Raw genomic sequence first — 104,312 nt, forward strand, 5'->3', positions numbered from 1 at the left:
CCGTCTTTGAGGCATCAGTCCCTCTCTCAGGACTGTCCCTTATATCCTTGTCTCAGTTTTGGGGTGCACTCCACATCTACTGCCTACTGCCTACTGCCTACCATCTCCGCCAGCCGCCGCACCGTGTTCCAGTTGCGCGACGTGCCGACACCGAAGCGCTTGTGATTGGCGGCGGCAACCAGCCGCGAGCTCGGCCGCTCGCGTGAGAAGACGAGCCAGATGTCGCCGTCGACCAAAAGCACCTTCTCATCGTTGGCGGCATGGGCCCGGAGTGCTTCAACGGCATCCGCAGGCACCTTCTCGCGCATCACACGTACAGCCACTTGGTCGCCCGTGTCAGCGGATTCAGCCGGGAACGGATTGCCGGCAGAAAGCCGCAGCCAATCCTCGGCGCCGCGCACGATGATGTCGACATGGCGGCCGAAGGTCTTTTCGAAGGCTTTTTCCAGCCGCTGTTCGAGCTTTGAGATCTCGCCCGCTCGAGCCTCGAACACCAGATTGCCGGTGGCCACCAGCGTGCGGACGTTCTTCAGGCCCAGTCCCTCGGCCATCGCCTTGAGGTCGGCCATGACCACGCGCCGCCCCTCGCCCAGAATGATGCTGTAGAGCAGCGCTACATAGGTCCGCATCAAACCAGGCGCGACTGATCCACCGCCGCCGAAATAAAGCTTGCGAACAGCGGATGCGGGTCGAGCGGCCGGCTCTTCAGCTCGGGGTGATATTGCACGCCGATGAACCAGGGATGGTCGGGATACTCGATCGTCTCGGGCAGCACGCCGTCGGGCGACATGCCGGCAAACACCAGGCCGCAATCCTCGAGCCGCTGCTTGTAGTCGATGTTGACTTCGTAGCGGTGCCGGTGGCGCTCGGAAATCTGCATGTCACCGTAGATATCCGCTATTTTCGAGCCCTTGGCGAGTTCGGCCTGGTAGGCGCCGAGCCGCATCGTGCCGCCGAGATCGCCTGTGGCCCTGCGCTTTTCCAGCATATTGCCCTTCAGCCACTCGGTCATCAGGCCGACGACGGGCTCGTCGGTCGGACCGAACTCCGTCGACGAGGCATGGTCGACGCCAGCCAACGAGCGGGCCGCCTCGATGCAGGCCATCTGCATGCCGAAGCAGATGCCGAAGTAAGGCACCTTGCGCTCGCGGGCGAACTTTGCCGCCAGGATCTTGCCTTCCGAACCACGCTCGCCGAAGCCGCCGGGAACGAGGATGCCGTGCACCTTCTCCAGCCAGGGTGCGGGATCTTCCTTCTCGAATATCTCGCTTTCGATCCAGTCGAGCTTGACCTTGACGCGGTTGGCGAGGCCGCCATGCGACAGCGCCTCGATCAGCGATTTGTAGGCGTCCTTGAGGCCGGTGTACTTGCCGACGATGGCGATGGTCACCTCGCCTTCCGGATTGTGGATATTGCTGGAAAGCTTTTGCCACGGCTCCATGCGCGGCTTCGGCGCCGGATCGATGCCGAAGGCCGCCAGCACTTCCGAATCGAGGCCTTCCTGGTGATAGGCCAAAGGCACGTCATAGATATGCGGCACGTCCAGCGCCTGGATCACGGCGCTTTCGCGCACGTTGCAGAACAGCGACAGCTTGCGGCGCTCTTCCTTCGGGATCGGCCGGTCCGCGCGCACCAGGAGGATGTCGGGCGCGATGCCGATGCCGCGCAATTCCTTGACCGAATGCTGCGTCGGCTTGGTCTGCAGTTCGCCGGCGGTCGGGATGTAGGGCATCAGCGTCAGATGCACATAAACCGCGTTGTTGCGCGGCAGGTCGTTGCCGAGCTGACGAATCGCTTCCAAGAACGGCATCGCCTCGATGTCGCCGACCGTGCCGCCGATCTCGCACAGCACGAAGTCGTAATCGTCATTGCCGTCCACCACGAAATGCTTGATCTCGTCGGTGACGTGCGGGATCACCTGCACGGTCGCGCCGAGATAGTCGCCGCGCCGCTCGCGCTCGATGATATTCTTGTAGATGCGGCCGGTGGTGATGTTGTCCTGCTGGTTGGCCGAGCGGCCGGTGAAGCGCTCGTAATGGCCGAGATCGAGATCGGTCTCAGCACCGTCATCGGTCACGAACACTTCGCCATGCTGGTACGGCGACATCGTTCCAGGGTCGACATTCAAGTAGGGATCGAGCTTTTTGATCCGCGCGCGATAGCCCCGCGCCTGCAGAAGAGCCCCAAGAGCTGCTGCGGCGATGCCTTTTCCGAGTGAGGAAACCACGCCGCCAGTGATGAATACATATCGCGCCATGGGAGTCATCGCTTAACGCGGCCTGATTGATTCCGCCAGAGAAAAAACCGCCGCGAAGGCTTTTTCCCAAAATGGCGCCGGTGCCGGTGATCGGCGTTTTCACTATTCAAAACAAAAGGGCCGGCAGTGCCGGCCCTTTCGGCAGTTTGATGGAAAGCCTTAGATAATAACAACCTTGGTGCCGATCCTGACGCGGCTGTAGAGGTCCATGACGTGCTCGTTGATCATGCGGAAGCAGCCGTTGGAGGCGCTGGTGCCGATCGACTGCGGCGCGATAGTGCCATGGATGCGCAGATGCGTGTCCTTCTTGCCGTCGTAGAGGTAGATGGCACGCGCGCCGAGCGGGTTCTGGCCGCCGCCGTTCATGCCGTCCTTGTACTGGCCGTAGTGCTTCGGCTCGCGCTTCTGCATGTCGAGCGTTGGGATCCAGCGCGGCCATTCCTGCTTGTCGCCGACAGCCACCGTGCCCTTGAACTGCAGGCCTTCGCGACCAACCGCGATGGCATAGCGCCGCGCCGTCGAAAAGCTCTCGACGAGATAAAGGCGACGGGCACTGGTATCGATGACGATCGTGCCAGGCTCATAACCCGAGAACGCAACGTCCTGCGGCACGAATTCCGGCTTCACCTTGAAGGGCCGCTTGGCGTCCTTCTTGGCCAAAGCCGAATCGAGCGCGCGGGTTTCCGGCAGGTAGGCGATCGACGTCGATTGCGCGGCGCCGCCGAACAGACCCGCGAACAGACCGCCGCTGCTGGTCTGCTTCTGCCCGGGCTGCTCGCTGCGCAGTTCGCCGTCGTTGCCGGTGGCCGCGACGTTCATCGCCTCTGCCGGGATAGGCTCCTCGGTCTGGACGGGAGCGAGCGGCGCGACCGGCTCCAGCGGCGCGATGATCTTGGTGGTCTTCTTGGCAGGCTTGGCGTCGGCGACTTCAGCCGGAGCGGCCGCGCCGCCGGCCTTCTTGGCGAGCCATTCCTGGCGCGCGGCGTCCGCCTTGGCCTTGGCCGCCTCGCGCATCGCCATCTTGCGAGCATCGAGCGCCTTCTGTTTGGCGGCTTCCTTGTCGGCCGCGATCCTGGCCTCGATCTTGCTGATCTGCGCGAGATCGTCCGAGGTCGGGTTTTTCTTCTTCTTGAGAAGCCTCAGCTGCGATGCGTCGCTCTTGGCGGCGGCAACGGGAATGGCGTCGGTTTTCTCTACCGACGGGGAGGAGACCATGTTTGCCGGTCCGGCAAGGGCCGCGGAACCCATGCCGAGGACGGCACAGACTCCCAAAATGATGAAGCTGCGAAGCTGCATGGCGAAGATCCGATCGTTCAAATGCAAGTTGCCCACGGCGTCGCCCGGCGCCCCCCAAGGACGCCGAAAGTGCCGCGCGCAATCTATAATCGATTAGCCGTCATCGCCTCAAGCTGAGGCAGGCGCCACGCCCGGTTGAATCTTCGTGATCGGGCGCGCATTTGCCGCGACTGTGTTCAAAGAACAACAGATCGCGGCCCGGTGCTTGTCCGGCTATTGGTTCGGAACCTGCGGGGTGACCGGCAAGGTGACGCCGTTGGTCGCCGGCGCGGTGGTCGGATTCGCGAGCGCCGGCGCTGTGGCCGGAGCCGGCGCAGTAGTGCCGTTGGCAAGCGGCGTGGTGGTCGCCGCACCGCCAGCCGGAGCCGCGGGAGCAGAGCCGCCGGCCGGGGCCGCGGGCTTGGAGGTACCCACCGGTCCGTTGGACCCCGGCAGCTGGTTGAGCACGCCGTTACCCTGGCTCGACGTCGCCGGACGATCAAGAATGTCGATCGGCTTCTCGCCGTAGCGGGCAATGATCGACAGCGCCAGCGACGTCACGAAGAAGGCCGCCGCCAGGATCGCGGTGGCGCGGGTCAGCGCGTTGGCGGCACCCCGCGCCGTCATGAAACCGGAACCGCCGCCGATGCCCAGGCCGCCGCCTTCGGAGCGCTGCAGCAGCACCACGCCGACAAGGGCGAGCACGACCATGAGGTGGACGACGATCAGTACGGTTTCCATAATTTATCCTGGCGAGGCCCTGCGCGACCGCGCATACGACCGATGATTTGGAGGCGGCTCCTTACAATGCTTTGGCGGCATTTCCAAGCCCGTGGCCGGGAATATGGGAAGCAATGCGGCCATTACAACGATTTAGGCCGCGCGAGCCTGGGAGACGCTCTCTAGGAGATGTTCATGTAAGCTTCCGCAATGGCCAGGAAGTCGGCTGCCTTGAGGCTGGCGCCGCCGACCAGCGCGCCGTCGACATTCGCGACGCCGAGCAGTTCCACCGCATTGGAAGGCTTGACCGAGCCGCCGTAAAGAACGCGCATCCTCGCCGCGGCATCGCCGAGCAGCCCGGTCAGCTTGCCGCGGATATGCGCATGCGCCTCGGCGACGTCGGCCGCGGTCGGCGTCAGGCCGGTGCCGATGGCCCAGACCGGCTCGTAGGCGATGATGGTGTTCGCCGCGGTGGCGCTGGTCGGAACCGACCCTTCGAGCTGGCGCGACAGGACATCGAGCGTGGCGCCCGCCTCACGCTCGGTGCGCGTCTCGCCGATGCAGATGATGGCCACCAACCCTGCCCGCCAGGCCGCCGAGGCCTTGGCATGGACCGTCGCATCATTGTCGCCGAACAGTTCGCGGCGCTCGGAATGGCCGACGATGACGTGGCTTGCGCCGGCATCCTTGAGCATCTCGGCCGAAATCTCGCCGGTAAAGGCGCCGCTCTCCTTGGGATGGCAGTCTTCTCCACCGGCCCGAACCGGTGTGCGCGACAGGATCTCGGCGGCGCGCTGGAGCAAGGTCGCCGGCACGCACACCACCGCCTCGGTCTCCGCGTCCAGGCCGCTCATGAAGCCGTTGCCGATCGACCGCAGCTCGTTGAGGGAGGCGCTGGTGCCGTTCATTTTCCAGTTGCCGGCGACAAGCGGGCGGATTCCAGGGGTCATGGGGCGCGTTCTCCGAGCGACATTAAGCAGCGCCCTCACTACCAAAATCAGGTCACAAAGCAATCGACAGTGGGCCGGAAGGGCGCTATTGCGCTTGTTTCAGACTCGGCGCATGCGAAAATGCGCAAAAATCGGAAGTATGCATGCTTGGTATATTGAGAAGCGCGGCGGGCACCTGGGTCGCGAAGGCGTTGCTGTCCTTGCTGGTGCTAAGTTTCGCCGCCTGGGGCATCACCACCCGTATGGTGGGTGGTGTGCTGGGTGGCCACCATGCGGTGATCACCGCCGGCGGCACGGAGGTTTCGATCAACGAATACCGCCTCGCCTATGATCGCCAGCTCAGCCTTCTGTCGCAGCAATATGGCCAGCGCGTCACCCAGGAGCAGGCCAAGCTTCTCGGTGTCGACAACCAGGTGCTGGCGCAGCTCGTTTCGGGCGCTGTGCTGGACGAGCAGGCGCGCAAGCTCGGTCTCGGCCTTTCCAAGGATCGGCTGGCCGAACTGACGCGCGAGGATCCGGCCTTCAAGGGCCCCAGCGGCCAATTCGATCGCCGGACCTTCGAATACCTGCTTCGCCAGCTCAACATGCGGCCCGAGGATTACCTCAAGAACCGCTCGCAGGTGGCCGTGCGCCAGCAAATCATCGAAGCGATCTCCGACGGCATGAAAGTGCCGCAGACCTTCCTCAAGGCGGTCTCGCTCTATCGCGGCGAGGATCGCACGATCGACTACCTCGTGCTGCCGAAGACGCTGGTGCAGCCGATCGAGGCGCCGTCCGACAGCGCCCTCAACGCCTATTTCGACGCCAACAAGAAGAACTATGCCGCTCCGGAATACCGCAAGTTCTCTTATGCCCGGTTGGAGCCGCAGGACATCTCGGATCCATCCGCGGTGACGGACCAGCAGGTCAGCGATGACTATAAAAAGAATGTCGCGCGCTACACGACGCCCGAGATGCGCACCATCGAGCAGCTGGTGTTCAAGACGCCGGATGCGGCCAAGGCCGCTTTGGATTCGCTGAAGGCTGGCGCCACTTTCGACAAGCTCATCACCGCCGAGGGCAAGACGCAGGCCGACACGCTGCTCGGCACGCTGGCCAAGGACAAGATCGCCGACAAGGCTGTCGCCGACGCGGCCTTCTCGCTCAATGCCAACGAGGTGAGCCAGGTCGTCCAGGGCGCCTTCGGTCCCGTGCTGTTGCGCGTCACCGAGATCAAGCCGCAGGTGGTGAAGCCGCTTTCGGAAGTGTCCGCCCAGATCCGTAAGGACCTGGCGCTCGGCGAAGCAAGCCGCATCCTGCTCGACGTTCACGACAGCTATGAGGACACCCGCGCCTCGGGCGCCTCGCTTGCCCAGGCCGCCGACAAGCTGAAGCTCAAGGTCGTCACCATCGATGCCATCGACCGTACCGGCCAGCGGCCGGACGGCACGATCGTCAACGACCTGCCGGAATCGGCCGAGCTGATCAAATCGGTGTTCGCGGCCGAGCCCAATACGGAGAACGAAGGCCTGACCACCGCCGACAACGGTTTCGTTTTCTACGAGGTGCAGTCGATCACGCCGGCGCGCGACCGTACATTGGACGAAGTCCGCAAGAAGGTCGCGGCCGACTGGACGGAGGCCGAGACCGACAAGCGGCTCGACGCGAAGGCTCAGGAACTGGAGAAGCGCCTCAAGGCCGGCACCACGCTCGACGTCATCGCCGGCGAGCTCAAGCTCGACAAACAGACCAAGCGCGGCTTGAAGCGCGAAGCCGACGATGCCGATTTCGGCAAGGAGGGTGCCGCAGCCATGTTCGGCGTCGGCGAAGGCGGCACTGGCTTGATCCCCTCGCCCACCGGCGACGGTCAGATCCTGTTCAAGGTCGCCGAGGTCTTCGAGCCGGCAGGCGCCGATGGCAGCGCGGTGCCGGACGAAGCCCAGAAGTCCTTCGGCGCCGGCATGTCCGACGACCTGCTCGACCAGCTGGTGGCGCAGTTGCAGTCGCAATATGACGTTCGCATCGATCCGAACGCCGTTTCGCAAGCACAGACACGATGAGCGCTCTGAAGACACACATAGCCAAGGTCGCCACCGGCACCGCGCTTTCCTTCGAGGAAGCGCGCGAGGCGTTCGACATCATCATGTCGGGCGACGCGACGCCCGGCCAGATCGGCGGCTTCCTGATGGCGCTGCGCGTGCGCGGCGAGACGGTGGGCGAGATATCCGGCGCGGTCGCCACGATGCGCGCCAAGATGCTGCGCGTCGAGGCGCCGCACGACGCCATCGACATCGTCGGCACCGGCGGCGACAATTCGCATTCGGTCAACATCTCGACCGCTTCGGCCTTCGTCATCGCAGCCGCCGGGGTGCCGGTCGCCAAGCATGGCAATCGCGGCCTGTCCTCGCTGACCGGCTCGGCCGACGTGCTGACGGCGCTTGGCGTCAAGATCGATATCTCGCCCGAAATGATCGGCCGCTGCATCCACGAGGCCGGCGTCGGCTTCATGTTCGCGCCGGCGCATCATCCGGCGATGAAGCATGTCGGGCCAACCCGCGTCGAGCTCGGCACGCGCACCATCTTCAACCTGCTCGGGCCGCTGTCGAACCCCGCTGGCGTCAGCCGCCAGATGGTCGGCGTTTTCCTGCCGGAGTGGATCATGCCGGTGGCCGAGACGCTGAAGGCGCTGGGCGCCGATCACGCCTGGGTCGTCCACGGCGACGGCTATGACGAGATCACCACGACGGGCGAGACCCAGGTGGCGGAGCTTGCCGGCGGCGAGATCCGCAGCTTCAGCTTGACGCCGGAAGCCGTCGGACTGAAGCGGCACACCAAGGAAGAACTGCGCGGCGGCGACGCCGCCTACAACGCCAAGGAACTGCGCGATATGCTGAGCGGAACCGCCGGCGCCTATCGCGACACGGTGCTGATGAATGCCGGCGCCGGACTGGTCGTGGCCGGCAAGGCGACGACATTGGCCGATGGTATCGCCGCGGCGGCGCAAGCGATCGACAGCGGCCGCGCGCTTGGCGTGCTGGACAAGCTCGTCGAGATTTCGAACGGATAAGGCCTTGTCGGACATCCTGCGCAAGATCGAAGCCTACAAGCGCGAAGAGATCGCCGCGGCGAAGCTCCGCGTGCCGCTGGCCGAGATCAAGGCGCAGGCTGTGGACGCCGAGCCACCGCGCGGTTTCCTCGCGGCGCTCGAAGCCAAGCGCCGGGCTGGCGGCTTCGCGCTGATCGCCGAGATCAAGAAGGCCAGTCCCTCCAAGGGCCTGATCCGCGCCGATTTCGATCCGCCGGCGCTGGCCAAGGCCTATCAGAAAGGTGGCGCGGCCTGTCTTTCGGTGCTGACCGACGCGCCGTCCTTCCAGGGCGCTCCGGAATTCCTGACGGCGGCGCGTGCGGCCGTGCGCCTGCCGGCCCTGCGCAAGGATTTTCTGTTCGATCCCTACCAGGTCTACGAAGCACGCGCCTGGGGCGCCGACGCAATCCTGATCATCATGGCGAGCGTCGACGACGCGCTGGCCAAGGAGCTTGAGGCGATCGCTTTCGAGCTCGGCATGGACGCCCTTGTCGAGGTGCATGACGAAAAGGAAATGCAACGCGCGCTTGGCCTGTCATCGCGCCTGATCGGCATCAACAACCGCGATCTGCGGACCTTCGTGACCAGCCTCGATGTTTCGGAGCGACTGGCGGACATGGTGCCGGCGGACCGGCTGCTGGTCAGCGAAAGCGGCATCTTCACGCATCAGGACTGCCGCCGGCTGGAAAAGAGCAGGATTGGCACTTTCCTCGTCGGCGAGAGCCTGATGCGGCAGGCGAACGTGGCCGCGGCGACCGAGCTTCTGCTGACGGGCAAGGCGCCGGCCGAGGCCGTTTGAGGATGCCTGCCCTCACCCATCTTGGCGCCAAGGGCGAAGCCAATATGGTCGATGTCGGCGACAAGGCCGAGACGACGCGCACGGCGATCGCCGAAGGTTTCGTCTCGATGCGGTCTGAAACGCTGGAGATGATTCTCGCCGGCGATGCCAAGAAAGGCGATGTGCTAGGCACGGCCCGTATCGCCGGCATCATGGCCGCGAAGAAGACGCACGAGCTGATCCCGCTCTGCCATCCGCTGCTTCTGACAAAAGTTGCCGTCGAGATCGAGCCGGACCGTTCGCTGCCCGGCCTCAGGGTCACCGCGCTCGCTCGCGTCACCGGCAAGACCGGCGTGGAGATGGAGGCGCTGACCGCTGCCTCGGTCGCCTGCCTCACCATCTACGACATGGCCAAGGCGGCGGACCGCGGCATGGTGATCTCCGGTATCCGTCTGGTCGAGAAGACCGGCGGCAAGTCCGGCGACTACAAGGTGGATGCCTGATGGCATTGGTTCCGGTCGCCGAAGCGCTCCAACGCCTGCTCGACGGCGCCACGCCATTGCCGGGCGAAAGCATTCCGCTGGCGGAAGCGGCCGGGCGGGTCCTGGCGCAACCGGTTGTGGCGCTGCGCACGCAGCCGCCCTTCAACGCCTCCGCGATGGACGGCTATGCCGCGCGTTCCGCCGATGTTGCCTCAGTGCCGGCGCAGCTCGAGGTCATCGGCATGGCGCCTGCCGGGCGGGGCTTTTCCGGATCCGTCGGGAAAGGCCAGGCCGTGCGCATCTTCACCGGCGCGCCGGTGCCCGAAGGTGCCGATACCATCGTCATCCAGGAAAACGTCCGCGACCTTGGCAACCGCAAGATCGAGGTGACCGAGCCGACCGCGGAAGCACGCAATATCCGCCGCGCCGGGCTCGACTTCGGCCAGGGCGATGTGCTGCTCAACAAAGGTCGCGAACTCGATGCGGCAGCGCTTTCGCTCGCGGCGTCGGCCAACCACCCTGCCTTGAGCGTCGTACGCCGGCCGCTGGTTGCCATCATCGCCACCGGCGACGAATTGCTGCCGCCGGGGAGCGCGCTCGGCCCCGACCAGATCATTTCCTCCAACGCCTATGGCGTTGCCGCCGCCGCCCAGTCCGTCGGCGCGCGCGCGCTCGATCTGGGCATCGCCGCCGACCGCAAGGAGGCGATCGCGGCGCTGGTCAGGAAAGCGGTCGAGGCGAACGCAGACGTCATCGTCACGCTCGGCGGCGCGTCGGTCGGCGACCACGACCTGATCCATGACGTGCTCATCGGCGAAGGCATGACGCTCGACTTCTGGAAGATCGCCATGCGCCCCGGCAAACCGCTGATGTTTGGCCGGCTTGGCAATGTCCGATGCATCGGCCTGCCCGGCAACCCGGTGGCCAGTATCGTCTGCTCGCAACTCTTCCTGAAACCGCTGCTTGCCCGGCTCGGCGGCCGCGATCACAGGCAGGACGTACGAGCCGCCCGGCTGGGCGCCGCCATGCAGGCTAACGATGTCAGGCAGGACTATGTGCGCGCCGTCGTGCGCGAAGAAGCCGGCGCCCTGATCGCAACACCTTTCGGCATCCAGGACTCCTCGATGCTGCGGATGCTCGCCGACGCCAACGGCCTGATCGTGCGCGAGCCCTTCGCGCCGGCCGCCGAGACAGGCGCCGAATGCAGCGTTCTGATGTTACGCTGAACAAAACGTCAACAAATTCACTAAACTTTAAACGGTTGCGGAACACAACTGGAACAGATAGTGTTTGTTCTGGGTTTGTTTTTCTGATTCTGGTTTCAGAACCCGTGGGGGCCGCCGATGCTGACGCGCAAACAACATGAACTCCTGATGTTCATCCATGAACGCCTGAAGGAGAGCGGGATTCCCCCATCCTTCGACGAGATGAAGGAAGCGCTCGACCTTGCATCCAAGTCCGGCATCCACCGGCTGATCACGGCGCTGGAAGAGCGCGGCTTCATTCGCCGGCTGCCTAACCGGGCGCGTGCGCTGGAAGTGTTGCGCCTGCCCGACTCGATCGCCCCCGGCCTCAATGCGGCGAAGAAGTTTTCGCCAAGCGTCATCCAGGGCAGCCTGGGTCAGAACAATGTCAGTCGTCAGATCAGGCCGGTGGCGCCGTCGCGAGCCCCGACGCCAAGCAATGACGACGATGCTGTTTCGGCCGTATCCATCCCGGTAATGGGACGCATCGCCGCCGGTGTGCCAATCGACGCCATCCAGCACCAGACGCATTCGATCACCGTGCCGCCGGACATGATCATGGGCGGCGAGCACTATGCGCTGGAGGTCAAGGGCGACTCGATGATCGAGGCTGGCATCTTCGACGGCGATACCGTCATCATCCGCAACGCCAATACGGCGAGCCCGGGCGAGATCGTGGTTGCGCTGGTCGACGACCAGGAAGCGACCTTGAAGCGCTTCCGCCGCAAGGGTGCCTCGATCGCGCTCGAGGCCGCCAACCCGGCCTATGAAACCCGGATCTTCGGGCCGGACCGGGTCAAGGTTCAGGGTAAGCTCGTCGGACTTATCCGCCGCTACTGAGCAAGGCTGGGCGGCGGTCTTCGTCCGGAATTGCCCGGCATCTATTCTGCCGGCTGCGGCGCTGCAGCCGGCTTGTCCGGCCGTTGATAGGGCGGCAAGCCCCTCGCCTCGCGCGTGTATTTCCGCTGCTCGTGCCAGGGCCGATATGGTTCTTCGACCGCATAGCGAGCAGTTGGCCGCGCGGTTGCCGATTGCGGATCGAAGAAGACGGCGGCGCTGCCGTCGCGCGCCAGCTGCCGCTTGGTGACGACAAGCACGCGCGGATCGCGGCAGGGGTTGTAGGCGGTGGCGTCGTTGATCACGATGAGGTCGGCGAAGCCGCAGGCCGGCCGCGCGCTGCCGCGGTTCTCGGCGAGCGCGACGATCGCGCCGGACGGGTGCCGGCCGATGCAGAGGTCACCTGTACAGTAGAAGGGCGAGCCGGGCGGCAGGTCGACCGGATCGGCGATGTCCAGTGCATCTTTGGCGAATGTCTCCGGCGGCACGATTTCCTCGGCTTTCAGCGCCCGTTTCCAGTTGTCGGTGGTGAACTCGTTGGAGCGTACGCGATTGACGGCGAGCTCGCCGCCGCCGATCGGCATCGCCACAAGATGCGCGTCCTCCGAGATAAGCACATCCGGCGTGCGCACATGGGGAACAGCCAGCAGCGCGGCAAGAGCGAAGGGCACGGCTGCCAACCTAAGCCAGGTGGTGGCCATGGTCGCGATGACCAGCGCGATCGTCGCCAGCAGCACCGACTGGATCGAGATCAGCCCGACGGCATCGACCGGTGAGCGCTCGGAGATCCACGCCGAAATGGCGATCATCGCCGTCAGGCCCTTGCCCATCACATAAAGGAACGGACCGTCGAAGCCGAAGGGCATCGCCAGCGCGCTCAACACGGCGAACGGCATGACGATCAGCGAGACGATCGGCATCACCGCCAGATTGGCAAGTAGGCTGAGCGGCGACACGCGCTGGAAATGCCAGATAGCAAACAGCAATGTAGCGCTGCCCGCGATGAGCGAGGTTACGGCGGCGCCACCCACCCCGAGCGCCAGTTTTCGCGACAGGTACCCGAGGAACGATCGCTTTGCCGGCGGCGCTGTCGTTTTGCCGGCGCGATAATCGGCAAAGCCGGCATAGGCGCCGACCAGGGCGGCGGTGGCAGCAAACGACATCTGGAAGCTCGGGCCGACCACCTCGTGCGGCGAGACAAGGATGACGGCGATGGCCGAGATCGCCAGGTTGCGCATGGTCAGCGCCGCGCGGTCGAAGAGGACGGCGGCGAGCATGACAGCCAGCATGATGAAGCTTCGCTCGGCCGCCACGACGATGCCGGAGATCACGAGATAGGCGGCGATCGAGAGCAACGCTATTCCAGCGGCATATTTCTTCACCGGCCGGCGCGACGAGAAATCCGGAAACAGCGCGAAGGCGCCGCGCAAAAGCACCATTATCGTGCCGGCGACCAGCGCCATGTGCAGGCCCGAGATAGAAATGATGTGGTAGATGCCGGTCCGCCGCATCGACTCGTTGATCGCTTCCGGAATGCCGGCGCGCACGCCGACGATCAGCGCCGCGGCGATCTCGCCTTCGGACCCGCCGATGGCGCTCCTGATATGGTCGGCAATGCCTTCGCGCGCGTTTTCGATGGCCGATGCGACGCGCGCGCCAAAAGGTGCCTCCACTGGCCCAATCAGCTTCGGGTCGCCCAGGAAAAAGCCGCTGCCGCCAATGCCGGCAAAGTAGCTGTCGAAGGAATAGTCGTAGCTGTCCGGCCGAACCGGGCCGGTCGGCGGCAACAGCTTGGCATAGCCCGTCAGCATCGAGCCGGCGGTCATGCCGGGTGGGATCCTGCGCGCCGACAACCTGACGCGGTCCGGCGCGTAGCGCAGTTTCGGACGCTGCGTGGAAATCAGATCGATGGTCAGGCGGACACGGCCATTGGCCATCGCCTCGGCGGTGACGAGGCGGCCCGTCAACCTGGTTTGGATTTCGGACCCCAGCATCGGGGTCGCCATCCGCCAGGTCTCCACCTTGGCCGCGAGAAAGCCCAAGGCGCAGAAAAACGCCGCCATGAAGACAAGGTGCGTTCTGTGCCGGGAACGCGAGATAGCCGCGCAGACGGCCATCAGAGCCACCGCCGCGAGCGGCCTGTGGAGATCGGGCTCGGTATTCAGCGAGAAGTAGTAGATGACGCCGGCCGCAAGGAAGACCGGCACCAGCAGGAAGCCGATGCCGCGATCGAGCTCGGTCGCGGCGGCGACGGCAGCGCTTCGACGCAGCGCAGGAAGCGAAACGCGGCCAAGCTGTTTGCGGATCCGGCTGACGGTGCCTGCCGGCGAGGCTGGCTGTAGCGCATCGTCGCTGGACGGCAGAAGCTCGGTTGGTGGACGGAATTGCGGAAGCGAAACCGGCGCGGCCTCTGCGGGCGAGGCATGGACAAACATCAGGCGCTCGCTGACGCCCGCCGTCGTTCCCTCGCCCTTCTCCGCGCCCCGGCCACGTCCAGCCATCGGGTCTGCCCCTTGCGCCCCAGACCGCCTATGCTACATGAACGCCGACCGCGTGGAAGTCCGCGCGAAACATGCATTTTTTCAGTGCTTCTTCGAGAGTTCCATGTCCGACAAGGTCGTCACCCGTTTTGCCCCCTCGCCCACCGGCTACCTGCATATTGGCGGGGCGCGCACGGCGCTGTTCAACTGGCTCTATGCCAAGCACACTGGCGGCACGATGCTGCTGCGCATCGAGGACACCGACCGCGAGCGCTCCACCGAGGCTGCCACGGCTGCCATTCTCGACGGATTGACCTGGCTCGGCCTCTCCTGGGACGGCGACGCCGTCTCGCAGTTCGAGCGCGCGCCGCGCCATCGCGAGGTGGCCGAGGAGCTCGTGCGCATGGGCAAGGCCTATTACGCCTATGAGACGCCGGCCGAGCTCGAGGCGATGCGCGAGGCCGCGCGCGCCAAGGGCCTGCCGCCGCGCTACAACGGCCACTGGCGCGACCGCGCTCCGTCCGAGGCGCCGGCAGGTGTCAAGGGCGCAATCCGCATCAAGGCGCCCACCGAGGGCGTGACGATCGTCAACGATCGCGTGCAGGGCGAGGTGCGCTTCCCGAACAAGGATCTCGACGACTTCATCATCCTGCGTTCTGACGGCGTCCCGACCTACATGCATGCTGTCGTCGTCGACGACCACGACATGGGCGTCACCCACATCATCCGCGGCGACGACCACCTGACCAACGCCGCGCGCCAGACGGTGATCTATAACGCCATGGGCTGGGACGTGCCGTCGATGTCGCACATCCCGCTGATCCACGGCGCCGATGGCGCCAAGCTGTCGAAGCGGCATGGCGCGCTCGGCGTCGAGGCCTATCGCGCCATGGGCTACCTGCCGGAAGCCCTGCTCAACTATCTGGCGCGGCTCGGCTGGAGCCATGGCGACGACGAGGTGATGTCGATCAAGGACATGGTCGCCTGGTTCGACATCGGCGACGTCAACAAGGGCGCGGCCCGCTTCGATTTCGCCAAGCTCGAGGCGCTGAACGGCGTCCATATGCGCAAGATGGACGACCAGGCGCTGTTCGACATCTTCGTCGCCACTTTGCCCTATCTCGAAGGCGGCCCCGCACTTGCGGCAAAGCTCGACGACAAGCGCAAGGCGCTGCTGCTCGCCGCCATGCCCGGCCTCAAGGAGCGGGCCAAGACCCTGGTGGAACTGGTCGACGGCGCGGCCTTCCTGTTTGCCGAGCGGCCATTGCCGCTGGACGAGAAGGCGGCGGGCTTGCTCAACGCGGATGCGCGCGCGATTTTGCGCGGCGCGCATGGCGCATTGTCTTCTGTCCAGGGCGAGTGGAACGCCGCTTCGGCGGAGGCTTCGATCCGCGAATTCGCGCAGGCCGGCGGGCACAAGCTCGGCGCCGTAGCGCAACCGCTCAGGGCCGCGCTGACCGGCCGCAGCACTTCGCCCGGCGTGTTCGACGTGCTTGCCGTGCTGGGCCGTCAGGAAAGCCTGGCGCGCATAGCAGATCAAATCGATTAGGAGCGAACTGGCCCAAGAAGATTGGCATTGAAAGGTGTGTTTCGCAGTGCAACATTAGGCCTTGGCCCAATCTGGCACGCACCTCCTAAAATGCGGTGGCGAGTTCGCGCATTCCGGTGACTTCGACGTGTCGTTTGCAGGAATTGCCTTGCCGGCATGAGGATACAAAAGGAGTTGAGAATGAGCGAAGCTGCGACAAAACTGGAACCGGGCAGCAAGGCGCGCGAGTCGACCGCCAGGCTCGAACTCGCCGGCAAGACGCACGAATTGAAGGTGCGAAGCGGCACGGTCGGGCCCGACGTCATCGACATCGGTTCGCTCTACAGCACGACCGGCGCCTTCACCTACGATCCGGGCTTCACCTCCACCGCAAGCTGCGAGTCTGGGATCACCTTCATCGACGGCGATGCGGGCATCCTGCTGCATCGTGGTTTCCCGATCGACCAACTTGCCGAGCATGGCGACTTCCTCGAAGTCTGCTATTTGCTGCTCTACGGCGAGTTGCCGACCAAGGCCCAGAAGGACGACTTCGACTATCGCGTGACGCGCCACACCATGGTGCATGAGCAGATGTCGCGCTTCTTCACCGGCTTCCGTCGCGACGCGCATCCGATGGCCGTCATGTGCGGCGTGGTCGGCGCGCTGTCGGCCTTCTACCATGACTCGACCGACATCTCGGACCCCTACCAGCGCATGGTCGCCTCGATGCGCCTGATCGCCAAGATGCCGACGATCGCGGCGATGGCGTATAAGTACCATATCGGCCAGCCGTTTATTTACCCGAAGAACGATCTCGGCTTCGCGGCCAACTTCCTGCACATGTGCTTTGCCGTGCCGTGCGAGGAGTACAAGATCAACCCGGTGCTGGCGCGCGCCATGGACCGCATCTTCATCCTGCACGCCGACCACGAGCAGAACGCCTCGACCTCGACGGTTCGCCTGGCCGGCTCTTCCGGCGCCAATCCGTTCGCCTGCATCGCCGCCGGCATCGCCTGCCTGTGGGGTCCGGCGCATGGCGGCGCCAACGAAGCGGCGCTGAACATGCTGGGCGAGATAGGCCATGTCGACCACATCCCCGAGTTCATTGCCCGGGCCAAGGACAAGAACGACCCGTTCCGCCTGATGGGCTTCGGCCACCGCGTCTACAAGAACTACGATCCGCGCGCCAAGATCATGCAGAAGACCGCGCATGAGGTGCTAGGCGAGCTCGGCATCAAGGACGATCCGCTGCTCGACATCGCCATGGAGCTGGAAAAGATCGCGCTGACCGACGAGTATTTCATCGAAAAGAAGCTCTATCCGAATGTCGATTTCTATTCCGGCATCACGCTGAAGGCGCTGGGCTTCCCCACCACCATGTTCACCGTTCTGTTCGCGGTCGCGCGCACCGTCGGCTGGATCGCGCAGTGGAAGGAAATGATCGAGGATCCGCACCAGAAGATCGGCCGCCCGCGTCAGCTTTACACCGGCGCCACGGAACGCGACTACGTGCCGATTGCGAAGCGGTAATTGAGCGAATGGCGAAATAGCGAGTAGCAAATAGGGGAAGAAGGGCAAACCGACACAGCCCTACTCGCTATTCGCTACTCCCTATTCGCTTTCTTGATACACCCCATCACCACTTCCGCGGCGATCTCGCCCGAGGGCCGTTCGGTCGCCATGCGTCGGGCGATCTCGGCAAAGCCCGCCTTTTGCCAGGCGCGCATGCCGGTGTCGGCAAACAGGGCTTCCAACTGCCGGGCGAGGTTCTCCGGCCGGACATACTGGTCGTAGAATTCCGGGACCAGCGCGCGGTCGGAAATGAGGTTGGGCAGCAGCGCCGACCACGTCATCACCATATGCTGCAGAAGCTGGCGCGCGATCGGGTCGAGCTTGTAGCAGGAAACCATTGGAACGCCTGCGAGCGCCAGCTCCAGCGATACCGTTCCCGAGGCAATCAGCGCAGCGTCGGCCTTGCCGAAGGCCTGCCATTTGCGCTCCGACTCGGTGACGATTTCCGGCTTGTCGTCCCAGCTTGCGATCGACGCCTTCACCAGCTCGGCGACATGCGGCACCGTCGGCAACAGCAGGCGAAGGCGATGGCCGCGTTGGCGCAACGCCGACATTGCCTTGCCGAACGGTTCCATCAGCCGCCGGACTTCGCCGCGGCGCGAGCCTGGCAGCACCAGCACCGTCTTGACGCGGTCGCCAGTGAGGTCGCGCGGCTGGCTCTGCGCCTTGGCGGCGCCGAGCACGCCCGGATCCTGCGTCAGCCGATGGCCGACATAAGTGCCCGGCGGTCCGCCGAGACGAGCGAGCGCCTTCACCTCGAACGGCAGGATGCAGAGGATATGGTCGACATAGGGCTTCATCGCCACCGCCCTGCCCGGCCGCCAGGCCCATACGCTCGGGCAGACATAGTGGACGATCGGGATGGCCCGCGCCGTTGCGCGGACCTTCTTCGCGACGCGCAGCGAGAAGTCCGGGCTGTCGATGGTGACCAGGCAATCGGGCCGCTCGGCCGCGATCGTCGCCGCCGTCTGGCTGATCCGGCGCATCAGCCGTGGCAGGTCGCGCAGCACCGCGCTGAAGCCCATCAGCGCGATCTCGCTGCCATCGAAGAGCGGGGTCAGCCCCAACTGCTGCAAATGCCGGCCGCCAATGCCGACGAGTTGCACCTTGCGGCCGGTCGCGCGCTCGAGCGCCCGCACGATATCGGCGCCGAGCAGATCGCCGGATTCCTCGCCGGCGACGATCGCGATCTTGAGCGGCTTGTCAGCGACCATTGGCGGGCTCTCCATTGGTCAGCTCAATTGCCGGCAGACCGACGATGAACAGGCCAAGCGCGTTCGCGCGAGCAAGCGTGGTCGGGCCTTCGAGAATAAGCGAACGGCCAGCCTCGACGGCTACGCCGGCAAGGCCTGCCGCATGCGCGGCTTCGATCGTCTGCGGGCCGATGGTGGGCAGGTCGGCCCGCAATTCCTGACCCGGCTTGGCGCATTTGACCAGCACGCCGCGCGCCTTGCCGGCCAGCCTGCCGTGGCCGCGCAATTCGCGCATTCTGTCGAGCAGGCCGGCGGTGCCTTCAATACCTTCGAGGGCGACGGCTCGACCTCCGATCGCAATCGCTGCCTGGCCGATATCGAGCGCGCCGATGGTCTTGGCCGCCATACGGGCGGCCTCGATGTCGCGCCAGTCGGATTGGTTTGGCCCGGCCGCCGTCAATGTGCCTTCGCCAGCTGTCAGTTCCGGAACGACTTCGTGGGCGCCGACGACCTTGACGCCTCGCGTTTCGAGGGCTCGGGTCAGCATCTTCAGCAGGCCATCGTCTCCGCGCCGCAAGGCTTTGACCACTAAGGGAATTATCGCCAGCAGGCCAAGTGTCGGCCTTATCTTGCTCAGCCGCGGCCTGCGCTTGATCTCGCCGGCGAGGACAAGGTGCGTGATGCCCTGGCGCTTCAGCAACGGAAACAGCAGCCCGATGTCTTCCAGCGCGAGTTTTTGCTGATCGTAGGCCGCAAAGTCCGCCTCGCGATCGACCTCACCGGCGGCGATGATGACGAAAGGCACGAAACCATGCTTGACCAGGCCGTCGGCGACTTCGACGGGCAGCCTGCCGCCACCGGCGATAATGCCGACCTTCGAGCCCGGCGCGAGTGAAAGCCTCGGCGTCGCGGGCTCAGCCCTCGTCATCGCCACTGTCATCGTCGTCGCCGCCCTTGAGCGACGGGACGGCAAAGTGCCGCTTGCCGCGACTGGTGATGAAATCGATGATCTTCATGGCCGTTGGCGACCCGGCGAATTCGGCCTTGGCGAGCTCAACATTCTCGCCGACGGTGCGGGAACGATCAAAAATCGCCCTGTAAGCTTTGCGCAGCAGGTAGATTTCGGAACGCGGCAGGCCGGAGCGCTTGAGCCCGATGATGTTCAAGCCGCGCAGGCTGGCCCGGTTGCCGACGGCAATGGCATAGGGAATGACATCACCGACAAACGCCGAGCACCCGCCAAGAAAGGCGTTGTCCCCGACGCGCACGAACTGATGCACGGCGCTCAGGCCGCCGATATAGACGTTGTCGCCGATTTCGCAGTGGCCGCCGAGCGTCGCGCCATTGGCGAAGGTGGCATTCTTGCCGACGACGCAATCATGGGCGATGTGGGCATAGGCGAGGAAATTGCCATTGTCGCCGACAGTCGTCTCGCCGCGGCTGGTATCGGTGCCGACATGCATGGTCACGCCTTCACGGATGGTGCAATTCGCTCCGATAACCAGGGTGGTGCGCCCGCCCTTGTGCTTGGTGTTCTGCGGCGGCGCGCCGAGCGTCGCCATCGGATAGACCTTCGTCCCGGCCCCGATGGTGGTGGCGCCCATCACCGACACATGGCTGACCAGCTCGACGCGATCGCCGATGATTGCATCGGCGCTGATATGGCAGAAGGGTCCGATGCGGACGCCTTCGCCGAGCCGGGCTCCTTCTTCGACGACCGAGGAAGGATGGATGGATGTCTGGACTTTCATGAGCATTTCGAACCGTCAGCCGGTAACCATCATGGCCGAAACTTCGGCTTCGGCGGCTTTTGCGCCATCAACCATCGCCTCGCAGGCGAATTTCAGCAGGTTGCCGCGCTTCTTGATCTTTTTGACATGGATCCTGAGCTGATCGCCCGGAACCACCGGTTTGCGGAATTTCGCATTGTCGATGGTCATGAAATAAACCAGCGAGGGCTTTTCCGTGTTGAGGCTGCGAATGCAGATCGCGCCGGCGGTCTGGGCCATGGCCTCGATGATGAGCACGCCGGGCATGACCGGCTGCTGAGGAAAATGGCCTTGGAAATGCGGCTCGTTGATGGTCACGTTCTTGATGCCGACGGCGGACTCGTCGCCGTCTATGTCGATGATGCGATCGATCAGCAGGAACGGATAGCGGTGCGGCAGGAGCTTCATCAGCCCCATGATGTCGACCGCGTCGAGTGTCGTTGCCACCATGTCAGCCATTTCCGTCGCCTTGCTTGCGCGTCCTGGCCATCTTGCGCAGCATCGCTATTTCGCGCATGGCTTCCGCCATGGGCTGCGCCGGGTAACCTCCCCAGATCTCGCCTGCCGGCACGTTGTTCATGAATCCACTTCTCGCAGCAAGCTTGGCCCCTGGCCCGATGGTCAGATGATCGGCGAGGCCGACACCGCCACCCATGGTGACGTTGTCGCCGACGACGACGGAACCGGAGATACCCGAAAGCCCTGCTATAATGCAATTACGGCCGATGCGAACATTGTGGGCGATCTGCACCAGATTGTCGATCTTGGTGCCTTGGCCGATGACGGTGTCGGACATCGCGCCGCGGTCGACGGTCGAATTGGAGCCGATCTCGACATCGTCCTGGATGATGACGCGGCCGATCTGCGGCACGCGTTCAGGCCCCTTGGCGCCGCCGACGAAGCCGAAGCCGTCCTGGCCGATCCTGGCGCCGCCATGGATGATGACGCGATTGCCGACAAGCGCATATTGAATGCTGGCGCCGGGGCCGATGAAGCCGTCGCGGCCGATCTGGCAGGAACGGCCGACAACGGCGTGAGGCGCAATGACCGTGCCGCTGCCGATGGACACGTCAGGGCCGATCACGGCGCCGGCCTCTACGATCGCCCCGTCCTCGATATGCGCGGACGGATCGATGAACGCATGTGCCGATATGCCGGTTTCTCCGGTCATCGGCCCCGGAGTCGCGGCCTGCGGAAACAACAGGCGCCCAACCATCGCGAAAGCCTGTTGCGGACGGGGATGCATGAGCACCGCGATGCCTGGCGGCGCCTTGCTGGCAAAATCGGCAGGACACAGGACCGCGGCCGCCCTGAGCGACTGCATCAGGGCGAAATTGCGCTTGCCGTCGACAAAGACGAGCGCGCCATTGCCACCCTCGTTGGCGGGAGCCAGCGCCTCGATGGCAATTTCAGCCTGCGCGGAATCGAGCAGGCTGGCGCCGGTCAGATTCGCGACCTCGCCAGCCGTATACCGGCGTGAAGGCGCGAAGAACACCGGATCGGTCATTCCAGAAGCAATATCCAGCTGGGTCGGCTCAGTCTAGTCCGGGCCGTCAGGCGGCCCGGACGTCGCGACCGCGAAATTAGAAGCGGGTCGCTATGCCGAAGTTGAATTCCTGCACATTGTCGGACGATTCTTTCTTTACCGGAATCGCGTAGTCGATGCGGATCGGGCCGAACGGCGAGGCCCACATCAGGCCGACACCCACCGAAGCGCGCAGATTTATGCCGGTGGAGTCCGGGTTAACGCCGACAAGTTCGTTGCCATAAAGCGTGGCCGCATCAGCAAAGACGGCGCCGCGCAGGCCAAAGCTCTCAGGAATGACCGGAAGCGGGAACTGGGCTTCCGCGGAGGCGTTGAAATAGGTCGTGCCGCCGAGATGGTCACCGCTAGTTCCACTAGCCACAGGACCGATGCCGCCATACTCGAAGCCGCGGATCATGCGATCATTGCTCTGGAAGAGATCGAAGATGCGAAGATCGCCATTGCCGTAGCCTGCAAGGTAACCTGCGCCGCCGGAAACCAGGCCGACGATATCAAGCTGCTCGGACAAAGTCTGGTAGACGCTTGCGCGCCCTGTGAACTTGACCCACTTGGCGTCGCCGCCCAAACCAGCGAACTCGGTCGTACCGGTGATATAAAGGCCCTCATGCGGGTTCTTCATGTCGTCGATGGTGTTGTACACCAAACCCAGACTGACAGATGATTTCAGCCAAGGGCTCTCCGCGATGCCAGCTTGGATTGCCGGCGAAACATTACACTTCGCGGGGTCTAGCACACCGCTGGTCAAGCAATTGTCTGGGTAGTCATACTTCTCTTGCGAGATATTGTACGCCAGCTGCGTCGTAACGTTGTCGGTGATCGGCAGGCCGAACCGAACGGTCGCGCCGGTGGTGTCCGTGTCGTAGTGATCGTATTCGCGGGTCGACTTGTAGATATCGAAGCCCGCCGCGATGCGCCGACCGAGGAAGTAGGGCTCGGTGAAGGAAAGGGCGAAGTCGCGCGAATTCTTGCCGCCGCCGGCCGACAGCTTGATGTACTGGCCGCGACCGAGGAAGTTGCGTTCGGTGATCGAACCTTCGATGGACGGGCCGGGCGTGTCGCCGCCGGTCGAATAGCCGGCGCCGACCGAGAACTCGCCGGTCGACTTCTCGACCACGGTGACCACGAGGACGACCTGGTCAGGGGCTGAGCCCGGAACCGTCGAAATGTCGACGGACTGGAAATAATCAAGGTTTTCCAGCCGCTTCTTCGCGCGCTGGATGAGAACCTGGTTGAAGGCGTCGCCCTCGCTGACATCGAATTCGCGACGGATGACATAGTCGCGCGTGCGGTCGTTGCCGCGGATTTCGATGCGCTCGACATAGGCCTTGGTGCCCTGGTCGATGGTGTAGACGACCGAAATGGTGTGGTTCTCGAAATTACGGTCGCCGCGCGGCGTCACCTGGGCGAAGGCATAGCCCGAACCCGCGACCTTCTCGGTCAAGGCGACGATCGAATCCTCGACGTCCTTGGCGTTGTAGACGTCGCCCTTGTGGGTCTCGACCGCCGATTCCAGCGATTTCGAGTCGACTTCGGGGATGGTGCTTTCCACGCTGACGTCGCCGAACGTATAGCGATCGCCTTCCTGCACGGTGATTGTGACCGTGTATTTGTTGGTGGTGTCGTCAAGCTCGCCGACGGCCGAGACGACCTGGAAGTCGGCATAACCGTGATTGTAGTAGAAGCGGCGCAGCAGCTCCTGGTCGGCGCGCAGCTTGTCCTCGTCATAGACGTCGTCGCGCAGCACGAAGGACAGCCAGGACGAGCGCTTGGTGTTGATGACGTCAGACAGGCGGCGACCGGAATAAGCGTGGTTGCCGACGAAATTGATCGCCGCGATCTGGGTGCGGCCGCCTTCGTTGATGTTGAAGACCACGTTCACGCGGTTGTCGCCGAGATCCATGATCTGCGTGGTCACGGCGGCGTCGTCGCGGCCGATGCGCTTGTAGGCTGCCTTGACCGATTCGACATCGGCATCGAGCGCCTGCTGCGAGAAGGTCGCGCGCGGCTTCAGCTGGATAGCAGCCTGGAGCGCGTTGTCCTTGAGCTTCTTGTTGCCCTGGAACAGGACCTGGTTGACGACCTTGTATTCGGAAACCTTGACGACCAGGCTCGAACCGACCTGGTTGATCTGGACGTCCGAGAACAGACCGGTGCCGAACAGCGCCTTGACGGCTTCGTCGATATCGGAGCTGGAGAACGGCTTGCCCGGCTTGATCGAAATGTAATTGCGGATGGTCTCGGCATCGACGCGCTGGTTGCCGCTGACCTCCACCCGCGAAATGACCGCGGCCTCGGCCACCGACATGGCGGCGAACTGCACTGCGAGCGCGCCTGGCACGACCAGAGCGGCCGACAAAGCCGCCGCGGAAGCGGCGCTCAGAAACTTGGATGCTGCCTTCATCGGGCTTTTGTACCTTTTTCTCGTAGTCCCCACGGCGAGAAAACCGGACGTGCGGTATTTTCCCTTACCGTATTAACCGGATTTTCCCTACACGCAAGGCTCCCGGTTAATTTGTATTTACTTAACCGTACCGCGTGGCTTTCGCGTCACGCATATCCCCACGCATGGTAAACGGCATCTCAATACGACCGGAGCTGAAGCCAAATTTCTTCATGATTTCAGCACCCAAACAGATCGTTCCAAAAGACGAAGCCCATGAAGCCGAGCACCAGGAACAACCCGGTCCGATAGGCCATCTCCATCGTTCGCTCCGAAACAGGCCGCCTTATGACGGCCTCCACGCCGTAGAACAAGAGGTGGCCGCCGTCGAGAGGGGGAATCGGCAGGAGATTGAGAAATCCTATTCCGACTGACAGAAATGCAACAAGCTGCACCAGCCACTCGAAGCCGAGCTTGGCTGCCTGGCCCGACATTTTCGCGATCTTGATCGGACCGCCCAGCTGGCATTTGTCCTCGCGTCCAAGCGCAAAGCGCTGCAGGAACTGGCCGGTGCGCTCGATCACATGTCCGGTTTCCTCGACCGCCGCCACCACGGCGCCGGCCGGCGTGTAGGAGATCAGGCGCGGCTGGCCGAGCTCGGCATTGTTGACGACGCCGATCACCGCGACCTTGATCTTGTTTCCCAGCGCATCCTGCTGCTCCATGGGCTCCGGAGTGGCCGTAACGTCGATTTCCTTGCCGTCGCGCAGCATGGTGAAGGTGATGGCGTCGCCGGCCCGGCCCGAAACCAGCCGCTGCACGTCGGCGAAGGTCTCCACCTTGCTGCCGTCGACTTTGACGAATCGGTCGCCCGGCTGGATTCCGGCCTTTTGCGCCGGGCTGCCCGCGGTGACTTCGGCCACCGTCGGCTCCAGGACCGGACGGCCATAGAGGGAAAACAGCACCGCAAACACGGCAATCGTCAGCAGGAAATTGAACAGCGGCCCCGCAACGACGGTGGCGGCACGCTTCCAGATGGGCTGCGTGTGAAAGGCGACCTCGCGCTCGGCTTCCGTCAGCGATTCGAGCTCTTCCGTGCTCGGCTGGCTCGACGTCGCATTCATGTCGCCGACGAATTTGACGTAGCCGCCAAGCGGAATGGCGCAGAGCTTCCAGCGCGTGCCGCGACGATCGTAAAAGCCGAAGAGCTCTGGGCCGAAGCCGATGGAAAAAGCCTTCACGCCGATGCCGCACCAGCGGCCGATCAGATAGTGGCCCATCTCGTGGACGAACACGACCACGGTCAGCACGAACAGGAACGGCACGAGCGTGCCAAGGACGAAGCCTTGTGCGCTGAAGACCGCGTGAAAGATGTCGTTCAAGTCATGCCCTCAAATTCGCCCGCACGCGACACTCCACCGCGACTGTGGCATCAATCCGGGCGAATCCGTGGCGCGCGCCATTTTTCGCCTTGCTGCCGCGTGGTTCAGTTCGGAAACAGCCCCAGTGCCGGATGCTCGGCGCCCGCCGCGATCCAGCCCATGACGTACAGCGCGAACGCGGCCGCGACAAGCCCATCCACCCTGTCCATGACGCCGCCATGGCCGGGAATGAGGTTGCTCGAATCCTTGGCGCCATGCCGGCGCTTGACCCATGATTCGAACAGGTCGCCGATCTGCGAAACGATCGACAGAGCGAGGGCGACGAAGCCAAGCTGGACGAGATTGCCGGCCCCGGACGCAACTGCCAGCAGCAAACCGGCAACAACGCCGCCGGCCGCGCCCCCCAGCGCGCCGCTCTGTGTCTTGCCGGGCGAGATCGATGGCGCGAGCTTCGGGCCGCCCACCGCGCGGCCGACGAAATAGGCCGCTATGTCGGTTGCCCAGACCACCGCGAACAGGAAAAGAATCGCAATCAGCCCGGCGTGATTGCCGTCACGAAGATAGGCGAGCGAAAAACCGGATAGGGCCGCGTAGGCCACTCCAGAGGCTTCCCATGGCGTGGCCCCCCTGATCCGGGCGGCAATGGCCGCGACCGCAACGACGACCGCGACGAGCAAGAGCAGCCACAAGGCCGGCACGCCGGCGATCAGCGCGGCGATGAAGATCAGAATCAGTGCTTCCGGCAGGAAGCCGAGAGCCGCCCCGCTCGCAGGGCGCGCCATGCGCGTCCATTCATAGAAGATCAGCGCGGCTATTCCCGCGCTAAACAGCCGGAACGGCAATCCGCCGAGCCAGGTGAGGGCAAGCGTCAGCGCCGCCATCACGATTGCCGAGATGACGCGCTGCTGGAGATTGCTCATTCGCGGCGGCGCCTAAAGCGCGACATCGCGGGCTGCAACCCCGCCGAAGCGTCGTTCACGGCCGGCAAAGTCGCGCAAGGCATCGGCCAGATGCTCGCGGCTGAAGTCCGGCCAATAGCAAGGCAGGAAGACGAGCTCGCTATAAGCAGCCTGCCACAGAAGGAAGTTCGACAGCCTGAGCTCGCCGCTGGTCCGGATGACCAGCTCAGGGTCAGGAATGCCCTTGGTGTCGAGCGAAGCGGCGAAGCTTTCCGCCGTGATCGCCTCGCTCGCCATGTCGCCGCGCGCGACGGCCTCCGCCAGCTTGCGGGCGGTGCGCACGATTTCGTCGCGGCCGCCATAGTTGAAGGCGATCACCAGCGTCAGCGACTCATTGCCGGCGGTCAGCGATTCGGCTTCCTGCAGCAGGCCCCTGATGTCGGGCTGCAACCCCTGCTTGTCGCCGATCACCCTCACCCGCACGCCGTTCTGGTGCAGCTCGGCAAGATCGCGGCGGATGAACAGCTTCAACAAACCCATGAGGTCGCTGACCTCGGATTTCGGCCGCGACCAGTTCTCCGAGGAAAAGGCATAGACGGTCAGATAGGAGATGCCGAGCGCGGGCGCGGCGCGGACCGTCTTGCGCAAGGCCTCGACGCCGGCGCGGTGCCCGGCAAGGCGCGGCAGGCCGCGCGCCTTGGCCCAGCGTCCGTTTCCATCCATGATGATCGCGACATGCGCGGGCGTTGCCATGGTCTCGCTTTCGAGCCGGAAAACCCGGACCCTAAACCTGCATGATTTCAGCTTCTTTGTCGGAAAGCAGGTGATCGATGGTGCTGATTGTCTCGTCGGTCAGCTTCTGCACCTGGTCGGAGCGCTTGCGCTGCTCGTCCTCGCCGATGGTGCCGTCCTTCTCAGCCTTCTTGAGGAAATCCATGCCGTCGCGACGAACATGCCGGGCCGCGACGCGCGCGTTCTCCGCATAGCCATGCGAGATCTTGACCAGTTCCTTGCGGCGCTGCTCGTTGAGCTCCGGCAGCGGAATCCTGAGGTTGGTGCCGTCGACAATCGGGTTGAAGCCGAGATTGGCTTCGCGGATGGCGCGGTCGACGGCGCTGACCATCGACTTGTCCCAGACCGACACCGAAATCATGCGCGGCTCCGGCACCGTCACATTGGCCACCTGGTTGATCGGCATCGCCGTGCCGTAAGCCTGCACCTGGACGGCGTCGAGCAGGTTGCTGGAGGCGCGGCCGGTGCGCAGCGAAGCCAGATCGTGCTTGAAGGCGGCGATCGCCCCGTCCATGCGTCGCTTCAGGTCTTCGAATTCGCCACTCATGATCATCTCCTCGACCCGTTCGCCGGGTTCACTGCTTCTATCGTTATTTTGGTCCGCGGTTCCGCAGTCGCTTAACGGATCCCGGCGCCTGTTACTTGTCCGTGACGACCGTGCAATGGCCGCCGCCCCTCAGAATATCGCCAAAACCACCTTTTTCGTGGATCGAATAGACGATTATCGGAATGTTGTTTTCGCGCGCAAGTGCAATCGCGGCGGTATCCATGATCGCAAGCCCGCGTTTGATGACTTCAGCGTGGCTGATACGGTCGAAACGGACCGCGTTCGGGTCCTTCTTGGGGTCGGCCGAATAGACCCCGTCGACCTGCGTGCCCTTGAACAGCGCGTCGGCGCCGATCTCGGCGGCGCGAAGGGCCGCGGCCGAATCGGTGGTGAAGAACGGATTGCCGGTGCCGCCGGCGAAGATGACCACCTTGCCCTGGTTCATATAGGCGGTCGCCTGGCGCTGGGAAAAACTCTCGCAAAGCTCCGGCATGGCGATCGCCGAAAGCACGACGGCGTCGACGCCGATCTTGTTGAGCGAGGTGCGCAGCGCCAGCGAGTTGATGACGGTTGCGAGCATGCCCATGTGATCGCCGGTGACGCGGTCGCCACCCTTCGAGGCCACGGCGACACCGCGGAAGATGTTGCCGCCGCCGATGACGACTCCCACTTCTACGCCCAGCGCGCGCGCCTCGGCAATGTCGGCGGCAATGCGGTCGACCACGGAGACGTCGATGCCGAAATGCTGCTCGCCCATCAACGCTTCGCCGGAAGCTTTCAGCACGACACGTCGATAGAGGGGCTTCACCGTCATCTCATTCCTCGAAAATCTCGGCGCGGCAATTTTGGAGGCAAAACCGCCCCCGCTTCATCCGGCGATGCTGTCATGACGGCCTGACCCGATACACGAAGGGCGCGGCGATGTCACGCCGCGCCCTCGTGCAAAATTCCAGGCTTTTTCGGTCAGTTGCCGCCTTTTGATCAGTTGCCGTCTTCTGATCAGTTACTTGAGATGCCGACCGCCTCGCCTTCGATCATGACGGGAGGCGAATAGCCGGCCGGCTTGTCGCCGGTGACGGCGCCGCCGGTCACCCGGACCTGGATCTCGGAGCCGAAATAGGAATGCGGGAACGGCGCGGGCGTGGCGCTGGCCTTTTCCAGCCGCGCGCGAAGCGCGGCGGGAATCGAAAAGTCGAGCGCCCCAAGATTATCCTCGAGCTGGTTGAGCTTCGTTGCTCCAAGGATGACGGAAGCGATGCCCGGCTGCGTCGCCACCCAGTTGAGCGCGACCTGGGCCATGCTGCGGCCAAGCTCGGCCGCCACCTTCTCGAGTTCCCCCACGATCGCCCAGTTGCGGTCGCTGAACTTCTGGAAACCGGGATGCGTGGTGTTGCGGAAACCGTCAAGCCTTCCGGCGTTTCCGGCTTGCGTCGGCCTGTATTTGCCGCTGAGCAGGCCGCTGGCCAGAGGGCTCCACACCATGATGCCGGCGCCATGACGGGTGGCGAAAGGCACATATTCATGTTCGATGGCGCGCTCGGCCAGCGAATATTCGAGCTGCAGCGCCGAGACCGGCTCATAGCCGCGCAGCTCGGCGATCGCCTGGGCGCGGCCGGCATACCAGGCCGGCACGTCGGAGAGGCCGATATGGCGCACCTTGCCGGCGCGAACGAGGTCGTCCAGCGTGCGCAGCACCTCCTCGGCCGGGGTGACCCTGTCCCAGACATGCAGAAGGTAAAGGTCGATATAGTCGGTGCCGAGCCGCTTCAGCGAAGCGTCCACGGCCCGCATGATGTTCTTGCGGCCGTTGCCGCCGGCATTCGGATTGCCGGCCTCGGAATTCATGGTGAATTTGGTGACGATCACCGCCCTGTCGCGCAGGCCGCGCTCGGCGACGAACTCACCGAGCCAGGTCTCGGCGGTGCCCCCGGTGTAAAGGTCGGCCGTATCGAAGAAGTTGCCGCCCGCTTCGACATAGGCATCGAACATCGCGCGGGCGGTGTCCCTGTCGGCGCCCCAGCCCCATTCGGTGCCGAAGGTCATGGTGCCAAGAGCCAGCCGGCTGACGCGCAGGCCGCTGTTGCCAAGCGTGTAATAGGTCATGGTCATGATATTGTCCGTTCCGATCTGGTTTTCGCTGCTTATTGGCCGGGAGTCGCCTTGACCCAGGGATTGCCGCGCTCATGCGTCATGCGGAAGGTGAAGCCGTCGACCTTCCAGCCGGACGCCGAGCGCGTCAGGTGGTGCTCGTAGGTACCCCAGACCTCCCAGAGCGGCTCGCCATTGCCTTCCATCCGGTTCCAGGCATAGCCGTTGGAACGGACAGTCGCGGCATTGGCCTCGAGCACCACCTGATGGTTGGTGCGCAGATGCAGGCTGGTCTTGCTGCCCTTGAGGTTGCCCGCCCAGGTGCCGATCAGGTCGTCGGACGCGATGTTGGCCGCGGGCTGCCCGGACAGGCTGCTGAAATCGGCGGTGACACGCTCGGCGAAATAGCCGCGCGCCAGCTTCCAGTCCTGCGCATCGACAGCGCGGTCGATGGCGTCGGCGATGCGGATGACGGCGCGCTCGTCGGCAAGCGCCTGCCAGCCGGCCGGTTCGGCGCCGCCGGCATCGACCGGAGCCAGCGCCATGCCTGCTGCAAAGGTTACATGTCTCAACGCGTTCATTTCGTCTCTCCTTGGGCATCAGCCCGCCGCCGATGTGTTGACGCCAATATGAGCTGGCTCAGGAGCATCGATAAGGTTGCATTGTCTGCAAAGACTATGCGATATCATTCATGAATGGATCGCGATCTGCTCACACACCTGCCGGTCATCGTCGCCGTGGCGCGGCGCGGCGGCTTCGCGCTTGCCGCGGCCGAGCTCGGCATGAGCCCTTCAGCCGTCAGCCATGCGGTGCGGCTGGTGGAAGAGCGCATCGGCCAGCCGCTCTTTGCCCGCACGACGCGCAGCGTTTCACTGACGGAAGCAGGCAAGGCGCTGGTGGAGACGGCGGCCCCTGCCCTGCAGGACATCGCCGAGCGGATGGACCGGATCCGCGGCGTGAAGGGAAGGCCGGTCGGCCTGCTCAGGATCAACGCCTCCAACATAGCGATTCCGCTGGCGGTGACGCCGGTGGTCGCGGCCATGGCGGAACGCTATCCCGATGTGACGGTCGAGATCGTTGCCGACCAGGGACTAATCGATATCGTTGGCGAAGGTTTCGACGCCGGCATCCGGCTGGGTGAAATGATCGCGCAGGACATGGTCACCGTCAGGATGACGCCGCCGTTCACAGCCGTGATCGTCGCCTCTCCCGCCTATGTCGGAAAGCACGGCCGTCCGCGCGATGTGGGCGATCTCGCCAATCACAACTGCATCGGCTACCGGCTGGTCCGGTCAGGCGCGCTTTACCGGTGGGATTTGAACGACGACGGCAAGGACGTCGTCGTCGAAACGCACGGCACGGCCATCGTCACGGATTCGCTTGGCGCCATCGATCTGGCGCTGGCCGGCGTCGGGCTCGCCTATGTCTTCGAACCACTGGTGCGCGCCGACCTTGCCGCCGGCCGCCTCGCCCAGATCCTGCCGCAGACGGCGATCGAGGAACCCGGACTCTTCCTTTACTTCCCGCGCCGCGCATCGATGGCGCCGAAGCTCAGGGCCTTTATCGATACCGCACAAGAAATCGGCCGGGCATCCATGCGGACACCCGACCGAGTTGCCTGAGCTCGTAAGCTCTTCACCTTGAGGGAAACGCCGACGTTCCCCTTGGATCAGAGCTATTTCTTGACCGCCGCCGCGACTTCCGCCGCGAAATCGGTCGTTTCCTTCTCGATGCCTTCGCCGAGCGCGAAGCGCAGGTAGGCGGTGATCTTCGCCGGAGCGCCGATCTCCTTTTCGGCATCCTTCAGCGCCTTCTCGACGGTGATGTCGGGATTGAGCACGAAGGCCTGCTTCAGGAGAACCACCTCTTCGTAGAACTTGCGCAGGCGGCCCTCGACCATCTTCTCGATGATCGCTTCCGGCTTGCCGGTCTGGCGCGCCTGGTCGGCGAAGATCGCCTTCTCGCGCTCGACCGCGGCCGGGTCGACTTCTTCGGCCGTCAACGCCATCGGGCTGGTGGCGGCGACATGCATGGCAACCTGACGCGCGAACGCATTGGCCGCGTGCTCATTGCCCGTGGTCTCGATCGCGACCAGCACGCCGAGCTTGCCGAGGCCGTCCGCAACCGCATTGTGGACATAGGTCGCCACCGCGCCATGCGGCACGGTGAGCTTCGCCGAACGGCGGAAATTGATGTTCTCGCCGATCGTGCCGACCGCGTCCTTGACGGTCTCGGTGACCGACTTGTCGGAGCCCGGATACTTGGCGGCGGCAACCGCTTCGGTCGCGCCGTAGGCGAGCGCGACCTTCGCGACATTGCGGACCAGTTCCTGGAACTGCTCGTTGCGGGCGACGAAGTCGGTTTCGGAGTTGACCTCGACAATGGCAGCTTCGCGCACGCCGGCATCGACGCCGATCAGGCCTTCGGCCGCGGTGCGGCCAGCCTTCTTGTCGGCCTTCGAGATACCCTTCTTGCGCAGCCAGTCGACAGCCGCTTCCATGTCGCCGTTGGTCTCGTTCAACGCCGCCTTGCAGTCCATCATGCCCGCGCCGGTCAAGTCGCGGAGTTCTTTGACCTGTGCAGCCGAAATCGTCATTGTCGCCTCTTTGGTTCAAAATGTGCCGACGCACCAACCGGGACTCGGGTGATGCGCTCGGCAAAAGCGCTTTAGCGCGCCAACTTATTGGAAAGATGAAGGCCGGGATCCGGCCTTCCTTATCAAGCTTCCGGAGCTTCGGCTGCCGGAGTATCGAGCGCCGGCTCGACCGGAGCTTCGGCCGAAGCGCCGACGTCGACGCCGAGCGCGCCCTGCTGGCGGGCGATGCCGTCGATGGCGGCCTTGGCGATCAGATCGCAATAGAGCTGGATGGCGCGGGCCGCGTCGTCATTGCCCGGGATCGGGAAGTCGATCTTGTCCGGGTCGCAGTTCGAATCGATCAGGGCCACGACCGGAATGCCGAGGCGCTTGGCCTCGAGGATGGCGATCGCTTCCTTGTTGGTGTCGATGACGAACATCAGGTCCGGCGTCGAGCCCATGTCCTTGATGCCGCCCAGCGCCTTGTTGAGCTTCTCGCGCTCACGGTCGAGGTTCAGCCGCTCCTTCTTGGTGAGGCCCTGGGCCTCGCCGGCAAGCGTCTCATCGAGCTTGCGCAGACGCTGGATCGAGTTCGAGATCGTCTTCCAGTTGGTGAGCATGCCGCCCAGCCAGCGCGAGTTGACATAGTACTGGGCCGAACGCTGCGCGGCGTCGGCGACGATGTCGGAGGCCTGGCGCTTGGTGCCGACGAACAGCACGCGGCCGCCCTTGGCGACGGTGTCGGACACCTGCTTCAGAGCCTGGTGCAGCAGCGGCACCGTCTGCGACAGGTCGATGATGTGGATGTTGTTGCGGGCGCCATAGATGTAAGGCGCCATCTTCGGGTTCCAGCGGTGGGTCTGGTGGCCGAAGTGAACACCAGCTTCCAAAAGCTGGCGCATGCTGAAATCTGGCAGAGCCATTCTTTAGTTCCTTTCCGGTTGGCCTCCACGGACACAGGCACTTCGGACGGGATGTCCTGATGCCACCGGAGGTTTCAGCCGGATTTCTCCCGGGCAGACACCAAAGTCCGTGTGTGGAATGAACGGGCATATAGAGGGGAAGTCCCATAAACGCAAGCCACGCGCAGGGAAACCGGCGATCCGCCCAAATCTCAGCGTTTTACCTTGCCGTTCGGCACCCTGACGCGGCGGAAGATCGCAACGATTTCCTCGCGGCTGCATTCGATGGCGCCAAGCCGGACCGCGCGATCGCGCTCGAAGCCGGTGATGTCGTAATGCGGCGCCGATGTCTTCGGCGGCCCTTGATAGGAGGAAAGCTTGACGCCGAGATCGCTGGCGAAGCGGTGCAGCTCGTCCGTATCGTCGGCGAGGAGATGGCACCAGCGATGGCCGGCCCATTTCCAGATCGCCGCATCGACATAGACCGCCATCAGGCTCGCCGCACTTGGTGATCCCGATACATGGCGTTTGGAGGCCAGGGCCGCAAGCCGGGTCCGCAGTCGTCGAAAATTGCTATTTCGACGCCGGGCAAGGCTTGGTCTGGTCGAACAGCGACAGGTTCACCAGCTTGCCGGTCATCGAGAAGTCGCCATAGTCCATGACGAGGTCGCGGGTGATGCCGTTCTCGTGCAGCTTGAAGCTGATCCGGTATTCCGGCACCTCCTCGCCGCTTTTGTCGGTATCGTCGAAATAGGCGATGTCGACCGGCCAGTATTTGTCGGAAGCGAGCTTGGCCAGCGCCGGGGCTTCCGGATCCGTCTTTTCCGAATCCGCCTTCTTGCCGACGATGACGGTGGTGGTCATCACCTTGTTGGCGTCCTCGGAGCCGTCGAACAGATTGGTCTGGTAGAAGTTCTCGCCTTTTTCGGCCTTGCCGATCAGCTCGACCAGATGCTGGGTCGGGAACTGCGTGGCCGCGAGCTCGAGACTGCTCTTCTCCGGCTTGTCGATATCGACCTTGAGGCCTTTCGCTTCCCTGGTGGCCGTGCCCTTGACTTCCTTGTCGAGGTTCTGGTCGACAAAGGATTTCGTCACGAAGGAAAAGGTCTTGCCTTCGGCGTCCTCGAACGTCGTCGTCTGCTGGTCGGTCAGCCTGGTGTTGTCGTTGGTGACGATCTGCGTGACGAAGCGGAACTTGACCGTATAACCTTCGCAGGCGGAGCCGTTGAACTCGTAGACCATGCGGCCGGTGATGCCGGTAATGCCCGAGCGGTCGGAGGCCTTGCTGAGCGTAAGATCGTAGACGGCGCGATGCGCCTGCAGCGCTGGCACCGCAAAGGCCGGCGCCATCGGGAGCGCCGCCGAGAAACAGGCGGCGGCGAGAAAAAGGCGCGTTGCGCGCATGCGTTACTCCGATCGTCGCAGCCGGGGGGCAGGCCGCAGGGAAAGATGGTCCAGCTTAAAAAAAGTCGTGGCGGAAGCGAGGCAAAAATAGCAATTTCGGCCCGGCCAACGCGGCGTCTTCCAGCAATAGGGAAAACCAATGAGCGAAACAATCGAAAAGCGGCTAAGCGATCTTGGCGTCACCATCCCGGCCGCCGCCGCGCCCGCCGCCAACTACGTGCCCTATTGCCGCACAGGCAACACGCTGTTCACCGCCGGCCAGTTGCCGCTGAAGGACGGCAAGCTGCAGGCAAGCGGGCTGCTCGGCCGCGACATCGACACCGCCACCGGCAAGGAAGGCGCTAAATTCTGCGCCATCAACATCCTGGCGCAGGCCAAGGCAGCGCTTGGCGATCTCGAAAAAATAAGGCGCCTGGTCAAGATCACCGTCTTCGTCGCCTCCACGCCCGATTTCGTCGAGCAGCACCTGGTCGCCAACGGCGCCTCCGACTTCCTGGTCGCGGCGCTCGGCGAGCGCGGCAAGCACGCCCGCTCCGCCGTCGGCATGGCTTCGCTGCCGCTCAATGCCGCCGTCGAGATCGAAGCGATCTTCGAAGTCGAGTGAGATTCACGATGACCGATCTTTCCTGGCTGATCGCCCGACCTGTCGCGCATCGCGGCCTCCACGACATGAACAAGACCCGCTGGGAAAACACGCTGTCGGCCTTCGCCGCGGCGGCCGAGCGCGGCTATGCCATCGAATGCGACGTGCATATCTCGTCGGACGGCGTCCCGGTCATCATCCATGATGGCGATCTCAAACGGCTGACCGGCCAGGACGGATTTGTCTGGCAACGCACCGCCGCCGAACTGGCGACGCTCAGGATCGGCGGCACTAAGGACCACGTGCCGACGCTCAACGAAGCGCTCGACCTGATCGACGGCCGCGTGCCGCTGGTGGTCGAGCTGAAAGGCGTTCCGGGCCACGATGCCGGGCTGGTGGCAAGCGTCGGCCGGCTGCTCAAGCACTACCGCGGCATGGTGGCGATCATGTCGTTCGATCACTGGCTGATCCGCGACTTCGCCAGGGACGCGCCCGGCATCCCCGGCGGGCTGACTGCGTACGGCAGGGACAACCAGCTGATCGAAGCGCATTTCGCCATGCTTGCGCACGACCTCGCCTTCACCTCCTATGCCGCCGGCGACCTGCCCAACCCCTTCGTCAGCTTCGTGCGCGAGAAGCTGAAAATGCCGGTCATCACCTGGACCGTGCATGACCAGCCGGCGGTCGACCTCACCTTCAAATATGCCGACCAGATGACCTTCGAGGGCTTTGAGCCCGATCTGGTCAAGGTCGCCTAGAGCCGGATGATTTCAGGTCAAACGACCTGAAATCTGATCCGCCTCTATCAATCTAAAGAGAGAGCATGATGTCGTCCGAAAACCGCTTGACACTTTTCGGCATCATGCTCTCGGGAATGCCCGAAACGTGACTTGTAGCAGCCCTGAGGACGCTTAAATAAGCGGCATGGATCAAGGCGATGACGACGATGGACAGGCGGCGAACGCGGATTATGCGATCCGCGTCGCAGCGGGTATCGGCGCCTTCACCTGCGAGGAATGGAACGGCTTTGCCGGAACCACGCGCAGCGACAAAGAAAACGGCTACAACCCGCTGGTCTCGTTTCCCTTTCTGAGCGCATTGGAAGACTCCGGCTGCGCGGTCCGACGCACCGGCTGGCAGGGCCACCATCTCAGGTTGGAGACGGCGCAAGGCAGGCTTCTCGGCGCCGTTCCTTGCTACCTCAAATCGCACAGCCAGGGCGAATATGTCTTCGACCATGGCTGGTCGGACGCCTTCGAGCGCGCCGGTGGCCGCTACTATCCCAAGCTGCAATGCTCGGTGCCGTTCACGCCGGTCACCGGCCCTCGCCTGCTGGTCAGCAAAGGCGAGAATGAAGGTGCCGTGAAAGCCGGCCTGGCGGAAGGCCTGAAGCTGGTGACCGACAAGCTCGGCGTCTCTTCCGCGCATGTCACCTTCGCGAACGAGGCCGATGTCGCGACGCTGGCAGCGGCAGGCTTCCTGCATCGCACCGACCAGCAGTTCCATTTCTTCAACGACGGCTTTTCGAGCTATGACGATTTCCTCGCCACGCTCGCCTCGCGCAAGCGCAAGGCGATGAAGAAGGAACGCCGCGAGGCGCTTGTCGACGGCATCTCGATCGACCGGCTGACCGGCAAGGACATCACCGAAAGCGCCTGGGACGATTTCTTCGCCTTCTACATGGATACCGGCGGCAGGAAATGGGGCCGGCCCTATCTCAACCGGCAGTTCTTCTCGCTGATCGGCGAGCGCATGGCCGACGACATTCTTCTGGTGATGGCCAAGCGCAACGGCCGCTATATCGCCGGCGCGATCAACTTCATCGGTTCCGACGCGCTTTACGGGCGCAACTGGGGTTGCATCGAGGACCACCCCTTCCTGCATTTCGAGGTCTGCTACCACCAGGCGATCGATTTCGCCATCGAACGCAAGCTCAAGGTGGTGGAGGCAGGCGCGCAGGGCGAGCACAAGCTGGCGCGCGGCTACCAGCCCGTGACCATGCATTCGGCGCACTACATTTCGCATCCCGGCCTGCGCAACGCCGTCGCCGACTATCTCAGGCGCGAGCGGCGCGAGGTCGAGCGCATGGGCGAATATCTCGAAGAGCACACGCCCTTCCGCAAGGACCTCGGGGAATAAGGTCTCGCGGTCAGTGCGGCTTTCCGGCGGCGATCGGAACCAGGAACGAAAAGCAGGCGACCAGGAACAGCACGGCGCCGGCAAGCGCGAGCAAATCGCCGGCGCGCCAAGCCGCGGCGATGAAAAACAGCGCCGACACGATGAACAGCAGCCAACCGGCGACGACCCACTTCATGATTGCTCCGTCCTGAGATTGCAGCGTCAGACGACAAATGTCGGCGCTCATGCAATAGCAGAGCGTGCCGTCAAGAACAGCCGATAGTACTGGCGAAGCAAATGACGCGCATCTAGCGCCCGCTGTTTACCGGATCGACGGAATCCGCTAAGTCACCCCACAGGGGTATTGGTGCGCGAGCACCTCGGGGTTGGCATGCTGTTTCTGGCATCTTGGGACGTCGGGCAATGGCTCGGTGTGGCGGGGCTTGCGGCCGCGCTGCTGTTGACCGTCCGGCTCGAAGGCAAGCTGGGAACCTGGCCGCTCGGCTTTTCCACCTTCTTCCTTCTCTTTGCGTTCCTGCATCTGCTTTTTCCGGGCACGATCGTCGCACTCTGGATGACGCTCATGCTGACGGCCATCATCGGCATCGCTTCAAAGTTGAAGTATCGCTATCTTGGCTTCAATCTTCTGGCCGGAGATCTCTATCATCTGGCGGCGAGCAGCTGGCACAGCGTCTTTGTCGACAATGCCCGAATGGCGATCCCTGCCCTCTTCGCCGGCGCAGCGATCGTTGCGGTCGCCATGCTTATCGACATAACTGTGGTGGAACAGGCGACGTCGCTCTCGCTGCGCCTCGCATTGTTCGCCGCGGCGATCCTGATCTATATCGCGGTCTACCGGCTCAGCGGCGGAGCGCCTCGCTTCCGCTTCGACCTGCTCACCAGGGATCGCGCGCATCTTTCCGCCTTCGTGGCGTCATGGCTCGGCGCGGGACCTTCGCAACGGCCGGGTTTCGTCGACATCACTCCCGATCCGCTGCCGTTTCTGCCGCCTGTGCCGGCAAAACGGCCGAGTGGCGAGGCTCGGCCGCACATCTTCATGATCCTGCATGAATCGACCTTTGATCCGAGGCATCATGGCGTGCCGATCAACCGTGCTTTTGAACACTTCTTCTCACCCGTGAACGGTCTGTCGGGGGCTTTGCACGTCGATGTTTTCGGCGGCAGCACGCTGCAGACCGAATTCTCGGTGCTGACCGGCCTGTCCTCGCTTTCCTTTGGAAACGACAGCCGCTTCGTCTTTCATCTGCTGGCCGGGCGAGTGCGCCACGCATTGCCTTCGGTGCTTTCCGGCATGGGCTATCATGTGTCGCATGTGAGCTGCGACCGTCCCAACTTCGTCAATTGCGATCGTTTCTATAAATCGATCGGGTTCGAGGAGGTCGCTTATGCCGCAACCTTGCCGCCGCCCTTCGATCTGGAGCGCTGGCGTCGCGAACGTCATGACGAACAGCTTTACAGCCATGCGCTGGGCCGGATCGCGGGCCGCCTGGAAAGCGAGAAACCCTGTTTTCTCTCGATAATGACGCTGATGAACCACGGCGATCATCGTCGCCGCATTTTTCCTCCCGAGCTTCGCGCCGACATCCGCCGTGAAGCCGTCGCGCTGACCGGTAGCGAGAATTACGGCGAATATGCCGTGCGACTGGCTGAAAGCGTCGAGGCCTATGCCGCGTTTCGCGAGAAACTCGAAACGGCGCTGAACGGCCAGCCTGCCATCGTCGTGCGTTATGGCGATCACCAGCCGTCGTTCACGGCCGCCCTCACCGGCCTGCCGCCTTCCGACAGGGCTTTGCACAAGACCTTCTACGCAATCGAGGCGATCAATGGCGCGTTGCCCGGCGATCTGGCCGCTCCGGCCATGCTCGACGCGGCATTCCTGTCGACATTGACCATGTCCGCCGCGCGTCTCCCGCTCGACCCGGTATTCGCCACCAGGATGGCTCTTCTGGCGGATTGCGCCGCTCCCTATTTCGCAAGCGAGTCCATGCGCAAGAAACGCTTCCACCGGGCTCTTGTCGAAGCGGGCATGGTCGATCTCACCTGAACGCCTTGCCGCCCATCGGCGGCTTCGCTACACCGGACGGCGAATGCAATTGGGAGTGTCACCCCATGGCCGAAGCCTATGATCCCGGCAACATCTTCGCGAAAATCCTGCGCGGCGAGATTCCCTCGCACCGCGTCTACGAGGACGATGCGGTCGTCGCTTTCATGGATGTGATGCCGCAAGGCATGGGCCACACGCTGGTGGTGCCCAAGGCACCGTCGCGCAACATGCTCGACGCCGATCCGGCGACGCTCGGCCCATTGTTTGGCGTCGTGCGGAAACTGGCGGTCGCGGTGAAAAAGGCCTTCAACGCCGACGGCGTCACCCTGATGCAGTTCAACGAACCGGCGTCCGGCCAGACCGTCTACCATCTCCATGTCCACGTCGTGCCGCGCTTCGAGGGCGTGCCGCTGAAGCCGCACAGCGGTGCGATGGAGAAGCCCGAAGTGCTGGCCGCGAATGCCGAAAAAATTCGGGCAGCGCTTGGCGCCTAAAGCAATTCCAGGAAAAGTGTGAGCGGTTAAGTTCGGCGCCTTCGCGCCGTAACCTTCCACTCGGAATCGCGTAAAAACAAAGAGATAGGGCGTTTCACCATTTCCGTGAAGCGGTGAAACGCACTAGAGTCGCCTCTCGCTGACAGCGCAGAACATAGATGCCTTCGCCATGTCGAAGCGCAGGCCGACTTCTTTATGCATGGACCGTGCTGCTTCGACGCCGAGCCGGACGCTGAAGCGCTTGCCGAGGCAATCGAACCAGCCGAGCGCGTCGGCGCCGAGGAGTTCGGTGAACGCGAGCTTCGCCGGGACGCTCCGTGGCGTGCCGGGCTCAACCACCACTATATCCTCGCAGCGAAGGCCGAGCACGGCTTCGCCGGACGGCCGCGCTCCTTCGAAAGCGTAACCGTCAATGTCGATCGGGACGTCGGCGGTCACGAAGCGCCCTGCATCGTCCATCCGGCCTTCGAGGAAATTCATCGCGGGCGAGCCGACGAAGCCGGCCACGAAAAGACTTGCCGGCTTCTCATAGATCGATTGCGGGTGGGCAAATTGCTCGACCTTGCCCTTGTGCATGACGGCAACGCGATCGGCCATGGTCATGGCTTCGATCTGGTCATGGGTGACATAGATCATCGTCGATCCCAGGGTCTCATGCAGTTGTTTGAGTTCGACGCGGGTTTCGGCGCGCAATTTGGCGTCGAGGTTGGAGAGCGGCTCGTCGAACAGGCAGATGCTGGACGAGCGCACCAGCGCGCGGCCGATCGCGACGCGCTGGCGCTGGCCGCCGGAAAGCTGGCCGGGCTTGCGATCGAGCAGCGCTTCGATCTGCAACAGCTTGGCGACCCAGGCAACCTTTTCCGTCACCGTTGCCTTCGGCGTTCCGGCGATCTCCATGCCGAACGACAGATTGCGGCGAACCGTCATTGCCGGGAACAGCGCGTAGGACTGGAAGACCATCGCCAGGCCCCGCCCGCTCGGCTCAAGCCCGCTGACGTCTTTTCCTTCAATGACGATCTGGCCTTCGTCGCATTCGTCGAGGCCCGCGATCACGTTGAGCAGGGTGGACTTGCCGCAGCCCGACGGGCCGAGGATGACGACGAACTCGCCCTTGTCGATCTCCATGTCGACAGCGTGGAGTATGGTGAGCGCCCCAAAGGATTTCTTGATCTTGCGCAAGGAAATACTGGACATGTTTCAACCCTTTACGGCGCCGGCGGCGATGCCGCGTACGAAATACCGGCCCGACAGGAAGTAGACGACGAGCGTTGGAATGGCCGTTATCAACGCCGCGGCCATGTTGACGTTGGGATTTGCAACGCCGCGCGAATTGCCGACGATGTTGGTGAGTTGCACGGTCATCGGCAAATTGTCGTTGCCGGCGAAGATCAGGCCGAGCAGATAGTCGTTCCAGATGCCGGTGAATTGCAGGATCGCCACCACGACCAGGATGTTGGTGGAGATCGGCAGGATGATCGACCAGAATGTCCTGAGGAAGCTCGCCCCTTCCATCCGCGCCGCGCGGCTGATCTCGTCCGGGATGCCGACATAGAAGTTGCGAAACAGCAGCGTCGTGTAAGGCAGGCCGTAGATGATATGCACGAAGACGATGCCGGCATAGGTGCGAAACATCCCGACTGTGCTCAGGATCTTCACGGTCGGATAGAGCATCGCCTGATAGGGGATGAACAGGCCGACGGTGATCAACAGCATGATCATGTTGGCGTGGCGCGACTTCCACTGCGCCAGCGCATAACCGTTGAGCGCCCCCGCCAGGGTGGAAATGACCACGCTCGGTATGGTGATCTTGATCGAATTCCACAGGCCAGGGCGGATGCCGGCGCAATCAAGGCCGGTGCAGGCACTTGCCCAGGCCGTCGCCCAGGCCTCGAGATTGGGATTGACCGGCAGCGCGAGCAAATTGCCCTGGCGGATCTCCTCCATCGGCTTCAGCGAGTTCATGATCACCAGCAGAAGCGGCAGTATGAAGAAGACGGCGGAGACGACCAGGAACACATAGAGGCCGATCCGGGCCGCCCTTGGCGCGAATGCCGTTCCTCGGCGAACGGTGGCCGCCGTCATGTGCGCCTCCGGAATTCGCTGTAGAAGTAAGGCGCCAGCATGATGAGCGACAGCACGAGCATCATGATCGAGGCTGCCGAGGCTAAGCCGAGATTGACGCGGGCAAAATAGAAATCCACCGCGAACTTCGCCGGCATTTCCGTCGAGATGCCGGGGCCGCCCTTGGTCATGGCGATGATGAGGTCATAGCCTCGGATCACCTCGGACATCAGCAACACCACGCAGGAAGCGATGACAGGCCGCATGCCGGGAAAGATCACCTGGCAGTATGCCCGCCACAAAGGGATGCCTTCCATCCGGATCGCTTTCCATAGATCGTTGTCGATGCCACGCAGGCCGGCCAGCACGATCACCATCACCAGGCCGGCGGAATGCCATATGCTGGCAATGACGAGGGTGTAGATGGCGCGGTCGGAGCGCGTCAGCCAGTCGAAGGTGAAGCTCTCCCAGCCGATGTCGCGCATCAGCGCCTGCAGACCCGTTGTGGGATCGAGAAGCCAACGCCAGGAAAGGCCGGTGATGATCAACGAGACGGCTAGTGGATAGAGGAAGATCGTACGAAAGAGCGACTCGGCTTTGATGTTGCGGTCGGCAAGCACGGCGAGCAGTATCCCGAACGCCAGTGTGCCTAGGATGTAGAGCACGCCGAAGACCACCATGTTCAAACAGGAGACGAGCCAACGCTGGTTGGTGAACAGCTTGACGTACTGGTCCAGGCCGACGATCTGGTAGTTGGGTATCAGCGTCGAGCGGGTCAGGGACATGTAGAACGTCCACAGGATCGACCCGTAGAAGAACAGCGCCACCACGGCGAAGAACACCGCCACGGTTACATCCGGCCTGAAGGCCTGCCGGTTCAGCCAGGTCGACATTTGGTTCCTCCTGCCGGCACGTCGCCGCACCCCCGCTCGCATCGAGCAAGCCCGGACTTTGCCCGGGCTCCTCCTGGCCGAAGCCGCAACAATGGCCCTGCCCTTGCGGCCATCAGCTTCACTTGCTCTGGAGAATGTCCGCCAGGCCCTTGACGGCGGTCTCGACCGACATCGAGGGGTCGGTCCAGAACTGCGTCGCGAGATCCGTCATCTGTCCGTTCAGATCACCCGGGAGGGCGTCATAGGTGGAGGAGACCGCCACGCCGGGCGTGGCAAGCGCCTTCACGCCCTTGACCGCGCACATATCCAGCGTGCTGGTGTCGACATCGAGCCGTGACGGCACCGAGCCCTTGACCGCCGCGATCTTGGCTTCGACCGCCGGATCCATGACGGTTTCGGCAAGCAGCGTCTGCCCCTTGACCCGGTCCTCGTCCTTGTTGACGGGGAAGGCGAAGATGTCGACGACGACGGCATAGGCAGGCTTCTCGGTCGGCACGAGGAAGCAGCCGAACTCCTTGCCCGCGGTCTGTCCGGCCGCGAGGAACTCGCCGCGCGCCCAATCGCCCATGAATTGCATGCCGGCCTTGCCCGTCGTCACCAGGTTGGTGGTCTCGTTCCATGAGCGGCCGGCGCTCGCGGGATCGGTGTAGGTGCCGACCTTGCGGAACAGCTCGAACGCCTTGGGCAGGATCGGCGACTTCAGGGCCTCGGGATCACGCTTGACGAACAGGTCGTTCCAATATTCCGGACCGCCGAGCGAAATGATCATCGAGGTAAGGACGTACACTTCCTGCCAGGGCTCGCCACCGACGGCAAAGGGGATGGAACCGCTCGCCTTGAGCTTGTCGGCGGCGGCAAACATGTCGTCAAGCGTCTTCGGCTCTTCGATCCCCGCTTTCTCGAAGGCGGATTTGGAATACCAGACCCAGTTGTCGGCATGGATGCCGACGGGCAGGCCGACGAGATGACCGTCGACGGTGAGCTTGTTCCATACGATTGGCACCATGGCCTTCTGCCAGCCATTCGCCGCCGCGAGATCGTCGAGATTGCGCAGTTGGCCGGACGAGGCCAGATCCCGCATCGCGGCGCTGGGCGTCATCAGCACCGCCGACGGCGGTTCGCCGCCGGCAATGCGGCTGGTCGCCGCCGCGATGGTGGAGTCGAAATCAGCCGACGGGCTGTCTATCCACTTGCCGCCATGTGCCTTGAAGGCATCGGCGATCGCGTTCATCGCCTTCGATTCACTGGCGCTGGTCCAATATTGCTGCACGTCGACCGTCTGGGCGAAGGCGGGGCTGGACATGGCGAGCAAGCCGAGAAGGCTGATCGCGCCGGAAAGGCGTTGCTGGTTCATCTTGTTTCCTCCTGAGGTTGTTGAATTCCGCGTTCTTTCGCAGCGGTCGATATGCTTTACCGGTGGCTTCAGGCGGCCTTTCCGACCGCCCTGCCCATTTCCTTGTTCAGGCTGTCCAGGAACGCGGCCATGGTGTCCCTGGAGATCTTGTTGCCGGTAATCCAGGCAACGGTGTTGTAGATGCCGAGGAACGAGCCGCCGCAGTATTCCAGCATCTTGTCGGTCTCCTCGTCGCTGAGATCGAGCTGGTCCTTGAGGAACATGCCGAACTGCTTGCGCGTGAATTCCTGCTCCAGCACCGTGGACGGCTGGCTCTCCACGTTAAGGATGCTCGTGGGCAGTGCCGGCGCCTCCACCGCGATCTCCTTCTCCAGCCGGATGTCACGCGACGACGCGGCCACTTCGATCGTCAGCTTGCCGGCGTCGAGCAACCAGGCCCGGTAGTCGCAGTCGTAGTAGCGGAGGTCGCGTGCCTCGATCACCACTTCGACACGCCGGGTTTCTCCGGGCTGCAATTCGACCTTGGTGAAGCCTTTGAGCTCGCGAAGCGGGCGGATGAGGCGCGGTTTGTGCGGCCGGGCATAGACCTGGACGATCTCCTTGCCGGCGCGCGTGCCGGTGTTCGTCACGTCGGCCGAAACGGTGAAGGTGCTCGTCGCATTGATATGGTCGACGTCGATCTCGATGTTGGAATAGTCGAATGTCGTGTAGCTCAGGCCGAAGCCGAAAGTGAAAAGCGGCGCGAGCTTGCGCTTGTCGTAGGAGCGGTATCCGACGTGGATGCCTTCGCTGTAGATGTGCCTGTTGCTCTCGCCGGGATAAGTCAGGAAACCGGGCGTATCCTCGAGCCGGACCGGAAAGGTGACGGTCAGCTTGCCGCACGGGTTGTGGATGCCGAACAGAACTTCCGCCGCGGCGCGACCCGCTCCCTGACCGGCGAAGAACATCGAGAGGATCGCCGCGGCCTGATCCGCCCAGGGCATGGCGACGGCATCGGGCGAGGCTAGGATCACGGCGAATTTGCCATTTCGCCGCGAAAGGCGATCGACCAATTCATCCTGTCCATCAAGCAGGTTGAGGTTTGCGCGGTCGGACCCCTCGCCGTCGTATCCGACCTCGGTATTGCCGAAGAACAGCACGACGTCGGCGCCGTCGATGTCCGAGAGCGCCGCCTGCTCACCGGCGCTGCCAGGTGCGAAGTCGGATATTGCGTTGAACGTGACGGTCGCGCCTGGCGCTAGGCGGCGGATTTCGTCGAGTGGAATATCGACCTCGGTCGGTCGCGTGGTGGCACAGCCCGAGCCCTGGATGACAGGCTCGCACGCGGCGGCGCCGACCACGGCGATCCGCCGCAAGCTGGCTCCGTCAAGCGGCAGGAGGTTGCCATCGTTCTTCAGCAGGACGATGGATTCCACGGCCATGCGCTGCGACAGCGCGTGGTGCGCCTTGAAGTCCGCCGTGACGTCCGCCCGGATGCCGTTGCGCGCCGTCCGGATCAGCTTGAGGATCCGCAGGCTCGCCCGGTCAAGCACCTTGGTCGGGACACGTCCGTCCTTCACCGCTTCGAGCAGCTCCTGCCTGCGCGCCTCGCTTTCAGGCATGTCGAGGTCGTTGCCCGCATTCATCGAGGCGGCCCGATCCTTGATGCCGTGCCAATCCGAGACGACCACGCCGTCATAGCCCCACTCGTCGCGCAGGACCTGCGTCAAGAGCCAGTGGTTCTCGGCGGCCTGGACGTCGTTCAGCCGGTTGTAGGAGCTCATGACGGTCCACGGATTGCTCTTGCGGATCGCCCTTTCGAAGCCGGCGAGATAGATTTCGCGCAGCGCGCGTTCCTCCACGACCGAACTCATCGTGGTCCGCTGGACCTCGGAATTGTTGCAGGCGAAGTGCTTGAGCGAAGCGCCGACGCCGTTCTTTTGCAGGCCGTTGATGACCGCCGCCGCGATCTCACCCGACAGGGTTGGATCCTCGGAATAATATTCGTAACTGCGGCCGGCGAGCGGAGTACGACGGATGTTGATGCCGGGACCGAGCAACAGATTGACACCGAAGGCCTGGCACTCACGCGCCAGCGCCTCGCCGAGTTCGTGCGCAAGGCCGACGTCCCACGAACAGGCGAAGGACGATCCGTTCGGGAAGCAGGTCGCGGGACGGGTCGAACCGAACGCACCCTCGACGCCACGCGAAACATCGGCATTGACGACGCTGAGGAATGACGCGAGCTGGCTGCCACCGTCCTGCAGCCCATCGATCTGCTCGATCGAATAGCGCACGCCATAAGTCCCGTCGGTCATCAAAACCTCGGGAATGTTGAGCCTGTAGTTGGCTGCGGTGCGCCAAAGACCGGATCCCGTCACCAGCGTCGTCTTTTCCTCGAGGGTCATCTGATCCACGAGCGCGCCCAGTTCCTTGTCGGATATATTCCAAGCCATAAAGCTGCCTACCTCATTTGTGCCGGGCGTCGGCACACCGACTTCCACAGCCTTGCACGGTCGCCCGGATCGATAGTCCGCGCTCGAGAACGGTATGACGATGACATAGCGAAAGCCTGTCATCTAGCCGTCGAAATTGCTCTGGAGCTACGACAGTTTTTGATATTTAATAGGCATATCCAGGGAGGATACCGATGAATGTCGCATATCTGAGACCCGAGTTCGGGCGCGAGAAACTCGACTGCGGTTTCGAAGATCACGGACCCTCATCGGAGGCGCATTGCCACGCTTTCGTGCACGGCTATGCCGACGTGCCCTATCACTGGCATCGTGAAATCGAGATACTTTTTGTGCTGCGCGGACAGTTCCGCCTCATCGTCGACGGCCAGGTCTGCGACATGGATCAGGGCGACACGATCATCATCAATGCCGACGTCCCGCACAATTCGACGTCCGTCTCACGCAACACATTGGTCTGCGGCGTGCATCTCGACGCCGCGTATTTCGAGCGTCTCGGCCTGCCGGGGTTCGCCTCGCGGCAATATCTTTGCCGCACCTTCCTGCACAGCCGCTCCTTCATGCACCGCGTCGCGCCGATCAAGGCGCTGATGGCGCGGCTCGTTCTCGATCAGAGCAACCATCCCGAAGAGATCATGGTCCGCCAGACGATCGCCAATCTGCTTGCCTGCTACATCTACCGCTGGATCCCGCATGAGGAGGCCGATGCGGCGGGGGCGCAATTGCGGTCCGATAGCCGCGGCCGCATCCTGCGCATCATGGATACGCTGAACGAGCAGGACGCAGGTCAGCACCTCGGCGAGATCGCTGACGCCGAGGGACTGACGCTCAGCCACCTGTCGCGCCTGTTCAAGCGGCATCTCGGCATAGGCTATCGCGACTATTCACAGAACCTGCGGCTCGACAGCGCCGCCGAGACGCTGCGTACGACCGATCATACGATCGGGACCATCATGGAGCGCAGCGGCTTCGGCAACCCGGCCGTCTTCTACAACAAGTTCCGCGCCCGGTTCGGCTGCAGCCCGGCCGAATTCCGTCGCGGCCGCCGCCCGTCGAAACCGCAGAGCGTATTGACCACCGAGGATGCTGCCGAAGTCCAGAAGCTTCTGATGGTTCTCGCGACGGATGTGGGCAAGGCGGCGGAGCTCGCGGTCGGGCTGGCGCCACATGACAAGCGCCAGATCGTCCTAAGCGCGCCGCACAACCCGACCCGTGAAACTACGCCGTCTCATGCGCTGGCGATGTCTTGAGCGCAGGATGACCAACACCGCCTGATTGTCCGGTCGCCCGCGCTTCAGGCTGATGCGGCCTCCACTCAACTTGCCAACCGGCGCGCCAATGTCGGAAAGGCCGTCGGCTCCGCCCCCGCCGTAAGCCTGTCCCGGATCGCCTCCGCGCAGGCGTGCGGACTTAGCAGCGACGTATCGATCTCCAAGTCGTAAAGGCCGGGCTTATGCACTCCTTCCTGCCAGAGGCGCACGGGCAGCGGTGTGGGATCGTCGTCCGTTCCGATGACATATGGCGTACCAGCCCCGCCTGCCGCGCGTCTTCGCAAGATCTCCTCGATCGGGCAGCGGACGCCGACGAAGAGGACCGGCAGGCCGGCCAAGCGGCGAGCACATTCGGGAAGGATGTTCAGCGGCCTCGAATAGGCGTCGTGATGGCCAACATCGGCGACGACATTGAGCCCCAGCCGGCTGTGGGCGGCGATTGCATCGTAAAGCGCCGCGTAGAGGCCCGACACAAAAACCTCAAGATCGGGGCGTTCGCCGCCGGGGCGTAAGCCAATGCCGGGACGCAAGCGCGGTGGCATGGCGAGTGCGTAGGCATCGACGCCGAGATTGATCCAGACGCCCTCGAATGTCTCCTGGATCGCGGCGGCAATGCTCGACTTTCCCGAGCGCGGCGCGCCGTTGAGGATGATGATCTGTCCGGCTTCCAAAAGGGGGCTGACTCAATCTTGCTGCATGTGAAGGCTGATGTCGCGATTTCCGAGGGGGAATCAGCGCGATGGGACGCAGATTTGGGTCGACGAGATTGGCGCCTGCCGGGTTTGTCGTCGAACAAGCCGAAATCGACACCGATTGCATGTTTCTTGATGTGCGCGCCGCGGCGGTTTCGGCAACATGCCCATGCTGCGGGACCTGTTCCCGTCGAACCCAGAGCCGATACATACGGCAAGTCGCCGATCTGCCCATCGCTGGTCGACGAGTCATCCTGCGGGTGACGGTTCGCCGTTTCTGGTGCGATGCCGTTCTTTGTCGCCGCCGCATTTTGCTGAGCGCTTTGGCGACAATGTATTGGCTCCGTTGTCGCGAAGGACCGGACGTCTCGACACTATCGTCCATCACCTGGGACTGGCGTTGGGGGGGCAGGCCGGCTGCGGCCTTTGCCGATCGCCTGATGATGCCGGTGAGCAACGATACCCTGTTGCGCGTCGTGCGCCGGCGGTCTGAACAGCCGCGCGATAAGCTCGCCATCATCGGTATCGACGATTTCGCATTCCGACGCGGTCAGCGATACGGGACGATTGTCTGCGATCTCGAGCGCCGCAGGCCGGTGACATTGCTGCCAGATCGCGAGCAGGCGACATCGCAGGCATGGCTCGCAGGCCATCCGTCCATCACGACCGTCGCGCGTGACCGGGGCGGCGGGTATGGCGAGGCGATCGCCAAGGCGCTGCCGCATGCCGATCAGGTGGCCGACCGCTGGCACCTAATGGAAAACGCCAGCCGCGCCTTTCTCGATGCGGTCAGCAAAACCATGCGTCAGATCCGAAAGGCAGTCGGCAGCGCCGTCATCGATCCTGGGCTTCTCACCTATGCCGAGCGGCTGCAATATGACGGATACCTACGCCGGCAGGAGACGAACGGGGCCATCCTGGAATTGTCGAAGCAGGGCCTTTCGATCAAGCAGATCGTCAAGCGTACAGGCTATAGCCGTAAGCTCGTCCGCAGCGTCATTCGTGGCCAGCGCTCCGACGTGTTCCGCGTCCGCCAGAGCTCGCTCGAGGAATGACTTCCCTGGCTCGACAGCCGTTGGGGGCAAGGCGCACGGAATGCATCGGCGCTCTGGCGCGAAATGCGCGAGAAGGGCTTCCACGGCCAGAGCGGTGTCGTCTCCGAATGGGCGCGGCGCCGGCGGCTGGCCGAAAAGGCCGACCAAAGCGCGCTTGCTCGCACGCCTTCGGCACGAAGTATCGCAAGACTCATGACGTTGGCGCGCGACGACTTGTCCAAATCGGATGCCGTGCTGGTTGCCGCGATCGAGAATAATGTCCCTGAACTGCCCATCGCGCGAACGTTGATCGATGACTTTCACCGGATGATCCGATCGAAGGCGGTGGCAAAATTGGACGGTTGGCTCGAGGGCGCCAAAGCAAGTCTCGTGAGTTCCTTTGCCAACGGAGTCGAAAAGGACATGGCCGCGGTCCGCAATGCCATCACATCACCATGGTCGAATGGCCAGATCGAGGGCCAGATCACCAAGCTCAAACTTATCAAACGACAGATGTACGGCCGCGCCAAGATCGATCTGCTTCAGGCCCGCCTTGTCGGGACAACCTAGTGGTGAAAACCTAACGCTTGGTACCCGTGACAAAGGACCGGTTCAGGTGGTTCTCTGCCGTCCCTCGCCGACTGGATCGGCCGGAGGCGCCACGAGCAGTCGTTTGCGTCCGCGTTTGTCAGGGAAGGAATGCGCGCCGGCAAGGCAGTTGTTACGGCGAGCTTACACAGGCGACCGCTGCGACCATTCCATTTGAGACCCAATCAGTTATATTGGGGAACAATTGTTGTCCGATGTTGTCCGATCCGAAAGCCGCCCTGCGTGACATGTATCTGGTTGATCACTACAGGAGGAACGATAGCTTCGCGGCGCATTGACGCCGAGGATCACGTCATCGCGAGCGTTGCTGGGCAGCAAGTTCGAGACGCAATCCAGGACATTCCTCGCAACGTCGACATTAGGGTCGACGACTTCATCAATATCGTCAGTTGCGCGATGACTTTGCCGATTGCGTTCGATCTGGTGCAGCGGATCAACATCCATCTCGCAAAGGAAGATTGCGTTGGCGTGGTCGTTACCCACGGCACCGATACGATGGAGGAAAGTGCATACCTCGCCGATTTGCTTCTGGTGAATGACAAGCCCGTGGTATTCACAGGCGCTCAGCGGAGCGCCGATGACCCGGCCAGGGATGGGCCGCGGAACCTGACTGACGCCATCAGGCTTGCTGCATCGCCCTTGGCGGTGGGATTGGGCGCGGTCGTCCTCATGGAACAGCACTTCCACGCCGCGCGCGATGTTACCAAAAGCCACACGTCTCGGGTCGACGCATTTGTCTCGCGAAACCATGGGAAGCTCGGCGAGATTGATGGCGACACCGTCAGTGTATCCCGTCTGCCGGCCCTTCGGAAAACCTTTGCAGCGAAAGCCATTGAGCCCCGAGTCGACCTTATACGGATGGTGCTTGGCTGCGATGACCGTCTGATCCGCTATGCGGCGGCAAGTGGTGCAAAGGCAATCGTGCTCGAAGGCTTCGGAAGAGGGAACGCAAACCCAATCGTCGCGAAGGCTATCGAGGAGATCATCGTTGGCGGTATTCCGGTGTTCGTTGCATCACGATGTGGCGAAGGCCGCGTGTTGCCGATTTATGGCGGTGGCGGTGGCAAGGATTTACTGAGGGCGGGAGTAGTGTTCGGCGGCGATCTTACCGGGCCAAAGCTGCGTATCCTGATTTCCGTATTGCTCGGCGTGGGGATGAGCCCAGAAGAAATGCGCCGCGAGTTGGCTGCGGTCTGCGGGTGAGCGAGCTCCCGCCCCCGCATAGCTCCCTAATAGGACACTTCAAGCGAAGGATCCCCTTCCCCGCTCGCGCCCGACATTTGTCTCGCAACCGATCAACGGCCGCAGTGGGTCCCTCCGGCCGTTCGATGCCGGGTACCAAGCGTTAGTTTTTCACCACTAAAGCGCGTCGCGCTGAAACGGATTCAGGCGACGCGCTTTAAGTCTTTGTTTTGATGCATGTCGTTCCCCCAAAACCGCTGCGCACTTTTGGGCGACATGCATTAGGCTGGGACCGCAGCGAGAATGCGTCAGACCCGAAAAAGGCCCCGTTTCCGGGGCCTTTTGTATTTCAAGCGAGCGCTTGTCAGCCCTTGCGCGGCAGTTGCGGCACAAGGCTGCGCTTGTTGCCGTCCTTGCCCTTCGGCTCCGGCTTCTGTGCCACGGTCTTCTTGGGCGCGGGCTTCTTGGCGACCGCCTTTTTCGGCTTCGGCGCGTCTTCCGGCTCTTCCTTCTTCGGCTGCACGGGCGACTCGTCGGCGAGCGACTCGAGCTTCAGGCCGGACTCGCCGGTTTCCTTCTTCTCGACGGTGACGCGCACCGTGCCACCCTTCTTGAGCTTGCCGAACAGCACCTCGTCGGCCAGGGGCTTCTTGATGTGCTCCTGGATGACGCGGCCGAGCGGACGCGCGCCCATGCGCTCGTCATAGCCCTTGTCGGCCAGCCAGGCGATCGCGTCCTGCGACAGGTCGAAGGTGACGCCACGCTCGGACAGCTGGGCCTCGAGCTGCATGACGAACTTCTGCACCACCTGATGGATCACCGGCACCGGCAGCGAGCCGAATGGGATGCTCGCGTCGAGACGGTTGCGGAACTCCGGCGTGAACAGCCGGTTGATCGCCTCGACGTCGTCGCCTTCGCGCTTGGTCGAGCCGAAACCGATCGCCGCGCGCTGCGCATCCGACGCGCCCGCATTGGTCGTCATGATCAGGATCACGTTGCGGAAGTCGATCTGCTTGCCGTTATGGTCGGTCAGCTTGCCGTGGTCCATCACCTGCAACAGGATGTTGAACAGGTCCGGATGCGCCTTCTCGACTTCGTCAAGCAGCAGCACGCAATGCGGATGCTGGTCGACGCCGTCGGTGAGCAGGCCGCCCTGGTCGAAGCCGACATAGCCGGGAGGCGCGCCGATCAGCCGCGAGACGGTGTGGCGTTCCATGTATTCCGACATGTCGAAGCGGATCAGCTCGACGCCGAGCGAGGCGGCAAGCTGCTTGGCGACTTCCGTCTTGCCGACGCCGGTCGGACCCGAGAACAGATACGAGCCGATCGGCTTTTCAGGTTCGCGCAGGCCGGCACGCGCCAGCTTAATCGCCGAGGTCAGCGCGGTGATCGCCGTATCCTGGCCGTAGACGACGCGCTTCAACTCGATATCGAGTCCCTGCAGCACCTTCTCGTCATCGGCCGAGACCGTCTTCGGCGGGATGCGCGCCATGGTGGCGATCGTCGCCTCGATCTCCTTGATGCCTATCGTCTTCTTACGCTTGGCCTCCGGCACCAACATCTGCGAGGCGCCGGTCTCGTCGATCACGTCGATCGCCTTGTCCGGCAGCTTGCGGTCGTTGATGTAGCGCGCCGAGAGCTCGACCGAGGCCTTGATGGCTTCGCTCGTGTAACGGACCTTGTGGAACTCCTCGAAATAGGGCTTCAGGCCCTTCATGATCTCGATGGCGTCCTCGATGGTCGGCTCGTTGACGTCGATCTTCTGGAAGCGCCGCACCAAAGCGCGGTCCTTCTCGAAGAACTGGCGGAACTCCTTGTAGGTGGTCGAGCCGATGCAGCGGATGGCGCCGGACGACAGCGCCGGCTTCAACAGGTTCGATGCATCCATGGCGCCGCCCGAAGTGGCGCCCGCCCCGATCACGGTGTGGATCTCGTCGATGAACAGCACCGCGCCAGGATAATCCTCGAGTTCCTTCACGACCTGCTTCAGCCGCTCCTCGAAGTCGCCGCGATAGCGGGTGCCGGCCAAGAGCGTGCCCATGTCGAGCGCGAAGATGGTGGCGTCCTGCAGCACTTCCGGCACGTCGCCCTCGACGATGCGCTTGGCCAGCCCCTCGGCGATCGCCGTCTTGCCGACGCCCGGGTCGCCGACATAGAGCGGGTTGTTCTTGGAACGGCGGCACAGCACCTGGATGGTGCGGTTGATTTCGCTGTCGCGGCCGATCAGCGGGTCGATCTTGCCGGCCCGCGCCTTGTTGTTGAGGTTGACGCAGTAGGCCGTCAACGCGTCCTGCTGCTTCTTCTTGCCGCCTTCTTCCTGCGGCTCGGCGCCGTTCTGGCCGCCCTGCTCGTCCTCGGCGCCGCGCGGCGTGCGCTGCTCCGAAGCGCCCGGGCGCTTGGCGATGCCGTGCGAGATGTAGTTGACCGCGTCGTAGCGGGTCATCTGCTGTTCTTGCAGGAAATAAGCGGCGTGGCTCTCGCGCTCGGCGAAGATGGCGACGAGCACATTGGCGCCGGAGACTTCCTCGCGGCCGGACGACTGGACATGGATCACGGCGCGCTGGATGACGCGCTGGAAGCCTGCCGTCGGCTTCGAATCCTCGTCGTAGCCGGTGACGAGGTTGTCGAGCTCGGTGTCGATGTAGGTGAGAACGGTATGCTTGAGCTCGTCGAGATCGACGTTGCAGGCGCGCATGACGGCGGCCGCCTCGGTGTCGTCGATCAGGGCGAGCAACAGGTGTTCGAGCGTCGCATATTCGTGATGCCGCTCGTTGGCGAATGTCAGCGCCTGATGTAGCGCCTTTTCCAGGCCTTGGGAGAAAGCCGGCATGTTACCTCACTTCTTCTCCATCACGCATTGCAGCGGATGCTGATTCTGTCGGGCGAAATCCATGACCTGGGACACTTTGGTCTCGGCCACCTCGAATGTGTAGACACCGCACTCGCCCACTCCATGATTGTGAACATGAAGCATGATGCGTGTGGCGGCCTCGCGGTCCTTTTGGAAAAAACGCTCCAGGACGTGAACGACGAACTCCATCGGAGTGTAGTCGTCGTTCAGGATGAGGACCCGGTAGAGGCTGGGCTTCTTGGTCTTGGTTTTGGTGCGCGTGATGACAGCGGTGCCGCGACCGGGATCGTTGCGGTCTCCGTCACTTTGCATTCGCACCACACCTGCCGTGGCAGTCAAACCGATCGTCACGTAGTCCAGCCTTTTCGAATCCTCATGCGAGTTCAACATGTAGGTTCTCGATGGACGATTTTAAGCCCTTCTGTTTAGCTGACAATATGGCTAGGTGGGCAAACCTCAGCGAATTTCTCAATCGTGAATGCGGCAAGGTGCATCGGGTTGCGATCGGACATGAAAAAACCCGGCCGCGTTTCCGCGACCGGGTCCTTTCCGCAGGCCGGCTGGCCGTATCGGGCGTGATCGGGCGAAATTACTTCGCCTTGGCGACCACCGATTCGAACGGCTTGTAGGCTTCCTTGGCGAGCTCGGCATAGAGATTGCCGAGCTTGCTGGCCTCGGCCACGAAGCTCTCATAGCTCTGCTTGGCGTAATCGGTCTGGATCTCGAGGGCCTTCTCGATCGACTTGGCCGCGAACAGCTTCTCGACGGCGGCGCTGCCGGCTTCGAAGCTCTTCTTGGTGTATTCGCCGGCTTCGGTGGCGATCGCCTGCGCGCCCTTGGTGAGCGAGGCAAAGCTCTTCAGCCCGGTGTCGGCAAAGTCCTTGCCGTATTTCGAGAAGTCCTCATAGGTCTGGGTCATTTCATTCTTCCCTTTGGTTGAAACGCCCTTTTGGCCCCGGGCGCCCTTGTGCAATGCACCTCAATATATTGTGCGATGCACAAAAGTCAAGAATCCCTTGGCCTGCAGGGGCTCCAGCGCCGTCGGCCGGTAAAATTCGATTAAACAGAAGCTCGATTTGCCGAAAAACGGTGAACGCGGCGGTTACCATAAACGGATTGGTAACGCTGGGCGCGATAGCTTGGCCGGAAGCGAGGCAGGCACTCCCTTTGCCGCCTCCGGGGCAACGAAAATTCAGGGTAAGTAACGGTGCGTCAGGCGTTGTCGGGCTTCGTCTCCAAATCTTCTTTCTCCTTCAAGGCAATCATGGTTGCCGCGCTCGCGGTGACGATTGTCGCCGCCGATGTCGCGTCGGCTCTTGCCGCGAAGTCCGCGGCCATTGTCGTCGACGCCAAGACCGGCAAGGTGCTCTATTCGGCCGACGCCAACGGCCGGCGCTATCCGGCCTCGCTCACCAAGATGATGACGCTCTACCTCACCTTCGAGGCGTTGGCGAAGGGCAGGATCAGCAAGAACACGCCGGTTCCATTTTCCGCGCATGCTTCCGCCGAGGCGCCTACCAAGCTCGGCGTCCGCCCCGGCGGCTCGGTTCCTGTCGAGACCGCCATTCTGTCGATCGTAACGAAATCCGCCAACGACTCGGCCACCGCACTTGGCGAGATGCTCGGCGGCAGCGAAGACAATTTCGCCCGCATGATGACGGCCAAGGCGCGCCAGCTCGGCATGAACGGCACCGTCTTCCGTAACGCCAACGGCCTGCCCGACCCCGGCCAGTTCACCACGGCGCACGACATGGCGATGCTTGGCATCGCGCTGCGCGAGCACTACCCGCAATATTACGGCTATTTCTCGCAGCGCTCGTTCCTGTATGGCCGCCAGCGCATCAACGGTCACAACCGCCTGCTTGGCCGCATCAAGGGCGTCGACGGCATCAAGACCGGCTACACCCGCGCTTCCGGCTTCAACCTCGTTTCCTCCGTCGCCGATGGCGACCGCCGCCTCGTCGCGGTGGTGATGGGCGGCACCTCCGGCCGCAGCCGCGACAACCAGATGGCCACGCTGATCAACACCTACCTGCCGCGCGCCTCGACGCGAGGCGGCGGCGACCTCATCGCCAAGGGCAACGACAATCCAATCAAGACGCTGGCCAAGGTCTTCTTGCCCAAGCATGACGCGCCGACACCGGACGCGAAGCCGGCGACGGACGACACTGTCGTTGCCTCGGCCGATGACGTTGAGGACGACACCCAGCAGGTCGCCGAGGACACGAAGCCTGTCATCAAGGTCAAGAAAGTGAAGACGGTTGCCGTCGCCGCCATGGCGCCGGCCTCCAAGTCTCAGGACGCCTCGCCCCAGGTCGTCACCGCCTATGCCGAACCCGCGCCGGCCGCGCCGGCGATCGATCCGGTCAAGACGTCGTCGGTGCCTGCGGGTTGGGTGGTTCAGGTCGCTTCCTCGCCGACGAAATCGGGAGCCCAGAGCCTGCTTGATCAGACTGCCAAGCAGGCGCCAAGGATCCTGGCCGACGCTTCCGGTTTCACCGTCGCCTTCGACAAGGACGGCACCACCTACTACCGCGCCCGCTTCGGCGGCTTCGGCTCGAAGGATGCCGCCTGGAAGGCCTGCGATGCGCTCAAGCGCAAGAAAATCTCGTGCTACGCCGTCCAGCAATAGGCGGTTGTTTGGAATCTCCCGGAAGGTACCTCGCGTCGAAGGAGACTAATCGTGATTGGAGAGCAAGACGTCCTTGGCTTCATTGATCCGCGCCGCCAGGACAGACGTGCCGCCGACATCGGCGTTCAGGCGCTGCATCAGGCGGCGGTGCGCCTTGCGGATATCCGCCGCGGCAGCCCCCGCTTCAAGACCAAGGACCTTGTAGGCCTCCTCCTTAGTCATGGCGCCCGCACCTGGCGCAACACCCAGCCCTTCGCCACCGTGCGGCTGCGCGTCCTTGCGCCAGACGGGAAAACGGCCGTCAAGATACGTCTCTAAGAGCTGGCGGCTCTCCAGATCGGGGCTGAGCTCGCCATGAAGCTGGCGCAGGTCCGTCAGCCCCATAGCCCCCAGCATCTTGCCTTCATAACGCCCGGCCAGAACGAGCCCCTCGAGCCTGCCGCTGTCATGGTCGAGGTCCATTTCGAGCGCGGCGGTGCGCACCGTCGAATGTTGGGACACGGCGGCCCGCGCTGGCGGCCGCCTCGTGCGTATCCAGCCGACCCAGGCCAGCGCCGCAAGCAGAAGCAGCCCGCCGATAAGGCTGCGGCCGAAGATCAGCATGGGCGCCCCGACCAGCCCCAGGAGGGCCGGCCCAAGCGATCTCAGACTGTCGGCCATTCTTGCCGCATCCGCGCGCACAAAGAGCAAGGCGGCGCCGAAAAGCACCACGAGCACCGCTGCCAAAACAAGGATCACGCCCATCGATTAGCGCTGCCATACGAAAGACTGAGCATGGAAATAGGATGGGACCAAGGTCTGGCGCTTGCAAGTCCCACATCGAGCGAGCCGAAGGGCCAGCGCCGGGGACGATCCGCAAGGCGCACAGAGCAATTCCAGGAAAAGTGCGAGCGGTCTTTCCGGAATTGCGTAAAACAAAAGGACAGAGTGGTTCGCCGTTTCCGTGAAACGGTGAAACGCGCTAGAGCAGGCCGAGTTCGGCGAGTTCCAGCCTGAGCTTCGGCGGCATCTCGGCCAGTGCCGCCCTGCCCTTGCCGAGGTCGACCGGCGCATCGGCGGGCTTGAGATAACGCCAGCCCTGGAAGGCGCGCCGCGGCTGCCAGTCAGTGCGCACGACCTCGGGATCGAGCATCAGATGACAGCGGCCTATGCCTTCATCGTCGGTGAAGGGCCGGATCTCCGTGATCAGCTGCCGGCACTGGACGCTGCCCTTGATCACCCAATAGAGCGAACCGCCATCCGTGATCTCGCCGCCACGTGTCGGCACCATGCGGGTTGTGTGCCAGTGCTCGGCCGGCTCGCCGGCGCGGCGCCGTTCGTCGAGACGGAAGGCAATCCACTCTTCGAGATCCTCGACGCTGTCGCAGCCGACGCACAGTTTGATGAGATTGAGTGACATGCCCCAAGATTTAGCCGCAAGGGTTGACGCGTCAACGCCCTGAGCGACTTCTCCACAGGGCCAGCAGGATGACGCCATAAAACCAGCAGGAATCCAAGATACACAATCGGTAGCTTGGTGGCTCGCGGAGCAGTTGTCATCTTGGCAGACGATCGAGAACAGAATGGGCCGAATAGGCGCCAGGTGGTTTTGGCAGCGACGTTGATGTTGCCGGCCATCATGACGAGCACGCGGGCTCAGAATGGGCCTTCCACGTCGAATGGAAAATCTCCGCCTCCGGTCACCCAAGCAGAGATCGAGGCGCGCATTCAGCGTGTCCTTGGCGGGCTTCGACCTCCCATCGGATTTGCCGGTCAACCTCATGCCTCGCTCACGGCCAGGATGAGCACGCTGAATGTTCCCGGCGTGAGCATCGCGGTCATTCACAACGGCGCCGTGGAATGGGCGCGAGGCTTCGGCGTTGCATTGCAGGGTGGCCGCCCGGTTGGGCCAGGCACACTCTTTCAGGCCGGGTCGATCAGCAAGCCGGTAGCAGCCATGGCGGTCATGGCTTTGGCCCAAGCTGGAAAACTTGATCTCGACGTGGATGTAAATTCGTATCTGAAGAGTTGGAAAGTTCCGGCCAATTCGTACACCGACAAGACGAAAGTCACTCTTCGGGAATTGCTCAGCCACTCCGCCGGGACGACGGTCCATGGCTTTGCAGGGTATCAGGCAGGATTGCAGATTCCGTCCCTTATCGATGTGCTCGATGGCTCCCCACCAGCGAACAATCCTCCGATTGTCGTCGATGAACCGCCGGGTAGGAATTTCCGGTATTCCGGTGGCGGCTACACGATTGTGCAGCAGCTGCTGATCGACATTACCGGCAGACCGTTTGAGGATTTGCTGGACGAGACGGTGCTTCGCCCGCTTGGGATGTCCCGCAGCAGCTATCGTCAACCGCTGCCCGCTCGCGATCTTCCCCACGCAGCGATGCCACATACCATAGGTGGCGACCCGGTCGCCGGCGGCCCGCACACCTATCCCGAATTGGCGGCGGCTGGATTGTGGACGACGCCAACCGACCTGGCTCGCTTCGACCTGGCCCTGCTCGACGCGTGGGCAGGCCGGCCAATGCCGATGGGAACTATGGCCTCGGCCTGATCGTGCGCGGCTCACCGCCACATCGTCGCTTTGGTCATGACGGCGTGAATGCCGGTTTCATAAATTCGATGATTTCCTACGAAACAGGCGACGGCGCCATTGTGATGACAAATGGCGACCAAGGCGACGTCCTGGTTGCGGAGATCATGCAGAGCATCGCCGCCGAATATCAGTGGCCGGACTGGACCCGCAAGGAGCGGAAATTGGTCGCGGTCGACCCAAAGCTCTTGGACCGGCTGATTGGAAACTATCGACTTGGCCCGACCATGATCGTCCATATTTCGAATGAAGGCGGGCAGCTGTTTTCACGAGCGACGGGAGGGGCCAAATTCGAACTGTTTGCGCAAAGCGACCGTGATTTCTTCACGACCGCGTTCGATTCCGTGTTCACCTTCGACACGGACGGCTCAACCGACGCTCGGAAGCTGGTCATACATCAAGACGGCAAGGACTATCCCGGCGACCGCATCCCGTAGTCGGGATGTTGAGCTCAGCGACGCCGGTCATACTGTGTGGGCCGCCCCCCTCAGCACTCAACCACGTTCACGGCCAGGCCGCCGAGGCTGGTTTCCTTGTATTTTTCGTTCATGTCGAGGCCGGTCTGGCGCATGGTTTCGATCGCGGCATCGAGCGGCACGAAATGCGTGCCGTCGCCCTTGATGGCCAAGGACGCGGCGGTCACGGCCTTCACCGCGCCAAGCGCATTGCGCTCTATGCAGGGCACCTGCACCAGGCCGCCGACCGGATCGCAGGTCATGCCGAGATGATGTTCCAGCGCGATCTCGGCGGCGTTCTCTACCTGCTCGGGCGTGCCGCCCATCACGGCGCACAGGCCGGCCGCGGCCATTGCCGAAGCGGAACCCACTTCACCCTGGCAGCCGACCTCGGCGCCGGAGATCGAGGCGTTTGACTTGATGATGCCGCCGACAGCAGCCGCCGACAGCAGGAAGTCGCGGATGCTCGGCTGGTCGGCCTCAGGATGGAAGTGCAGCCAGTAGCGCAGCACCGCGGGCAGCGTGCCGGCGGCGCCATTGGTGGGCGCCGTCACCACGCGCCCGCCGGCGGCGTTCTCTTCGTTGACCGCCATGGCGTAGATCGACAGCCAGTCATTGGCGAGCAAGGGATTGGGCCGGTTCTGTTGCCACTGCTCCTGCAGCTTGTCGTGCAGTTGCCGCGCGCGGCGGCGCACCTTCAGCCCGCCCGGCATGATGCCGTCCTGCGACAGGCCGCGATCGATGCAGCCTTTCATCGCGCCCCAGATCGCGTCCAAGCCTGCATCGAGCTCCTCGCGCGACATGTGCTTTTCCTCGTTGGCGCGCTTCATCTCGGCGATGGAAAGCCCGCTCTTTGCCGCCATCGCCAGCATCTCGACGGCATTCTTGAACGGGTACGGAACCTTCTTGCCCTCGGTCGTCACCGAGCCCTTGGCCTTCATGCGCTGCAACTCTTCCTCGGAAACGACGAAGCCGCCGCCGATCGAATAATAGATGCGCTTGAGCAAAAGCCGGTCGGAGTTGTCATAGGCGTAGAAGGCCATTCCGTTGGCGTGGCCGGTGAGCGGCGTCTTGCGGTCGAGCGCCAGGTCTTTCGCCGGATCGAAGCGATAGGATGGATGCCCGGGAGGCGAAATGCGCTTGTCGGCTGCGATGCGAGCGACGATGCCGTCGGCCTCGTCCGGATCGACCGTCTGCGGCGTCTGGCCTGCCAGGCCAAGAATCACGGCGCGGTCGGAGCCATGGCCGATGCCGGTATAGGCGAGCGAACCATGCAGGCTGGCGCCGATGCGGTCGACTTTCACGCCCGCGGGCCGCGGCCAGTCGCCGGCCAGGATCTCGTCGAGGAACCGGCGCGCGGCCGTCATCGGCCCCATCGTGTGGGAGCTCGACGGGCCGATGCCGATCTTGAACAGGTCGAAAACCGAAAGGAACACGGGGCCGTTGTCTCCTGGGAACCGATCAAGACTTACATATAGGAATTCCCGGGATGTTTCCGCTGTTTTGCAAATCGCGGCGCGGCGGCTGCCGACCTTGTTTGCTCCGCCAGCGACATCATCCCGCCGAGAGCTCGGGTGCCCGTCGAAGCGCCGGCCCGGCCCGTGTTACAAGAGCGCATGGGCGACTCACTCCACCTTTCAGCGGCAGATCTGGCGGCTTTGACCTTCTTCCTGGTCGTCTGGGTGCTGCATACGCTCGCCTCCGACGGCAGGCTGATCAGCCGCGTCTCCCTGACGACGGCGATGAACGCCCAGCGCGAAGCCTGGATGCGCAACATGGCCGAACGCGAAATCCGCATCGTCGACACCGCGATCATGAACGGCCTGCAGCAAGGCACGGCGTTCTTCGCCTCGAGCTCGCTGATCGCGCTCGGCGGCTGTTTTGCCCTGCTCGGCGCCTCCGACCGCGTGCTTCAGGTTCTGGCAGAACTGCCCCTCGGCGCGGCTTCGCCGCGCGAAGCCTTTCAGACCAAGGTGTTCGGCCTGGTGCTGATTCTCGCCTTTGCCTTCTTCAAATTCGGCTGGGCCTACCGGCTGTTCAACTACTGCTCGATCCTGATCGGCGCGGTGCCGACCCCGCATGGCCCAGCCTCGCGCAACCCGGTCAGCGAAACGGCGGTATGGCGGGCGACGCGCATGAACGTGCTTGCCGGCAAGCACTTCAACTCCGGCCTGCGCGCCGTCTTCTTCTCGATCGGCTATCTCGGCTGGTTCGTCGATCCGATCGTCTTCGTGATGTCGACGCTGGTGCTTCTGGCGGTGCTCGTGCGCCGCCAGTTCTTCTCCGCGGCCCGGCAAGCCGTCCTCGGTCAGCCGCCCGGTCCGGGGAAGAACTGATCGATCTTGCCGGAGAGCCGGTAGGCGAAAAGGCCGATCCACTCGCGCACCGCAATGGTGGTCGCCTGCACCGAATCGACCGGATTGTCGCGGTAGAAACCGACGCCTTCCTTGCCCGAGGTGCGATAATCGACCGGCCACGGAATGGTCGGAAAGCCCGCCTTGTCGAACAGCGCCTTGGCGCGCGGCATGTGGAAAGCCGACGTGACCAGCAGCCAGGTCTCGCCCGGTTTCGGCTCAACCAGTTTTCGCGAGAAGGCAGCGTTCTCGTAAGTATTGCGCGATTTGTCCTCGAGGATCAGGCGATCGGCCGAAACGCCGAGCGCCCCAAGCAGCCGCGGCGCGGTATCGGCGTCGCCCTCGCCGTCGAGGAAAAGCGAGCCGTTGCCGCCGGACACGACGATCTTCGCCTGGGGAAAGCGCCTCGCCAGGATCGCTGTCTCGACCATGCGGTCGCCGCCGCTGTTCAATTCATAGCCGCCGCGGGCGAGATTGATGGCGCCCTCGAAGCCGCCACCAAGCACGACGATGCCGTCGACCTTTTGCGGCAATGGCGGCTTGGGGAAGCGTTCTTCCAGTGGGTTGAGCATCATCGCGCCGACCGACGTCCAGGCCGAAAGAACCAGGATGGCGACGCCGAGCACGCCGCCCGCCGCCGCCAGCCGCCGGCGTCCGAACAGCGCCGCCAGCAAGCCGGCGAGCAACAGGAAGATGGCCAGGTTCACCGGCTGGACGAAGAACCAGAATATCTTGGAGAGGTGGTAGAACATGCATCGCCCCTTGTCAGATGAGGGACGACGCTACCACCACTTTTCAGGCTGAAATTTGCCCGCGGCCTTTTCGATGACATGCGCCGTCTGGAACAGCGTCTCCTCGTCGAACGGGCGGCCGATCAGCTGCAGGCCGAGCGGTAGGCCTTTGCCGTCCAGGCCGGCCGGCACCGAGATGCCGGGAAGACCCGCCATGTTCACCGTCACGGTGAAGATGTCGTTGAGGTACATCTTGACCGGATCGGAAGCCATGTCCTCGTCGGCGACGCCGAAGGCGGCCGACGGGGTTGCGGGCGTCAGGATGACGTCGACGCCGGCGGCAAAGACGTTTTCGAAGTCGCGCTTGATCAGCGTGCGCACCTTCTGCGCCTGCAGATAGTAGGCGTCGTAATAGCCGGCCGACAGCACGTAGGTGCCGATCATGATGCGGCGCTTGACCTCGCGACCGAAGCCGGCGGCGCGAGTCTTCTCATACATCTCGATGATGTCCTTGCCGGGCACGCGCAGGCCATAGCGGACGCCGTCGTAGCGGGCGAGGTTGGACGACGCCTCGGCGGGCGCCACGATATAGTAGGCCGGCAAGGCATATTTGGTGTGCGGCAGGGAGATATCGACGATCTCGGCGCCGGCGTCCTTCAGCCAGGCGATGCCCTGCTGCCAGAGCGCCTCGATGTCTTCCGGCATGCCGTCGACGCGATATTCCTTCGGAATGCCGACCTTCATGCCCTTGATCGGCTTGCCGATCGCCGCCTCATAGTCCGGCACCGGACGGTCGACCGAGGTCGTGTCCTTCGGGTCGACCGAGGCCATCGACTTCAACAGGATCGCTGCGTCGCGCACGTCGCGCGCGATCGGTCCGGCCTGGTCGAGCGAGGAAGCAAAGGCGACGATGCCCCAGCGCGAGCAGCGCCCGTAAGTCGGCTTGATGCCGACCGTGCCGGTGAAGGCGGCGGGCTGGCGGATCGAGCCGCCGGTGTCGGTCGCGGTTGCGCCGGCGCACAGGAAAGCGGCCACGGATGACGCCGAACCGCCTGACGAGCCGCCAGGCACCAGCTGCATGTTGTCATAGGTGCGGCTCTGCTCGACGCCGCCGGGCACGACAAAGCCGCCGCCGCCGTCATGGATGGTCGGCTTGACCGTGGTCTGCAGGCGCGAGCGGCGCCACGGATTGATGACCGGGCCGTAATAGGAGGTCTCGTTCGACGAGCCCATGGCGAACTCGTCCATGTTGAGCTTGCCGAGCATGACGGCGCCGTCGGCCCACAGATTGCTGGTCACTGTCGACTCGTAGCGCGGCTTGAAGCCGTCCAGCACATGGCTGCAAGCCTGGGTGTGGATGCCTTCGGTGGCGAACAGGTCCTTGATCCCCAGCGGAATGCCTTCCAGCGCGCCGCCATCGCCCTTGGCGAGCCTGGCATCGGAAGCCTTGGCCATGCCGCGCGCCTTGTCGGCGGTGACGGTCACATAGGCATTGAGCAAGGGATTGGCGCTCTCGATCGCCGAGAGGTAGGCCTCGGTGATCTCGGCCGCGGTGATCTCCTTGCCGCGCAGCTTGGCGCGGGCCTCGGAAATGGTGAGATGTGTGAGATCGCTCATCAGGCAAGGCTCTTTTCGTAAAACACCGACCATTCGGAGTCGGGATAATCCAGCACCGGTCCGCAACGCGAGAATCCGGCGCGCTCATAGACGGTCCAGGCGGCGGGGTGCCGATCGCCGGTTTCAAGGACAAGACGCATCAGTCCCTCCTGCCGGGCGAGCGCCTCGACCCGTTCGACGATCTCGGCGCCGATCTTGCGGCCGCGATGCGAAGGTCGCGTATACATGCGCTTGACCTCGCCGACCGCATCGTCATGGCGCTTGAGCGCGCCGCAGCCGACGGCAAGGCCGTTGTCGCGGGCGATGAACACCGTCGTATCCTTGCCCGCCATCTGCTCGACGCTGAGATGATAGCAGTGCTCGGGCGGCGTCAGCTCGAGCAGCGCGGCATTGAGTTCGGCGACCAGCGCGCGCACGTCGTCCTGCAAAGGCGTTTCGACGACGATCTCGACAGCCACGGCCTACTCCACCACCTTCGGAACGAGGAAGAAATTCTCTTCCGTCGCCGGCGCGTTGGCTACGATGTCGGCGGCCTTGTTGCCGTCGGTAACGGCATCCTGGCGCTTCTTCATCTCCATCGGCGTGACCGAGGTCATCGGCTCGACGCCCGCGACATCGACCTCGTTCAGCTGCTCGACGAAGCCGAGGATGGCGTTCAATTCGCCGGTCATGCGCTCGGCGTCCTCCTCGCTCACCGCGATACGGGCAAGGTGCGCGACGCGCTTCACGGTTCGGAGATCAACGGACATGTCTTATCGCCTCGGGAAAACCAGTGCGGGCTATAGCGGCGCGGCGCGGCGCGCGCAACATATCGGGCAACATTTGACGCCCCAGCCAAGTTGCACGTTACTGGAAAGCGTAACCCAAGTGCTTGCGGCTTTGCGCCGAAATAGCGTCCGTGACCGCTTTTCGGTTGTCGGGGCTATCTTCAAGGATCATTGCTAACGCACAGGGTTGTTGAACAAGCTGAACAAATGGCATTCCGTGGCGATCGATGGCGGCGCGTAGACCAACGATCACATTTTCCGGCCCTTTCCATTGCTCCGACATGGCAAATGTCGAGTGGACCCAATTGGCCTCCCAGTTGTCCAGTCGTGGAGAGCCGAAAATCGTTTCTACAACCTCGAACTTGATCCGAATGCTATCGGCGGAGCGATCCGATAGCTTGTCCGCCAGTTGCCGATAACCACTCTTGCTCGTAGCCTCGCGAAACTTGCGCCGCCGCTCCTGGAGTTCCGAGTCGAATACCGGTTTGTAGGATATTATTCTGGCGCGGACGACGATTTGTGCATTGCTGAAATAACTCAGATCTTGCTCGTGAAGAGTTGCGCAGGCCGTTGCTTTTCCAGACAGCGAAAAAAGGCTTAAAAAACCCATCCAAGCAAGCACGGCGTTCAACTTCAAGGCCCTATTCACGTCGCTCTCCCTACCGTCCCAGCCTTGAGACGATCGTCAACGATCATGGCAAATTGACGCCCTCGCAAAGATAGTACTGCCGCTGTTGCCGACCTACTCGCCTTCCGTCGGCCCCGGAGCGGGTCGATTTGCGGCGAGTTCAATTTGCGCGAATGACAGCTGCTGGCCTAGACAGATATCGCCTTGCCGATTTCCGGCAGCGCCACCTTGACGCCCGAGCCTTCCATGCCGGTGACGAACTTTTCGGCGGTCTGGTCGATCATCGAGAAGGTGCCGAAATGACAGGGAACGACGGTATCGAAGCCGAAGAAGCGGCGGCAGGCAAGGGCCGCCACCGCGCCGCCCATGGTGAAGCGGTCGCCGATCGGCACGATGCCGATCTTCGGCTCGTGCAGCTCGTTGATCAGGCCCATGTCGGAGAAGATGTCGGTGTCGCCCATGTGGTAGAGCGTCTTGTCTTCAGGAAAATGCAGGACGAGCCCGCCCGGATTGCCGAGATAAGTGTTCGTGCCGCTTTCGCCGCCGAAAGACGACGAGTGCAGCGCCTGAACGAACGTGGTGGTGAAAGGACCGCAATCTACGGTGCCGCCGATATTGCCCGGATTGATCTTGTCGCCGCTGACGCCCTGGCCGACGAGAAACATGCAGATCTCGAAATTGGCGACCAGCATGGCGCCGCTTTTCTTCAGCACTTCGACCGCGCCGCTGAGATGGTCGTTATGGCCATGGGTCAGGAGCACATGGGTCACCCCTTCAGCCGGTCCTTCCCAGCCACCTGTCCAGGACGGATTGCCGACCAGATAAGGGTCGATGAGGATGGTGGCGTCCTTGGTCTCGACGCGGAATGCCGAATGTCCGTACCAGGTCAGTTTCATGAATGCTTCCTCGATTTTTCCGTTGCCGGAAGATAGAACGCTGGCGGCAAATTGAAAGTAGCGCGACGCTCCCTCTCGTCAAAAGGATGTGTGTCGCCCGAATGTCAGGAAAACCCGTTGGGCATTATTTCAATCGAGGAACTGCCGGGGCGGCTTGCCGGCGGCAAGACGCTCGCCGGGCTCGATCTCGGCGACAAGACGATCGGTGTGGCGGTCTCAGATCGTGGGCTGTCCTTCGCCCATCCGCGCCCGGTCATCCTGCGCAAGAAGTTTTCGCTCGATGCCGCCCAACTGCTCGCTCAGCTCGAGAAGGACAATGTCGGCGCCTTCGTGCTCGGCCTGCCTGTCAACATGGACGGCTCGGAAGGGCCCCGTGCGCAAAAATCGCGCGCCTTCGTCCGCAACATGGCGCCGCTTTGCGACCTGCCCTTCGTGCTGTGGGACGAGCGGCTGTCGACTGTCGCCGCCGAACGAACACTGATCGAGATGGATTTCTCGCGCAAGAAGCGCGCCGGCAAGATCGATTCGGCGGCCGCCGCCTTTATTCTGCAGGGAGCGTTGGACCGGCTTCAGTCGCTCCGGCAAGACGGTCTTCGCTGATATTGCCCTGCCGGCGCTGCCTGATCCATTCGGCGATGTTGCGCCGGCGCCGGAACGCCCAAAGACCCATGAGCAGGAAAAAGTCGAAAACGCAGGTCCGCGCCACCATGCCCGGAATGATGGCCGGATCGACGCCGAGCATCTGGCCATAGAGCTGGAAAGCGAAATCGTGCACCTGCCGGCTCAGCATCGCGTAGCCGAAATTCATGTCGTTGGCCGATAGGAAGAACCATCCCCAGAAGATGGCCATCGGAGCAGCCCAGAGTGTGAATATCGTGCGCATCAGCGCCTGCCTCCAGGCTTGTTTTCCGGGCGGCCGGATATACGGGAAAGCAACGAGCTGTGCGCAGCCCCCATCGCCATGCGCGAGGCGGCACGAACATCGCCCTGGGGCAAATGCATTGCGGCGGCAAAGGCGGAGCGGCGTTCGGCCGTCACTGCGACATATGAGGCAAGCAGTGCCGTCATCTGAATGCCGACGATCACGAACAGACCGTCGATGCCTTGCGCCACGCCGCCGATGAGAATCAGTGAAAGCAGGGACGATGCGAAGATGAAAGCGACCCGCGCCACGCTCTCACCCGCGTCCGGCCTAGCCGCGCCGTTGAGCAGCGTTTCGACAAAGGCCCAGCAGAACAACACCGCGACGGTCAAAAGCGCGATCGAAAGCGGCGCGACCACGGCGGCGTTCTCAAACTGCGGAAACCGGCTGCCCTGGACAGAGAGGCCAAGCACGCCAAGGGCCGCCACTATGCCGCGGCTGCCGTCCATGCAGACGTAGGCAAGCAGGGCGAAAACCGCCGCCCAATGCAAGGCCAGAACTGAGCTCAACACGTGCCGCATGCGCTTCCCGCTGGCGGAGCCCGGGGAGGTCATGGTTAACCGTTCCCTACTCCAGCAAGCGGAGATTGGGCTTTGCAACGGTTCGCTGCAATGGAAACCATTTGTTAAGGTTAACGGCTATCCACAGGTCGGCGATCCGCCCTGGAGCATGACGCCCAAAGTGTGAACCCGTTTTCGGGTGGCATCATGCTCTTTGATTTGAAGTCGGATCAGGTCACCGGCGGATAGAGCGTATCGATGATCATGCGCGCGTCGTGCCGCGAATCGAGCATTCCGTAGGTGGTGCGCCACTGGCCGCCCAGCCGCGTTTCGACGAAGGCATCGGCAATCCGCCCTGCTCCCAGCCGGCGAAGCTCCGCCGCCGCGGCCGAAAGCGCGAGTTGTTCGGTAAGCAGGCGCGCCGAGCCCTGGTCGGTCGAAGCCACCTGCATGGCTGCCTTTAGCACCCCGATGGTCCCGCGGCCACCGGTGCCTAGGTCACCGTCGATGCCGGCCAGCACTTCGTCGAACAGACCGGGCGCGCGGCCAAGCACGCGCAGCACGTCGAGCGCCATGACATTGCCCGAGCCTTCCCAGATCGCGTTGACCGGCGCCTCGCGGTAGTAGCGGGCCAGCGGCGCTTCCTCGACATAACCGTTGCCACCAAGGCATTCCATCGCCTCGTAAAGCAGCTGTGGCGCGATCTTGCAGACCCAGTATTTGACGACAGGCGTCATGGCGCGGGCAAAGGCCGCCTCGCCACGGTCGCTTGCCGCTTCGTCGAAGGAGCGCGCCAGCCGGAACGACAGCGCCGTGGCCGCGGCGACGTCGAGCGCCATATCGGCCAGAACCCGCTGCATCAGCGGCTGGTCGATCAGGTTGGAGCCGAACACCTGGCGGTGGCGCGTGTGGTGGATGGCCTCGGCGAGGCCCGCCCGCATCAGCGCCGACGAAGCGACAGCGCAGTCGAGCCGGGTCAGCGTCACCATGTCCATGATCGTCTTGACGCCTGCGCCCGGGTCGCCGACCATCTCGCCGATCGCGTTGACGAACTCCACCTCAGACGAGGCGTTCGAACGGTTGCCGAGCTTGTCCTTCAGCCGCTGGAAGCGGAAGCCGTTGCCGGAACCGTCGCCCAGGATGCGCGGCACGAGGAAGCAGGATAGTCCCTCCGGAGCCTGGCCGAGCACCAGGAAGGCGTCCGACATCGGCGCCGACATGAACCATTTGTGGCCCGTCAACCGATAGAACCCGCTTCCCGTGCGCTCCGCCCTGGTGGTGTTGGCGCGCACATCGGTGCCGCCCTGCTTCTCGGTCATGCCCATGCCGAGCGTCAGCCCGGTCTTCTGCACCGGCGGCTTCTGCGTCTGGTCGTATTTGCGCGTCGTCACGCGTGGCGCCCATTCGCGGAAGAGCTTCGGGCTTGCCATCAGCGCCGCCAGCGAGGCGCTGGTCATGGTGATGGGGCAAAGATGTCCCGTCTCGAGCTCGGCGGTCAGGTAAAAGCGCGCCGCCCTCACCTGATGGCGGCGACCGATCTCGGCATCGCCGTTCTCCCACACCGAAGAATGCAGCCCGCCGGCGACCGAGCGGCGCATCAAGGCATGATAGGCCGGATGATATTCGACCAGGTCGAGGCGTCGGCCCTGACGGTCATGCGTCCGCAACTTCGGCGTGTCGGTGTTGGCGAGGCGGGCAAGCTCCTGCGCCTCCTGCGTCATCACGAAGCGGCCAAGCCCGTCGAGATCCTTGCGCACGGGATCGGAAAAACGCTCGGCAAGCTGGATGAGCAGGGGATCGCCCCGCCATGCATTGCCGCCCGTCAACGGCGGCGGCTGGTTGATCACCTCGTCGGTCACGCCCAGTCCTTCAGTTGCCCAATCCTTCAATTGGCCGAGAGGTCCTTACCATTTTCAAGGCCGCGGCCGCGAATCCGAAGCCTCTGGGCCTTATAGCGCAAGCCATGGAAGGCGCGCGACGAAAATACCGGGGAGAACGCCCGCAATCCAAAGCTGGCGCTTGCGGCAGGCCGGACCGCGCCCTATAGCAGCGCCTTGAGATGACCGACGCTTCGTCCCTGCCGCTCTTCCCTCACCGCCATCTGCTGGGCATCCGTGATCTTTCCCCCGCCGATATCGAGCTGTTGCTCGATCGCGCGGACCGGGCCGTGGCGATCTCGCGCCAGCCGGAAAAGAAGACCTCGACGCTGCGCGGCCGCACCCAGATCAACCTGTTCTACGAGGCATCGACCCGTACGCAATCGTCCTTCGAGCTCGCCGGCAAGCGTCTCGGCGCCGACGTCATGAACATGTCGGTGGCAAGCTCCTCGGTGAAGAAGGGCGAGACACTGATCGATACGGCGATGACGCTCAACGCCATGCGGCCGGACATCCTCATCATCCGCCACCAGTCGGCAGGCGCGGCAGCTCTTCTGGCGCAAAAAGTCGACTGCTCGGTGGTCAATGCCGGCGATGGCGCGCATGAGCACCCAACGCAGGCGCTGCTCGATGCGTTGACCATCCGCCGCGCCAAGGGGCCGCTGTCGAAGCTGATCGTGGCGATCTGCGGCGACATCCTGCATTCGCGCGTCGCCCGCTCCAACATCATGCTTTTGAACGCGCTTGGCGCGCAGGTGCGCGTCGTCGCGCCCTCGACACTGCTGCCGTCGGGCATCGACAAGATGGGCGTGATCGTCGCGCGCTCGATGGCCGAGGGCCTGAAGGATGCCGACGTGGTGATGATGCTGCGCCTGCAGCGCGAGCGCATGGAAGGCGCCTTCGTGCCGTCGGTCCGCGAGTATTTCCGCTATTTCGGCCTTGACGCCGAGAAGCTGAAAGCCGCCAAGGGCGATGCGCTGGTCATGCATCCCGGCCCGATGAACCGCGGCGTCGAGATCGCCTCCGAAATCGCCGACGGACCGCAGAGCGTCATCCAGGAACAGGTGGAAATGGGGGTCGCCGTGCGCATGGCCGTCATGGAGGCGTTGCTTGATCCGCGCCGCAACCATGAGGGGCGCGGCGCATGAGCGTGACCGTCTTCAGCAAGGCGCACATCGTCGATCCCTCGCGCGGCGTCGACGAGATCGGCAGCGTCATCGTCGAGGGCCGCAAGATCGCAGCGGCCGGAAAGGCTGCCTTGAACCAGGGCGCGCCGGAAGGCGCCACCGTCGTCGACTGCGCCGGCAAGACGATCGTTCCGGGCCTTGTCGACGCGCGCGTCTTCATCGGCGAACCCGGCGGCGAACATCGCGAGACCATCGCTTCGGCAAGCGTCGCGGCGGCGGCCGGTGGCGTCACCTCGATCGTCATGATGCCCGACACCGATCCGGTGATCGACAATGTGGCGCTGGTGGAATTCGTGCTGCGCACCGCACGCGACACGGCAAGCGTCAACATCTTTCCGGCGGCCGCGATCACCAAGGGCCTCGAAGGCCGCGAGATGACCGAATTCGGCCTTCTGCGCGAGGCCGGCGCCGTCGCCTATACCGACGGCCGCCACACGATCGCCAACGCGATGGTCATGCGCCGGGCGCTGACCTATGCGCGCGATTTCGGCGGTGTGGTCGCGCATGAAACCCAGGACGCCAACCTCGCCTCATCCGGGGTGATGAACGAAGGGCTCTACGCAAGCTGGCTCGGCCTGTCGGGCATCCCACGCGAGGCAGAGCTCATTCCCCTCGAGCGCGACCTCGCGCTGGCCCGGCTGACCGGCGGCGCCTATCACGCCGCAAAAATCTCGTCGGCGATGGCGGCCGGCGCGGTGAACCGGGCAAAGACGGACGGCGCCAATGTCACGGCCGGCGTCGCCATCCACAACCTGTCGCTCAACGAGAACGATGTCGGCGAATACCGCACCTTCTTCCGGCTGACCCCGCCCTTGCGCGCCGAGGACGACCGGCTGGCGATGATCGAGGCGATCAAGGACGGCACGATCGACATCATCGTCTCCTCGCATGACCCGCAGGACGTCGACACCAAGCGCCTGCCCTTCGCCGATGCCGCCGCCGGCGCCATCGGGCTGGAGACGCTGCTTGGCGCGGCGCTTCGGCTCTATCACAATGGCGATGTGCCGCTACTGCGGCTGATCGAGACGCTGTCCACCGCGCCGGCGCGATTGTTCGGCCTGCCGGGGGGCACGCTGAAGCCGGGCGCGCCAGCCGATCTCGCCATCGTCGATCTCGACGAGCCGTGGATCGTCAGCGAGAGCGGCCTGCACTCCCGCTCGAAGAACACCTGCTTCGAAGGCGCGCGCCTACAGGGCAAAGTCCTGCAGACGGTGGTGGCGGGCCGCACGGTTTTTTCCGCCTAGACCACCTATTGACCTGAGTCCTTCCGAGTTGCTTGGCGAACCCTGCCGACTCTACCATTATGACCAGCTCATACTAAAGCAAGGCTAGCTCTTGCAAATTAAGGTTGCATCGCACAAATTGCCTCAATCTTAGGGAGCAAGGCGCGCGGCAGGCAATATGGGGGAAGCAATGGGTTATGTGATCGCGCTCGTCTTCGGCTATCTGCTCGGCTCGATCCCGTTCGGGCTCCTGATCACCCGTGCGGCCGGGCTCGGCGATGTCCGCAAGATCGGCTCCGGCAATATCGGCGCGACCAATGTGCTGAGGACGGGCAACAAGGGCCTCGCCGCCGCCACGCTGCTGCTCGACGCGCTGAAAGGCACGGCTGCCGCTTTGATCGCCGGGCATTTTGCGCCAGACTACGGGCTTCTGGCCGGCTTCGCGGCGTTCCTCGGCCACCTCTTCCCGGTCTGGCTCGGCTTCAAGGGCGGCAAGGGGGTCGCCACCTATCTCGGCGTGCTGCTCGGCGTTGCCTGGCAGGGCATGCTCGTCTTCGCCGTCGTCTGGCTCGCGATGGCCTTCCTGTTCCGCTACTCCTCGCTGGCGGCATTGGCGGCCGCGGTGGTCGTGCCGATCGCGCTCTATTTCATCAGCACGCCGCAGATCGCTGGCCTGTTCGCCATGATGAGCCTGATCGTCATCGTCAAGCACCGCGCCAACATCTCGCGGCTGGTGGCCGGCACCGAAGGCAAGATCGGGGCGAAGGGATGAGCGCTTCGGCCGCCGGCCCGCGCCTCAGCGACCGGCAGCGGCTTGCCTGGCTTCGCCTGATCCGCACGCCCAATGTCGGCCCTGCCTCATTTCGCGAACTGATCAACCGCTTCGGCTCGGCCGAAGCCGCGCTTGAAATGCTGCCCGAGCTGATGATCTCCGGCGGCGCCAATCGCATCGTCCGCATCCCCTCCGTCGCCGAGACAGAAGCCGAGCTGGACGCCGCCCGGCGCGCCGGCGCCCGCTTCGTCGGCATCGGCGAAGCCGATTATCCACCCTTGCTGAAGACCCTCGACAACCCACCGCCGCTGCTGGCGGTGAAAGGCGAAGGCGCGGTCTTCCGTTTGCCCGCGGTGGCAATCGTCGGCGCCCGCAACGCCTCGCTTGCCGGCATCAAGATGGCGCGCATACTGGCGTCCGATCTCGGCCGCGACGGCTATGCCATCGTTTCCGGTCTGGCGCGCGGCATCGACACGGCCGCGCACAAGGGCAGCGTTTCGACCGGCACCATCGGTGTCCTGGCCGGCGGGCTCGATGTCCCCTACCCGCCTGAAAATGCCGGCCTGTGCGACGAGATCGCCGATCGTGGCGGCGCCGTCGTTTCGGAAATGCCGTTCGGCTGGCAGCCGCGCGCCCAGGATTTCCCGCGCCGCAACCGCTTGGTCGCAGGCATGGCGCTTGGCCTTGTTGTGGTCGAGGCGGCGCAGCGCTCCGGCTCGCTGATCAGCGCCCGCCTCGCCAACGATATGGGCCGGCTGGTCTTCGCCGTGCCGGGATCGCCGCTCGACCCGCGCGCCGCCGGCTGCAACGCGCTGCTCAAGGACGGAGTGACGCTCGTCACCGAGGCCGCCGACGTGCTCGGCGCGCTGGCGCCGCTTGCCGGCACCCGAGCTCCAAGAACCGCCCCACTCGCGGAGGCGCCCGACATATCCGCCATGCCGCCGCCCGGCGAAAACGACCGCGCCGATGTACTGGAAGCGCTCGGGCCGACGCCGACAGGCATAGACGAGATCATACGCCACACAGGCTTAAGCGCCGCGCAGATTGCGATGGTGCTGCTGGAACTCGACCTCGCCGGCCGGATCGAGCGACACGCCGGCGGGAATGTGTCGCTGGTCGCGTGACCTGGCGCGTGCACCCGCAACGCTGATTTCCCTACCGGAACAGATATTTGGACACTTCCGGATTGCCTCGGCGCCACATCACATTGTCGAGGAAGTAGTGGTGCACGTTGATGAAGATCAGCACGATGAAGAAGAACAGCGAGGAACCGAGGACCTGGCTGTCATACGGGATCAGGGCGGTCAGCACGAACGGGATCAGCCAGAAGCCGAGATAGCCGAGCGCCCCGCCCCCGATAATGAATCCCAGCACCCGCAACCTGTAGCGGGGTCCAAGCACGGATAGCATTTTCGGTTCCGGATCCCGCGTGGCATCCGAGACGTCACGCTCGACATTGGTTTGATAGCGCCACACCACGGCAAGGTATTGCAGCGAATGGAGCGCCGGCACCACGAGCAGCCAAAGCGGGTTTATCCTCGCAATCAGGATCCAGAGATAGAGCGAGGCGACATAGGCCACGATGCCGTTGTAAGGCAGGCTGCCGCCATTCCGTCGCCAGCGGTTGGCCAGCATCAAAAGCGTGGCCGCCGTCGATCCGACGGCCGCCAGCACGGCAATGTCGGTGATCCAGGACGGCGCCGCGAAGGTGTAATATTGAAGGCCGTAATACTGCCCCTGCGTCACCGCCGTATTCGTCTGCAGCCAGGCCAGGATCCACACCGCATAGCTGTTGACGAGCAGCACCTTCTTGTCCCGGTCATCGAAGAATTTGCGCTTCAGCACGGCGTCGACCATCAGCATGCCGTAGCCTTGCTTGACGTAGTGCCAGCCGACGAAGAAGAACATCGCATTGGCCGCGAGGCCGAGCAGCCGGGTGTTGGATGTCGCCGCGCCATAGGCAAAGAACAGGGCCATGACCGCCGGAACGATGACGCCGGCGAAGATATAGCGGAGCTGCAGGCTTCGGTCGTAGCCGTCGCCGCGCGCCTTGCGGCCGAAATTGCGGTAGAAGATCTGGTAGGAATGCGCGAAATGCGGATAGTTCACCAGATAGGCCACCGCGACCATGGTCGCGGCCAACGGGCCTTCGTACTCACGCGGCACGAAGAACAGCACCGGCAGGATCAGAAACGCGCTGCCGCCGAGCATCAGGAAGTCGGCAATCGGACCGAAGAGATATTTGCCGGGCTTTGGCGTCGCCTTGGGGACCTGAGCGTCTACCGAAAGGTCAAGTGTCATCCTGGAGCCTCCTTCGGAAGCCCGAGTTTAACCATGACCCTATCCAGGGACAAGGCAACGCGGCAGGATCTCCTCTGCCTTGGGGAAAGTCACCCCGTCAGGCTGAGGCGGTCGAAGCGATCTTCATCAGCCGCTTTCTGGCCTCCGCCACTCGCTGCTTCTCCGACCTTATACGGCTGCACAGCGCGAGATTGATTCCGACGCCGCATTCCTCGTCCAGCATTTCTTTCGCATGATTGAGAGAAGTCTCCGCGCGCTTGACGCGCTGCCTGGCTCTGGCCAGTTCCAAGTTCAGTACGTCCACTGTATCCGCATCCCAAATTGCGGTCCCTTCGACAGGGAAACAGCCGCGCATTGCTTTTTGTTCCGACTGCCGGGGACGCAGGTGACTGTGACGCAGAGACATGTCTTGCTTCGATCGCCCCCGGATATGGAAGCGCGAGCCAGGGCTGATCGGCCGCGTAAAGCACCTGCGTGGCGAGGAAGATTTGAGGCACGCGTCGCTGCAGGACATTCGGGAGGGATGATAAGTGCTCTAGCCAACCTGAGTAACAGTGACGACCTGCAACATTTCTCTTGAAATTTCCCCGCAACGTGAGTTGACTGGCTGAGTTCGCGGTTGAACTGCGGAGGCGTGGGCGCTCAATGAAAATCCATGAATTTTGGACCTTAGCTCTACTTGCCGGCTCATCTGTTGCCATATCCTCTTCCTCATATGCAGCCGATTGCCCGAAAGGTGACACCAGACAAGAACACCATGTCGGCAATTTTAATTTCGTCACGAACTCATGGGTAGAGGAGAGTGGCAAACTGCTTCGATATGTATCTTGCGTTGGCAATTTCGACCACGATACTGACCTGCTAGTTACTTGGCACGTCGCCGGCCCGATGGGCACCTATGTACCGTCTGATGAAGTCGCGATCCAACCGCGAATGAGCAATGACCTCAGCCCAAGACCGGTCACTGGTTGCATTAAGTTCGGCAATGTCGGGGACCACACCGAGGCACAGTTTATGGGCTCTGCGGCAGATGAGAAGGAGAATGCGAACGCGAATGAGAACCCCTGCTTGACAACACATGCCTCGCTCAGTCCGCAGTTAGCCCATCCGGGAGTACCGCTCGAAGGTTATAAAGACGGAGTCCGGGTCTTTTTTCCGAGCAATCCGGATGAACCCCACGACACGATGCTGGAAGTTGATGGGGTGATCGGCGTCACTGCAACCTACCGTGACGATGGAGCGCTCGGGAGCCCCTTTAAAAGCTATTTCTCGTACACCGCACAAAAATATAAAGACAGGTTAAAGGGCGATCCCGACAGTGTCAGGGTAAGGCCGGTGTTCGTGGCTGACTCTGATGTCTATAAGGAGGCGTTCCTCAAATCCAACGACAATGAAACAGACGTGGTGCTGGGCTCAAAAGGGCAGATTGTCTTTGAGTTGCCCGTTGATAACGATACGGCGGTTCCTATCGGCGCTTATTACCAGTTTATCTCGACGGATAACCGCGTGCTAGGAACCATTCCCATGCCGATGTTCGGGTCCGCGCGTTGAAGAATTTCTTTGAGAGTGTTTTCAGTGTGACGCCCAGTATTGCGCTAGCGTTTGCCGAGAAATGGATCGACCTATTCAAAAGCACCGCCATTCTGCGTCCCGACGTACCGCCCGCACTGGTCAATACGGCACTCGCGCTATCTGTGCTCTTGTCAGTTGTGTTCGTCCTTATCGGCAAATCTTGGGGCAGCGCCCAAAAGCTACGAGTAAGCAAAAACCTGCTTGTGGTCTTGGGCGTACTTGCAGGCGTATGCTATGGCTCTCGCCTGTTCCTTTCTTGGCCGCGTACCCGCGAGGTACAGAGCATTGTCACTTCAATGTGGGATCTTTGCGCCTGGGTTTTTGTTGTGGTGGCTATCATGGCCGTCACCTTCGCCGCGATGTATGCAGTAAGCAAGAAACAGGACAGCGCGAAAAACGCTTAGAAATTATCAGAGCAGCCTTCTGGTCGGTGTCACCCGCAGATGTAACCTAGGAACTCTCGCCTTCGCCGCGATGCTCATAGCAGAACGCCGACCGGGGTTATGGTTCAGACCAGCGAACTTCATCGCCGCTTCCGTGAGCACGGCTGTCAGGACATCCGAGCCGATTTTCCATGCTCCGCTCGCCGCCTTCGGGCCGTTCTTTTTGATCCAGGCCAGTGCCTTGTTTCCAAGCGGCTTGCCCAAACTCTCAGGCGGCTCGGCGGCAACGATCTCGGAAAATTCTTTGGCCGCTTCCTGTGGCAGTCCCGCCTTTACCAGCGCGTTCGTCATCGAGCCGATGTCGCCCGCCGTGATTGACAGGGTGACTTGGGCACCATCCGTTGCCGTGACGTGCGTTACGTTGCCGTAGACTGTTTGATTAAAGATTTGCGTCACCGCCGCCTCGCTAACCGGCTCCTGTGGCATTGCTTTCATCACGGTCACTTCCGCCGCCCCTGGCACGCGCTTCTCAAGTTCAAGCGTTAGTTCTAGCACGCGGCTTCGGACCGCTTGCTTGATCTCCTTCATGGCTATTGTCGAGACTTCGCCGGATATTGCGTTGCAAGCCCAGCCTTCATAAACCTTGTTCTGGAGCAGGAGTATGAGGTTCGAGGCGTCGATACCTATCGTCTTAGATTTCGCAAGTTCCTCGACGCCCGCTATGCTCTCGCGGACCGGTTTGCGTGTCCACTTCGTGCCGGCGTATTTCTCGATGAGATAGAGCGGGATCGGCGCATTCTTGATGCCGCCGCCAAACGGTCCCGACCACGTTCCGCTATACGTGACGCTGACGATGCGATAGGCCGGCACCTCAACGTCGCGCGGGTAACCTTCGGTCTCGTATTTTACCCAGTCCTCAAGCTGCTCGCTGCCAAGCCGGGACGCCAGGAAACGCAATTTCAGCATTATGGTACTGAGGTCTGTTTCATCACCCAGTACCGCAGCTTGTATGTCGCGAAGTATGCTAATGGCCAAATCCCCCGAAAAAGCGCAGCGCTAGATATAGGAGCAGGCATCGGGCCTTCACAACCCACTTGAATCGTGGCGCAGGCTGATTCAGGCGCCCGTCCCTAACGTGCGAGAATTTTGTTGCCTATGGCGTTGCCTGTTTTCTCGCACGCGAAGCGCTAAGCCGCCACACCTCTAGCAACATATTGAATTATTTGCATATTTTTGGTGAGCGCGATGGGATTCGAACCCATGACCTACTGATTAAAAGTCAGTTGCTCTACCGGCTGAGCTACGCGCTCCCGCGGGCTCGAAACGCCGCCCTCGAAATTGCGCGGAACATAGGGAGAGTGCCGCGGCCGGTCAACCGGAAAAAGACGGCTTCCGGCCGGAGTTATCAACGGGTCTGGCCAAGGTTGGCGACCGACGATCTGGCGTTCGTGGATGCCGACTCCGATGCGTGCTTCGATCTGCCAGGATATCTCAGAAGTTCCTTAAATAACAACGGCTTGAGATTCAAACGGGAACCTTCGCGATGATTTTCCGTTTCTCCGGCACAGGGACGTCAAACCACTCTCTCAAGGAGAAGACCATGAAAAAGATCGTGTCGGGCTTGCTTGCCGCCACCTTATCAGTTTCGTTCGCCGCCGCGGCGGCAGTGCCCGCTAATGCCGCGCAGGTGTTCGTCCCGCAAGCTTCGCCGGCGTCGCCCGATGTCCAGAACGTGCGCGATTTCCGCTGGCGGCATGGCGGCCATTGGCGCGGCGGCCAGCGTTTCTCGCGAAACGACGGCGCCTATTGGAACGGCCATCGCGGCTACCGCGAATATCGCCACGGCTATCGCCGCCATGGCGACTATTGGTTCCCGCTCGCTGCTTTCGCCACCGGCGCGCTGATCACCGGCGCCATCGTCAACAGCGAGAACAACCGCGTCTATCGCGGCAACTCGCATGTCCAGTGGTGCTACGACCGCTACCGTTCCTACCGCGCCTCGGACAACACCTTCCAGCCCTACAACGGCCCACGTCAGCAGTGCATGTCGCCCTACTAACGGCTTCCAGTCAGTACCAAAGCAATCCCAGGAAAAGCGCGTAGCGGTTTTCCGCCCGGAATTGCGGAAAGCGAATATTTAGTCGTCGACTGAGCCCGTGCATCGAGAGCACGGGCTCTCTCATTTTCACCATGCCTTGCAGCGAAGGGCTGCGTCAGTTCGCCCACCCGATAGTCTTGAAGACCAGATACAGCGCTCCGCCTTCACCCCGTGGGGAGCGGTAAGCTCCAAGTGCGTTGCAAACCCGAACCATAGCCGCCGTCAACTCCCAGCCGAGGGCTTCCAGATCACCGCTCATATCGTCCACATAGGCTTGGGACAGGTCGTCTACGCCCTTTTCCTCACCGAAGGACCGCACCATTTTCGCGTCGCCGAGAAGGTCGCTAGGCAAGTTCGAATTGGCCCAGAGCCAGTTGCCGGCCTTGGCGCTGGTGGAACCCGCAATCTGGATTTGCGAGACGACGCCGCTCTGGTCGGAAAACAGCAGCTTTCCGGCCGTCAAATCGTAGTCGTAACGCGACCAACTGCCGAGGCGGAAATCCTTCGCCATGCGCGCATTCTTGGCCGTGAGCTGTTCGAAGGCCTCATCGCGCCAAGCAGGATACCAATCTGGCTGCATTCCCTTGCCGGATCCAGTAGTCCTCATTGCCCACTCAAAGTCCGCCGCACGGCATCGCGCCACCCGGCCAGCTTCACCGAACGCGTGGGTGCATCCATCTCCGGCCTGAAGCGCCGCTCCAGCGCCCAGCTCTTTGCGAATTCCTTTGCCTTCGGCCACACGCCGGCCTTCGATCCCGCGAGCCATGCCGCGCCAAGCGCGGTCGTCTCCAGGATCGTCGGGCGGTCGACCGGCGCGTCGAGAATGTCGGCGAGCCGCTGCATGGTCCAGTCGGAGGCCACCATGCCGCCATCGACGCGAAGCACGGTCTTGGCCGAAGCGCCTTTCCAGTCCTTGCGCATGGCGTCGAGCAGGTCGCGCGTCTGGAAAGCGACCGATTCGAGTGCTGCGCGCGCAAACTCGGCCGGACCCGAATTGCGCGTCAGGCCGAAGATCGCGCCACGCGCCTCGGCGTCCCAGTGCGGCGCGCCGAGACCGACGAAGGCCGGCACCAGATAGACTTGCTGCGCCGGATCGGCGGTCGCCGCCAGCGCCCCGCTTTGCTCGGCCTTGCCGATCACCTTGATACCATCGCGCAGCCACTGCACGGCGGCGCCCGCGATGAAGATCGAGCCTTCCAGGGCGTAGGTGGTCTTGCCGTTCAGCCTGTAGGCGATGGTGGTGAGCAACCGGTTCTTGGACCGCACCAGGTCGGCGCCGGTGTTGAGCAGCGCGAAGCAGCCCGTGCCGTAGGTCGATTTCATCATGCCGGGCTCGAAACAGGCCTGGCCGATGGTCGCCGCATGCTGGTCGCCGGCGACGCCGAGGATCCGCATCTCGGCCCCGAACAGACCCTTCTCGGTGACGCCGAAATCGTCGGCGCAGTCCTTCACCTCAGGCAGGATCGCGGCCGGTATGTTCAGGATCGAGAGCAGTTCTTCGTCCCAGACATTCTTCTCGATGTTGTAGACCAGCGTGCGCGAAGCATTTGTCGCGTCGGTGGCGTGCACTTGGCCACCGGTCAACCTCCAGATCAGGAAACTGTCGATGGTGCCGGCAAGCAGTTCGCCCTTCTCGGCGCGCTTCCTGGCGCCTTTCACCTTATCCAGCATCCAGGCGATCTTGGTGCCGGAGAAATAGGGATCGAGCAGCAGGCCGGTCTTCTTCGCGAAGGTCTTCTCCAGCCCCTGCTTCTTCAGCTTCTGGCAGAGCGGCGCCGTGCGCCTGTCCTGCCAGACGATCGCATTGTGGATCGGCTTGCCCGTCGCCTTGTCCCAGATCACGACCGTCTCGCGCTGGTTGGTGATGCCGATCGCGGCGACATCCGAGGCCGCGCGGCCGGCGGCCTTGAGCGCGGCCTTCACCGTGGCGAGAACGCTCGACCAGATGTCTTCGGGGTCATGCTCGACCCAGCCGGAGGCCGGATAATGTTGTGCGAATTCCTGCTGGCCGGTGCCGGCGACTTTCATCTTGTCGTCGAACAGGATCGCCCGGGTCGATGTCGTTCCCTGGTCGATCGCCAGCACAAAACCGCTCATTCCATTTCCTCCGCCTTGACACGAACAGGGGAGACGGCAACGCGCCGCCTCCCCCAATTTCACACGGGCGCGAACGCCCGCATAGACAGGCTTACTTCTGCCAGCTCTTCACCAGCTCGTCATAGTTGATGGTGACCGGCTTTTCCTTCTCGTTCTCGATCTTCAGCTGAGGAGCGAGATTGCCCTTCTTGACCGCGTCGGCGTTCCAGTAGGCGAGGTCATGCTCTTCGGCCATCTTCGGGCCGATATCGCCCTGGACGCCCGACTTCTCGATGCGGCTCATGACCTTTTCCTGCTCGGCGCAGAGCGAGTCCATCGCTTCCTGAGCCGACTTCGCGCCGGACGAGGCATCGCCGATCGCCTGCCACCAGAGCTGCGCCAGCTTCGGATAGTCAGGCACGTTGGTGCCGGTCGGCGACCACTGGACGCGGGCCGGCGAACGGTAGAACTCGATCAAGCCACCGAGCTTCGGAGCGCGCTCGGTGAAGCTCTTGTCGTGGATCGTGCTCTCGCGGATGAAGGTCAGGCCGACATGGCTTTTCTTCACGTCGACGGTCTTCGAGGTGACGAACTGCGCATAGAGCCAGGCGGCCTTGGCGCGGTCGGTCGGCGTCGACTTCATCAGCGTCCAGGAACCCACGTCCTGGTAGCCGAGCTTCATGCCGTCCTTCCAGTAGACGCCATGCGGCGACGGGGCCATGCGCCATTTCGGCGTGCCGTCGTCGTTCATCACGGCCTTGGCGCCGGCGTCGACCATCGAAGCGGTGAAGGCGGTGTACCAGAAGATCTGTTGCGCGACCGCGCCCTGCGCCGGCACCGGGCCGGATTCGGAGAAGGTCATGCCCTGCGCTTCGGCCGGAGCGTAAGCCTTCAGCCAGTCGAGATACTTCTGGATCGAGTAGACCGCCGCCGGTCCATTCGTGTCGCCGCCGCGCGCCGTGCAGGAGCCGACGGGACGCGAATTCTCGTCGACCTTGATGCCCCATTCGTCGACCGGCAGGCCGTTCGGAATGCCTTTGTCGCCGTTACCGGCCATGGACAGCCAGGCGTCGGTGAACCGCCAGCCGAGCGACGGGTCCTTCTTGCCGTAGTCCATGTGGCCATAGACCTTCTTGCCGTCGATCTCGCGGCCGGTGAAGAACTCGGCGATGTCCTCATAGGCCGACCAGTTGACCGGCACGCCGAGGTCGTAGCCGTATTTGGCCTTGAAGTCCGCCTTGTTTTTCTCGTCGTTGAACCAGTCGTAGCGGAACCAGTAGAGGTTCGCGAACTGCTGGTCGGGCAGCTGATAGAGCTTCTTGTCCGGCGCCGTCGTGAACGAGGTGCCGATGAAGTCCTTCAGGTCGAGGTTCGGGTTGGTGACATCCTTGCCGTCGCCTGCCATCCAGTCGGTCAGGTTGCGCACCTGCTGGTAGCGCCAGTGCGTGCCGATGAGGTCGGAGTCGTTGACCCAGCCATCATAGAGGTTCTGGCCGGTTTGCATCTGGGTCTGGATCTTCTCGACGACGTCGCCTTCCTGGATGACGTCATGCGTGACCTTGATGCCGGTGATGGCAGAGAAGGCAGGCGCCAGCACCTGCGATTCATACGAGTGGGTGGCGATGGTTTCCGACACGACCTTGATGTCCATGCCGGCGAACGGCTTGGCGGCGTCGATGAACCACTGCATTTCCTTTTCCTGATCGGCGCGCGAAAGCGTCGACAGGGGGCCTATCTCCTTGTCGAGAAAGGCTTTTGCCTCATCCATTCCGGCATAGGCATGACCCGCTCCCAGCAATAGGACAAGGGCGGTCGTCGATGTTAGAAATTGCCGTCGCATGTGTCTCCTCCAGTCTTTAGGTTGCAAGTGCGATCCGGAGCGGCCGCCAGCACGCGACCGCTCCGACTATTCCCCCTCTATACGTATCGGAACACGCCAATGGCGTAGATCACGGAAAGAGCGAGAGCCCACCACAGGTTGGGTCCAACCAGACCCAGCCAAGCGAGATGGATGAAGGCGCTGCCGAGCAGCGAAAGGAACAGGCGATCGCCGCGCGTCGTCTCGAAGCGCAGGATGCCGATACGCGGATTGCCGCCCGGCGAAGCATATTCCCAGGCCGCCATGCCGCACAGCAGCAGCAAGATGGTTCCGAAGAAAGCCGCCGTCGGCCAGGTCCACGCCATCCAGGAGAAGTCGAGGTTCATGGTCGCACCCTCCCCGGGGCAAAGTCCTTGCCGATGGTGTTGTGGACGAACTTTTGCGTTCGTTTCATTCACACCCTCCCCAGGGCGAAGCCCTTGGCGATGTAATTGCGGACGAACCAGATGACGACCGCGCCGGGGATCAGCGTCAGCACGCCGGCGGCGGCGAGCAGGCCCCAATCCATGCCGGCGGCCGAGACGGTGCGGGTCATCGTGGCGGCGATCGGCTTGGCGTCTGTCGTGGTCAGCGTGCGCGCGATCAGGAGCTCCACCCAGGAGAACATGAAGCAGAAGAAGCAGGCCACGCCGATGCCGCTGGCGATCAGCGGCATGAAGATCTTCACGAAAAAGCGCGGAAAGGAATAGCCGTCGATATAGGCGGTCTCGTCGATCTCCTTCGGCACGCCCGACATGAAGCCTTCGAGGATCCACACCGCCAGCGGCACGTTGAACAGGCAATGCGCCAGCGCCACCGCGATATGGGTGTCGATCAGACCGAAGGCCGAATAGAGCTGGAAGAACGGCAGCGCGAACACCGCCGGCGGCGCCATGCGGTTGGTCAGCAGCCAGAAGAACAGGTGCTTGTCGCCAAGGAAACGATAGCGCGAGAAGGCGTAGGCAGCCGGCAGCGCCACCGCGACCGAGATCACCATGTTCATCACCACATAGGTGATCGAATTGATGTATCCCGAGTACCAGGAAGCATCGGTGAAGATGGTGCGATAATTCGCCAGTGTCGGATTGTGCGGGAACAGCGTCAGCGACGACACGATCTCCGCATTGGTCTTGAAGCTCATATTGATGAGCCAGTAGATCGGCAGGAGCAGCACGACGATGTAGAGCGTCGGCACGATCCACCACCAGCGCGATTCCTCGCCGCGGCGGCGCATCAGCTTCGCCACCTCGTCCTGCGACAGAGCGCTGCCGACTTCGGTGACCGCCGCGTCGCTCACGCGTGTCGTCTCGTTGGCGCCCGCCATCTCTCAGCGCTCCGCGTCGTAGTTGGTCATCACGGTGTAGAACACCCACGACAACAACAGGATGATCAGGAAGTAGACGAGCGACATCGCCGCCGCCGGGCCGAGGTCGAACTGACCGAGCGCCGTCTTCACCAGGTCGATCGACAGGAAGGTCGTCGAATTGCCGGGACCGCCGCCGGTGACGACGAAGGGCTCCGTATAGATCATGAAGCTGTCCATGAAGCGCAACAGCACAGCGATCAGCAGCACGCGCTGCATCTTCGGCAGCTGGATGTAGCGGAACACCGCCCAGCGCGAGGCGCCGTCGATCTTTGCCGCCTGGTAGAAGGCGTCGGGAATGGAGACGAGGCCAGCATAGCAGAGCAGCACGACCAAGCTGGTCCAGTGCCAGACGTCCATGATGATGACGGTGACCCAGGCGTCGAATGGATCCTGGACGTAATTGTAGTCGATGCCGAGCGCGTTGACGTAATAGCCGAGCAGGCCGATGTCGTTGCGGCCGAACACCTGCCAGATCGTGCCGACGACGTTCCACGGGATGATCACCGTCAGCGCCATCAGCACGAGGCAGACCGGCACGCCCCAGCCCTTCTTCGGCATGTTGAGCGCGATGAAGATGCCAAGCGGCACCTCGATCGCCAGGATGATGAAGGAGAAGATCAGGTTGCGCACCATCGCTTCCCAGAAGCGGTCGGAATGCAGCAGTTCCTCGAACCATTCGGTGCCGGCCCAGAAGAAGACATTGTTGCCGAACGTGTCTTGCACCGAATAGTTGACGACGGTCATCAGCGGGATGACGGCCGAGAACGCCACCAGCACCAGCACCGGCAGCACGAGGAACCAGGCCTTGTTGTTCCAGGTCTTGTCCATCTATGCCCCCATCTCGACGCGCCAGGAATCGGCATAGATGTTGATGCCGGCCGGATCGAAGCGGACTTTCGGCTCGGCCGGGACTTCGTCGTCCTCACCGATGACGGCCGCGATCTCCTTGCCCTCGAGATTGGCGCGCACGACCTTGTGGCGGCCGACGTCCTCGACCTTGCTGACCTGCACCGCCATGCCCTCGCGGCCGAGCCGCACATATTCGGGGCGGATGCCGAGCTCGACGGCGCCGGCTTCGGCCTTCGGCACGCCCGGAAGCTCGATGCGCTGCGCGCCGAGCTTCGCGGTCTTGCCTTCGAGCGCAACCGGCAGCACGTTCATGCCCGGCGAGCCGATGAAATAGCCGACGAAGGTGTGGCGCGGGCGCTCGAAGAGCTCCGCCGGCGTGCCGATCTGCACGATGCCGCCATCGTACATGACCACCACCTGATCGGCGAAAGTCAGCGCCTCGGTCTGGTCATGCGTGACATAGACCATGGTGTAGCCGAAGCGGCGATGCAGCTGCTTCAACTGCGAGCGCAGCACCCACTTCATATGCGGATCGATCACCGTCAGCGGTTCGTCGAACAGGATGGCGTTGACGTCCGAGCGCACCAGGCCGCGCCCCAGCGATATCTTCTGCTTCTGGTCGGCGGTGAGCCCGCGCGCCTTCTTCTTCGCCAGCCCGGCGAGATCGATCATGTCGAGCGTCTCGCGCACCTTGCGGTCGACGTCCGTCTCCGGCACGCGGCGGTTGCGCAGCGGGAAGGCCAGATTGTCGTAGACGGTCATCGTGTCGTAGATGACCGGGAACTGGAACACCTGTGCGATGTTGCGCTCCTGCGTCGACAGATTGGTCACGTCCCGGCCGTTGAACAGCAACTGGCCGTGCGACGGGTGCAGCAGTCCTGAAATGATGTTGAGCAAGGTGGTCTTGCCGCAGCCCGACGGCCCGAGCAACGCATAGGCGCCGCCATCCTCGAAGATGTGGTGCACTTCCTTCAGCGCGAAATCGGAATCCTTCTGCGGATTGGGCAGGTAGGAGTGGCGGATGTGGTTGACGTCGATGCGCGCCATCGTTTGCTCCTCAGGCCGCCAGCTTCGGCGCCGTCACGGCGCGGCCGTTCTGGTCGAACACCATGATGTGGCGCGGATCGATGAACACCTCGACCTCGTCGTCCGTCTCGAAATGGAGGATGCCATGCGCAAGCATTACCCAGCGCGCATCGGCGAAATCGAGATGGACGAAGCTTTCCGAGCCGGTGATCTCGGTGATGGTGACCTTGGCCCGCACCGGCACGGCGCTGGCGTTCGGACGCTCCAGCGACAGATGATGCGGCTGGAAGCCGATCGTGTAGCTGGCGTCCGCAATGCCGGCGAGCTCCGGCGGCACCGGTAGTTTGACGCCGCCCTCGAGCAGGAAGTCCGCCCCCTTCTTGGAGAGCACGATGGTGTTGAGCGGCGGATCGGCAAACGTCCTTGCCGTCACCAGGTCGACGGGCTTGCGGAACACATCGACCGTCGGGCCGAATTGCGTGACGCGCCCTTGCGAAAGCGTCGCCGTGTTGCCGCCGAGCAGAAGCGCCTCGTGCGGCTCGGTCGTGGCATAGACGAAGATCGTGCCGGCGGCGGCAAAGATCTTCGGCAGCTCGGCGCGCAATTCCTCGCGCAGTTTGTAGTCGAGATTGGCCAGAGGTTCGTCGAGCAGCACCAGGCTGGCATTCTTGACGATGGCGCGGGCAAGCGCGGTGCGCTGCTGCTGTCCTCCGGACAGATTGAGCGGCGTGCGGTCGAGATAGGGCGTGAGCTGCAAGAGCGCCGCCGCGTTGCGCACTTCCTTGTCGATCTTGCCCCGCTCGACGCCGGCCACCCTGAGCGGCGAGGCGATGTTCTCATAGACCGTCATCGCCGGATAGTTGATGAACTGCTGGTAGACCATGGCGACGTTGCGCTTCTGCACCTTCTGTCCGGTGACGTCCTTGCCGTCGAACCAGACCGAGCCGGACGTCGGCGCGTCGAGGCCCGCCATCAGCCGCATCAGGCTGGTCTTGCCGGAAAGCGTCGGCCCGAGGAGCACGTTCAGCGAGCCGTGCTGAAGCGTCAGCGAAACGTCGCGGATGTGCTCCTGCGCGCCGACCGTCTTCGTCACGTTCCTCAGTTCCAGCATCACGCCTCCTCCCAGGCCTTGCGCGTCAGCGGTCGATCCTCATTCCGCTGCCGCGACGTGACGGTTGCTCAGTCCGCGCATGAATTCTTCCAGCGCCGCCATCTGTTCGCGGCTGAAATGCAGGCCGCGCTTGGTGCGGCGCCACAGCACGTCCTCGGCGGTGACCGCCCATTCGTTGTCGACCAGATAGCGCACCTCGGCCTCGAAAAGGTCGGCGCCGAAATTGCGGCCGAGATCGGCATTCGACTTGGCGAGCCCGAGCAGCTTTTCCGCGCGCGTGCCGTAGAGCCGGGTGAAGCGGCGCGCCAGCCGTTGGTCGAGGAACGGATAGGTGTTCTTCAACCTGGCGACCTGGGCATCGAAACCGGTCGCCGGGAAATCGCCGCCCGGCAGCGGCGCGTCATGCGTCCACGGCTGGCCGCGCTTGCCGAGAAAACCTTCGATCCTCTCCAGCATCGATTCCGCCAGCCGGCGGAAGGTCGTGATCTTGCCGCCGAAGGCGTTGAGAAGCGGGGCAGCTCCCTCCCCGCCATCGGCCTTCAGCACGTAGTCGCGCGTCGCCTCCTGCGCCTTGGAGGCGCCGTCGTCATAGAGCGGGCGCACCGCCGAATAGGTCCAGACGATGTCGGAGCGCTTCACGGGTTGCGCGAAATACTCGCTCGCCGCGGCGCACAGATAGTCGATCTCCGTATCGGAGATCTTCACGTCATGCGGATCGCCGGGATAGTCGCGGTCTGTGGTGCCGATCAGCGTGAATTCTTCCTCATAGGGAATGGCGAAGATGATGCGGCCATCCTTGTTCTGGAAGAAATAGGCGCGCGGATCGTCGAACTTCTTGGCGATGACGATGTGACTGCCCTGCACGAGGCGGACATTGTGGACGTCGTTCTGGCCGACCGCGGTCGACAGCACGTGATCGACCCAGGGGCCGGCGGCGTTGACGAGAAGCCGGGCGCGAACCTCCTCGGTTTCACCGGTAAGCACATTCTGCACCTTGACGGTCCAGTTCGAACCGTCGCGCCGCGCGCTGGCGACCTTGGTGCGGGTGCGGATAATGGCGCCTCGGTCGGCGGCGTCACGCGCGTTCAGCGCCACCAGGCGCGCATCGTTGACCCAACCGTCCGAATATTCGAAAGCCTTGTGGAACAACGGCTTCAAAGGCTTGCCGGCAGGGTCGTTGGCCATGTCCAGCGTCTTCGTCGCCGGCAAGAGCTTACGCCCGCCAATATGATCGTAGAGGAACAGGCCGAGTCGGATCAGCCAGGCGGGCCTGAGGCCCTTGGCGTAAGGCAGCACGAAGCGCATCGGCCAGATGATGTGCGGCGCGTTCTTCCACAGAACCTCGCGCTCCATCAGCGCCTCGCGCACCAGCCGGAACTCGTAGAATTCGAGATAGCGAAGGCCGCCATGGATGAGCTTGGTCGAACCCGACGAGGTTCCGCTGGCCAGATCGTTCATCTCGGCGAGATAGACTGAAAATCCGCGACCGACGGCGTCGCGGGCTATGCCGCAGCCATTGATGCCGCCGCCTATGACGAAAATGTCATGGATCGGAGATGCGTCCAAAGTTTCCTCCAACGATTTCGCATTGCACTATTTTTGTGTTTTACGAAACCGTGGCGGAATTATTTCGAACTCAAACCGAATGTCAAACGAAATATCACGGCTGCGTGAGCTGGCCGTGATACGCGCCTATTCGAGCGCCGTCTCGATCAGCCGAACCTCCGTCTCCTCGCAAATCCGGCGGATCGACGGGATCTCGCAACGATCGGTGATGAAGGTATTCACCTGCGAAAGGTGACCGATCCGAACCGGTGCCGTGCGCTCGAATTTCGTCCGGTCGGAAACCAGGATGACGTGACGCGCATTGGCGATGATGGCTTGCGCCACCTTCACCTCGCGAAAGTCGAAATCGAGCAGCGCGCCGTCATGGTCGATCGCCGAGGCGCCGATGACGGCGTAATCGACCTTGAACTGGCGGATGAAATCGACGGCAGCTTCGCCGACGACGCCGCCGTCGGATCCGCGCACCACGCCGCCGGCGATCACCACCTCGATCGTGGGATAGATACGCATCCTATTGGCAACATTGATGTTATTGGTGATGACCATAAGCCCGTTATGATCGAGCAACGCCTTGCTGACGGCCTCCGTGGTGGTGCCGATATTGATGAACAGGGAGGCATTGTCGGGGATCAGTCTCGCCGCCGCGCTGCCGATCGCTTCCTTCTCGTCGGCAGCGATCTTGCGGCGCGCCTCGTATTCCATGTTCTCGATGCCGGACGGGAACAGCGCGCCGCCATGGATGCGGGTCAGCAGGCGTTGATCGCACAGATCGTTGAGGTCCTTGCGGATGGTCTGCGGCGTCACATTGAAATGCGTCGCCAGGTCGTCGACCAGCACCCGGCCATGGTCTTTCGCCATCTGGATGATCTCGGCATGGCGTGGCGAAAGAAACATCGCGCGTCCTCCATTTTCGTTTTTTTCCGTCTATAGCGGAAAACGAAAGCGAAGAAAAGGCATAAGCCGGCTAACGAAAATTACCTGATTGCAAAAGGCAAACCAGCGCGGAACGTCCGCTGCCTCAAGATGGACGCCGCGCAATCTCGGTTATGACATCGAACGCCGCATCGACATCGGCTGCCGTCGAATCGAACTGCCCCGCCTGGAAGCGGATCGCCACGCGCCCATCGACCCGTGTCTGCGTCAGGTAGATACGGCCATCGGTGTTGATCGCGTCGACCAGGCGCAGATTGTGCTCGTCCGGATCGGTGCCTGCCGGCGCCCGGTGCCGGAACGAGAACAGCGACAGCATCGGCTCGCTGACCAGCTCGAAATCCGCTTCCTTGCCCAGCCGCACGGCCAGCCCCTCGCTCCAGGCGACATGGTTGCGGATCATCTTGCGCAGGCCTTCGAGGCCATGGGCACGCAGCAGAAACCAGAGTTTCAGCGCGCGGAAACGGCGGCCGAGCGGCACCGACCATTCCGAATAATTGATGATGCCGTCATGGCCGCGCGTCTTCAGATAATCCGGCTTGATGGCCAGCGTGCGCACCAGGTCCTCCGGCTGGCGCACGAACTGGATCGAGCAGTCGAACTGCGCGCCCAGCCACTTGTGCGGGTTGAAGACGACGGAATCGGCACCTTCGACGCCAGTCCAGAAATGCCGGTATTCCGGGCAGATCATCGCCGACCCGGCCCAGGCCGCGTCGACATGCAGGTAAAGCCCGTGCCGCTTCGCGACAGCGGCCACCGCTGCGATGTCGTCGGTGCCGCCGGTGCTGGTTCCGCCGACGCAGGCGATGATGCCCGCGGGCAGCAGCCCCGCTTCGCGATCGGCAGCGATCGCCGCCTCAAGCGCGGCCGTATCCATCGCTCGAAAACGTCCGCTGACCGGGACGCGAACGAGGTTCTCCTCGCCGATGCCGGAGACCCAGATGGCGCGGTCGATCGAGGTGTGGACCTGGTCGGAGGAATAGACGCGCAGCTTGCTCTGCCCGGCCAGCCCCTTTTTGTTGCCCTGCCAGTCAAGCGCCCGCTCGCGCATGGTGAGCACCGCAGCAAGCGTCGCCGACGAGGCCGAATCCTGGATGACGCCGGAAAAGCCCTCGGGCAGGCCGAGCGCCTGGCGCATCCAGTCGACGATGCGCGTCTCGAGCTCGGTCGCCGCCGGCGAGGTCTGCCACAGCATGCACTGCGCGGCCATCGCCGAGACCAGATATTCAGCCACGACCGAAACCGGCGCCGCATTAGCCGGGAAATAGGCGAAGAAGCGCGGATGCTGCCAATGCGTCATCCCAGGCACGATCTTGTCTTCGAAATCGGCGAAGATCTTTTCCATCGGTTCGGGCATTTCGGGCGGCGAGGCCTCGATGCTCCTGAAGATCTCGCCCGGCGCGATCGCCGGCCGCACCGGACGGTCGCGCAGGCCGGCACGGTAATCGACGCCCCAATCGGCCGCCCGCCGCGACCAGCCGCGGAATTCGTCATTGTTCATATTTTTTCCTCCCAGCAGCCGTCGAAGATACCGGCCGGTCGAACCGTTCTCAGTTTTTAATTAACATGTTAAATATGATCAGGCAACGGTAGGATCGAGAGCTCCTACCCCGGGAAATCCGGCAGGTTTGAAAACGCGATTTTCAGCGCGTTGGACCAGCCGTCCGAAATGGTGCGGTAGTACGGATCGTCCTGGCCGATCCGTCGGTTCAAGCCGACCTTGAATGCATCCTGTTCCAGGAACAGCAGATCGAGTGGCAGCCCGACCGAAAGGTTGGATTTCAATGTCGAATCGAACGACACCAGAAGCAGCTTCACCGTCTCGGCCAGGCTCATTGTCCGGTCATAGGCGCGAATGATGATCGGCTTGCCGTATTTCGTCTCGCCGATCTGGAAGAAAGGCGTGTCGTCGGTCGACTCGATGAAATTGCCTTCCGGATAGATCATGAAGAGCCTGGGCGCGCTGCCCTTGATCTGGCCGCCAAGGATGAAGGAGGCGTTGAAATAGGAATCCGCCTTCTCGCCGTCCGGCGACGCGTGCGCGATCACTTCCTTGACCGTGTCGCCGACCAGCCGCACCGTTTGGTACATGGACGGCGTTTCGAGCAGCTTCCCATGGCGGTCGCTCACCGCCTTGTTGCGCTCGTCGAGCAGGCTGACCACGGCTTGCGTCGTGGCCAGGTTGCCCGCCGACATCAGCACGATCACACGCTCGCCGGGCTGTTCCCACACATGCATCTTCTTGAAGGTCGAGATCGAATCCATGCCTGCATTGGTGCGCGTGTCCGACATGAACACGAGCCCGCGATCGATCTTGAGGCCGACGCAATAGGTCATGGTCGCTCATCTGCTAAAAGCAATTCCAGGAAAGGCGTGGAGCGGTTTTCCGTCCGGAATTGCGTGAAAACAAAGAGATAGAACGGTTCGGCGATTCTATCAAACGCTGAACCGCTCCAGCGATTGCGGCGCAGATTACTGCTCTACCGTGACGGTGACGGCAAGCTTCTCTTGCGCCTGTCCGAGCAGTATCCCCGACACCGGCGAGGCGTCGCGATAGTCGCGCCCCATCGCCACCCGCACATAGCGTTCGTCGGGAGAGATACCGTTGGCGGGGTCGAAGGCAACCCATCCGAGCCCGACGACATAGGCCTCGGCCCAGGCATGGCTCGCCGCCTGCTCGACGGCGGCATCCATCATCAGATAGCCGCTGATATAGCGGGCGGGAAAGCCAAGCACGCCGGCCGCTGCAATGAAGATGTGGCTGTGGTCCTGGCAGACGCCGGATTTCAACGCCAAAGCTTCCTCCGCCGGCGTCACGACGCTGGTCGTGCCGGGCTTGTAGGCGACGCGTTCGCGGATAGCGCCCATCAGCCGATGCAGCCGCTCGATCTCGGGGCCCTGCCCGACCAGGCCGGCCAACTCGCGTATGCCCTCGCCGGCAGCGGTGAGTTGCGTCCGCTGTGCGAACAGCCAGAGCGGCGCAAAGCCCTGATGCGGCCCCGTTACGCCCGCCGTGTCATGCGTGGTCACGTCTCCGGCGGCCTCGACGGTGATCGAATTCTGGCCGCTCTCGGCGCTCACCAGCCGCGTGTCATTGCCGAAATGGTCTGTGAAGCGCAGCTCCTCGCGCGCGCCTTCCACCTTGATCGCCCAGGAGCCGACGGTCTGCGTACGCCCGCTGGAAGGGAGCAGGCGCAGCCGCTGCAGCAGATACTGCACCGGCTGATCATAATGGTATTCGGTGCGATGGGTGATCTTGAGCCGCATAGTGCTCGCCCTCGGCTGTGCTCAATAGAACCGGTAGTCCTGGGCGATCTCGTCGCCCAGCCTGGTGTTGTCTCGAATGAACTCGGCCAGGAACTCGTGCAGGCCGTGATCGAATATGTCCTTGATCGACCCTCTCTTGAGCAGCGCCTGGATCTTCTCGGCCGTGGCGTGGCAGGCATGGCGCTCGCCATAATCGTCGGCGAGGAATTTCAGGTGCTCGCCGAGGAAACGGTAGCAGAAGGTCAGCGAGCGCGGCATGCGCACGTTGAGGATCAGATAATCGGCGATGTTCGTCGGCTTGTAGTCGGCTTCATAAACCCAGCGATAGGAGCGGTGCGCCGACACCGAGCGCAGGATCGACTCCCACTGGTAATTGTCGAGCGTTGAGCCGACCCAGGACAGCGAAGGCAACAGCACATAGTATTTCACGTCGAGGATGCGCGCCGTGTTGTCGGCGCGCTCGACATAGGTGCCGAGCTGCGAGAAATCGAAGATCTCGTTGCGCAGCATCGTGCCGTAGAACGAACCACGGATCAGCGCCGTCTCGCGCTTGATGGCATCGAGCACCGTCGGCAGGTCTCGCTCATCGATCGGCCTCGCCAGCATGCGCTTCAGCGACATCCAGGCTTCGTTGATGCTTTCCCAGGTCTCGCGCGTCAGCGCCGTGCGCACCATACGGGCATTGTTGCGCGCGGTCTCGATCGACGACATCGTGCTCGACGGGTTCGAGGTATCGCGCAGCAGGAAGTCGGAGACGTTGGCGGCGGTGTAATCCTGGTACTTCTGGCTGAAGGCGATGTCCGAGCCGGCGCTGAGCAGCACCGAGTTCCACTCTTCGGATGCATCCTGGGTGCGCGTCAGCGCCATGCGCAGGCCCGCATCCACGAGGCGCGCCATGTTTTCGGCCCGCTCGATATAGCGGTTCATCCAGTAGAGACCGTTGGCGGTGCGGCCGAGAAGCATGTCGGGCCCTTCGGTTAGTGAGTAGGGAATAGTGAGTAGTGAGTAGTGAATCTTCCAACTTCGCCCGAATGTGGCATTGCTCTTTCCCCTACTGACTACTGACTATTCCCTACTCATTCATCTCAATCATCCAGCACCCACGTGTCCTTCGTGCCGCCACCCTGTGAGGAATTGACCACCAGAGATCCCTCTTTGAGAGCCACGCGGGTCAAGCCGCCCGGCACGATCTGGATACGATCCGAAACCAGCACATAAGGCCGAAGGTCGACATGGCGCGGCGACAGGCCCTTCTCGGTCAGGATCGGGCAGGTCGACAGCGCGAGCGTCGGCTGGGCGATGTAGTTCGAGGGCTTGGCCTGCAGCTTCTTGGCGAACTCCTGGCATTCCTTCTTGGTCGCCGCCGGGCCGACCAGCATGCCGTAGCCGCCGGAGCCGTGCACTTCCTTGATCACCAGTTCGCCGATGTGCTCTAGCACATATTTGAGGCTGTCCGGCTCCGAGCAGCGCCAGGTCGGGATGTTGCCGAGGATCGCCTTGCGGCCGGTGTAGAACTCGACGATCTCCGGCATGTAGGAATAGATCGCCTTGTCGTCGGCGATACCGGTTCCAGGCGCGTTGGCGATAGTGATGTTGCCGGCGCGGTAGACATCCATGATGCCCGGCACGCCGAGCGCCGAATCCGGCCGGAACGTCAGCGGATCGAGGAAGTTGTCGTCCACACGCCGGTAGAGCACGTCGATCTGCTTGTAGCCTTCGGTGGTACGCATCGCGACATGGCCGTCGACGACGCGCAGATCCTGCCCCTCGACGAGCTGCACGCCCATCTGGTCGGCGAGGAAGGCATGCTCGAAATAGGCCGAGTTGTAGGAGCCCGGCGTCAGCACCGCGATGGTCGGCGCGCCCTTTGCGCTTTGCGGCCGCACCGCGGCGAGCGACTGGCGCAAAAGTTGCGGGTAGTTCTCGACCGGCCGCACCTTGATCTTCTGGAACAGCTCCGGAAAGAGCTGCATCATCGTCTCGCGGTTCTCCAGCATGTAGGAAACGCCGGACGGCGTGCGGGCATTGTCCTCCAGCACGTAGAACTCGTTCTCCAAGATGCGGACGATATCGACGCCGATGATGTGGGTGTAGACGCCGGCCGGCGGCCTGACCCCGATCATCTCGGGCAGGAAGGCCTCGTTCTTGGCGATGAGCTCCCTCGGCACGCGCCCGGCGCGTAGGATCTCCTGGCGGTGGTAGATGTCGTCGAGGAAGGCGTTCAGCGCCTGCACGCGCTGCTCGATGCCTTGCGTCAGCCGACGCCATTCCTGGCCGGAGAGGATGCGCGGCACGATGTCGAAAGGGATCAGCCGCTCGGAGGCTTCCTGCTCGCCATAGACGGCAAAGGTGATGCCGGTCTTGCGGAAGACGCGCTCGGCGTCCTGCATTTTCTGGGTAAGCCTGGCCGGGTCCTGCTCCTTCAGCCAGCGATCGTAAGCCTCATAAGGTCTTCTCAATCCGGAGACTTCCGGAAGCATTTCGTCGAACGCTGCCAATCGCGTACTCCCCTCTGAGACCATTTCACTGGCCTCGCCCGAGAAAATCAAGCGCAATCGGTGATTTAGGAAGCCGTAACGGCCGCTCTATGCAAATTGCCTAAATTTAAGGCACGGGCGGCAAGGGCCGGGTCAGTTCCTGCTTCCCGGCAGGGCATCGCCAGGACCCGTCAGAACGCCCGGAAGGTCACGATCGTGAAGGTGTCCTTGATGCCCGGCAGAATCTGCACCCGCTCGTTGACGAAGTGGCCGATGTCTTCCTCGTCGTCGACATAGAATTTGGCGAGCAGGTCGTAATTGCCGGCGGTCGAGTAGATTTCCGAGGCGATCTCGGCATCGGCCAGCGCGCTGGCGACCTCATAGGCCTTGCCCAGGTCGCACTTTATCTGCACGAAAAACGCCTTCATTGCCCAGTCCTGCCAGCCTCGGAGCAATTCCAGGAAAAGTGCCTGGCGGTTTTCCGTCCGGAATTGCGTCAAAACAAATAGTTGGAACGGGTCGGCGATTCCAAGAGCGGATCCGTTCCAACGAATAAGCGGCCCTTGTGGCAGACTGCCGCCCGGCTTTCAAGCTTCACGCGCCGCGCACCTCAAAGAGTGCCTGATCCCGCCTCCGACACCAAAAATGGCGAAATCTTCGCAGGTCGGTGAAACCACGCTATGCCGCGACGCGTATGTTAGATTGCATTCGCCAAGCGAATTTCCGGGGAGGCAGGCCCATGCGCCGCGCATTGTTCGCACTAGCTCTTCTTCCAATGCTGATAGCCTCGCTTGCCTTCGCTGGCGACGCCGAGATCAAGGCCGCGCAGACGGTCATCGACAGCCAGTTGAAGGCCTTCATCGCCAATGACGGCGCCATCTGCTACAGTTTCGCCGCGCCGAACGTGAAGCAGATCTTTCCGACCGTCGACACCTTCATGAACATGGTGACGAACGGCTACGCGCCGGTGCGCAAGCCCCAATCCTATTCCTTCGGCAAGGTCGAGCAGACCGGGCCTGGCTCGATCGTCCAGCAGGTGCTGATCGTCGGGCCCGACGGCAAGGACTATGAGGCGGTCTATACGCTGCAGCAGCAGGCGGACGGCAGTTTCAAGATCACCGGCTGCAGCCTTCGCGCCTCGACTTCGGTCAGCACCTGAGTGCGCCCGGCATGACTGCTCAATCCCGGCGGCTGTATAGTGTCCAGTCCAAACCGGAAAGGCCCCACAAGGCCGAGGTTCCGGCCCGTTCGTAGGCAAGCGCACAATCGAAGTCCACGCGCTCCGGCTGTTTTTGGAGATCGCCTTCGAGAATGAGCCACTCCGCGCGTCCGGCGCAAATCCTGTCCTGGGTGACGAGCGATGCCTGACGACCCATGCGCGCAGCGAAATAATCGACCATCATGCCAGTGCGGAAATCAGCGTTGGTGGCATATGTAGCGGCGCCGCCCTTTGTCATCTCGTCCACCATGCTGGAATAGGAACCACGCCCATGCTCGTAGAAACGGGCAAGCAGCGCCGCGTTGCCGCCCGCAACGAGCATGAGCATCCCGGCGGCGCAAAGCCTCCTCGTACCGCCAGCGTCGAGGCCGCGTCCGATCGTCTCTCCGGCCCAAAGCAGCAACAAGGTTCCGCTGACGAGGAAATAGCGCGGGAATTCGACATTCGGCATATGCGCCGCCCCCATCAAGGCGGGCAGCGCAACGATGCCGATGGCATAGAGACTGGCCCGGCGATCGCGCGAGACGCCTGCATATGCCAAAATCAGGGCGCAGACGATCGCGATGCACGTCCAGTCGCCGATCCAGTCCGGCAGACCGAAAAGATAGCGGATCATTGACCCATAGCCGGCGGCGAACCGCTCGAGCGAGAAAGAGGAAAACCCGCCGATCCTGAAGCTGAACAGTCGAGCGCCCACGAGTATTGCCGCGGCAAGCGGTAGCACGGCAAGGAAAGCGGGCAGGAAGGCCTGGACGACCTCCCTGTTGACGACGATCAGGCTGCGGCTGCGTCGCCAGCTTAGCCACGCCGTCCAGACCGCAAGCACCATGACCGTTTCGATCATGGTGAGATGGGAAAGGAAGCCAAGCAGAATTGCGGCGGCGAAGGCGACGCCATACGGCCCCCGCCTGTCGAACCAACGCTCCAGAAAGGCCACGGCAACGAGTGTGAACAGCACCAGGCCAGCGTAGCCACGCGCCTCCGAGCCGTAGTGAACCATTGGATAGCTCACGGCGAACAGCAACCCCGACGCAATCATCGCCCAGCGGCCGCGCGATATCGCCGCGACCGCGACGACGGTGCAGGCACCCAGCGCTATCGACAGGCCGCGCTGGACCAGCGGCGCGGCATCGGGGCCGACGACATACTGATATATCGAGTTGAGGAAGTGATTGTTGTCGTGGTTTATACGCCAGAATATCTGGTCGATCGACGTCAGGGGGCTGAGCAGCGTGATGCTCCAGACCTCGTCCTGCCAGAGATCTCCGCGCGCCCCGAGCAGGCGCAAGCCCAGGCCCACAAGCACAACCGTCGAAATTGCAAGTAATAAGCCGGCGTTCCATTGCCGGATCGCCGTCGATCGCAGTGGATCGGCATATACATTAGTTATTGCTACATTAGCTTCAGCGATCGACGCGTCTATTTTTGCCAAGGCCGTGCCGCCCTTTACCTCGATATGGCAAGGGATACTTACTCTTCATTTGATTTATGAAAAGTTTTCTGACGGCTCCCCTGATCAAAGGGCTGGAATATCGCCCCTCGCCCAGCCTTCGGTGATCTCGGCGGCGCGCGCTTCAAAAGCCTGCGCCTCGATGGCTGCCCGGACGTCCTGCATCAGCCTCTGATAGTAGGACAGGTTGTTCCAGGTCAGCAGCATGGCCCCAAGCGCTTCCTGCGAGCGCACGAGGTGATGCAGGTAGGCGCGCGAATAGTCGCGCGCGGCCGGGCAGTCGCTTTCCTCGTCGAGCGGCCGCGGATCGTCCGCATGACGGGCGTTCCTGAGATTGACCTTGCCGCGCCGCGTATAGGCAAGGCCATGGCGGCCGGCGCGGGTCGGCATCACGCAATCGAACATGTCGATGCCGCGCGCCACCGATTTCAGGATATCGTCCGGCGTGCCGACGCCCATCAGGTAGCGCGGCTTGTCGGCCGGCAGTTCCGGGCAGGTGATGTCGAGCATCTCCAGCATCACCGGCTGCGGCTCGCCGACCGCAAGCCCGCCGACGGCATAGCCTTTGAGGTCCATCGCCTTCAGCGCTTGAGCGGAGCGCACACGCAAGCCCGCGCTGTCGCCGCCCTGGACGATGCCGAACATCGCCTTGCCCGGCTGGTCGCCGAACGCGGTCTTGCAGCGTTCGGCCCAGCGCAGCGACAATTCCATGGCGCGCTCTATTTCCTTGGGCTTGGCCGGAAGTGCCGTGCATTCGTCGAGCTGCATCTGGATGTCGGAATCGAGCAGCCCCTGGATCTCGATCGACCGTTCCGGCGACATTTCATAGGGCGCGCCGTCGATATGCGAGCGGAAGGTGACGCCCTGTTCGGTCAGCTTCCTAAGCTTCGACAGCGACATGACCTGGAAGCCGCCGCTGTCGGTCAGGATCGGATATGGCCAGCGGGCGAACTCGTGCAGGCCGCCAAGCCGAGCCACGCGCTCGGCGCCCGGCCGCAGCATCAGATGGTAGGTGTTGCCCAGGATGATGTCGGCGCCGACGCCGCGCACCTGGTCCATATACATGGCCTTGACGGTGCCGCCGGTGCCGACCGGCATGAAGGCCGGCGTGCGGATTTCGCCGCGCGGCATCGAGACAAGGCCGCGCCTGGCCTTGCCGTCGGTGGCAAGCACCTCGAAGGAGAAAATCTCAGCCATTGAATTCCTTGTCATGCACCGGCGCGGCCGGCGCCTGCTCGTCGAGCGACTGCCGGTAGCGGATGCAGCCGCGCATGAATTTCGGCCAGGGCGGCACGGCGATCGACGGCTCGGTCTTTTCCGGCAAAAGGCCCCAGAGGTCGGGATGATGCCAGCACAGATCATGGCCGGTCGTATCGCGATGTGCGCGGATGCCGGCGCGCAGCGTCTTCACCTCCGCGATCAGCCTATCGCGGTCCATGCCGTCGAGATCATCGTCCATCGCTCGTCTCCGCCCGGTAAAGCAGGCTGGCGTCGCCATAGGAATAGAACCTGTAGCGGTTCTCGATGGCATGCGCATAGGCCGAACGCATCGTCTCCAGTCCGCTGAAGGCCGAGACCAGCATGAACAGCGTCGAGCGCGGCAGATGGAAATTGGTCATCAGCATGTCGGCCGTGCGGAAGCGGTAGCCGGGCGTGATGAAGATGTCGGTGGGACCGGACCAGGGCTCGATCCTGCCGTCGCCGCGCGCTGCGCTCTCAAGCAGGCGCAGCGACGTCGTGCCGACGCAGATGATCCGCCCTCCCCGAGCCTTGGCCGCGCTGAGTGCCGCCGCCGTCTCTGGGCTTACCGAGCCGGTCTCGGCATGCATCTTGTGATCGGCCGTGTCGTCCGCCTTCACCGGCAGGAAGGTGCCGGCGCCGACATGCAACGTGACGAAGCGGCGCTCGACCCCCTTGGCGTCCAGCGCGGCAAACAGCTCCGGCGTGAAATGCAGGCCGGCGGTAGGGGCCGCGACGGCGCCCTCCTCCCTGGCATAGATGGTTTGGTAGTCGGCGCGGTCGCGCTCGTCGTCGTCGCGCTTCGAGGCGATATAGGGCGGCAGCGGAATGTGGCCGACGGCGTGCAGCGCCTCGTCGAGGAACGGTCCGGACAGGTCGAAACCGAGCAGCGCCTCGCCCGCCTCGCCCTTCTCGATCACCGTGGCATCGAGCTGGCCGAGGAAGCAGGAATTGCCGTCATGGCCGAAATGGATGCGGTCGCCGGCGGCGATGCGTTTGCCGGGCCGCATGAAGGCCTGCCAGCGGTCCGGCGCCACGCGCATATGCAGCGTCGCCTCGACCTGCGCCACTGCCTCGCCGCGCCTGCGCATGCCTTTCAGCTGCGCCGGAATGACCTTGGTGTCGTTGAACACCAGCACGTCGCCTTCGCGCAGCAGCGACGGCAGATCGCCGACGACGCGGTCCTGAAGCGTTTCGCCCGGGTTGACGACCAGCAGCCTGGCGCTGTCGCGCGGCTCCGCCGGGCGAAGCGCGATGCGCTCTTCCGGCAGGTCGAAGTCGAACAGGTCGACGCGCATCAGTAGAGCCGGATGAGCAGCGCCCCGGCAAGCAAGAGCACGGCGCCGGCAACGCGGCCAAGCGAGATTTCGCGCACCGCCACGCCAAGGAAGCCGGCGCGGTCGATCAGCATGCCGGCAAGCAACTGGCCGGCGACGAGAAAGGCCATCAGCGCCGCCGCGCCGATGCGCGGCGTGAGAATGGTGGAGAGCGTCACGTAGAAGCCGCCAAGCATACCGCCGGCGACGAACAGCCAGGGCGCCGGCGCCTTCCAGTCGAGCGAGACGCCCTGCAGCTTCACCACCGCGATGGAGATGATGCCGAGGACAATGGCGCCGGACAGGAAGGAGAACGCGGCGGCCGCGACCGGGAGGCCGAGACCCTTTGCCAATTGCGAATTGATCGGCGCCTGGATGGCGATGAAGGCGCCGGACAGGATGCCGAGCAGGGACCAGACAGCGCCCATCATCGTTCCGCCTTTACTTGACGTCTGCCGCGACCTTCAGCGAGACGATCTTGTCGGGATCCTGCACCGGCTCGCCGCGCTTGATCTTGTCGACATTGTCCATGCCTTCGATGACCTGGCCCCACACCGTGTACTGGCGGTTGAGGAAGGCGGCGTCGTCGAAGCAGATGAAGAACTGCGAGTTCGCCGAGTTCGGGTTCTGGGCACGCGCCATCGAGCAGGCGCCGCGACCGTGATTGGCGTTGGAGAACTCGGCCTTGAGGTCCGGCTTGTCTGAACCGCCCATGCCAGCCCTTGAAGGAGCGTAGGTAGGCTTCGACGAATTGCCGAACTTGACGTCGCCGGTCTGCGCCATGAAGCCGTCGATGACGCGGTGGAACACTACGCCGTCATAGGCGCCCTCACGCGCCAGCTCCTTGATGCGGGCGACGTGGCCTGGCGCCAGCTCGGGGTACATTTCGATGACGACCTGGCCCTTGGTCGTTTCCATGATGAGCGCGTTCTCGCGATCCTTGATCTCAGCCATGTCAGAAAATCCTTTTTGAAAATTGCGGGAGTTATTTGCCGTCGGCGGCAATGCGAACCTTGATCATGCTGTCGGGGCTGGCGACCGTGCCATTGTCGGCCTCGTCGCCCTTCTTGATCTTGTCGACGAGATCCATGCCGCCGACCACCTTGCCGACGATGGTGTACTGGCCGTCGAGGTTCGGCGCCGGAGCGAACATGATGAAGAATTGCGAATTCGCCGAATTCGGGTCCTGCGAGCGGGCCATGCCGACCACGCCGCGGGTGAACTGCTCGCTCTGCGAGAACTCGGCCGGCAGGTCGGGAAGATCGGAACCGCCGGTGCCGACGGCTTCGGGGTTGAAGCCCTTCTTCATGTTGCCGAACTTGACGTCGCCGGTCTGCGCCATGAAGCCGTCGATGACGCGGTGGAACACGACATTGTCATAGGCGCCGTCACGCACCAGCTTCTTGATCTGCGCGACATGCTTGGGCGCCAGGTCGGGACGCAGCGCAATCGTCACGTCGCCGTCCTTGAGCGTGATGATCATGGTGTTTTCCTTGTCGGCGGCGACGGCCGGCATGGATGCCGCGAAAAGGCCGGCAAGCACGACAAGGAACGAAGCGAGCTTCTTCAGCTGCATAGGGATCTCCGGGAAAGCCTATTTGGTGAACTTGGCGTTGAGCGCGCCGGCAACGGCCGCCGGCACGAATGGGCGGATGTCGCCGCCCATCGACGCAATCTGGCGCACAAGTGTGGCCGTAATGGTGCGCACGGAAGGGCTGGCGGGCAGAAAAACCGTCTGCAGCTCCGGCGCCATCGTCTCGTTCATGCCGGCCATCTGCATCTCATAATCGAGGTCGGTGCCGTCGCGCAGGCCGCGGATCATGATCGACGCGCCGTGCTTGCGAGCAGCATCGATGACCAGCCCGTCGAAGGAAACGACCTTGATGCGGTCGCTGTCGCGACCGAACTCGGCCTTGGTCGCCGCCTCGATCAGCGTCACGCGTTCCTCGAAGGAAAACAACGGCTTCTTGCCCGGATGAATGCCGATCGCCGCGTAAACGGTGTCCGCCACCGCCAGCGAGGCTTTCAGCACGTCGAGATGGCCGTTGGTCAGCGGGTCGAAGGAGCCGGCGTAAAGGGCGGTGCGTTCGGTCATGGCAGGCTTCTAGCGGGCGGGCGGGCGGAAGGCAAATCCGATTGATGAGGCGTGCATGAACCTTTCCGCGCCGATGAACGACAGATGAATGCGACGATCACGAACGTTTCACGCAGCGTTCACTAGGTTGCACTTCAAGGGATGAAACCAAATCCCCATCTTTTCGTTGTAAGCGCAGGAGAACACGCAAATGCTGATCTATATGCTTGCCACCGCAATGACCATCGTGATGTTGATCGCGACCGCATTCGGGTTGCATCAGGAAGCAGCGCGAGTACGCGTCAAGGCCAACACCAGGCGGCTCGATGGTTTCGCCCACCGCAACGTCTACCGTCGCCACTGATCCCCATCATGACCGAACCGGCCCAGAGGTCCGGTTGAGCCGGACGAGAACCTATTCGCTCCCGCCCGTATCGCCCGCATCAGTCTCGTTCGAAGCCATGTCTTCGGCCTCTTCATCCGACTGCGGCTCCGAAATCCGCTCCACCGAGACAACCTTCTCGCCTTCGGCCGTGTTGAAGATCGTCACGCCCTTGGTGGCCCGGCTGGCGAAGCGTATGCCGTTGACCGGCACGAACCATTGCGCAATGTGATAGGTGACGGGAAATCGAGAGTCCAGATTGCCGGACGGGAGCTTCCCGACG

At 63.0% G+C, this 104,312-nt stretch carries 105 protein-coding genes and 1 tRNA gene; 32 read left to right on the forward strand and 74 right to left on the reverse strand.

The features are described from left to right. Window positions 1-83 precede the first annotated feature (83 nt). From FJ471_RS06700 to tpiA, 5 genes are all read right to left on the reverse strand, one after another. Complete coding sequence (locus tag FJ471_RS06700) at window positions 84-629, reverse strand: DUF1697 domain-containing protein (protein ID WP_140802388.1); 546 nt, start codon at window positions 627-629, stop codon at window positions 84-86. Next, the gene (locus FJ471_RS06705) at window positions 629-2,266 is read right to left on the reverse strand and encodes a CTP synthase (protein WP_140802389.1); all 1,638 of its coding nucleotides are present in this window, start codon (window positions 2,264-2,266) and stop codon (window positions 629-631) included. Before FJ471_RS06705 ends, FJ471_RS06700 begins: the two co-directional genes overlap by 1 nt. Before the next feature lie 150 nt (window positions 2,267-2,416). Next, window positions 2,417-3,553, reverse strand: a complete 1,137-nt coding sequence (locus tag FJ471_RS06710) for a L,D-transpeptidase (protein WP_140802390.1) — start codon at window positions 3,551-3,553, stop codon at window positions 2,417-2,419. A 213-nt stretch (window positions 3,554-3,766) separates the two neighbouring features. Continuing rightward, window positions 3,767-4,273: a preprotein translocase subunit SecG gene (gene secG, locus FJ471_RS06715; protein WP_140802391.1), complete on the reverse strand. Its 507-nt coding sequence runs from the start codon at window positions 4,271-4,273 to the stop codon at window positions 3,767-3,769. A 161-nt stretch (window positions 4,274-4,434) separates the two neighbouring features. Further along, a complete protein-coding gene (tpiA, locus tag FJ471_RS06720; RefSeq protein ID WP_140802392.1) occupies window positions 4,435-5,202 on the reverse strand; it encodes a triose-phosphate isomerase in 768 nt (255 codons plus the stop codon). A 143-nt stretch (window positions 5,203-5,345) separates the two neighbouring features. Here tpiA and FJ471_RS06725 point away from each other — a divergent pair, with 143 nt between their 5' ends. The 6 genes from FJ471_RS06725 to lexA all read left to right on the forward strand — a co-directional run bounded on the left by FJ471_RS06725 (window position 5,346) and on the right by lexA (window position 11,610). After that, on the forward strand, window positions 5,346-7,241 hold the full coding sequence (locus FJ471_RS06725; RefSeq protein WP_140802393.1) for a peptidyl-prolyl cis-trans isomerase: 1,896 nt from the start codon (window positions 5,346-5,348) through the stop codon (window positions 7,239-7,241). Next, a complete protein-coding gene (gene trpD, locus FJ471_RS06730) occupies window positions 7,238-8,248 on the forward strand; it encodes an anthranilate phosphoribosyltransferase (RefSeq protein ID WP_140802394.1) in 1,011 nt (336 codons plus the stop codon). Before FJ471_RS06725 ends, trpD begins: the two co-directional genes overlap by 4 nt. A 4-nt stretch (window positions 8,249-8,252) precedes the next feature. Continuing rightward, window positions 8,253-9,065: an indole-3-glycerol phosphate synthase TrpC gene (gene trpC / locus FJ471_RS06735; RefSeq protein WP_140802395.1), complete on the forward strand. Its 813-nt coding sequence runs from the start codon at window positions 8,253-8,255 to the stop codon at window positions 9,063-9,065. A gap of 2 nt (window positions 9,066-9,067) precedes the next feature. Next, entirely contained in the window at window positions 9,068-9,547 is a 480-nt protein-coding gene (moaC, locus tag FJ471_RS06740; RefSeq protein WP_140802396.1) for a cyclic pyranopterin monophosphate synthase MoaC, read from the forward strand. Then, window positions 9,547-10,752 carry a gephyrin-like molybdotransferase Glp gene (glp, locus tag FJ471_RS06745; protein WP_140802397.1) on the forward strand — a complete coding sequence of 402 codons (1,206 nt, stop codon included), beginning with the start codon at window positions 9,547-9,549 and terminating at the stop codon, window positions 10,750-10,752. The genes moaC and glp overlap by 1 nt, the downstream gene beginning before the upstream one ends. Window positions 10,753-10,869: 117 nt before the next feature. Next, window positions 10,870-11,610 carry a transcriptional repressor LexA gene (gene lexA / locus FJ471_RS06750; RefSeq protein WP_140802398.1) on the forward strand — a complete coding sequence of 247 codons (741 nt, stop codon included), beginning with the start codon at window positions 10,870-10,872 and terminating at the stop codon, window positions 11,608-11,610. 41 nt (window positions 11,611-11,651) lie between these two features. Here lexA and FJ471_RS06755 read toward each other — a convergent pair whose 3' ends face one another. Beyond that, window positions 11,652-14,108, reverse strand: coding sequence for a ComEC/Rec2 family competence protein (locus tag FJ471_RS06755; RefSeq protein WP_140802399.1), 2,457 nt, complete (start codon window positions 14,106-14,108; stop codon window positions 11,652-11,654). 103 nt (window positions 14,109-14,211) lie between these two features. Here FJ471_RS06755 and gltX point away from each other — a divergent pair, with 103 nt between their 5' ends. Together gltX and gltA are read left to right on the forward strand one after the other, a co-directional pair. Beyond that, on the forward strand, window positions 14,212-15,636 hold the full coding sequence (gene gltX / locus FJ471_RS06760) for a glutamate--tRNA ligase (RefSeq protein WP_140802400.1): 1,425 nt from the start codon (window positions 14,212-14,214) through the stop codon (window positions 15,634-15,636). 180 nt (window positions 15,637-15,816) lie between these two features. Next, on the forward strand, window positions 15,817-17,145 hold the full coding sequence (gene gltA, locus FJ471_RS06765; protein WP_140802401.1) for a citrate synthase: 1,329 nt from the start codon (window positions 15,817-15,819) through the stop codon (window positions 17,143-17,145). Window positions 17,146-17,219: 74 nt separating this feature from the next. Here the strand turns inward: gltA and lpxB are convergent, their stop codons facing one another. The 13 genes from lpxB to FJ471_RS06830 all read right to left on the reverse strand — a co-directional run bounded on the left by lpxB (window position 17,220) and on the right by FJ471_RS06830 (window position 30,364). Further along, a complete protein-coding gene (gene lpxB, locus FJ471_RS06770) occupies window positions 17,220-18,401 on the reverse strand; it encodes a lipid-A-disaccharide synthase (protein WP_140802402.1) in 1,182 nt (393 codons plus the stop codon). Then, a complete protein-coding gene (gene lpxI, locus FJ471_RS06775) occupies window positions 18,391-19,308 on the reverse strand; it encodes a UDP-2,3-diacylglucosamine diphosphatase LpxI (protein ID WP_140802403.1) in 918 nt (305 codons plus the stop codon). The genes lpxB and lpxI overlap by 11 nt, the downstream gene beginning before the upstream one ends. Next, on the reverse strand, window positions 19,295-20,131 hold the full coding sequence (gene lpxA, locus FJ471_RS06780; RefSeq protein WP_140802404.1) for an acyl-ACP--UDP-N-acetylglucosamine O-acyltransferase: 837 nt from the start codon (window positions 20,129-20,131) through the stop codon (window positions 19,295-19,297). Before lpxA ends, lpxI begins: the two co-directional genes overlap by 14 nt. Window positions 20,132-20,146: 15 nt before the next feature. Further along, entirely contained in the window at window positions 20,147-20,608 is a 462-nt protein-coding gene (gene fabZ, locus FJ471_RS06785; RefSeq protein WP_140802405.1) for a 3-hydroxyacyl-ACP dehydratase FabZ, read from the reverse strand. After that, the gene (gene lpxD, locus FJ471_RS06790) at window positions 20,601-21,656 is read right to left on the reverse strand and encodes a UDP-3-O-(3-hydroxymyristoyl)glucosamine N-acyltransferase (protein WP_140802406.1); all 1,056 of its coding nucleotides are present in this window, start codon (window positions 21,654-21,656) and stop codon (window positions 20,601-20,603) included. The genes fabZ and lpxD overlap by 8 nt, the downstream gene beginning before the upstream one ends. A 76-nt stretch (window positions 21,657-21,732) precedes the next feature. Next, window positions 21,733-24,096, reverse strand: a complete 2,364-nt coding sequence (gene bamA, locus FJ471_RS06795) for an outer membrane protein assembly factor BamA (protein ID WP_140802407.1) — start codon at window positions 24,094-24,096, stop codon at window positions 21,733-21,735. A gap of 218 nt (window positions 24,097-24,314) precedes the next feature. Further along, window positions 24,315-25,457: an RIP metalloprotease RseP gene (gene rseP / locus FJ471_RS06800; protein ID WP_140802408.1), complete on the reverse strand. Its 1,143-nt coding sequence runs from the start codon at window positions 25,455-25,457 to the stop codon at window positions 24,315-24,317. 104 nt (window positions 25,458-25,561) lie between these two features. After that, the gene (locus tag FJ471_RS06805; protein ID WP_140802409.1) at window positions 25,562-26,377 is read right to left on the reverse strand and encodes a phosphatidate cytidylyltransferase; all 816 of its coding nucleotides are present in this window, start codon (window positions 26,375-26,377) and stop codon (window positions 25,562-25,564) included. A 12-nt stretch (window positions 26,378-26,389) separates the two neighbouring features. Further along, a complete protein-coding gene (locus FJ471_RS06810) occupies window positions 26,390-27,109 on the reverse strand; it encodes an isoprenyl transferase (protein ID WP_140802410.1) in 720 nt (239 codons plus the stop codon). A gap of 31 nt (window positions 27,110-27,140) precedes the next feature. Beyond that, complete coding sequence (frr, locus tag FJ471_RS06815; RefSeq protein ID WP_140802411.1) at window positions 27,141-27,695, reverse strand: ribosome recycling factor; 555 nt, start codon at window positions 27,693-27,695, stop codon at window positions 27,141-27,143. A 91-nt stretch (window positions 27,696-27,786) separates the two neighbouring features. After that, window positions 27,787-28,509 carry a UMP kinase gene (pyrH, locus tag FJ471_RS06820; RefSeq protein ID WP_040987265.1) on the reverse strand — a complete coding sequence of 241 codons (723 nt, stop codon included), beginning with the start codon at window positions 28,507-28,509 and terminating at the stop codon, window positions 27,787-27,789. 185 nt (window positions 28,510-28,694) lie between these two features. Continuing rightward, window positions 28,695-29,804, reverse strand: a complete 1,110-nt coding sequence (locus FJ471_RS06825; protein ID WP_140802412.1) for an aldo/keto reductase — start codon at window positions 29,802-29,804, stop codon at window positions 28,695-28,697. 32 nt (window positions 29,805-29,836) lie between these two features. Continuing rightward, window positions 29,837-30,364: a nuclear transport factor 2 family protein gene (locus FJ471_RS06830; protein ID WP_140802413.1), complete on the reverse strand. Its 528-nt coding sequence runs from the start codon at window positions 30,362-30,364 to the stop codon at window positions 29,837-29,839. Between the two features lie 114 nt (window positions 30,365-30,478). Here FJ471_RS06830 and FJ471_RS06835 point away from each other — a divergent pair, with 114 nt between their 5' ends. Then, complete coding sequence (locus tag FJ471_RS06835) at window positions 30,479-31,405, forward strand: LysR family transcriptional regulator (RefSeq protein WP_140802414.1); 927 nt, start codon at window positions 30,479-30,481, stop codon at window positions 31,403-31,405. A gap of 53 nt (window positions 31,406-31,458) precedes the next feature. On the opposite strand, the gene tsf is transcribed toward FJ471_RS06835, so the two are convergent. From tsf to FJ471_RS06855, 4 genes are all read right to left on the reverse strand, one after another. Continuing rightward, entirely contained in the window at window positions 31,459-32,379 is a 921-nt protein-coding gene (gene tsf / locus FJ471_RS06840; RefSeq protein WP_140802415.1) for a translation elongation factor Ts, read from the reverse strand. A 122-nt stretch (window positions 32,380-32,501) separates the two neighbouring features. Next, window positions 32,502-33,281 carry a 30S ribosomal protein S2 gene (rpsB, locus tag FJ471_RS06845; protein WP_140802416.1) on the reverse strand — a complete coding sequence of 260 codons (780 nt, stop codon included), beginning with the start codon at window positions 33,279-33,281 and terminating at the stop codon, window positions 32,502-32,504. Between the two features lie 191 nt (window positions 33,282-33,472). Beyond that, the gene (locus FJ471_RS06850) at window positions 33,473-33,751 is read right to left on the reverse strand and encodes a DUF4031 domain-containing protein (protein ID WP_140802417.1); all 279 of its coding nucleotides are present in this window, start codon (window positions 33,749-33,751) and stop codon (window positions 33,473-33,475) included. A gap of 82 nt (window positions 33,752-33,833) precedes the next feature. Next, window positions 33,834-34,664 carry a cell envelope integrity EipB family protein gene (locus FJ471_RS06855; RefSeq protein ID WP_140802418.1) on the reverse strand — a complete coding sequence of 277 codons (831 nt, stop codon included), beginning with the start codon at window positions 34,662-34,664 and terminating at the stop codon, window positions 33,834-33,836. Between the two features lie 139 nt (window positions 34,665-34,803). Between FJ471_RS06855 and FJ471_RS06860 the strand changes: the two genes are divergently transcribed. From FJ471_RS06860 to FJ471_RS06870, 3 genes are all read left to right on the forward strand, one after another. Further along, a complete protein-coding gene (locus tag FJ471_RS06860) occupies window positions 34,804-35,268 on the forward strand; it encodes a RidA family protein (RefSeq protein ID WP_140802419.1) in 465 nt (154 codons plus the stop codon). 8 nt (window positions 35,269-35,276) lie between these two features. Continuing rightward, window positions 35,277-36,005 carry a glycerophosphodiester phosphodiesterase gene (locus tag FJ471_RS06865; RefSeq protein WP_140802420.1) on the forward strand — a complete coding sequence of 243 codons (729 nt, stop codon included), beginning with the start codon at window positions 35,277-35,279 and terminating at the stop codon, window positions 36,003-36,005. Window positions 36,006-36,171: 166 nt separating this feature from the next. Then, entirely contained in the window at window positions 36,172-37,386 is a 1,215-nt protein-coding gene (locus FJ471_RS06870; protein ID WP_140802421.1) for a GNAT family N-acetyltransferase, read from the forward strand. Between the two features lie 10 nt (window positions 37,387-37,396). On the opposite strand, the gene FJ471_RS06875 is transcribed toward FJ471_RS06870, so the two are convergent. Then, window positions 37,397-37,561, reverse strand: coding sequence for a cytochrome oxidase subunit III (locus FJ471_RS06875; protein ID WP_116390151.1), 165 nt, complete (start codon window positions 37,559-37,561; stop codon window positions 37,397-37,399). A 171-nt stretch (window positions 37,562-37,732) separates the two neighbouring features. Between FJ471_RS06875 and FJ471_RS06880 the strand changes: the two genes are divergently transcribed. Continuing rightward, complete coding sequence (locus tag FJ471_RS06880; RefSeq protein WP_140802422.1) at window positions 37,733-39,430, forward strand: sulfatase-like hydrolase/transferase; 1,698 nt, start codon at window positions 37,733-37,735, stop codon at window positions 39,428-39,430. A gap of 65 nt (window positions 39,431-39,495) precedes the next feature. Then, window positions 39,496-39,924, forward strand: coding sequence for an HIT family protein (locus FJ471_RS06885; RefSeq protein WP_140802423.1), 429 nt, complete (start codon window positions 39,496-39,498; stop codon window positions 39,922-39,924). Window positions 39,925-40,047: 123 nt separating this feature from the next. On the opposite strand, the gene FJ471_RS06890 is transcribed toward FJ471_RS06885, so the two are convergent. The 5 genes from FJ471_RS06890 to FJ471_RS06910 form a co-directional block, all read right to left on the reverse strand. Beyond that, window positions 40,048-41,118 carry an ABC transporter ATP-binding protein gene (locus FJ471_RS06890; protein ID WP_140802424.1) on the reverse strand — a complete coding sequence of 357 codons (1,071 nt, stop codon included), beginning with the start codon at window positions 41,116-41,118 and terminating at the stop codon, window positions 40,048-40,050. A 3-nt stretch (window positions 41,119-41,121) separates the two neighbouring features. Then, complete coding sequence (locus FJ471_RS06895; protein ID WP_140802425.1) at window positions 41,122-42,006, reverse strand: carbohydrate ABC transporter permease; 885 nt, start codon at window positions 42,004-42,006, stop codon at window positions 41,122-41,124. Next, window positions 42,003-42,878 carry a sugar ABC transporter permease gene (locus tag FJ471_RS06900; RefSeq protein WP_140802426.1) on the reverse strand — a complete coding sequence of 292 codons (876 nt, stop codon included), beginning with the start codon at window positions 42,876-42,878 and terminating at the stop codon, window positions 42,003-42,005. Before FJ471_RS06900 ends, FJ471_RS06895 begins: the two co-directional genes overlap by 4 nt. Window positions 42,879-42,996: 118 nt before the next feature. Then, window positions 42,997-44,232: an ABC transporter substrate-binding protein gene (locus FJ471_RS06905; RefSeq protein WP_140802427.1), complete on the reverse strand. Its 1,236-nt coding sequence runs from the start codon at window positions 44,230-44,232 to the stop codon at window positions 42,997-42,999. Window positions 44,233-44,300: 68 nt separating this feature from the next. Next, a complete protein-coding gene (locus tag FJ471_RS06910; RefSeq protein WP_140802428.1) occupies window positions 44,301-46,667 on the reverse strand; it encodes a glycoside hydrolase family 3 C-terminal domain-containing protein in 2,367 nt (788 codons plus the stop codon). A 194-nt stretch (window positions 46,668-46,861) separates the two neighbouring features. Between FJ471_RS06910 and FJ471_RS06915 the strand changes: the two genes are divergently transcribed. Beyond that, complete coding sequence (locus tag FJ471_RS06915; protein WP_140802429.1) at window positions 46,862-47,935, forward strand: helix-turn-helix domain-containing protein; 1,074 nt, start codon at window positions 46,862-46,864, stop codon at window positions 47,933-47,935. A 65-nt stretch (window positions 47,936-48,000) separates the two neighbouring features. Here FJ471_RS06915 and FJ471_RS06920 read toward each other — a convergent pair whose 3' ends face one another. Next, entirely contained in the window at window positions 48,001-48,627 is a 627-nt protein-coding gene (locus FJ471_RS06920) for a chloramphenicol phosphotransferase (protein WP_140802430.1), read from the reverse strand. Between the two features lie 146 nt (window positions 48,628-48,773). Between FJ471_RS06920 and FJ471_RS35205 the strand changes: the two genes are divergently transcribed. The 3 genes from FJ471_RS35205 (at window position 48,774) to FJ471_RS06930 (ending at window position 51,494) form a co-directional block, all read left to right on the forward strand. Further along, window positions 48,774-49,703, forward strand: coding sequence for an ISL3 family transposase (locus tag FJ471_RS35205; protein ID WP_246684636.1), 930 nt, complete (start codon window positions 48,774-48,776; stop codon window positions 49,701-49,703). A gap of 63 nt (window positions 49,704-49,766) precedes the next feature. Continuing rightward, window positions 49,767-50,252: a transposase gene (locus tag FJ471_RS35210; protein ID WP_246684631.1), complete on the forward strand. Its 486-nt coding sequence runs from the start codon at window positions 49,767-49,769 to the stop codon at window positions 50,250-50,252. A gap of 276 nt (window positions 50,253-50,528) precedes the next feature. Next, a complete protein-coding gene (locus FJ471_RS06930) occupies window positions 50,529-51,494 on the forward strand; it encodes an asparaginase (RefSeq protein ID WP_246684632.1) in 966 nt (321 codons plus the stop codon). 343 nt (window positions 51,495-51,837) lie between these two features. On the opposite strand, the gene clpA is transcribed toward FJ471_RS06930, so the two are convergent. From clpA to FJ471_RS06945, 3 genes are all read right to left on the reverse strand, one after another. Beyond that, window positions 51,838-54,303: an ATP-dependent Clp protease ATP-binding subunit ClpA gene (gene clpA, locus FJ471_RS06935; RefSeq protein WP_140802432.1), complete on the reverse strand. Its 2,466-nt coding sequence runs from the start codon at window positions 54,301-54,303 to the stop codon at window positions 51,838-51,840. 6 nt (window positions 54,304-54,309) lie between these two features. After that, window positions 54,310-54,636, reverse strand: coding sequence for an ATP-dependent Clp protease adapter ClpS (gene clpS, locus FJ471_RS06940; protein WP_040972327.1), 327 nt, complete (start codon window positions 54,634-54,636; stop codon window positions 54,310-54,312). Window positions 54,637-54,913: 277 nt separating this feature from the next. Further along, window positions 54,914-55,243 carry a phasin family protein gene (locus FJ471_RS06945; RefSeq protein WP_140802433.1) on the reverse strand — a complete coding sequence of 110 codons (330 nt, stop codon included), beginning with the start codon at window positions 55,241-55,243 and terminating at the stop codon, window positions 54,914-54,916. 288 nt (window positions 55,244-55,531) lie between these two features. On the opposite strand from FJ471_RS06945, the gene FJ471_RS06950 reads away from it, so the two are divergent. Continuing rightward, on the forward strand, window positions 55,532-56,956 hold the full coding sequence (locus tag FJ471_RS06950) for a D-alanyl-D-alanine carboxypeptidase (protein WP_140802434.1): 1,425 nt from the start codon (window positions 55,532-55,534) through the stop codon (window positions 56,954-56,956). 45 nt (window positions 56,957-57,001) lie between these two features. Here the strand turns inward: FJ471_RS06950 and FJ471_RS06955 are convergent, their stop codons facing one another. Together FJ471_RS06955 and FJ471_RS06960 are read right to left on the reverse strand one after the other, a co-directional pair. Further along, window positions 57,002-57,700, reverse strand: a complete 699-nt coding sequence (locus FJ471_RS06955; protein ID WP_140802435.1) for a molecular chaperone DnaJ — start codon at window positions 57,698-57,700, stop codon at window positions 57,002-57,004. 217 nt (window positions 57,701-57,917) lie between these two features. Next, window positions 57,918-58,355 (reverse strand): DUF1489 family protein, encoded by a 438-nt coding sequence (locus FJ471_RS06960; RefSeq protein ID WP_140802436.1) that lies wholly within the window; start codon window positions 58,353-58,355, stop codon window positions 57,918-57,920. Between the two features lie 204 nt (window positions 58,356-58,559). Between FJ471_RS06960 and FJ471_RS06965 the strand changes: the two genes are divergently transcribed. Both FJ471_RS06965 and FJ471_RS06970 read left to right on the forward strand, forming a co-directional pair. Further along, window positions 58,560-59,501 carry a serine hydrolase domain-containing protein gene (locus FJ471_RS06965; protein ID WP_140802437.1) on the forward strand — a complete coding sequence of 314 codons (942 nt, stop codon included), beginning with the start codon at window positions 58,560-58,562 and terminating at the stop codon, window positions 59,499-59,501. Next, window positions 59,456-59,977: a DUF3471 domain-containing protein gene (locus tag FJ471_RS06970; protein ID WP_140802438.1), complete on the forward strand. Its 522-nt coding sequence runs from the start codon at window positions 59,456-59,458 to the stop codon at window positions 59,975-59,977. Before FJ471_RS06965 ends, FJ471_RS06970 begins: the two co-directional genes overlap by 46 nt. 50 nt (window positions 59,978-60,027) lie before the next feature. Here the strand turns inward: FJ471_RS06970 and FJ471_RS06975 are convergent, their stop codons facing one another. After that, complete coding sequence (locus FJ471_RS06975) at window positions 60,028-61,431, reverse strand: L-serine ammonia-lyase (protein ID WP_140802439.1); 1,404 nt, start codon at window positions 61,429-61,431, stop codon at window positions 60,028-60,030. A 180-nt stretch (window positions 61,432-61,611) separates the two neighbouring features. Here FJ471_RS06975 and FJ471_RS06980 point away from each other — a divergent pair, with 180 nt between their 5' ends. Continuing rightward, window positions 61,612-62,331 carry a DUF599 domain-containing protein gene (locus FJ471_RS06980; RefSeq protein ID WP_140802440.1) on the forward strand — a complete coding sequence of 240 codons (720 nt, stop codon included), beginning with the start codon at window positions 61,612-61,614 and terminating at the stop codon, window positions 62,329-62,331. Here FJ471_RS06980 and FJ471_RS06985 read toward each other — a convergent pair. The 6 genes from FJ471_RS06985 to FJ471_RS07010 all read right to left on the reverse strand — a co-directional run bounded on the left by FJ471_RS06985 (window position 62,304) and on the right by FJ471_RS07010 (window position 66,988). Then, a complete protein-coding gene (locus FJ471_RS06985; protein ID WP_140802441.1) occupies window positions 62,304-63,101 on the reverse strand; it encodes a YdcF family protein in 798 nt (265 codons plus the stop codon). The two genes, FJ471_RS06980 and FJ471_RS06985, sit on opposite strands and share 28 nt — an antisense overlap. Window positions 63,102-63,131: 30 nt before the next feature. Further along, window positions 63,132-64,697 (reverse strand): amidase family protein, encoded by a 1,566-nt coding sequence (locus tag FJ471_RS06990; RefSeq protein WP_140802442.1) that lies wholly within the window; start codon window positions 64,695-64,697, stop codon window positions 63,132-63,134. Next, on the reverse strand, window positions 64,697-65,155 hold the full coding sequence (locus FJ471_RS06995; RefSeq protein WP_140802443.1) for a GNAT family N-acetyltransferase: 459 nt from the start codon (window positions 65,153-65,155) through the stop codon (window positions 64,697-64,699). Before FJ471_RS06995 ends, FJ471_RS06990 begins: the two co-directional genes overlap by 1 nt. Before the next feature lie 3 nt (window positions 65,156-65,158). Continuing rightward, a complete protein-coding gene (gatC, locus tag FJ471_RS07000; protein ID WP_140802444.1) occupies window positions 65,159-65,446 on the reverse strand; it encodes an Asp-tRNA(Asn)/Glu-tRNA(Gln) amidotransferase subunit GatC in 288 nt (95 codons plus the stop codon). 97 nt (window positions 65,447-65,543) lie between these two features. Then, window positions 65,544-66,113: a hypothetical protein gene (locus FJ471_RS07005; RefSeq protein WP_140802445.1), complete on the reverse strand. Its 570-nt coding sequence runs from the start codon at window positions 66,111-66,113 to the stop codon at window positions 65,544-65,546. A 167-nt stretch (window positions 66,114-66,280) separates the two neighbouring features. Then, the gene (locus FJ471_RS07010) at window positions 66,281-66,988 is read right to left on the reverse strand and encodes a metal-dependent hydrolase (protein ID WP_140802446.1); all 708 of its coding nucleotides are present in this window, start codon (window positions 66,986-66,988) and stop codon (window positions 66,281-66,283) included. Between the two features lie 117 nt (window positions 66,989-67,105). On the opposite strand from FJ471_RS07010, the gene ruvX reads away from it, so the two are divergent. Further along, window positions 67,106-67,588, forward strand: coding sequence for a Holliday junction resolvase RuvX (gene ruvX / locus FJ471_RS07015; RefSeq protein ID WP_140802447.1), 483 nt, complete (start codon window positions 67,106-67,108; stop codon window positions 67,586-67,588). Here the strand turns inward: ruvX and FJ471_RS07020 are convergent. The 3 genes from FJ471_RS07020 to FJ471_RS07030 all read right to left on the reverse strand — a co-directional run bounded on the left by FJ471_RS07020 (window position 67,530) and on the right by FJ471_RS07030 (window position 70,269). Continuing rightward, window positions 67,530-67,871, reverse strand: a complete 342-nt coding sequence (locus FJ471_RS07020) for a DUF6105 family protein (RefSeq protein WP_140802448.1) — start codon at window positions 67,869-67,871, stop codon at window positions 67,530-67,532. The genes ruvX and FJ471_RS07020 overlap by 59 nt on opposite strands. Continuing rightward, on the reverse strand, window positions 67,871-68,431 hold the full coding sequence (locus tag FJ471_RS07025; protein ID WP_140802449.1) for a hypothetical protein: 561 nt from the start codon (window positions 68,429-68,431) through the stop codon (window positions 67,871-67,873). The genes FJ471_RS07020 and FJ471_RS07025 overlap by 1 nt, the downstream gene beginning before the upstream one ends. Before the next feature lie 209 nt (window positions 68,432-68,640). Then, on the reverse strand, window positions 68,641-70,269 hold the full coding sequence (locus tag FJ471_RS07030; protein WP_140802450.1) for a DNA alkylation response protein: 1,629 nt from the start codon (window positions 70,267-70,269) through the stop codon (window positions 68,641-68,643). Window positions 70,270-70,469: 200 nt separating this feature from the next. Here FJ471_RS07030 and FJ471_RS07035 point away from each other — a divergent pair, with 200 nt between their 5' ends. From FJ471_RS07035 to dprA, 4 genes are all read left to right on the forward strand, one after another. Then, a complete protein-coding gene (locus FJ471_RS07035; RefSeq protein WP_140802451.1) occupies window positions 70,470-71,435 on the forward strand; it encodes an aspartate carbamoyltransferase catalytic subunit in 966 nt (321 codons plus the stop codon). Next, window positions 71,432-72,718, forward strand: coding sequence for a dihydroorotase (locus FJ471_RS07040; protein ID WP_140802452.1), 1,287 nt, complete (start codon window positions 71,432-71,434; stop codon window positions 72,716-72,718). Before FJ471_RS07035 ends, FJ471_RS07040 begins: the two co-directional genes overlap by 4 nt. A gap of 169 nt (window positions 72,719-72,887) precedes the next feature. Beyond that, window positions 72,888-73,469 carry a glycerol-3-phosphate 1-O-acyltransferase PlsY gene (gene plsY / locus FJ471_RS07045; protein ID WP_140802453.1) on the forward strand — a complete coding sequence of 194 codons (582 nt, stop codon included), beginning with the start codon at window positions 72,888-72,890 and terminating at the stop codon, window positions 73,467-73,469. Further along, on the forward strand, window positions 73,466-74,593 hold the full coding sequence (gene dprA / locus FJ471_RS07050; RefSeq protein WP_140802454.1) for a DNA-processing protein DprA: 1,128 nt from the start codon (window positions 73,466-73,468) through the stop codon (window positions 74,591-74,593). Before plsY ends, dprA begins: the two co-directional genes overlap by 4 nt. 31 nt (window positions 74,594-74,624) lie before the next feature. On the opposite strand, the gene FJ471_RS07055 is transcribed toward dprA, so the two are convergent. Both FJ471_RS07055 and FJ471_RS07060 read right to left on the reverse strand, forming a co-directional pair. Continuing rightward, complete coding sequence (locus FJ471_RS07055) at window positions 74,625-75,770, reverse strand: hypothetical protein (RefSeq protein ID WP_140802455.1); 1,146 nt, start codon at window positions 75,768-75,770, stop codon at window positions 74,625-74,627. 97 nt (window positions 75,771-75,867) lie between these two features. Next, window positions 75,868-76,176 (reverse strand): hypothetical protein, encoded by a 309-nt coding sequence (locus tag FJ471_RS07060; protein ID WP_246684633.1) that lies wholly within the window; start codon window positions 76,174-76,176, stop codon window positions 75,868-75,870. A 239-nt stretch (window positions 76,177-76,415) separates the two neighbouring features. Between FJ471_RS07060 and FJ471_RS07065 the strand changes: the two genes are divergently transcribed. Then, on the forward strand, window positions 76,416-77,321 hold the full coding sequence (locus FJ471_RS07065; protein WP_140802456.1) for a hypothetical protein: 906 nt from the start codon (window positions 76,416-76,418) through the stop codon (window positions 77,319-77,321). Next, window positions 77,318-77,746: a hypothetical protein gene (locus FJ471_RS07070; RefSeq protein ID WP_140802457.1), complete on the forward strand. Its 429-nt coding sequence runs from the start codon at window positions 77,318-77,320 to the stop codon at window positions 77,744-77,746. The genes FJ471_RS07065 and FJ471_RS07070 overlap by 4 nt, the downstream gene beginning before the upstream one ends. 6 nt (window positions 77,747-77,752) lie before the next feature. Here FJ471_RS07070 and FJ471_RS07075 read toward each other — a convergent pair whose 3' ends face one another. Both FJ471_RS07075 and FJ471_RS07080 read right to left on the reverse strand, forming a co-directional pair. After that, window positions 77,753-78,760, reverse strand: a complete 1,008-nt coding sequence (locus FJ471_RS07075) for a hypothetical protein (RefSeq protein WP_181179220.1) — start codon at window positions 78,758-78,760, stop codon at window positions 77,753-77,755. A gap of 199 nt (window positions 78,761-78,959) precedes the next feature. Continuing rightward, window positions 78,960-79,035: transfer RNA gene (locus tag FJ471_RS07080), tRNA-Lys, on the reverse strand. A gap of 290 nt (window positions 79,036-79,325) precedes the next feature. Between FJ471_RS07080 and FJ471_RS07085 the strand changes: the two genes are divergently transcribed. Then, on the forward strand, window positions 79,326-79,784 hold the full coding sequence (locus tag FJ471_RS07085) for a BA14K family protein (RefSeq protein WP_140802459.1): 459 nt from the start codon (window positions 79,326-79,328) through the stop codon (window positions 79,782-79,784). Window positions 79,785-79,938: 154 nt separating this feature from the next. Here the strand turns inward: FJ471_RS07085 and FJ471_RS07090 are convergent, their stop codons facing one another. The 16 genes from FJ471_RS07090 to FJ471_RS07165 form a co-directional block, all read right to left on the reverse strand. Next, the gene (locus FJ471_RS07090) at window positions 79,939-80,430 is read right to left on the reverse strand and encodes a DUF6882 domain-containing protein (RefSeq protein WP_246684634.1); all 492 of its coding nucleotides are present in this window, start codon (window positions 80,428-80,430) and stop codon (window positions 79,939-79,941) included. Next, window positions 80,427-81,920, reverse strand: coding sequence for a glycerol kinase GlpK (gene glpK, locus FJ471_RS07095; protein ID WP_140802460.1), 1,494 nt, complete (start codon window positions 81,918-81,920; stop codon window positions 80,427-80,429). The genes FJ471_RS07090 and glpK overlap by 4 nt, the downstream gene beginning before the upstream one ends. A gap of 91 nt (window positions 81,921-82,011) precedes the next feature. Next, window positions 82,012-83,739 carry an ABC transporter substrate-binding protein gene (locus FJ471_RS07100; RefSeq protein WP_140802461.1) on the reverse strand — a complete coding sequence of 576 codons (1,728 nt, stop codon included), beginning with the start codon at window positions 83,737-83,739 and terminating at the stop codon, window positions 82,012-82,014. Between the two features lie 77 nt (window positions 83,740-83,816). Continuing rightward, entirely contained in the window at window positions 83,817-84,104 is a 288-nt protein-coding gene (locus tag FJ471_RS07105) for a DUF2160 domain-containing protein (RefSeq protein WP_140802462.1), read from the reverse strand. A gap of 68 nt (window positions 84,105-84,172) precedes the next feature. After that, on the reverse strand, window positions 84,173-85,081 hold the full coding sequence (locus FJ471_RS07110; RefSeq protein ID WP_140802463.1) for a carbohydrate ABC transporter permease: 909 nt from the start codon (window positions 85,079-85,081) through the stop codon (window positions 84,173-84,175). Between the two features lie 3 nt (window positions 85,082-85,084). Further along, window positions 85,085-85,951, reverse strand: a complete 867-nt coding sequence (locus FJ471_RS07115; RefSeq protein WP_140802464.1) for a sugar ABC transporter permease — start codon at window positions 85,949-85,951, stop codon at window positions 85,085-85,087. Then, on the reverse strand, window positions 85,952-87,019 hold the full coding sequence (locus tag FJ471_RS07120) for an ABC transporter ATP-binding protein (RefSeq protein WP_140802465.1): 1,068 nt from the start codon (window positions 87,017-87,019) through the stop codon (window positions 85,952-85,954). It lies immediately after the preceding gene. A gap of 10 nt (window positions 87,020-87,029) precedes the next feature. Then, a complete protein-coding gene (locus FJ471_RS07125; RefSeq protein ID WP_140802466.1) occupies window positions 87,030-88,109 on the reverse strand; it encodes an ABC transporter ATP-binding protein in 1,080 nt (359 codons plus the stop codon). A gap of 39 nt (window positions 88,110-88,148) precedes the next feature. Continuing rightward, window positions 88,149-89,675: a glycerol-3-phosphate dehydrogenase gene (glpD, locus tag FJ471_RS07130; RefSeq protein ID WP_140802467.1), complete on the reverse strand. Its 1,527-nt coding sequence runs from the start codon at window positions 89,673-89,675 to the stop codon at window positions 88,149-88,151. Window positions 89,676-89,801: 126 nt separating this feature from the next. Then, the gene (locus FJ471_RS07135) at window positions 89,802-90,569 is read right to left on the reverse strand and encodes a DeoR/GlpR family DNA-binding transcription regulator (RefSeq protein WP_140802468.1); all 768 of its coding nucleotides are present in this window, start codon (window positions 90,567-90,569) and stop codon (window positions 89,802-89,804) included. A gap of 124 nt (window positions 90,570-90,693) precedes the next feature. After that, entirely contained in the window at window positions 90,694-92,106 is a 1,413-nt protein-coding gene (locus FJ471_RS07140) for a pyridoxal-dependent decarboxylase (protein WP_140802469.1), read from the reverse strand. Between the two features lie 104 nt (window positions 92,107-92,210). Then, window positions 92,211-92,942, reverse strand: coding sequence for a peptidase (locus FJ471_RS07145; protein WP_140802470.1), 732 nt, complete (start codon window positions 92,940-92,942; stop codon window positions 92,211-92,213). 135 nt (window positions 92,943-93,077) lie between these two features. Next, window positions 93,078-93,872 carry a transglutaminase family protein gene (locus FJ471_RS07150; protein WP_140802471.1) on the reverse strand — a complete coding sequence of 265 codons (795 nt, stop codon included), beginning with the start codon at window positions 93,870-93,872 and terminating at the stop codon, window positions 93,078-93,080. A gap of 21 nt (window positions 93,873-93,893) precedes the next feature. Beyond that, window positions 93,894-94,835, reverse strand: a complete 942-nt coding sequence (locus FJ471_RS07155; protein ID WP_040987177.1) for an alpha-E domain-containing protein — start codon at window positions 94,833-94,835, stop codon at window positions 93,894-93,896. A gap of 122 nt (window positions 94,836-94,957) precedes the next feature. Then, complete coding sequence (locus FJ471_RS07160; RefSeq protein WP_181179221.1) at window positions 94,958-96,370, reverse strand: circularly permuted type 2 ATP-grasp protein; 1,413 nt, start codon at window positions 96,368-96,370, stop codon at window positions 94,958-94,960. A gap of 170 nt (window positions 96,371-96,540) precedes the next feature. After that, entirely contained in the window at window positions 96,541-96,777 is a 237-nt protein-coding gene (locus FJ471_RS07165) for an Lrp/AsnC ligand binding domain-containing protein (RefSeq protein WP_059185676.1), read from the reverse strand. A gap of 311 nt (window positions 96,778-97,088) precedes the next feature. Between FJ471_RS07165 and FJ471_RS07170 the strand changes: the two genes are divergently transcribed. Further along, entirely contained in the window at window positions 97,089-97,508 is a 420-nt protein-coding gene (locus tag FJ471_RS07170) for a DUF4864 domain-containing protein (RefSeq protein WP_140802473.1), read from the forward strand. A gap of 19 nt (window positions 97,509-97,527) precedes the next feature. On the opposite strand, the gene FJ471_RS07175 is transcribed toward FJ471_RS07170, so the two are convergent. The 8 genes from FJ471_RS07175 to coaD all read right to left on the reverse strand — a co-directional run bounded on the left by FJ471_RS07175 (window position 97,528) and on the right by coaD (window position 103,668). Continuing rightward, on the reverse strand, window positions 97,528-99,000 hold the full coding sequence (locus FJ471_RS07175; protein WP_140802474.1) for a hypothetical protein: 1,473 nt from the start codon (window positions 98,998-99,000) through the stop codon (window positions 97,528-97,530). An 84-nt stretch (window positions 99,001-99,084) separates the two neighbouring features. Further along, window positions 99,085-100,215: a tRNA guanosine(34) transglycosylase Tgt gene (gene tgt / locus FJ471_RS07180; protein ID WP_140802475.1), complete on the reverse strand. Its 1,131-nt coding sequence runs from the start codon at window positions 100,213-100,215 to the stop codon at window positions 99,085-99,087. Continuing rightward, window positions 100,208-100,477, reverse strand: a complete 270-nt coding sequence (locus FJ471_RS07185; RefSeq protein WP_140802476.1) for a hypothetical protein — start codon at window positions 100,475-100,477, stop codon at window positions 100,208-100,210. The genes tgt and FJ471_RS07185 overlap by 8 nt, the downstream gene beginning before the upstream one ends. Continuing rightward, window positions 100,467-101,555 carry a tRNA preQ1(34) S-adenosylmethionine ribosyltransferase-isomerase QueA gene (queA, locus tag FJ471_RS07190; RefSeq protein ID WP_140802477.1) on the reverse strand — a complete coding sequence of 363 codons (1,089 nt, stop codon included), beginning with the start codon at window positions 101,553-101,555 and terminating at the stop codon, window positions 100,467-100,469. The genes FJ471_RS07185 and queA overlap by 11 nt, the downstream gene beginning before the upstream one ends. After that, window positions 101,555-102,004 carry a DMT family transporter gene (locus FJ471_RS07195; RefSeq protein WP_140802478.1) on the reverse strand — a complete coding sequence of 150 codons (450 nt, stop codon included), beginning with the start codon at window positions 102,002-102,004 and terminating at the stop codon, window positions 101,555-101,557. Before FJ471_RS07195 ends, queA begins: the two co-directional genes overlap by 1 nt. A gap of 10 nt (window positions 102,005-102,014) precedes the next feature. Next, window positions 102,015-102,527 (reverse strand): peptidylprolyl isomerase, encoded by a 513-nt coding sequence (locus tag FJ471_RS07200; protein ID WP_140802479.1) that lies wholly within the window; start codon window positions 102,525-102,527, stop codon window positions 102,015-102,017. Between the two features lie 31 nt (window positions 102,528-102,558). Next, window positions 102,559-103,089 carry a peptidylprolyl isomerase gene (locus FJ471_RS07205; protein WP_246684637.1) on the reverse strand — a complete coding sequence of 177 codons (531 nt, stop codon included), beginning with the start codon at window positions 103,087-103,089 and terminating at the stop codon, window positions 102,559-102,561. 78 nt (window positions 103,090-103,167) lie between these two features. Further along, window positions 103,168-103,668, reverse strand: a complete 501-nt coding sequence (gene coaD, locus FJ471_RS07210) for a pantetheine-phosphate adenylyltransferase (protein ID WP_140802481.1) — start codon at window positions 103,666-103,668, stop codon at window positions 103,168-103,170. Between the two features lie 190 nt (window positions 103,669-103,858). Between coaD and FJ471_RS07215 the strand changes: the two genes are divergently transcribed. Continuing rightward, window positions 103,859-104,011 carry a hypothetical protein gene (locus tag FJ471_RS07215; protein WP_140802482.1) on the forward strand — a complete coding sequence of 51 codons (153 nt, stop codon included), beginning with the start codon at window positions 103,859-103,861 and terminating at the stop codon, window positions 104,009-104,011. 51 nt (window positions 104,012-104,062) lie between these two features. Here the strand turns inward: FJ471_RS07215 and FJ471_RS07220 are convergent. Next, window positions 104,063-104,312 (reverse strand): DNA gyrase C-terminal beta-propeller domain-containing protein (locus FJ471_RS07220; RefSeq protein ID WP_246684635.1); only part of this gene is annotated, 250 nt, incomplete at its 5' end.

This window comes from Mesorhizobium sp. B2-7-1 (assembly GCF_006440735.1).
In the GTDB taxonomy this organism is placed as follows: Bacteria; Pseudomonadota; Alphaproteobacteria; order Rhizobiales; family Rhizobiaceae; genus Mesorhizobium.

Bases quoted from the DNA above. Each gene is read 5' to 3' on its own strand.
- FJ471_RS06885 (WP_140802423.1), top strand. From the start codon at position 39,496: ATGGCCGAAGCCTATGATCCCGGCAACATCTTCGCGAAAATCCTGCGC.
- FJ471_RS06865 (WP_140802420.1), top strand. From the start codon at position 35,277: ATGACCGATCTTTCCTGGCTGATCGCCCGACCTGTCGCGCATCGCGGC.
- gltX (WP_140802400.1), top strand. From the start codon at position 14,212: ATGTCCGACAAGGTCGTCACCCGTTTTGCCCCCTCGCCCACCGGCTAC.
- plsY (WP_140802453.1), top strand. From the start codon at position 72,888: ATGGGTTATGTGATCGCGCTCGTCTTCGGCTATCTGCTCGGCTCGATC.
- clpS (WP_040972327.1), bottom strand. From the start codon at position 54,636: ATGCAAAGTGACGGAGACCGCAACGATCCCGGTCGCGGCACCGCTGTC.
- FJ471_RS07055 (WP_140802455.1), bottom strand. From the start codon at position 75,770: ATGACACTTGACCTTTCGGTAGACGCTCAGGTCCCCAAGGCGACGCCA.
- FJ471_RS06860 (WP_140802419.1), top strand. From the start codon at position 34,804: ATGAGCGAAACAATCGAAAAGCGGCTAAGCGATCTTGGCGTCACCATC.
- secG (WP_140802391.1), bottom strand. From the start codon at position 4,273: ATGGAAACCGTACTGATCGTCGTCCACCTCATGGTCGTGCTCGCCCTT.
- FJ471_RS07115 (WP_140802464.1), bottom strand. From the start codon at position 85,951: ATGGACAAGACCTGGAACAACAAGGCCTGGTTCCTCGTGCTGCCGGTG.
- FJ471_RS07215 (WP_140802482.1), top strand. From the start codon at position 103,859: ATGCTGATCTATATGCTTGCCACCGCAATGACCATCGTGATGTTGATC.
- FJ471_RS06900 (WP_140802426.1), bottom strand. From the start codon at position 42,878: ATGTCGACCTGGCTGAACCGGCAGGCCTTCAGGCCGGATGTAACCGTG.
- dprA (WP_140802454.1), top strand. From the start codon at position 73,466: ATGAGCGCTTCGGCCGCCGGCCCGCGCCTCAGCGACCGGCAGCGGCTT.
- FJ471_RS06825 (WP_140802412.1), bottom strand. From the start codon at position 29,804: ATGACCATGACCTATTACACGCTTGGCAACAGCGGCCTGCGCGTCAGC.
- gatC (WP_140802444.1), bottom strand. From the start codon at position 65,446: ATGTCCGTTGATCTCCGAACCGTGAAGCGCGTCGCGCACCTTGCCCGT.
- queA (WP_140802477.1), bottom strand. From the start codon at position 101,555: ATGCGCGTCGACCTGTTCGACTTCGACCTGCCGGAAGAGCGCATCGCG.
- FJ471_RS07065 (WP_140802456.1), top strand. From the start codon at position 76,416: ATGAAAATCCATGAATTTTGGACCTTAGCTCTACTTGCCGGCTCATCT.
- fabZ (WP_140802405.1), bottom strand. From the start codon at position 20,608: ATGGCTGACATGGTGGCAACGACACTCGACGCGGTCGACATCATGGGG.
- FJ471_RS07150 (WP_140802471.1), bottom strand. From the start codon at position 93,872: ATGCGGCTCAAGATCACCCATCGCACCGAATACCATTATGATCAGCCG.
- FJ471_RS07090 (WP_246684634.1), bottom strand. From the start codon at position 80,430: ATGAGGACTACTGGATCCGGCAAGGGAATGCAGCCAGATTGGTATCCT.
- FJ471_RS07135 (WP_140802468.1), bottom strand. From the start codon at position 90,569: ATGTTTCTTTCGCCACGCCATGCCGAGATCATCCAGATGGCGAAAGAC.
- FJ471_RS07120 (WP_140802465.1), bottom strand. From the start codon at position 87,019: ATGGCGCGCATCGACGTCAACCACATCCGCCACTCCTACCTGCCCAAT.
- FJ471_RS07020 (WP_140802448.1), bottom strand. From the start codon at position 67,871: ATGCGCACGATATTCACACTCTGGGCTGCTCCGATGGCCATCTTCTGG.
- tsf (WP_140802415.1), bottom strand. From the start codon at position 32,379: ATGACGATTTCGGCTGCACAGGTCAAAGAACTCCGCGACTTGACCGGC.
- FJ471_RS07185 (WP_140802476.1), bottom strand. From the start codon at position 100,477: ATGGACGATGATCTCGACGGCATGGACCGCGATAGGCTGATCGCGGAG.
- FJ471_RS06895 (WP_140802425.1), bottom strand. From the start codon at position 42,006: ATGACGGCGGCCACCGTTCGCCGAGGAACGGCATTCGCGCCAAGGGCG.
- FJ471_RS06830 (WP_140802413.1), bottom strand. From the start codon at position 30,364: ATGAACGCGTTGAGACATGTAACCTTTGCAGCAGGCATGGCGCTGGCT.
- FJ471_RS07025 (WP_140802449.1), bottom strand. From the start codon at position 68,431: ATGCGGCACGTGTTGAGCTCAGTTCTGGCCTTGCATTGGGCGGCGGTT.
- clpA (WP_140802432.1), bottom strand. From the start codon at position 54,303: ATGCCGGCTTTCTCCCAAGGCCTGGAAAAGGCGCTACATCAGGCGCTG.
- FJ471_RS06905 (WP_140802427.1), bottom strand. From the start codon at position 44,232: ATGAACCAGCAACGCCTTTCCGGCGCGATCAGCCTTCTCGGCTTGCTC.
- frr (WP_140802411.1), bottom strand. From the start codon at position 27,695: ATGAGTGGCGAATTCGAAGACCTGAAGCGACGCATGGACGGGGCGATC.
- FJ471_RS06955 (WP_140802435.1), bottom strand. From the start codon at position 57,700: ATGGGCGTGATCCTTGTTTTGGCAGCGGTGCTCGTGGTGCTTTTCGGC.
- FJ471_RS07205 (WP_246684637.1), bottom strand. From the start codon at position 103,089: ATGCCGGCCGTCGCCGCCGACAAGGAAAACACCATGATCATCACGCTC.
- FJ471_RS07085 (WP_140802459.1), top strand. From the start codon at position 79,326: ATGAAAAAGATCGTGTCGGGCTTGCTTGCCGCCACCTTATCAGTTTCG.
- FJ471_RS07170 (WP_140802473.1), top strand. From the start codon at position 97,089: ATGCGCCGCGCATTGTTCGCACTAGCTCTTCTTCCAATGCTGATAGCC.
- FJ471_RS07140 (WP_140802469.1), bottom strand. From the start codon at position 92,106: ATGAACAATGACGAATTCCGCGGCTGGTCGCGGCGGGCGGCCGATTGG.
- FJ471_RS06875 (WP_116390151.1), bottom strand. From the start codon at position 37,561: ATGAAGTGGGTCGTCGCCGGTTGGCTGCTGTTCATCGTGTCGGCGCTG.
- pyrH (WP_040987265.1), bottom strand. From the start codon at position 28,509: ATGACGGTGAAGCCCCTCTATCGACGTGTCGTGCTGAAAGCTTCCGGC.
- FJ471_RS07100 (WP_140802461.1), bottom strand. From the start codon at position 83,739: ATGCGACGGCAATTTCTAACATCGACGACCGCCCTTGTCCTATTGCTG.
- FJ471_RS35205 (WP_246684636.1), top strand. From the start codon at position 48,774: ATGTTTCTTGATGTGCGCGCCGCGGCGGTTTCGGCAACATGCCCATGC.
- FJ471_RS07155 (WP_040987177.1), bottom strand. From the start codon at position 94,835: ATGCTTCTCGGCCGCACCGCCAACGGTCTCTACTGGATGAACCGCTAT.
- FJ471_RS06960 (WP_140802436.1), bottom strand. From the start codon at position 58,355: ATGTCACTCAATCTCATCAAACTGTGCGTCGGCTGCGACAGCGTCGAG.
- FJ471_RS07105 (WP_140802462.1), bottom strand. From the start codon at position 84,104: ATGAACCTCGACTTCTCCTGGATGGCGTGGACCTGGCCGACGGCGGCT.
- FJ471_RS06850 (WP_140802417.1), bottom strand. From the start codon at position 33,751: ATGGCGGTCTATGTCGATGCGGCGATCTGGAAATGGGCCGGCCATCGC.
- bamA (WP_140802407.1), bottom strand. From the start codon at position 24,096: ATGAAGGCAGCATCCAAGTTTCTGAGCGCCGCTTCCGCGGCGGCTTTG.
- gltA (WP_140802401.1), top strand. From the start codon at position 15,817: ATGAGCGAAGCTGCGACAAAACTGGAACCGGGCAGCAAGGCGCGCGAG.
- FJ471_RS06805 (WP_140802409.1), bottom strand. From the start codon at position 26,377: ATGAGCAATCTCCAGCAGCGCGTCATCTCGGCAATCGTGATGGCGGCG.
- lpxD (WP_140802406.1), bottom strand. From the start codon at position 21,656: ATGACCGATCCGGTGTTCTTCGCGCCTTCACGCCGGTATACGGCTGGC.
- lpxB (WP_140802402.1), bottom strand. From the start codon at position 18,401: ATGGTCGCTGACAAGCCGCTCAAGATCGCGATCGTCGCCGGCGAGGAA.
- FJ471_RS07010 (WP_140802446.1), bottom strand. From the start codon at position 66,988: ATGAAACTGACCTGGTACGGACATTCGGCATTCCGCGTCGAGACCAAG.
- FJ471_RS06990 (WP_140802442.1), bottom strand. From the start codon at position 64,697: ATGAGCGATCTCACACATCTCACCATTTCCGAGGCCCGCGCCAAGCTG.
- lpxI (WP_140802403.1), bottom strand. From the start codon at position 19,308: ATGACGAGGGCTGAGCCCGCGACGCCGAGGCTTTCACTCGCGCCGGGC.
- glpK (WP_140802460.1), bottom strand. From the start codon at position 81,920: ATGAGCGGTTTTGTGCTGGCGATCGACCAGGGAACGACATCGACCCGG.
- moaC (WP_140802396.1), top strand. From the start codon at position 9,068: ATGCCTGCCCTCACCCATCTTGGCGCCAAGGGCGAAGCCAATATGGTC.
- FJ471_RS07165 (WP_059185676.1), bottom strand. From the start codon at position 96,777: ATGAAGGCGTTTTTCGTGCAGATAAAGTGCGACCTGGGCAAGGCCTAT.
- FJ471_RS07200 (WP_140802479.1), bottom strand. From the start codon at position 102,527: ATGGCTGAGATCAAGGATCGCGAGAACGCGCTCATCATGGAAACGACC.
- FJ471_RS07060 (WP_246684633.1), bottom strand. From the start codon at position 76,176: ATGTCTCTGCGTCACAGTCACCTGCGTCCCCGGCAGTCGGAACAAAAA.
- FJ471_RS06855 (WP_140802418.1), bottom strand. From the start codon at position 34,664: ATGCGCGCAACGCGCCTTTTTCTCGCCGCCGCCTGTTTCTCGGCGGCG.
- rpsB (WP_140802416.1), bottom strand. From the start codon at position 33,281: ATGGCTCTGCCAGATTTCAGCATGCGCCAGCTTTTGGAAGCTGGTGTT.
- tgt (WP_140802475.1), bottom strand. From the start codon at position 100,215: ATGGCTGAGATTTTCTCCTTCGAGGTGCTTGCCACCGACGGCAAGGCC.
- FJ471_RS06945 (WP_140802433.1), bottom strand. From the start codon at position 55,243: ATGACCCAGACCTATGAGGACTTCTCGAAATACGGCAAGGACTTTGCC.
- FJ471_RS06725 (WP_140802393.1), top strand. From the start codon at position 5,346: ATGCTTGGTATATTGAGAAGCGCGGCGGGCACCTGGGTCGCGAAGGCG.
- tpiA (WP_140802392.1), bottom strand. From the start codon at position 5,202: ATGACCCCTGGAATCCGCCCGCTTGTCGCCGGCAACTGGAAAATGAAC.
- FJ471_RS06910 (WP_140802428.1), bottom strand. From the start codon at position 46,667: ATGGCTTGGAATATATCCGACAAGGAACTGGGCGCGCTCGTGGATCAG.
- FJ471_RS06965 (WP_140802437.1), top strand. From the start codon at position 58,560: ATGTTGCCGGCCATCATGACGAGCACGCGGGCTCAGAATGGGCCTTCC.
- FJ471_RS35210 (WP_246684631.1), top strand. From the start codon at position 49,767: ATGCGCGAGAAGGGCTTCCACGGCCAGAGCGGTGTCGTCTCCGAATGG.
- FJ471_RS07040 (WP_140802452.1), top strand. From the start codon at position 71,432: ATGAGCGTGACCGTCTTCAGCAAGGCGCACATCGTCGATCCCTCGCGC.
- lexA (WP_140802398.1), top strand. From the start codon at position 10,870: ATGCTGACGCGCAAACAACATGAACTCCTGATGTTCATCCATGAACGC.
- FJ471_RS07125 (WP_140802466.1), bottom strand. From the start codon at position 88,109: ATGCTGGAACTGAGGAACGTGACGAAGACGGTCGGCGCGCAGGAGCAC.
- lpxA (WP_140802404.1), bottom strand. From the start codon at position 20,131: ATGAAAGTCCAGACATCCATCCATCCTTCCTCGGTCGTCGAAGAAGGA.
- FJ471_RS07110 (WP_140802463.1), bottom strand. From the start codon at position 85,081: ATGGCGGGCGCCAACGAGACGACACGCGTGAGCGACGCGGCGGTCACC.
- FJ471_RS06755 (WP_140802399.1), bottom strand. From the start codon at position 14,108: ATGGCTGGACGTGGCCGGGGCGCGGAGAAGGGCGAGGGAACGACGGCG.
- coaD (WP_140802481.1), bottom strand. From the start codon at position 103,668: ATGACCGAACGCACCGCCCTTTACGCCGGCTCCTTCGACCCGCTGACC.
- trpD (WP_140802394.1), top strand. From the start codon at position 7,238: ATGAGCGCTCTGAAGACACACATAGCCAAGGTCGCCACCGGCACCGCG.
- FJ471_RS06915 (WP_140802429.1), top strand. From the start codon at position 46,862: ATGAATGTCGCATATCTGAGACCCGAGTTCGGGCGCGAGAAACTCGAC.
- FJ471_RS06710 (WP_140802390.1), bottom strand. From the start codon at position 3,553: ATGCAGCTTCGCAGCTTCATCATTTTGGGAGTCTGTGCCGTCCTCGGC.
- FJ471_RS06980 (WP_140802440.1), top strand. From the start codon at position 61,612: ATGGGCGACTCACTCCACCTTTCAGCGGCAGATCTGGCGGCTTTGACC.
- FJ471_RS07035 (WP_140802451.1), top strand. From the start codon at position 70,470: ATGACCGACGCTTCGTCCCTGCCGCTCTTCCCTCACCGCCATCTGCTG.
- FJ471_RS06835 (WP_140802414.1), top strand. From the start codon at position 30,479: ATGGATCGCGATCTGCTCACACACCTGCCGGTCATCGTCGCCGTGGCG.
- FJ471_RS06705 (WP_140802389.1), bottom strand. From the start codon at position 2,266: ATGACTCCCATGGCGCGATATGTATTCATCACTGGCGGCGTGGTTTCC.
- glp (WP_140802397.1), top strand. From the start codon at position 9,547: ATGGCATTGGTTCCGGTCGCCGAAGCGCTCCAACGCCTGCTCGACGGC.
- FJ471_RS06870 (WP_140802421.1), top strand. From the start codon at position 36,172: ATGGATCAAGGCGATGACGACGATGGACAGGCGGCGAACGCGGATTAT.
- FJ471_RS07145 (WP_140802470.1), bottom strand. From the start codon at position 92,942: ATGACCTATTGCGTCGGCCTCAAGATCGATCGCGGGCTCGTGTTCATG.
- FJ471_RS06985 (WP_140802441.1), bottom strand. From the start codon at position 63,101: ATGTTCTACCACCTCTCCAAGATATTCTGGTTCTTCGTCCAGCCGGTG.
- FJ471_RS06700 (WP_140802388.1), bottom strand. From the start codon at position 629: ATGCGGACCTATGTAGCGCTGCTCTACAGCATCATTCTGGGCGAGGGG.
- FJ471_RS06810 (WP_140802410.1), bottom strand. From the start codon at position 27,109: ATGGCAACGCCCGCGCATGTCGCGATCATCATGGATGGAAACGGACGC.
- FJ471_RS07195 (WP_140802478.1), bottom strand. From the start codon at position 102,004: ATGATGGGCGCTGTCTGGTCCCTGCTCGGCATCCTGTCCGGCGCCTTC.
- FJ471_RS06890 (WP_140802424.1), bottom strand. From the start codon at position 41,118: ATGTCCAGTATTTCCTTGCGCAAGATCAAGAAATCCTTTGGGGCGCTC.